Raw genomic sequence first — 109,141 nt, 5'->3', positions numbered from 1 at the left:
TTATCTCGGCGTCGTTCGACGACCACGTCAAGGTCTTCTTCCCGGTGGATGGCGCTGACAAGCCGGTGCTGCCGCAGGTCACCACTGACGGCATCACCTTCCCCGAAGGCCAGCCGCGGCCGGCCGCGCGCGACTACACGCCGCGCCGCTACGATGGGGCGAAGCAGGAACTGGATATCGAGTTCGTGCTGCATGGCGATGGTCCCGCGTCGACCTGGGCGGCGCAGGCGCAGCCGGGCCAGTACCTGGGCGTGGGCGGCCCGCGCGGCTCGTTCGTGGTGCCCACGGCGTTCGACTGGCACCTGCTGATCGGCGACGATACCGCGCTGCCGGCGATCGCGCGGCGCCTGGAAGAGCTCGGGGCCGATACGCGCGCCATCGTGGTGGTGGAAGTGGGCGATGACGCGGCGCAGATTCCGCTGCCGACGCAGGCGCAATGCGATGTGCACTGGCTGCATCGTGGCGATGCGCTGGAAGGCAGCCTGCTGGAAGCGGCGCTGCGCAAGCTCACGCTGCCGCGCGGCGAGGGCTATGTGTGGGCCGCTGGTGAAGCGGCGGCGATGAAAGCGGTGCGCCAGTACCTGGTCAGCGAACGCGGTATCGACAAGCGCCGCATCCGCGCGTCGGCCTACTGGAAGCGCGGCGATGCGGCGGTGCATGAGACGCTGGACGACTGAAGCGGGCGGGGTGCCGGTAAGATAGTGCCACCGCCATCCGCCAGGGAGACCCTGCCGTGCAGCCTTCGTCCATCTTTCGCCGCTTCACGATCAGCCGGCGCTTCGCGCTGGCCTCCGCCTGCGCAGCGTTGCTGGCGGCCTGTGCGCCGGACTCCGTGCGCAATATCCAGGCCAAGGGCTTCAATGACTATCTCGATTCGCTGCAGACCGCTTGCCCCAACATGGTGGTTGGCTCCAGCAATATCAGCGACTGGCTGCGCACCAGTGGCAGCAGGGACGACGACAACTACGTATACTGGCTGGACCTGACCTCGCGGCTCTACTACCAGCGCATCTCGCCTACGCAGTATCGGGATTCGGTCAGCGCGGCGCTTGGCGGCAAGTCCGATTCGCGCGCGCTGGACTGCATCGTGCGCAACCTGCCGGCGGACCGGCCGACGCGTCCGCCGGGCGGCAAGCTGCTTTGATCTTTCGCGCGGCCTCACGTGACCGTTGTGCATTCGCCGCATCCCCGCTAACATGAGTCTCCGGCAGCCGAGACAACGGCTGCCGACGTCGCTCGGACGGTTCCGGGCGCTTACGTAAAGGACTCCCTCCATGACTGCCGCTTCTGGCAAGCGCCGCTTTGCGCGCATCGATCGCCTTCCCCCGTACGTTTTCAATATCACCGCCGAGCTGAAGATGGCCGCCCGCCGCCGTGGCGAGGACATCATCGACATGAGCATGGGCAACCCCGATGGCGCCACGCCGGCGCATATCGTGGCCAAGCTCACGGAAGCGGCGCAGCGGCCCGATACGCACGGCTATTCGGCCTCCAAGGGCATCCCGCGGCTGCGCCGCGCGATCGCGCACTGGTACCGCGAACGCTATGACGTCGAGATCGACCCGGATACCGAGGCCATTGTCACCATCGGCTCCAAGGAAGGCCTGGCGCACCTGATGCTGGCCACGCTGGACCGCGGCGACACGGTGCTGGTGCCCGATCCCAGCTACCCGATCCATATCTACGGCGCGGTCATTGCCGGCGCGGATATCCGCTCGGTGCCGCTGGTGCCGGGCATCGATTTCTTTGCCGAGCTGGAGCGTGCCATCCGCGGCAGCTATCCCAAGCCGAAGATGATCGTGCTGGGCTTTCCGTCCAACCCCACCGCGCAATGCGTGGAGCTGGACTTCTTCGAGCGCGTCATTGCGCTGGCACGCAAGCACGATATCTTCGTGGTGCACGACCTGGCCTATGCCGACATCGTCTTCGATGGCTGGAAGGCGCCGTCGATCATGCAGGTGCCGGGCGCCAAGGACATCGCGGTGGAGTTCTTCACGCTGTCCAAGAGCTACAACATGGCGGGCTGGCGCGTGGGCTTCATGGTGGGCAACCCGGACCTGGTGGCGGCGCTGACGCGCATCAAGAGCTATCACGACTACGGCACCTTCACGCCGCTGCAGATCGCGGCCATCGCCGCGCTGGAGGGCGACCAGCAGTGCGTGAGCGAGATCGCCGCGCAGTACCAGTCGCGCCGCGACGTGCTGGCGCGCGGGCTGATCGAAGCGGGCTGGCCGGTGGAGATCCCGAGGGCGTCGATGTATATCTGGGCGCGGATTCCCGAGCCGTACCGCGCGCTGGGCTCGCTGGAATTCTCCAAGCAGCTGCTGGCCAAGGCCAAGGTATCGGTGTCGCCGGGCATCGGCTTTGGCGACTATGGCGACGAGTATGTGCGCTTTGCCCTGATCGAGAACGAATCGCGCATCCGGCAGGCGGTGCGCGGCATCAAGGCGATGTTCCGGGCGGACGGGCTGGTGAAGCCGCCCTCGGCGGCGCAGGCATGAACGGGCGCCGCCTCAGTAGCGGCGCAGTGCCTCCAGGTCGAGCACATGCACCGCGCCGTGCTCGACCGCCAGCAAGCCTTCGCTCTCCAGCACCTTGAGCGCCGCATTGGCGCGCTGGCGCGAGATCCCCGCGAGCAGGCCGACTTCTTCCTGTGTCAGATGCAGCGCCGGGCCCAGGCCAGGGCATAGCACCGGATGGAATAACGTAGCCAGCGCCCGCGCCACACGGCCCTCGATGCCGTACAGCCGTTCATGCTCGACGGTCGCGATGAACAGGCCGAGCCGTTCATTGAGCTGGTCGAGCAGATAGCGGTTGAAGGGCAGGCTGGTCTCCTGCAGCCAGCGGAAGGTGGCCCCCGGCATGCAGGCGATGCGGGAATCGCGCAGCGCCACCACGTCATAGCGCAGCGCCTCGCGCTTGAGCAGGGAGCCTTCGCCGAGCCAGCCGCCGGCTGGCACGCCGGTCAGCGTCGCGCGCTTGCCGGAGGGCGATGCGCAATGCACCTTGACCAGGCCCTCGGCGATGCCTAGCCAGCTGTCGGCCCGGTCGCCCTTGCGGATGACATAGGCGCCTTGCGGCACCGTGCGTTCACGCAGCTCGGCGCGCACGCGCTGGCGTTGCGCCGGGGTCAGTGCCGCGGCCCAGGGGCTGCGCGCCAGCAGCGCGTCGAGGCTCACGGCAGCGCATCCGCTCAGCCGCGCGGGCCCAGGGGCAGCGGCTGCTCGCCCGGCGCCCACCACGGCCGGAACAGCGCCTGGACGGCGGCATCATCCACCGCGTCATAGCCGGTGACACGCCAGTGCGGGGCATTGTCCTTGTCGACGATCAGCGCGCGCACGCCCTCGATGAAATCGCCTTGCGTGAAGGTGTTGACCACCACCGCCAGCTCCATGCGGAAGCAGTCGGCCAGGTCCATGCGGCGGCCGCGCAGCAGCAATTCGCGCGTGGCGCAGGCGGATAGCGGCGAACGGGTGCGCAGTACATCGATGGTGCGGCTGGCCCATGCGGCGTAGGCCGGGTCGTCCTGGCAAGCCAGGCCGGCCAGGATTTCGGGCAGTGTCGCGTGCGCCGGGAAATGCTGCAGCAGTGCCGGCAGCACTTGCAGCAGCGGGGCGTCGGCGGCGCTGGCCACGTGCTCGCGCACCAGCGCGTGGCGCAGGTCTGCCAGCGTGTCATGGCCCCAGGCGATGCCGGCAAGCGATTGCTCCAGCCCGGCCAGCGTGGCGCTGTCCACTGCCGCATCGGCCAGTCCGCACAGCAGCGCATCAGCCGCGCCGATGGTGACGCCGGTCAGCCCCAGGTACAAGGCCAGCTCCACCGGCAGCTTTGACAGGAAATGGCTGGCGCCCACGTCCGGCACCAGGCCGATCCCGGTTTCGGGCATGGCCACGCGCGAGCGTTCGGTGACGAGGCGCAGGTGCGCGGCTTGCGCCAGGCCCATGCCGCCGCCCATGACGATGCCGTCCATCAGCGCCACCAGCGGCTTGGGGTAGCGGTGCAGGCGGTAGTCGAGCGTGTATTCGTCGATGAAGAAGCGCCGGTGCAGCGGGGTGCCGTCGCGGTAGCTGTCGGTCAGCGCGCGGATATCGCCGCCGGCGCAGAAGGCCTTGGGGCCGGCGCCGCGCAGCACCACCGCGCGGACGGCGTCGTCGTGCGCCCAGGCTTCCATCTGCGCGCCGAGCGCGACGATCATCGGGTACGACAGGGCATTGAGCTGGCGCGGCCGGTTCAGCGTGGCTATGCCGATACCGTTGACGACCTGGAACAGCACCTCCGGCTCGGCGGCATCCAGGTTGGCGGCCTTGGTCTCTTCAGTCAGGCGCATGGCGGGCTCCTAGGCGTTGCGCCATTGCGGCGTTCGTTTCTCGAGGAAGGCGTTGACGCCTTCGCGCTGGTCGGCATCGTCGAACAGGTCGACAAAGCGCTCGCGCTCCAGCGCCAGCGCGGCCTGGCGCGGTACGCCCTGGCGCGCCAGGTGCACCAGCCGCTTGCTGTGGGCGGCGGCGCGCGGGCTGACGTTGCCGGCGCGCTGCGCCATCGCCAGCGCCGTGGCCAGCGCCTGGCCGCGCGGCACGACTTCCTCCACCAGACCAATGCGCAACGCCGTGGCGGCATCGACGCGCTCGTTGGTCAGGATCATGCGCTTGGCCCAGCCTTCGCCGACCAGCCACGGCAGCGTCTGCGTGCCGCAACCGCACGGCAGCAGGCCGACGGCGGCTTCGGGCAGGGCCATCTGCGCCTGTTCCTCGGCGATGCGGATATCGCAGGCCAGCGCGCATTCCAGCCCGCCGCCCATGGCATAGCCGTTGACCGCGGCGATCACCACGGGCCGCGCGTTCTGCAGGGCTTCGAAGGCGCTGCCGAACTGCTGCGCCATCACGCGGGCATGGGCGCGGTCGCCCTCGGCAAAGCCGTTCAGGTCGGCGCCGGCGCTGAAGAACTTCTCGCCGGCACCGGTGACGACCACGGCACGTACTTCAGGGTTCGCGTCGATCTTTGCCACCAGCTCGCGCAGCTGCTGCAGGCCTTCGGCGGTGAAGGCGTTGGCGGGCGGGCGGCTCAGTGTCAGCGTGGCGACGTGGCCTTGCAGGGCAAACTCGATCATTCCTTGGCCTCCTTGTCGGCTGCGGACAGGTACTGGCGGATCACCCCGGAGAAGTCGAGCTGGCCGTCGCCGGCATGGCTCACGGCCTGGTAGACCTGCTGCGCCAGCGCACCCAGGAAGAGCGGCTGCTTCACGCTGCGCGCGGCGTCGTTGGCCAGGCCCAGGTCCTTGAGCATCAGGTCGGCGCCAAAGCCGCCGCTGTAGCCGCGCGCGGCCGGCGCGGTCTCGATCACGCCGGGCCAGGGGTTGCAGGTGTCCGAGGCCCAGCAGCGGCCGGTGGAGGTATTGACGATGCCGGCGAGCACGTTGGCATCGATGCCGAGCTTGACGCCCAGCGCCATGGCCTCGGATACGCCGATCATGGAGATGCCCAGGATCAGGTTGTTGCAGATCTTGGCGACCTGGCCGGTGCCGGTGCCGCCGCAGTGGACCAGGTTGCGGCCCATGCCGGCCAGCACCGGGCGCACCTGGGCGAACAGCGCTTCGGTGGCGCCGACCATGAAGGTCAGCGTGCCGGCCTGCGCGCCAACGGTGCCGCCGGAGACCGGCGCATCGGCCAGCGCATTGCCGTTTGCCTCGGCGGCGGCGGCCAGTTCGCGCACGGTGGCGGGGTCGATGGTGCTGGAATCCACCAGCGGCACGCCCGCGCGTACGCCGGCCAGCACGCCTTCCGGGCCCAGGTAAGCGCTGCGCACATGGGCTGCGGCGGGCAGCATGGTGATGACAAAGTCCGCTTCGGCCACGGCCTTGCGGGCGGAGTCCGCGGTGGCGGCGCCTTCGGCGCACAGCGATGCCACCGCAGCGGCGTTGAGGTCAAATACGGTCAGCGTATGACCGGCCTTGAGCAGGTTGCGCGCCATGGGCGCGCCCATGTTGCCCAGGCCGATGAAGGCGATATGCATGGGGTCTCCTTCCGGTTCGTGCTTGAATGCGGCGTGCTTACTTCAGGCTGATGGTGGTATTCACCCCATCGTTGACCGTGGCGTCGTCAAACCACCGCGCCGTCACCGTCTTGGTCTGGGTATAGAACTGCACCACCTGCTTGCCGTAAGGCCCCAGGTCGCCCAGCTTGGAGCCGCGCGAGCCAGTGAAGCTGAAGTAGGGCACCGGCACCGGGATGGGGATGTTGATGCCGACCTGGCCCACGTCGATCTCGCTCTGGAACTTGCGCGCCGCGGCGCCGCTCTGCGTGAACACGCCGGTGCCGTTGCCGAACGGGTTGCGGTTGACCAGGGCGATGGCCTCGTCCAGCGTATCGACACCGATCACCACCAGCACCGGCCCGAAGATCTCTTCGGTGTAGATCGACATGTCGGTGCGGACATCGGTAAAGATGGTCGGGCCGATGAAGTTGCCCTGCGGATAGCCCGGCACTTCCACGCCGCGGCCATCCAGCACCAGCGTCGCGCCTGCGCGCTCGCCGGCGGCGATGAGGCCGAGGACCCGTTCCTTTGCCGCCACCGATACCACGGGGCCGACATCGGTGCCAGCCTCGGCACCGGCGCCGACTTTCAGGGTCCTGGCGCGTTCGACCAGGTCGGGCACCCAGTCGCGTGCCGCCCCCACCAGCACCACCACCGAGGTGGCCATGCAACGCTGGCCGGCCGCGCCGAAGCCTGCACCGGCCAGCGCGTTCAGCGTCTGCTCCTTGTGCGCATCGGGCAGTACCACCGCATGGTTCTTGGCGCCCATCATGGACTGCACGCGCTTGCCGTGCGCGCCGGCCAGGTTGTAGACGTGGGTGCCGACAGCGGTCGAACCGACGAACGACACCGCCTTGATGTCCGGGTGCGTGCACAGCGCATCGACCACGTCCTTGGCGCCGTGCACCACGTTCAGCACGCCCGGCGGCACGCCGGCTTCCAGCGCCAGCTTGACCAGCTCCACGGTAGACAGCGGGTCCTGCTCTGAAGGCTTGAGCACGAAGGTATTGCCGCACACGATCGCCATCGGGAACATCCACAGCGGGATCATCGCCGGGAAGTTGAACGGCGTGATACCCGCGCAGACGCCGATCGGCTGCTGCAGCGTGTAGGTGTCGACGGTGGCGGCCACGTTCTCGGCAAAACCGCCTTGCTGCAGCGTGCCGATGGAGCAGGCGTGCTCGACCACCTCCAGCCCGCGGAAGATGTCGCCTTCGGCATCTGCCAGGGTCTTGCCCTGCTCGGCGGTCAGGATGGCGGCGATACGCTTGCTGTGCTCGCGGATCAGGGCCTGGAAGCGCAGCATGACGCGCAGCCGCGCGCCGATGGGCGTGTGGCGCCACGTGGCAAAGGCGCGGTGCGCGGCGCCCACGGCAGCGGCGACCTCGCTGGCGGTGGCCAGCGGCACGCGTGCCAGCACTTCCTGCGTGGCGGGATTGACCACGTTGCGGAATTCGGTGGCGGACGAATCCACCCATTCGCCGTTGATCAGCAGCGGCACGGTCGGCACGGCATTGTCGGTCTTGGGCACGGCACTCATGGTTGTCTCCGGAAGGTCTGGTTCTGTTGGCAAGGGATGGTGGGACTACAGGCTGCGCGCGATCAGCATGCGCTGGATCTCGCTGGTGCCTTCGTAGATCTGGGTGATGCGGGCGTCGCGGTAGTGGCGCTCGACCGGGTAGTCTTCGAGATAGCCGTAGCCGCCGTGGATCTGCAGCGCCTTGGAGCACACGCGCTCGGCCAGCTCGGACGCATACAGCTTGGCCTGCGAGGCTTCGGACAGGCACGGCACGCCTTCGCTGCGCATGCGTGCGGCGCGGTGCACCAGCAGGCGCGCGGCGTTCAGCTCGGTGGCCATGTCGGCCAGCATGTTGGCGATGGGCGGGTGTTCGCGCAGGGCGCGGCCGAACTGGATGCGTTCCGAGGCATAGCGGCACGCCGCCTCGAAGGCCGAGCGCGCAATGCCGATGGCCTGCGCGGCGATGCCGATGCGCCCGCCTTCCAGGTTGGACAGCGCGATGCGCAGGCCCTCGCCGGGTTCGCCGAGCAGTGCGTCGTGCGGTACGGTGCAGTCTTCCAGCGTGATCGCGCAGGTGTCGGAGGCGCGGATGCCGAGCTTCTTCTCGGGCGCGTGCACGATGAAGCCCGGGGTGTCGGTCGGAACAAGGAAGGCCGAGATGCCTTTCTTGCCGCGCTCGGGCTCGGTGGCGGCAAACACCACCGCCACGCCGGCGCGCTGGCCGTTGGTGACGAACTGCTTGCTGCCATTGAGCACCCAGCCGTTGTCGGTGAAGCGGGCGCGCGTGCGCAAGTTGTGCGCTTCGGAGCCCGCCTGCGGCTCGGTCAGGCAGAATGCGCCGATCAGCTCGCCGCTGGCCAGCCGCGCCAGGTAGCGTTCTTTCTGCGCATCGGTACCATAATGCAGGACCGGCCCGCAGCCGACCGAGTTGTGCACGCTCATCATGGTGGCGCAGGCGGCGCAGCCGGCGGCGATCTCTTCGATGGCCAGCGCATAGGCGACGTAGTCGGTATAGGTGCCGCCCCATTCCTCGGGCACGATCATGCCCAACAGCCCCAGCGCGCCCATTTCGGCGACGACCTCGTCGGGCAGGCGGGCGTCGCGGTCCCATTGCGCGGCGCCGGCGGCCAGCCGTTCGGTGGCAAAGGCGCGCGCGCTGTCGCGGATCATGGTTTGCTCTTCGGTGTAGTCGCTGTGCATGGCAGTTAGGGGTGGGCGTTTGGAGCCGCGCTGCAAGTCAGGCAGAATGCGCGTCGGCGTTTGACCTGCGGGCAGTGTAGGAACGCCGGAGGCCGGCTCCTATGCCAAAATCCGCCAATCTTCGTGAACTCGATTGCCACCCTCAGCGCCATGGAAAAAGGCAGTGTCGCCATCTGTTTCGTCCACCACGCCATCGCGGGGCTGCGCGCACGCGGCGTCGACCCCGATCCGGTACTGCGCGGCGCCGGCATTGCGCCGGCGCTGCTGGCGGTGCCGCAGTCACGCGTCTCGGCCGCCAGCTACAGCGAGCTGTGGATGGCCGTGGCGGCGGCGCTGGACGATGAGTTCTTCGGGCAGGATTCGCGCAGCATGAAGTGCGGCAGCTTTGCCATGCTGTGCCACGCGGTGGCCGGGAGCCGCACGCTGGGGCAGGGGCTGGAGCGCATCACGCGGTACTTCCGGCTGCTGCTGGACGATATCGGCGTGCGGCTGGAGCGCCACGGCGACGAGGCCGCGCTGGTGCTGACCGCGCCCTGCGCGCACCTGGGGCGGCAGCCCGGCGTGTTTGCCAAGGAAACCATGCTGATCATGCTGCATGGCCTGATGAGCTGGCTGTTGCGGCGGCGCGTGCCGGTGCGGCTGGCGGCCTTTGACTACGACGAGCCGCAGTACAGCGCGGAATACCGCGTCATGTATTCGCGCCAGCTGGCGTTCGGGCAGCCGGCCACGGCGCTGGTCTTCGACGCGGCACTGCTGGAGCAGCCGGTGCGCCAGGACGAGCGCAGCCTGAAGGCCTTCCTGCGCGATGCGCCGCACAACGTGGTGGTGAAGTACTCCGACCGCGCCAGCGTGGGCGCGCGCGTGCGCAGGCTGCTGCGCAACCAGCGTCCGGATCAATGGCCCACCTTTGAAGACCTGGCAATCAGCCTGAACCTGTCCGCATCATCGCTGCGGCGCCGGCTGATGGAGGAGGGCGTCAGCTACCAGGACCTGAAGGATGCGCTGCGGCGCGATCTTGCCATCGAGGCGCTCAGCCATTCCGGCCGCCCGGTGGCGGATATCGCGGCCGAGCTCGGCTTTGCCGAGCCGGGCGCGTTCCACCGGGCGTTCCGGCGCTGGACCGGATCGCGCCCGGGCGCTTACCGCCGGGTGGCGGAAGGCTGATGCGGCGCGTCTAGAGCTGCGCCGCGTGGTGGCGGATGTGGTCGGCGATAAAGCTGGTGATGAAGTAGTAGCCGTGGTCGTAGCCGCTATGCCGGCGCAGCGTCAGCGGCTGGCCGACGGCCTGGCAGGCCGCCGCGAATGCTTCCGGATGCAGCTGGCTTTGCAGGAACTGGTCGTCGAGTCCCTGATCGACCAGGATGCCAGCCGGGAAGGGCGCCCCATTCTGGCGTGCCATCAGTTCACTGGCGTCGTACTCAGCCCACGCGGCGCGGTCCGTGCCGAGATAGCCAGTGAACGCCTTCTGGCCCCACGGGCAGCGTGACGGCGCGGCGATCGGCGCAAACGCCGACACCGAGCGGAAGCGCTGCGGATGGCGCTGTGCCAGCACCAGCGCGCCGTGCCCGCCCATGGAATGCCCGAAGATGCCGACGCGGCCGGCATCGCCCGGCAAGGCGGTGGTGACCAGCCCGAACAGCTCGTCGGCCACGTAGCTTTCCATGCGCCAGTACTCCTGCCACGGCGCCTCGGTGGCATCGACATAGAACCCGGCACCCACGCCGAAGTCCCAGGCATCGGCCTCGCCCGGCAGGCCCGCGCCGCGCGGGCTGGTATCGGGCGCCACCAGCATCAGGCCGTGCTCGGCGGCAAAACGCTGCGCGCCGGCCTTGATCATGAAGGTTTCCTCGGTGCAGGTCAGGCCGGCCAGGTAGAACAGCACCGGCACCTTGCCGCCTGCCTGCGCCTGCGGCGGCAGGTAGACCGAGAAACGCATCGGCAGCCCGATCGCCGTCGAATCATGGCGATAGAAGCGCTGCACGCCGCCGTGGCAGCCGTGTTGCGAGATCAGTTCCATGTCGGCGCCGTCCTCAGTACAGCACCACCGAGCGGATCGACTCGCCGCGCTTCATCAGGTCGAAGCCCTCGTTGATGCGCTCCAGCGGCAGCGTGTGCGTGATCAGGTCGTCGATATTGAGCTTGCCCTCCATGTACCAGTCGACGATCTTCGGTACATCGGTGCGCCCGCGGGCGCCGCCAAAGGCCGAGCCCTTCCACTCGCGCCCCGTCACCAGCTGGAACGGCCGCGTCGAGATCTCCGCGCCGGCCTCGGCCACGCCGATGATGATCGACTTGCCCCAGCCCTTGTGGCAGCACTCCAGCGCCTGGCGCATGACCTGCGTGTTGCCGATGCATTCGAACGAATAGTCGGCACCGCCGTCGGTCAGCTGGATGATGTGGTCGACCACGTTATCCACGTCCTTCGGGTTGATGAAGTGGGTCATGCCGAACTTGCGCGCCATGGCTTCGCGGCCAGGGTTCAGGTCCACGCCGATGATCTTGTCGGCGCCCACCATCTTGGCCGCCTGGATCACGTTCAGGCCAATGCCGCCCAGGCCGAACACGACCACGTTGGCGCCGGCTTCCACCTTGGCGGTGAACAGCACCGCGCCCACGCCGGTGGTGACGCCGCAGCCGATGTAGCAGACCTTGTCGAACGGCGCGTCGGGGCGGATCTTGGCCAGTGCGATCTCCGGCACCACGATGTGGTTGGCGAAGGTCGAGGTGCCCATGTAGTGGAAGATCGGCTTGCCGTCGATGGAAAAGCGCGAGGTGCCGTCCGGCATCAGGCCCTTGCCCTGGGTGGCGCGGATCGCCTGGCACAGGTTGGTCTTGCGCGACAGGCAGAACTTGCACTGGCGGCATTCCGGCGTGTACAGGGGGATCACGTGGTCGCCGGGCTTGAGCGAGGTCACGCCCGGGCCGACGTCGGTGACGATGCCCGCGCCTTCATGGCCCAGGATCGCCGGGAAAATGCCTTCCGGGTCGGCCCCGGACAAGGTGTAGTAGTCGGTATGGCAGATACCGGTGGCCTTGACTTCCACCAGCACTTCCCCGGCGCGCGGGCCGTCCAGGTCCACGTCTTCAATGGTCAGCGGGGCGCCGGCTTTCCAGGCGATGGCGGCTTTGGTTTTCATGGGGGAGTCCTCCGGGATCAGGAATGTGGGGTGGCTTGCGGGCTGCGCGGCGTAGGCCGGCGCGGCGCGGGGGCAAGCCAGGTCCGAGGACAAGACTATACGATCTTCCTGCCGCAGCGGGCCAGTTTTGGCCGATCAGCGGTCAGCGAAACTGCCCAGGCGGCGCCAGGCGCGAGTCTTACGCCTTCAGCGCTCTCGCTTCCAGATTCCAGAGCTTGCGGTCGCTGGTGGAGACGGCCACGGCGCCATGTGCGAGCGCGCTGCGGATATCATCCCGATTGCAGACAAAGCCTGATGTCACGATCGGCGGCAGCGCCTTGCGGTCCGCTTCGGGCAGGTGCGACAGCATCGGCGCCGGCATCAGCTGCACCAGGTTCGGGTCGCTCTGTTCGAGCGCCTTGACGCTGCGCGGCCAGGTGGAGCGGTCGGTCACAAAGACCTTCTGCATCGTCACCATGCCGGCGCGGTTGGCGCGCTGGATCGTTGCCACGCGCGTGGAAACCAGACTGGTCACCCCGATGTCGGCCAGGTACTCCACCCCGCCCTTGTCCTGCGACAAGCCTTCGCAGCTGTCGATATTGACGATGACGTACTTGCCGGCGCTGGCCAGCGTGGCGATGACGGGCTGCAGCTTGCGCAGTTCCACGTTGGCGACAATGCAGACTTCGGCCACGCTTTCAAAGATGGCGTCGATCTGGTCAACACCGTAGAGTGTGCCGATGACGGGGTGTCGCGTCAGGCGCGCACCGAGGGACCTGTCCATGCTGGTTACTTCGGTTCGTTGGTGAGCACGTCACTGAGACCCAGCTTGCCTGGGTTCAGGATATTCTGCGGGTCGAGTGCCTGCTTGACCGCCGCCAGCAGCGGGAACGCCGTGTCCAGCGACGAGGCCATGTATGGCGCGCGCAGCAGTCCGATTCCGTGGTGGTGGCTCAGTGCCGCATTGTATTGGATCAGCACCGCATTGGCAGCATCCCATGCCTGGCGATACCACTTCTGGCGGTCTTCCACCGCGACCTCGCCGCGAAGGGAGAAGTACAGGCAGGCGCCGTCCACATAGGCGTGCGACTGGTGCGCGGAGCCGGCGAGGGTGCCCGGCACGGCATTGATGGCCTTGACCACGTCCGTGTAGATGGCAGCCAGGTCGCGCCACGGCCCTGACATTTCGAGCGTATCGGCGACAAAGCCGGGGCTGCGCTTGAAGCCCTCGGCGCTCTTGCCGGTCAGGTAGCGCGTGTCGAGCCAGCGCTCGAAAATGGACTCGCTGTCCAGTTTGTCACCAAGTTCCTGGCACACGCGCTCGCTGATCGTCATCACCGCATCGACCATCTCGCGCGCGCCCTCGTCGGCAACCAGCAGGACGTTGGTGTCCGGCAGTCCGAACTGCACGCCGCTTTCCAGTTCGTCATAGAGCCGCAGCGCGGCCGGGTTGGCCCCGCGCTGCATGATCTCGCGGCAGGCCTCCAGGCCGATGGCAAAGGTCTTGAAGCCATAGGCGATGGCGCGCCCGTAGTCGGGCAGGCGGTGCAGCTTGAGGCGCACGCGCACGATCACGCCCAGCATGCCCTCGGACCCGATGAACAGTTGCTGCAGATCCGGGCCCAATGCCGCGCGCGAGTAGCCGCCCACGGTGACCAGGCTGCCGTCGGCCAGCACCACGTCCATGCCGAACACCATGTCCTCGATCTTGCCATAGCGCGTGGACAACTGGCCGGCGCCGCGGCAGGCTACCCATCCGCCGACCGTGCTGATCGCGTACGACGAAGGCCAGTGGCCCATCGTCATGCCGAATTCCTTCTGCACGGTCTCCTCGAAAATGTCGCCGAACATGCCGGCTTCCACGTCGACGATCTGGCTGTCCTTGTCGAATCCGACCAGCTGGTTCAGGCCGCACACGTCCAGCACGATGCCGCCGCGCACGGGCAGGGCAGCGCCCGTGACGTTGCTGCGGCCGGCCGATACGGTGACCGGAATGGCGCTGGCGCTGGCAATGCGCATGACTGCCTGCACCTGTTCCACGGTGGAAGCGCGCACGATGACCCCGCGCGGCGTGGCGGGCTTGCCCGCGGTCTCCGTGATCATCGATCCGGCCCACCAGTCGCGGGTCCACGCCACGACGTCGGCGGTATCGGTCAGGACCTCGTCGGCCACCTTGCGCAGGGCCGCGACATCGGCCGCGCAGACGGCAATGGTGTCGCGTTGCAGGCCCGGCGCATCCGGCGTGCCCTGGATGTTCGCCGCATAGCCCGGCGGCGTGTGGGCGCCGACGACGTAGTTGCCGCGGTTGTAGCCGCGCTTGATGGCTTCCTTGCTGATCATGCTGAGTCTCCCATGAGGACGGATTTTTCGAGGGCGACGGCGGCCAGGTATTCGCTGACCTGCCGCGCCACGGCCGCTTCGGACAATCCGAGTTCGGCCTGGAGGATCTGTCCCACCCGCGCTGCGGCGCGGGCGGAGGCATCGCGCGCCATCAGGCGGGCGCGGATGCGTCGTGACAAGACGTCGTCAACCGTGCCGGCCAGTTCATGACGCACGGCGTAGACGATTTCCGCTTCGGTATACGGCAGGCTTTCGACGATCGGCCTGGCCAGGGTGGCGTCCGCCTGCAGGATGTCGCTGACAAAGCGCGCCTCCGTGCCATAGCGCTCGCCCAGATGCGCGGACATGCCGCCGGATGCGACGATGGCCTGCGCGTCATAGCCAGCCGCCCCGAGCAGATAGGCCGATCTGGTCAGGCACTTGCTGCGCTTGCCGATGACCTTCTGCGCGGCATCGATGGTTTGCTCTGCCATGTGCCGCGAGGTCGTGAGCTTGCCGCCGACGATGGTCACCAGGCCGTCGTCGGCGGTATGAATCTCGTGATTGCGCCTGATTTCCAGGGTCTTGCCGCCGGGCGGCGCCACCAGCGGGCGGCACCCCGCGATGCTGCCCACCACGTCATCCGGCGTCAGGTCGGTCTTTAGTGCCGAGCGCGCGCCCTCCAGCAGGAAGTCCAGTTCCTGCCGGGTGCACATGACATTGTCGAGGTCGCCCTCATAGTCTTCGTCGGTGGTGCCGAGGTAGGACACATTGCCCCACCGCGTGATGGTTGCCCGGCGGTTGCGGCCGGGCACCGGGATCGTCACCGTGCAGTCATTGCGGATCTTCAGCCACGGGATGGCAACGTGGACGCCCTTGGCAGGGCGGATGTGCAGGGTCCTGGCCTCGCCCTTCCTGCGGCCGGTCCAGTCGCGCAGCCAGACGCCGGTTGCCATGATGACCACGCCTGCGCGCACGCGGATCTCGCGCTCGCCGGCGTGGACAATGGCGCCATCCACCTTGCCGTGGCCGTCGCGGGTGATCTCGGCGACGGTCGCGTGATTGACCACGGCCGCGCCATGGAACGCTGCCGTGCGTGCGATGTTCAGTGTCAGGCGGGCATCATCGACGCGCGCATCGAAGTACAGGTAGCCGCCGGTCAGATGTTCCTCATTGAAGGTCGGGCAGTGTGACAGCACCTCGGCCTTGGTCAGCTTCTGGTGCAGGATTCCCTCGCGCCAGCCACCGGCGAGGTCGTAGGTCCAGAGCAGGCTTTCGAAGGCCTTGGCCAGGCGCTTGTCGAACACGCCGTTGCGCTCCATCACCGGGAACAGGAACGGCAGCCGCTGCACCAGATGGCGCGCGTTGCGGCGCAGGCGCTGGCGCTCCAGCAGTGAATGGCGCACCAGGCCGAGATTGCCCTGCTCGATATAGCGCAGGCCGCCGTGCACCATCTTTGATGACTTGGACGAGGTCCCCGCGGCGAAGTCGCACTTTTCAACCAGCGCCACGCGATAGCCGCGCAAGCTGGCATCCAGCGCGGCGTAGGCGCCCGTCACGCCGCCGCCGACCACCAGGATGTCGAACGCATCCGCCTCCAGGCGGTCGAGCAGGTCCCGGCGCATCAGCCGCAATGGCTCGGTGCTGGTCATGGCGGCGCGCTCGCGGTTAGCGCTGCGGGATGGAAAAATCACCATGTCTGTTGTTGCTCCTGGTTAATGGACCGCAAGCGCGTCCGCATGGTTGAGCTCGGATGCCACCCGCGCATTCCAGAGCGCGCGCCGCTGGGCGCGCTCATCGGCGCTGATCGCAGGTTCGAACACCGCGTCCGGGGTCGTGGTGGCCCGGGCCTGCTGCATGGAATCCCAAAGCAGGCCGGACGAGCCGGCAAGGTAAGCGATGCCGCGCAGGCTGGCGCGGTCGGTCTCCTTCATGCGGTGGATGGAAATTCCGCTGAGATCCGCCTGCATCTGCAGCAGCGCATCGCTGCCGGACAAGCCGCCGCCGACCACCAGTTCCGACACTGGCACGCCCGCGATCTCCCGGTTGGCCTCGATGCAGGAAGTCACCGAGTGGGCAATGCCTTCGAGGATGGCAAAGGCCATCTCGGCCTGCGTCGTTGCCATCGAGATACCGGTCAATGCTGCGCGCGCTTCAGGCTGCATGCGTGGGACTCGCAGGCCGGTCAGCGCGGGAATAAAGGTCACGCTTCGTGACGATGCAACAGTGCTGGCCAGCGCACTGATTTGCCTGGCATTCTCGAACCAGCCGAGCTTGTCGCAGACCCAGTTGAGCGCGGAGCCGGTGGTGGCGACAAAGGTTTCGACGGAGAAATGCGACACGCCCAGCTGCCGGCGTGCGGTCATGGTCAGGGTGCTGTCCGACTTGCCGCTGCGTGCGGGAAGGTTCGGACCGACTACCAGGTCGACGAAGCTGCCGGTGCCATGCAGGCACATCGCCTGGCCGGCATCGAGGCATCCCAGGCCGATTGCGCCGGCGAGCTGGTCCCCGGCACAAGCGAGGATCGGCACGTCAATCCCCAGCACGTCCGGCCGCGTGCGGCCGAAGTCGTCCGCATCCTGGCGCAGCTCAGGCAGCAGCTCGCGCGGAAAGCCAAGCGCGTCGATCCAGTCGAGCTGGTAGCGATGCCCGGTCAGCACGTAGGCGTTGCATGAGGTGGCATTGGTCGGCGTGGTGATGCACGTGCGTGCCGTCGACAGGTGCCAGAGCAACCAGCTGTCGATGGTGCCGAAGGCGAGCCGGCGCGCACGGAAGGCGTCAGCCACAGCCGGCGTGTCACGCAGGTGCCGCGCCGCCCACAGGTAAGGCGAGCGCACACCGGTGGGGCGGCCGACTGCTTCGCGCAGAGTCGCGTCCCATGCCGGCGCAAGCTGGTCGAGATCGGCTGCGTATCGCGTGTCCTGCCACGCCATGGCGGGTACCAGCGCACGTCCGGTCTGCGTGTCCCACAGTACCGCGGTGGCGCGCTGGGTCGCGATGGCGAGGGCGGTGACGGTCAGGTCTTCGCGAGCGGCTTGCGCCAGGGTGGCGCGGCAAACCGCCAGGGTCTTGTCGAGCAGGACGTCGGCGTCCTGTTCGACCACGCCGGGGCAGGGGGAACGGACCTCAAGCGTGGTGTACTCGAGGCACATGACATGACCGTCGGCGGCCACCACCGCTGCCCGCGTGCCTGAGGTGCCCTCATCGATTGCAAGGATGACATTTCTGCGCTGGGTCATGGGCGGGCCTTTTCAATCGCGGGATTCATGAAGCCCGGAGCGTCCGGCACATCGCCCTTGAACTGCGGGGCATCGGCTTCATTGTCGGGGTTGATGGTGGTGCGGGTCGGGTCCCAGCGGATCGCGAAGCAGATGATGCTGGCCAGCAGCGGGACCACGGACAGGATCAGGAAGGTGGTCTCCAGCCCATACTGTGCGCGGAACAGCGGGAACACCAGCAGGCCCAGTGCAGCGCCGATGGCACCGAGTGCGCCGATGATGCCGTTGGCGCCCGCGCGCAGTTCACTGCGGAAAGACAGTGACGACAGGCTCTTGCCATTTGCGCCGGGTCCGCCCGAGTGGAACAGAATGAACAGCGACGGAACGACCACTGCCATCCACATCGGCATCTTGCCGTTGAACAGGCCCAGGATCAGCAGCATGGCGAATACCGCCGCAAAGCCGAACGCCGAGGCGCGGCGCAGGCCCAGCTTGCGGCCTATCAAGGGCGAGAGGAACCCGCCAAAGATGCCGCAGACGTTGAAGACCAGCGCGCCGATCGTCGCATAGACAAAGTCCTTGCCGAACAGGGCCGCACTGATCAGCGGCAGGTACCAGCCGATCGCGAAGTACTGGATCGACTGCCCGATCTGCACAGTGGCCGCCAGCACGGTGCGCGGCAGGTAGACGCCGCGGAAGATCAGCAGCACGTTGGCCAGGCCGCGGCGCGCCTGGTTGAGGACGGGGATGCGTTCCGCGGGCGGTGCGGCAACGAACTCACGTCCGTAGATGCGCGTCATGGCATGTGCGGCGGCATCGAGCAATTCCTTGCGCGCCAGCCAGATCGGGCTTTCCACCAGGAACAGGCCCTGCAGCAGCAGGATGATCACGCCGAAGACCGCGGTGGCTGCCACCGAGTAGCGCCAGATCGTGTCGCCAACGTCCCAGGAGTAGAACAGCAGTGCCAGTAACAGGTTAGAGCAGACGGCCGTGTACCACATGCCTTGCCACGTGTTCAGCCGACTCTTGAGTTTCACCGGCGTGAACTCCGCCAGCACCGCCATGGCGATGGCAAAGTCGATGCCGTAGGCCGCGCCGACAAAGAAGCGACCGGCCAGGATCACCTCGAAGCCGGGGGCAAACACCACCAGCAATGCGCCGGCCACAGCCAGGACCTTGGCGAGGATCAGCGGGCGGACGCGGCCCCAGCGGTCGGCCATCCAGCCGCCGATAGGGTTGAAGGCAATGGCCACCCATGAAGCAAACGAGGTCAACAGGGCGACTTTTGCCGGCGCGAGTTGAAGGTTGCGCGTCATCGGCCCGAGGCCGGCGCTCAGTGCAGAATTGGAAAATGCATCAAGGAATAGCCCGCCGAGTGCGAGCCACCAGATGACACCGGCCCTGCCGCGAATGCCTGGGCAGGAATCTATGTAGGCAATGACATCATCGATGCCACGAATCTTGATGGCAGAGTGTTGCACGGCGGTCTCCTCTTATTTGTTCTGTAAGAGGCCGCAGCAACTGCAAGGCGCGAAGAGACCATCTTACAGATGGTCTCTTATCTAGATCTGCGTGGCCAATGTATGGCTTCGCAGGCACAGCGTCAACCGGGAAAACCCTTGTCCTGGGCATTAGCGTGCAGCGGTATTCCCCACGGCACGGCGCGGACTGGCATCCGGCGGGGCCAGTTGACCCTCATGCCGCCGCCCCAGCCACCAGCCCAGCCCCGCCCACACCAGCGCCAGCACGGCGCCAGCCAGCGCCACCGTGGCGGGATGGCCCGACAGCGCATCGATCGCCGTCTTGACCCACGCACTGACCGCATCGCCCGCACGGTAGACGGCGGTGTCGATCACGTTCTTGGCCTTGTACTTGGTCTCGGGATCGACCACGGTGAACAGCATCTCGCGCCCGGGGCGCAGCAGCGCGTATTCGCCCACGCGCCGCAGGATCATCACGCCGGCCAGCACGCCGAAGGTCGGCAGCATCGCCAGTACGAGAAAGCCGCAGGTCACCGCCAGCGGCACCGCGGTCATCAGCACGGTGACGCCATAGCGGCGCGCCATGCGGCCGGTGAAGAAGAGCTGGACCAGGATGGTCAGCGCCTGCACGGCAGCATCCAGCGCGCTGAAGACCTGGGTCTGGCGGGTGCGCTCCGGGAAGGCCTCGGCCACCAGCCGCGCCTGCTCGAAATACAGGAAGGTGCTGGCCGTGGCCAGCAGGATCACGAACAGGCCGATGCCAAGCAGGTAGCGCGAGCGCAGCAGCAGCGACAGCCCGGCCAGCAGCCCGCCGCCGATGGGGTTGGCCGGATCCTGCGCCGCGCCGGCCGGGGCTTCGCCCGGCTGCACCACGCCCGCGCCGGCGCGGCGGCGCCAGCCGAACAGCCAGCCCACGCCGGGCAGCGTTGCGGCCAGCAGCGCGGCCGACAGCAGCATCAGTCCGGTCAGGCCGATCCGCGGCACCAGCCAGCCGCCCAGCACGGGGCCGGCCAGCCCACCCGCGCTGGCGCCGGCGGCCAGCAGTGCGAACAGACGGCGCGCCTGCTCGGGGCGGAACACATCCGCCATCAGGCTCCATGCCACGGACACCACGAACAGGTTGAACACCGACAGCCACACGTAGAACACGCGCGCCAGCCAGACGTTGTCAGGCAGGGCGCGAGTGGCCAGCGCAAAGCCAAGCAGGTTGGCGATAAAGAAGGCGTACACCCAGGGCACGAAGCGGCGCCGCGGCAGCCACGCGCAGACCGCGCCGTACAGCGGGATCGCGGCCAGCATCACGACAAAGGTGGCGGTGAACAGCCACTGCAGGTTCTTCACGCCGCCGGCAATGCCCATGGTCTCGCGCACCGGCCGCAGCATGAAATAGCTGGCGAACAGGCAGAAGAAAAACAGGAAGCCGGCCACCACGGCGCCGCCCTCGCCGGGGCGGATGCCGAAACCGCGCCGCAGCCGGGCCAGGCCGCCGGCAGGCGGGTCGCGCGCGGGATCGTCCACGATCGGTACGGCTCAGCGCAGCAGCGCGGCGATGCGCTCGCGCTGGCCGGGATCGGGCATGCGGCCCAGTCCGGCGCCGAGGTTGTCGGCCATGTTGGGCGGCTTGGAGGTGGCCGGGATCGCCGCGGTCACGGCGGGATGGCTGACGATGAACTTCAGGAACAGCTGGGCCCACGAGCCGCAGTCGATATCGCCGGCCCACGGCGGCAGCGGGCGGTCCTTGACGGCGCGAAAGAGGCGTCCGTCCTGGAATGGCCGGTTGATCAGCACCGCCACGCCGCGTGCTTCACACAGCGGCAGCAGCGTGCGCTCGGCATTGCGCTCGGCCACTGAATAGTTGATCTGGACAAAGTCCACGCGCTCGCTGCGCACGATCTTCTCCAGCGCCTCGTGCGCGTCCTCGCGGTAATGGGTGATGCCCAGGTAGCGGATGCGGCCCTGTTCCTTCAGCTCGCGCAGCCAGCGCAGGTTGGCCTGCCAGTCGATCAGGTTGTGTATCTGCAGCAGGTCGACCTTGTCTACATGCAGGTCGGCCAGCGAGCGCGCCCATTGCGCCTGCGCGGGCGCGCCGGATTTGGCCGAGATCTTGGTGGCCAGGAACACCCGGCTGCGGGCGTTGGCCGCGCGCAGCAGGTCGCCGGTCACGGCCTCGGCGCTGCCGTAGCTGGGCGCGGTATCGACGACCGAGCCTTCGCTCTGCAGCAGCAGGCCCATCACCTCCGCCAGCGGCTTGCGTTCGTCGGCGCCGGTGCCGACGTTGAAGGTGTCGGCGGTGCCCATGCCGATCACGGGCAGGGCTTCGGTGGTGCCCGGGATATTGCGGCGCAAGGGGGCGGCGACGGTGGCGGCATGAGCCGGCAGCACAGGGCCGAGGCCGGTAGCGGCCAGGCCTGCTGCAAGGCTGAGGAAGGAGCGGCGGTCGATCGACATGGGATGGTTCCCGGCAAGTGACTTACTGGTTGACCTTAGGCTGCGGGCGGACCCTTGTAAACCGTTGCGTTGATCAGTTGCGCGACAAACTGATGCTCAACCCGGCGCTGTTGATGCTGGACGAACCGATGGAAGGCTCGGCGCCGATCATCATGCAGGAACTGCGGCGGGTGATCCGGCAACTGATCGGCCAGTCGGACATGGCGGCGATCGTGGTGGAACGGAATGCGCGGCTGGCACTGGCGATGACGCAGCGGGCGATGGTGCTGGACCGGGGAAGGGTGGTGCATGCGTCGGACAGCGCTGTGTTGCTGGCAGACAAGGCGCGGCTGGATGCGCTGATGAGTGTGGTCGGGGTATGACGTGGCCAAAAAAACGTCGCGAACCTGGTGCAGGTTAACCTGCCGGTCGCTTTCAGCAGCCAGTGCCTCGTTGCTGAATAGAGTCGCGGCGCTTCACGTGACCTAGTGAAGCTTGGGTCGATGCGCCACACCAAAACGCACTGACAAGTCGTTGAGACGTTGGTCCAGTGTCCATAGCCGTGCGCCTGGCGTGATCAAAGTGGAAGCCAGCAATGAGACATCCACCAGGCCGCAACCGAGTCCATGCAATTTTTCGTGCTCGATGAACGCCATTACCTCTGACAAGCTCGCTTGCCTTGCGGGCTGCAACAGCCCGATGTCACCGAGTGTCCGCGCACGCGGTGCCGGGGGCGTCCCGCAGGCTAGTTCAACCAGGACCATGGGGTGGGTCAGTGCTTGATCCGACACGAGCAGACTGACCAGTGCGTCATTGCGGTTCTTGAAATGATCCACCCACACAGAGGTGTCGACGAGCACGCTCATTTCGATTCGGGTTCGATGCGGCTACGTGGCACATCTTCCATGTCGGGAGCGGTGCCACCCAGCGCCGCGAGGCGCTTGGCTGCTTGCACCCGCACGAAAGTCTTGATTGCCTCACGAAAAAGATCAGATTTGTCCATGCCAGGGTCGGCTATCTCTAGTGCTTGTTCATAAAGGGCGTCGTCGATAGTGACGGTCGTGCGCATAGCATGCTCCTCGCCTCAGATTTGATGTTATGGTGCATCAAAAAAAGCATCTAGGCAAGGTTGCCTGCAGGATGGTGTGACGGTGACTGCCCCGTCACACCAACGAGCCGCTACAGCATCCGCTCCCGTTCGGCCAGCAGTCCATCAAGCTGCGCCTTCACCATGCCAAGCAGGCAAAGCGCGCTGAAGCAGCCCTCCGAGCGTTCGCTTTCGTGATCCAGAAGTACGAGAACGCCGTTAATACCAGCGCGAACCTGCTGCAGGCATTCGTTAGTCATTTCATCGATCGTCGTCATTGATTCCTCACTAGTGAGTGCGCGCCACTCCTTTCCACGTGAGGGCGGCGGGCCAGTCAACGAGGGTGGAAAGACCGGTCTGACGAGGTGGAACCGGCCAGCCTTGCGGCTGCCTCGCTTGGCCCGCCATGGAACCATGCGAGCACACAGGCGTTGCATGCTGCAAGCGCAACGCCTGTCCTCGTCAGACATCCGGGCTTTCCACACCCGATCATCGGTGATCCGATGACGCCACCAGTATTTGCTGTCGGTGCAGGGGAATCGATGAGAGATGTCGCATTTCCAGGGGCGGGCGAAGTTTGAATCCATGCAGCGGATCCAGAAATCGCCGACTCTTGAAAATGCGCGTGCGGCTTTCGTAGACCGCGCCCATGCCGTCGAAGGCAGCCACGGCCGGCCATGAAGTTGGGATGGTGGCGCAGGCAAGCCAATCCCGGTTGATACCGGGGCCTGCCGGGGCCGCCCGGCGCGCCCCCGGGGCGCGGGAGGTAACGCTCAGATCAGCGTGGCCAGGCCCAGCGTCAGCAGCAGCGCCACCACGGAGATGATGGTCTCGCAGACCGACCAGGTCTGGAAAGTCTGGGTCACGGTCATGTTGAAGTACTCCTTGACCAGCCAGAAGCCGCCGTCGTTCACGTGCGACAGGATCAGCGAGCCGGCGCCGGTGGTCAGCACCAGCAGTTCCGGGCGGGTGCCCGGCACGCTGGCGGCGATCGGCGCGACGATGCCCGCGGCGGTGGTCATGGCCACCGTGGCCGAGCCCGTGGCGATGCGGATCATCACCGCCACCAGCCAGCCCAGCACCAGCACCGACACGTTGGCGCCGGTGGCGACGTCGACGATGGCGTTGGAGATGCCCGAGTCGCGCAGGATGCGGCCAAAGCCACCGCCGGCACCGACGACGAGTGTGATGATGGCGGTGGGCGCCACGCACTCGTTGGTGAACTTGAGGATGGTCTCGCGGTTGAAGCCGCGCGCCTTGCCGAAGGTGTAGAAGCTCACCAGCGCGGCGATCAGCAGCGCCATCACCGAGTTGCCGATCAGCTTCAGGAAGTCGTTGGCAAAGGTCTTGGGCGTGGTGAACAGGTCGGCCCAGCTGCCGATCAGCATCAGGATCACGGGCAGCAGGATGGTGAACACCGTGATGCCGAAGCCCGGCAACTCGTGCGATGCCTTGACGCGCTCATCCTCTTCGGTGAACTGGTCCGCCAGCGGGTTGATCTCGGGCAGCTTGACGTAGCGGTCCATCAGCTTGGCGAACAGCGGGCCGGCGAGGGCTGCGGTGGGAATGCCAACGATCAGCGCGTACATGATGGTCTTGCCGATGTCGGCGCCATAGGCGGTCACCGCCAGCAGTGCGGCCGGGTGCGGCGGAATCAGGCCGTGCACCACGGACAGGCCGGCCACCATCGGGATGCCGACCAGCACCATCGACGTGCCGGTGCGCTTGGCCACGTTGAAGGCGATCGGCACCAGCAGCACGAAGCCCACTTCAAAGAACACCGGCAGGCCGACGATAAAGGCGATGGTGGCCATCGCCCAATGCACGTTCTTCGCGCCGAAGAAATCGATCAGGGTGTTCGCGATGCGCTCGGCGCCGCCGGACTCGGCCATCATCTTGCCGAGCATGGTGCCAAGGCCGACCACCAGCGCGATATGGCCCAGCGTGCCGCCGACACCGGCTTCAAAGGACTTGACGATGTCGCCCATCGGCATGCCAACGGCAAAGCCGAGCAGCACCGAAACGACCACGAGGGTAATGAAGGGGTTGAGCTTGAAGCGCGCGATCAGCACCACCAGTGCGATCACTGCGATCAGCGCATACACCAAGAGCGTGGTTCCGGTGACGGCACCCATATAGTCTCCTTGTGTGGAAAAAAGGCCGCTTGTGGCGGCAGGGGTTAGTTTTTAGTTTTTCCCCTCTTCCGCGGTTGGGAGAGGGGAGTACACAATCCGCAGGCAGCAGGCTCAGGCTGCCGGCTTCTTGTAGGCGATGCAGTCCACTTCGACCTTGCAGTCCACCACCATGCTCGACTGCACGCAGGCGCGCGCGGGCGGGTTGGCGCCGAAGTATTCCTTGAAGATCTTGTTGAACGAGGCGAAGTCGCGCGTGTCGTCCAGCCAGACGCCGCAACGCACGACGTGCTCGGGGCCGTAGCCGGCCTCGGCCAGGATGGCCAGCACGTTCTTGATGGCCTGGTGGGTCTGGGGCACGATGCCGCCGTCGATGACCTCGCCGTTGACCATCGGCACCTGGCCGGAGACGTAGAGCCAGCCATCGGCCGCGACCGCGCGGGCAAAGGGCATGTGCTGGCCGCCGGTACCGGTGCCGCCTTCGACGCCGAATCGTTTGATGTCCATGGGTACTCCTGGGATGTGTTGGATATGGGAAGGAAGGAGGGCAGCGCGCCGGTCAGGCGGCGCCGAACTCAGGCCGCGAGCCTCGCGGCAGGAACCGGCCGGCGCGCACGCCGGTGGTCTGGCGCTGCTGCCATGACAGCTCGCCGTTGACCCAGACCGCGGCAATGCCCTCGGCCGGTTGCATTGGATCGGTAAAGCTGGCCGCATCGCGGATGGTGGTGGCGTCGAACAGCACCAGGTCGGCCCAGTAGCCTTCGCGCACGAAGCCGCGCTCCTGCAGGCCGAAGCGCTCGGCGGACATGCCGGTCATCTTGTTGACGGCCACCGTCAGCGGGAACAGCTCGCGGTCGCGGGCGTAGTGGCCCAGCACGCGCGGGAAGGCGCCCCACAGGCGTGGATGCGGCAGCGGGTCGTTGGGCAGCCCGTCCGAGCCGACCACCGTGGCCGGATGGCTCAGGATGCGGTCGACGTCGGCGTCTTCCATGCAGTGGTAGACCGCGCCCGCGGGCATCAGCCGGCGCGCGGCTTCGTGCAGGTCGACCTGCCATTCGGCGGCGATATCGGCCAGCAGGCGGCCGCTCATTTCGGGCGCGCCTTCGGACCAGGTCACCATGATGTCGAAGTCGCTGGTGACCTGCTTCAGGTCCAGCGTGGAGGAGCTGGCGGTGTAGGGGTAACAATCGCAGCCCACCGGCTGCCAGCGCTGCGCGCCGTCGAGTGCGTCCAGCACCTCGGTGCTGCGGCCCCAGTTGGCCACGCCCGCGCATTTCAGGTGCGAGATCACCACCGGCACGCGCGCATGGCGGCCGATGCGGAAGGCCTCGTCCATGGCGTCGAGGATCTCGGCGAACTCGCTGCGCAGGTGGGTGGCGTAGAGCGCGCCGGCCTTGGCCAGCGGTTCGGCCAGCGCCAGCACCTCATCGGTCGGCGCGCTGAAGGCATTGGCGTAGGCCAGGCCCGTGGACAGGCCCAGCGCGCCGTGCTGCAGCGCTTCTTCCAGCTGTGCGCGCATTGCCGCGATTTCTTCCGGCGTGGCGGCGCGGTCGAAGCGGTCCATATGGTTGCTGCGCAGCGCGGTATGGCCGACCAGCGCGGCAACGTTGACCGCGGGCTGCGCGGCTTCCACCGCATCGACGTAGCTTTTGAAATCCGGGTAGCGGAAGGCGTCGGCATGGCCGAGCAGGTTCATCGGGTCGGGCGGCTCGCCCGCCAGCGTCACCGGCGCGGCGCTGATGCCGCAGTTGCCGACCACCACCGTGGTCACGCCCTGCGACAGCTTGGGCGTCATCTCGGGCTGGCGCACCACGTTGGTGTCGTCGTGCGTATGCACGTCGATAAAGCCCGGTGCAAGGACCAGGCCGTCGCCTTCGACTACATGCGAGGCGGCGTCGGGATCGATCGCGCCGGCTTCATCGAGGCGGGCGATGCGGCCGTCGCGCAGGGCCACGTCGGCCAGGCGCGCGGCGGCGCCGGAGCCGTCGATCAGGGTGACGCAGCGGATCAGGGTATCGAACAGGTGTGGCATGGTCAGTCTCCCAGCGGCTGGCGGCTGTCGGGGCCCCTGGCGGGGCCGCTTTCACCGCGGTGGGTGTCCAGCACGTACTTGAGCCGGCGCAGGCGCTCCTTGCTCTGGTCCGGCTGCAACAGCGCGCATTGTGTGGCCAGCACGTCCAGCACCATCAGCATGGCGTAGCGCGATGCCGACGGCTTGAAAATGAAATCCGTCTCCAGCGTGCGCACCGGCAGCAGCACGTCGGCACGCGCGGCCAGCGGCGAGCCCAGCGCGGTCACGGCCACCAGGCGGGCACCGTACTCGCGCGCGATATCGCAGCTGGCCAGCATCTCCGGCACGCGGCCGCTGGCCGAGAAGGCCAGCACCACGTCGTCGCGGCCCAGCGTGGCCGCCACCATCTTCTGCAGCAGGGCGTCCTGGTAGCTCGCCACCGGCTGGCCCAGGCGCGCCAGGCGATGGCGCGCCTCGTCGGCCATGAACGACGAGCCGCCGCCCATGCCAAAAGCGTAGACCATGCGTGCGCCAAGCAACAGGCGCGCGGCCTGTTCGATGCGCTGCGCATCCATCATGCCGCGGTTGACTTCGAGCGCGGTGAGGATGTCGGCGTGGATGCTGTCAGCGAGCGTGGCCGGGGTGGCTTCACCGGCGGGAACGCTGCCGGGCTGCAGGAAGCGCGCACCCACCGCGGTGGCCTGCGCCAGGCGCAACTTCAGGTCGCGCACGTCGCGGCAGCCGATGGCCTTGGCAAAGCGCGTCACGCTGGCCTCGCTGACGCCGGCCTTGCGCGCCAGCTCATTGATGCTGGCGGCGGCCGCGCCGGCCAGGTCTTCCAGCACCACCTGCGCCACCTTCTGCTCGGCCAGGCGCAGCGCGGGGCCGCGCTCGGCGATGCGGGTCAGGATGTCGAAGGGCGCGGTCATGGGCGGCAGGTCTGGTGTGAAGACGGGTTGGATCGAAATGTGACGGAAGCTGCAGTGTCCGCGGGCAGGGGCTATAACAGTGATTGGCGCACGTGGCGGATGCCAGTCGCGTGGTCCCGGCTAGCCCTTCCGGGCATCTGCGTGTTACTTTATAACAAGGATGAAATATCTTATTTTCAGGGCTATCATTACGTCAATCAGATTTTTTCAGGGTGATGACAAGCATGCATGAAATAAAGTATCAGGCCGGCGTGATCGATCCGCTCAACAAGGCGCTGGGCCGGATGGAAGCCCCGATCGCCCCGGATGCGGCCGGCCAGACCGGCTGGAACCTGTTGCAGGAAGAGTTGAGCCTGCCGGCCGCGGTGCTCTATGAAGACCGGCTTGCGCACAACCTGGAGTGGATGCGCCGCTTCATGAACGAGTACGGCGTGCAGCTTGCGCCGCATGGCAAGACCACCATGGCGCCCAAGCTGTTTGCGCGCCAGCTCGGCGCCGGCGCGTGGGGCATCACGCTGGCCACCGCGCACCAGACCGCTGCCGCGCATGCGCACGGCGTCAAGCGCGTGCTGATGGCCAACCAGCTGGTGGGCCGGCGCAATATGGAAATCATCGCTGACCTGCTGCGCGATCCGGATTTCGAATTCTTCGCGCTGGTGGACTCTGCCGCGCTGGTCGACCAGCTCGGCAAGTTCTTCCAGGAGCGCGGCCAGAAGCTGCAGGTGCTGCTGGAACTGGGCGTGGAAGGCGGGCGCACCGGCGTACGCGACGATGCGCAGCAGCAGGCCGTGCTGGACGCGCTGGCGCGCTGGCCGCAGGCGCTGTCGCTGGCCGGCGTCGAGATCTATGAAGGCGTGCTCAAGGAAGAAGCCGATATCCGCAAGTTCCTGCAGCGCACCGTGGCGGTGACGCGGCAACTGGCACAGGAAGGCCGCTTCGGCCGCAGCCCGGTGGTGATGTCGGGCGCGGGCTCGGCCTGGTACGACGTGGTGGCCGAGGAATTCGCGCGCACCGAGATCGGCGCGCCGATCGACATCGTGCTGCGCCCGGGCTGCTACCTGACGCATGACGTAGGCATCTACCGCGCCGCGCAGCAGCGCATCCTGGCCAGCAACCCGGTCGCGCAGAAGATGCGCGAGGGCCTGCTGCCGGCGCTGCAGCTGTGGGCCTATGTGCAGTCGATCCCCGAACCGGACCGCGTCATCATCGGCATGGGCAAGCGCGATGCGGCCTTCGACGCCGGCATGCCAATCCCGGCGCGGCTGTACCGGCCCGGCACCGAGGCGCCGGTGGACGTGCCCGCGCACTGGGAGGTCACCGGCATGATGGACCAGCACGCCTACCTGCAGGTCAAGCCGGGCGACGACGTTCAGGTCGGCGACATGATCGCTTTCGATATCTCGCACCCGTGCCTGACTTTCGACAAGTGGCGCCATATCCCGGTGCTGGACCGCGACATGCGCGTGATCGACATCGTGCAAACCTTCTTCTGAGGCAGACGGCCCCATGAGCATCGACATCCTGGCCTACGGCGAACCGCTGGTGGAGTTCAACCAGCAGCCCGACGATCCGTCGCGCTACCTGCAAGGCTTTGGCGGCGACACTTCCAACTTCTGCATTGCCGCTGCGCGCCAGGGCGCCAGCACCGGCTATATCTGCGCGGTCGGCGCCGACACCTTCGGCGAGCGCTTGCGCGCGCTGTGGACGCAGGAGCGGGTCGATACCCGCCATGTGCGCGTCGACCCGAGCGCGCCTACCGGGGTCTATTTTGTCTCGCACGACAACCACGGCCACCGCTTCGACTACCTGCGCGAAGGCTCTGCCGCCAGCCGCTACCAGCATGAGCATCTGCCGCTGGGCGCGATCGCCGCGGCGCGCTACCTGCACCTGTCGGGCATCAGCCTGGCCATCAGCACCAGCGCCTGCGATGCCGGGCTGGACGCGATGGAGCATGCGCGCAAGGCCGGCACCAAGGTCACGCTGGACACCAACCTGCGGCTGCGGCTGTGGTCGCTGGCGCGCGCGCGCGGCATCATGCGCGAGGCCCTCATGCTGACCGACGTGTGCCTGCCCAGCTGGGATGACATCACCGTGCTGACCGGGCTGGACGACCGCGACGCCATCGTCGACTACCTGCTGGGCTGCGGCATCGGCCTGGTCGCGCTGAAGCTGGGCGAAGAGGGCTCCTATGTGGCCACGCCAGAGTCGCGCGCGCTGGTGCCGCCTTATCCGGTCGAGCCGGTCGATGCCACCGGCGCGGGCGACTGCTTCGGCGGCAGCTTTGTTGCGCGCCTGGCCGCGGGTGCCGATCCGTTCGAGGCGGCGCGCTATGCCAACGTGGCGGCGGCGCTGTCTACCACCGGTTACGGCGCGGTGGCGCCGATCCCCGACGCCCAGACCGTGCTGGGCCGGCTGGCGCAGTCGGTGTCAGTGATCGCATGATCCCGTTGGCCTGAACTCCTGCTTCCCTGAAACCCTGCTTCTGCACTTCCTATTCCGAGACAGCCATGCAAAACCAGACTTCCCCGCTGCTTCAACGCCTTGCCGACGTGCCGGTGATCCCGGTGCTGGAATTCCACTCGGTCGACGAGGCCCTGCACGTCAGCGAGGCGCTGGTCACCGGCGGCTTGCCGCTGCTTGAGATCACGCTGCGTACGCCGGTGGCACTGGAAGCGATCAAGGCGGTGGCGGCAGCCTTGCCGCAGGCCTGCGTCGGTGCCGGCACGGTGCTGAACGTCGAGCAGCTGCACGCCGTGCGCGATGCGGGCGCACAGTTTGCCGTCTCGCCCGGCCTGACCCCGGCGCTGGCCGAGGGCGCGCACGGCGCCGGCATCTCGCTGCTGCCGGGCGTGGCCACTGCCAGTGAGGCGATGGCGGCGCTGGAAGCCGGCTTCACCTTCCTCAAGTTCTTCCCGGCGCAGGCAGCGGGCGGCGTGCCGATGCTGAAGTCGCTGGGCGGCCCGCTGCCGCAGCTGCGCTTCTGCCCGACCGGCGGCATCGACGCCGCGCTGGCGCCGACCTACCTGGCGCTGCCGAACGTGGTGTGCGTGGGCGGTTCGTGGGTGGTGCCCAAGGACGCGGTCGCCAGCGGCGACTGGGGCCGCATCCGCACGCTGGCCGAGCAGGCCAGGGCATTGCGCAACAAGCGCTGAGCAGCGGCAGCGCAAAGAGAAACGGCACGCCATGCGGCGTGCCGTTTTCATATCGACGCGGTCCGGGCCGCATCAGACTTGGGGGGCTGGCGGCTTACTTGTGACGGTCCGCCGAGCTTTCGAGCTTCTGGCCACCGCGCTGAATGTCCTGGCCGAGCCCCGCCATCGTGTTGCAGCCAGCCAACAGGGTGGCAAACAAAACGCACCAGATCCAACCTTTCTTCACGCCGGGCTCCTTTTGAGGATTTTAAGAATCGAGAGATTCAGGGATTGAGGGATTTGCGCCGATTTTACCGCTGCTGTGAGCGGGTTTGCCATCTGGTATGTGCCAATTTGTAAATCGTGCAACGGCCCGCAACGCCAGCCGGTACTCAGGCGTGGGGCCCCAGCAGCTCCCGGGCGCGCTGCTGGATTGCCGCATGGGTCTGGAGCAGCCAGGTCGCGGGGAATGGCTGCGCCAGCAGGTAGCCCTGCACGCTGTGGCAGCCCCAGGCCCGCACCGCCTCGAGCTGCTGGCGGGTCTCGATCCCTTTGGCACAGACCGACACGCCGGCGCTGCGGGCCAGCCTGCAGGCGGCGCGCAGGCTCTCGGCACGGTTGGCGGATTCGCCGGCCCGGGGTGCATGGCCCAGCCGGCGCGCGTCCAGCGTGACGCTGTCCGGGTGCAGCGCCGTCAGCAAGCGGCGGCAGCCCGGGCTGTCGTCGAAATCGCCGAGTGCCAGTTGCAGCCCGCGCCCGCGCAGCGCGGCAAAGCGGGCAATGATGTCGGGGTCGGCCGGCACGGCGCTGGCCGACACTTCAATGCACAGGCGGTTCGGCGCGATGCCGCCCGCGTCGAGGGCATGGGCCAGCGCCTCCACCATCTGCGGGCGGTGCAGCTGCGCGCTGGAGGCCAGCAGGGTGAATTGCAGCGGGGCCACGTTTTCGGCGGCGCGTACCAGTGGCAGCACGCTTTCCAGCAGCCAGCTGCCAATCCGGCCGACCAGCCCCAGCGACTCCACCGCCGGCAAGAAATCCTGCGGCGCCACGCGTCCCAGCGCCGCATGATGCCAGCGCAGCCGCACGGTGTAGCCGCTGACAACGGCGCTGGCGAAGTCGGCGCGCGGCTGCAGCTGCAGGCTCAGCTCGCCGCGCTCCAGTGCGTCGGGCAGGGCAGCCAGCAGGGGCGCGGTCGGCGGTGTGGCGGGCTTGTCGGCGCGTGCCAGGCCGTCGCCCCCCCGTCGGTCGACTTGCAGCATGGCGTCCAGGGCCTGCTGCAGGCTGCGTTCAGCCGGGATATCCGGATGGTCGGTGGCCACGCCGATGCTGCACGAAATAAACAGCTCGAAGCCCTCCAGCGCGAACGGCCGGGACAGCTCGTCGGCCAGCCGGCTGGCCACCGGGCCGGGGTCGGGCACGCCGTCCGGCAGCGCGGTAATGACCACCAGGTCTGCCGGCGCCATCCAGTGCATGATGGCGCCGGGCGGCAGCAGGCAGGCGATGCGTGCCTGCACGATGGCCTGCAGCCTGGCCGCGCGCCGGGGGCCCAGGGTTTCGCAGGCGCTGGCAAACCGGTCCAGGCGGATCGAGAGGATGGTCGCCGGCTGCCCGGTGCCGGAGCGGCGTGCGGCAAGCGCGGACACCAGGGCGGAAGGCTGTATCGCGCCCGCGGCCGCTGGCGCGGCGATGTCATCGGCATCAGGATGCATGGATGGTCTTGCGGACAGCCGGTTGATGGCCTCGCGATGTCCGCGTCTCCCCGGTAGCGGATTTGGTCGTTCGGCTGGCCGCTGGGGCGGCCGCCGGCGCTTGTCGTCAGGCCTTGGTGATCCAGCCTGCCACGGCCGCATGCGGGCCGCACAGGCCGATCATAAGCGAAGGGGAGGGGGCGGAACATTGCAAATTGCGCCAAGGTGACTTGGTCGCAACCTGCAACTTGATATGGATCAATATGGCCGTCATCGGCTGTGATCCAGGATTGACGCCACTGCCGGAATCAGGGCATCGGCGGATGGGCTGGCCTGATCAGCCGGTGGTCTCTTCCTCAGGTCCTTCCTGCGGGGGCAGGCGCGAGGCCAGCACCTTGTCGATGCGTTTGCCGTCCATGTCGACGATCTCGAAGCGCCAGTCGCCCCATTGCACGCTGTCGGCGATCTGCGGCAGGCGGCCCAGCAGCAGGAGCAGCATGCCGGACAGGGTGTGGTAGCGCTCTTTTTCTTCCTCCGGCACCTGGCGCAGGCCGATGCGGTCCTTCAGTTCCGGGATCGGGATCAGGCCGTCGAGCAGCCACGAGCCGTCGTCGCGCTGCACTGCCCATTCCTCGCCGGCGGCGTCGGCCTTGAATTCGCCGGTGATGGCCTCGATCAGGTCCTGCAGCGTGACCAGGCCCAGCACTTCGCCGTACTCGTCGATGACAAAGGCCATCTGGCCGCCGGAGCCGCGGAAATTCTCCAGCAGTTCCATGCCGGTCACGCTCTCGGGCACGAACACCGCGGGCTGCGCCGCGGCCTTCAGGTCGGCTTCTTCGCCGCGCAGCCGGCGCGCCAGCAACTGGCGCGCGCTGACCACGCCGATGATGTCGTGCATGCCGCCGCGCACGACCGGAAAGCGCGAGTGGTCGGATTCCTCGATGCGGTGCAGGTTTTCATCGAGCGTCTCTTCCACGTCCAGGTACACGACATCGCCGCGCGGCACCATCAGCGATGCCAGTTGGCGGTCGTCCAGCCGGAACACGTTGCGCACCATGGTGTGCTCGTGCTGTTCGATCACGCCGGCTTCGGAACCCTCGACCAGCAGCGCGTGGATTTCTTCCTCGGTCACACCCGGGCCGCGGTCGACTTTGGTGCCGAGCAGCCGCAGCACCAGCCGCGTTGAGCTGGACAGCAGCTTGACGAACGGGGTGGAGGCCACGGCCAGCCAGCCGATCGGGCGCGCCACCAGCCGCGCGATGGCTTCGGGGGCCATCTGGCCCAGGCGCTTGGGCACCAGTTCGCCCAGCACGATGGAAAAGTAGGTCAGGCCGGCCACCACGATGGCGGTCGCCACATAGCCGGAGGTGTTCGGCGACAAGCCGAAGCCTTGCAGCCAGAGGCCCAGCGGCTGCGCCAGCGTGGATTCGCCGACCACGCCATTGAGCACGCCGATCGACGTGATGCCGATCTGCACCGTGGACAGGAAGCGCGTAGGATCCTCGCCCAGCTGGACCGCGGCAATCGCGCCGCGGTCACCGTTCTCGATCTGGCGCTGCAGACGTGCCTTGCGGGCCGTGACCAACGCGATCTCGGACATCGCGAACAGGCCGTTGAGCAGAATCAGCGCCAGCAGTATGGCAATTTCCATCAGGGTGCGCGCCCTATGCGTGTGAGTTGAAAGCACCAAGCATACCATCCGCGCATGACGGCTCGGCGGTTCCCCGGTGCAGGTGATGGTGGCGCCTTCGCCTGGCGTGGCGATAACTAATGGAGATAGCTCGATACCTAATATTCAATAGATAGTTATCGTTGGCTGCGCCAGACTTCCGTCCATGGCAGCACCTGTGCCGCCTTCCGAACAGCCTGGAGCCTACAGGCGTGCGAATCACAAGGAGACAGAATGGACAGCCAATGGACGGCCGTGCTGGTGGAGAAATTCGGCCATAGCTTCAGCGCTTACGAACTGGATGGCGGCGAGCGCTGCTTCAGTGTGCAGTTGCCTGACTATCCGCATGAATTCGTGGTGGACCGCGAGCGCCTGTGCGGCTACGTCGGCCACTATGGCGTGCAGACCTTCGCGCACGCCGGCGACGGCGGCGCCGCGGTGATCGCGGTCGACCTGATGCGCGGCGTTGTCAGGGCTCAGCTCGATTGCTCGCCCTATCACCGTATCCATGGCCTGCAGATCGACCGGCAAGGACGCGTCTACGCGCTGAGCGAGCGCGACAATATGCTGCTGGTGTTCGAAGCGCCGCTGGAGCGCCCAGTCCCGGACCGCGCCGTGCCCGCGGGCGGGGTCAAGAGCCATCTGTTCGTACTGTCGGCCGATGGTGAGCGTGCCTACGTGACCAACCTGCTGTCGCATACCGTGACGCTGGTCCACCCCTACGATGCCACCCGCACTCCGCGCGCGGCGTACGCCGGCAGGCGCCCCGAGGGCTGCTGCCTGAGCCGCGACGAAGCGGCGCTCTACGTCGCCAGCCGCGACGATCACAGTCTGACCCGGCTGGACGCGTGCACGATGGAAGCGGTGCGCACGGTGCCGACCGGCGAGGATCCCACCCGCATCTACTGGTCGCCGGACGACCGCCTGTTCGTGCTCAACTACGGCGAGCGCAGCATCCGCATTTTCGACCCCGACACGCTCGCCGAAACCGGCCGGGTCGACACCGGCGCCAAGCCGATCGCGCTCGCCTTCCATCCGGCTGACCCGAGCCGCGCCTATATCGCGCTCAACGACCACACCGTCGGCCAGCTTGACCTGCCTGGCCTGACCCTGCGCCATGCCTTCACCACCGGCAAGGAACCGGACGGTCTTGCCATCCTGGCCTTGCCGCCGCGGTAGTCAGCGGGCGTTCAAGGCCGCGAAGGCAGCGCAGATGCCAGCGGCCTATACCCGGAAATCCATACGGAGACAGAGTATGAAAGGCTTGGACCAAGCCGGCGCCGGCACGTCCGTCGCCATCGACGCGACACCTCTCACCGTTGCCACCGGCATCCCCGCCCAGCGCTGGTGGCGCATCATCCCGCCGATCCTGATGGTCTGCATCGTCTCGTACATGGATCGCGTCAATATCGCCTTCGCCATGCCGGGCGGGATGGGCGACGCGCTTGGTATCGGCGCCAGCATGGCCGGCCTGGCCGGCGGCATTTTCTTTGTCGGCTATCTGTTCCTGCAGATTCCCGGCGGCAAGCTGGCCGTGCGCGGCAGCGGGCGCAACTTCATCGCCTGGTCGATGCTGGCCTGGGCCGTCATTTCCGTGCTGACCGGCCTGGTGCGCAACGAGACCGAACTGCTGGTTCTGCGCTTTGCGCTGGGGGTGGCCGAGGGCGGCATGCTGCCGGTGGTGCTGACCATGGTCGGCAACTGGTTCCCCGACCACGAACGCGGGCGCGCCAACGCCCTGGTGATCCTGTTCGTGCCGATCGCCGGCATCATCACCGCGCCGCTGTCGGGGCTGGTGATCGCGGCGCTCGACTGGCGCTGGCTGTTTATCGTGGAAGGCCTGATTTCGCTGGCCTGCCTCGGCGTGTGGTGGAAACTGGCCAGTGACCGGCCCGAGCAGGCGCGCTGGATTTCGGCCGAAGAGAAGGCTTATCTGCTGGCCCGCCTGCGCGAGGAAGAGCAGCAGGCAGCCGCCGCTGGCGCGAACGTGGTGCAGGGCGCGGGCGGCACGCGGGCGGTGTTGGCGCGCATCCTGTCGCAGGACGTGATCTGGCGTCTGATCGCCGTCAATTTTCTCTACCAGATGGGGATCTACGGCTACACGCTGTGGCTGCCCACCATCCTCAAGGGCCTGACCGGAGGTGGCATGGGGCAGGTCGGCATGCTGGCCGTGCTGCCCTACCTGGGCACCATGGCCGGCATCCTCGCGATCTCCTCGCTGTCCGACCGCACCGGCCGGCGCAAGGTCTTCGTGGTCTGGCCGCTGCTGGGTTTCGCCGCCTGCCTGGCCGGTTCGGTCTGGTGGCACGACAATACCTGGCTGTCCTATGGCCTGCTGGTCGGCAGTGGCTTCTTCCTCCAGTCCGCCGCGGGGGTGTTCTGGACCTTGCCACCGCGGCTGCTGGCCGCCGAGCACGCGGGCGTGGCGCGCGGCGTGATCAATGCGCTCGGCAACCTGGGCGGATTCTGCGGCCCCTATGCCGCGGGCGTGCTGATCGAGCGCGTCAGCGCGGGTGCCGGTGTCTACCTGCTGGTCGCCGCGCTGGTGCTGGCCGGCGCCCTGGCCGCCACGCTGCCGAGGCGGTGCCGATGAGCAGGGTAACAACTGCCGCGCTGCCCGCAGGCCTGGCCATCGTCGACGCCCACCACCACCTGTGGCAACTCGGGCGCGGCCGCTATCCCTGGCTGCAGGACGAATACCGGCCGCAGAGCTTCTTTCTCGGCGATTACCAGGCCCTGCGCAGCGATTACCTTGAGGCGCAGTACGCGCATGACACTAGCGCCGTCACAGTGCTGGCCACTGTGCACGTAGAGGCCGAACGCGACCGCCGCGAAGCCGTCGACGAGACCGCGTGGCTGCACGGCCAGGCCTGGCGCCCCGGCATGGCTGCCGCGGTGGTGGCCTACGCGCCGTTCGGCACTCCAGGATGCGCGGAGCTGCTGGCGCGCCAGGCCGGTTTCGCGCGGGTCAGGGGGATCCGGTGCAAACCGCTGACGGCGTCGGCGCCGGGCGAGTCGGTGGCAGGGCGGCCCGGGTCGATGCAGGACCAGGCCTGGCTGGATGACCTGGCGCGGCTGGAACGCCATGGCTTGTCGTGGGATCTGCGGGTACCGTTCTGGCATTTGCGCGAGGCGGCGCGGGTGGCGGCCGCCTTGCCGGGTGTGCCGATCGCGCTCAATCACGCGGGCCTGCCGCTGGACCGCTCGGAGGAGGGCCTGGCCAGTTGGCGCGCCGGCATGGAGGCGTTGGCTGCCTGCGCCAATGTGTCGGTCAAGCTGTCGGAGTTCGGGCTGGCCGGCGGGCGCTGGGATGCGCAGGGCAACCGCCGCATCGTGCGCGAGGTGCTGGCGATATTCGGGCATGAGCGGGCGATGTTCGGCAGCAACCTGCCGGTGTCGGGCCTGAGCGCGGACTTGGGCACGATCCTCGGCACCGTGTGCGAGGCGCTGCCGGACACCGCGGCCAGGCAGCGCGTGCTGGCTGGCAATGCGGTCAGGTTCTATCGGATCAATGTTCCAAGGCCGTCCGAGCTGGCCTAGAACCAGCGGCAAGCACAAGCATGCTATAAGTCCAATCTTCGCCGCAGCCCGGCCACCATGCCAGACCTCCCAGCCACCCTCTCCAGTGCCGCCACCCTGCGCAAACGCCTGCATATGCGGCATCTGCGCCTGGCCCTGGCCCTTGCCGAGCACCGCTCGCTGCGGCGCGCCGCGGCACAGATGGCGCTGTCCCAGCCAGCCGTCACCAAGGCATTGCACGAGCTCGAGAGCGTGGTCGGCACGTTGCTGTTCACGCGGCATGCGCGCGGCATCGAGCCGACGGTGTTCGGCGAGGCGCTGATCCGCTATGCGCGCGTGGTGCTGGCCGACCTGGATGCCCTGCACGATGAATTTGCCGCCATCGCCGCGGGCGAGGTGGGCAAGGTGCGGCTCGGCTCGATCCTGGCCCCGGTGCCTTCCGTTCTGTCGGCCGTCATCAACGCGCTCAAGGCGCGCTATCCGCGTTTGCATATCGTGATGCAGGTCGATACCAGCGACGTGCTGGTACAGGCGCTGCGGCAGGATGCGCTGGACGTGGTGATCGGACGCATTCCCGAAGGCACGGTGGCCGACGATCTCGACTTCGAGCCACTGTTCGAAGAGTCGCTGGCCATCGTGGCGCGCGCCGGCCATCCGCAGGCAGGCAAGCGCGGCGTCAAGCTGGCTTCCCTGGCCGGCTATCCCTGGATCATCCCGCCAGCGGCGGTGCCGATGTGGCAGATCATCGACCAGACCTTCCGCGACAACCGCGTGGCGCTGCCGGAAGACATCATCGAGACCTCGTCGATCATGGGCACGCTGCCGCTGCTGGCGGACAGCGACCGCATTGCCGTCGTGCCGGGCGCGATCGCGGAGTACTTCGTCGCCCTGGGTGCGCTGGCAGTCCTGCCGGTGGCGATGCGCGGGCGGCTGGTCCCCTATGGGATTTTGCTGCGCCGGCGGCGGGCCGCGACGCCGGCCATGCGCCTGCTGATCGACGCGGTGCGCGCGGCGGGGCCCGGCGCTCCGCAGGCGATGACTGAATCGGAGCCATTACCTGCAAGGTAATGGTCATACGCCGCGGTGCATGCTGTAATGCATGCCATGGACACGCTGACCCCAGCCTCGGAGGCTACCCTCGACTTCCCCGGCCTGCTGCGCTACTGGCGCAGCAGGCGCGGCTACAGTCAGCTGGCGCTGTCGCTGGCCGCCGGGGTGTCGCAGCGCCACATCTCCTTCCTGGAATCCGGCCGCGCCCGCCCCAGCCGTGAAATGGTGCTGGCGCTGGCCGAGCGCCTGGGCGTGCCGCTGCGCCAGCGCAACCGGCTGCTGCTGGCCGGCGGCTTTGCCCCGGCCTACAGCGAACACGCGCTGGCTTCGCCGCCGCTGCAGATGGTGCAGCAGGCGATCGCGCTGATCCTGGCCAAGCAGGAGCCGTACCCCGCCGTGGTGCTGGACCGTTTCTGGAACCTGGTGGATGCCAACCCGGCCTACCGGCGCATGCTCGAGACCCTGCTGGGCGGGCGCGCGCCGGCATCGCTCACGGAAGGCAGCCACAGGATCAACCTGATGCTGACCGTGTTTGATCCGGAGGGCCTGTGGCCGGTAATCGAAAACGCGCGCCAGGTCGGGCGCTACCTGTTGCGGCGCGTGTGGCAGGAGCTGCAGGTACAGGCCCACGACCAGACCGCGCGCGAGATCTTCGGGCGCATCGCCGCCTGGCATCCTGACATGGTCGGGCCGGGCGGCGCGCTGCTTCCCGAGGACGACGGCACCGATGGCCCGCCGGCGCCATTGCTGCCGGTGGTGCTGCATGCGGGCGCGTTCCGCGCGTCGCTGTTCTCGACCCTGACCACGCTCGGCATTCCACAGGACATCACGCTGCAGGAGTTGCGCATCGAGTGCTTCTTCCCGGCTGACGACGCCACCCGCACCCTGTTTGAAGCGCAGGCCGGGGCTGCAGCGGCCGCCGTCAGAAGCGGTAGCGCAGGTAAATGACGTGGAAGGTGGTGCCGGGATTGGGGTCCTTGATGCCGCCATTGGACAGGTGCTGGAAGCGGTAGCCCGCGGTAAAGCGCCGGTCCTTGCCCACCGTCAAGCCGATCCCGGCGTACTCCGAGAACTGGAAGGCGGTGGAAATGTCGTGGTTGGCCGAGGTGTGCGTGCTGGTCAGCAGGCGCGGCCCGACCGACAGCTCGAGGAAGGGCACCCAGGTGTGGCGCCACCATGCGATCCGCACCACCGGCGAGGCACCAAACTCCCATAGGTCGTTGGGTTGGTTGTCGCTGCTGCTGCGCCAGCGCGCAACGTTGACCTCCCATTGCAGGTCGACCTGCCAGCCTTGCGGATTGCCCCACGCAAAGCCCGAATCCCACAACATGGCGACCTCCGCCTTCTGCACGTCGTGGCCATCGTCGAAGCCGTAGCCAAGCTGCACGGCAGGCGCGGCGCGTGCCGTCGCTGCCAGGCACAAGGGCAGGGCAAGCAGGCCCGCGGCGACGGTGCGGCGCACCCGCTGTTGCCACGCATGCCGGCAGGGCGGGGGTGGATGGAACGAGGAACAACTCACACGGCGGTCTTGTCTGGCTTCTTGTTCGTGTCGGCGCATGGGAAGCACGGATGAAGAGGTGCTGCGTTGTTGTCCGGCAAGGCATGAGCCGGCCGCCACGGCGGGCGCCCGCTTGCACATGCGCTGCCTCCCTGCCTTATTTGTAGTACACGAGAGGCCACGTTGCGATGGTCGGATTTGTTCAAGCGTGGTCGAGCGCCCGTCCGGCGCTCTGCGTTGGGACAAAGAAAAAAAGTAATCGTGCTAACATTCGCGGGCCGGCGCCGGCTACAAGGCCGCGCCGGTTCGTTACGTCTTCAGGGCGGGGTGAAAGTCCCCACCGGCGGTATGCCGCGGCGCGCAGTGCGTGTCCGGCGAGCCCGCGAGCGCTCGCATTCCCGTGCGAGGTCAGCAGACCTGGTGAGAGGCCAGGGCCGACGGTCATAGTCCGGATGAAAGAAGATGGGCGGAGCTTGCCCGCGCGGCCCGGCGCCTTGCCTGGCCTTGCGGTTCGCTGTTGCCTTGCGCCGAGCGCGGCTGCTCGTGCGTGCGCTTCAGGCGCGGCGTGCGGCGCTGCAACTCCGTTGATCCTTCCCCTGGAACGCCCATTGATGCTGAACAAGGAGCGTTTCATGCCTAGCCTTTCCACCGAAGCTGTTGCACCCGAGGTGTCCGCGGATCTTGCCGCCGGTGCCGACCCACGTTCCCTGGCCGCGCGCATCGCGCAGGCGCTGGACGCCATGCGCGAAGGCCGTCCGGTCGTGCTGCTCGACGATGACGACCGCGAGAACGAGGCCGACCTGATCCTGGCCGCCGAACGCCTGACCAACGCCAGCATGGCGATGATGATCCGCGAATGCAGCGGCATCGTTTGCCTGTGCCTGACCGGAGACAAGGTGCGCAGCCTCGGCCTGCGGCCGATGGTCGAGCACAACCGCAGCCAGTACGGCACCGCCTTCACGGTATCGATCGAGGCCCGCGAAGGTGTCAGCACGGGTGTCAGCGCCGCCGATCGCATCACCACCATCCGCGCCGCCATTGCCGGGGATGCAGGCACAGATGCGGTGGTCAGCCCGGGCCATGTGTTTCCGCTGGTGGCGCGCGACGGCGGCGTGCTGGTGCGCCGCGGCCATACCGAGGGCTCGGTCGACCTGGCCCGCATGGCAGGCCTGTCGCCGGCCGCGGTGTTGTGCGAGCTGATGAACCCGGATGGCACCATGGCACGCCGGCCGGAGGCGCTGGCCTTTGCCGAGATGTATCAGTTGCCGGTGCTGACCATCGAGGACCTGGTGGCCTGGCGGCGCCTGCACGACTGAAAAGTCGCCGCCTGCACGCATCTTCGGCATGCAAACGCGCCGGGATGCGTGCTTCGTGTGCGACAATGCGGATCGCTTTTTCCCGTCTATATGAGGGCAATTCCATGATGTTCCGCATTTTTAGGCACGCAGCTACGTTTGCTGGCTGCCTGCTCGGACTGGCCGCGCCGCTGGCGCATGCCGAAGGCAGCGCCGCGCCGGCACCGTCCCCCGTTCCCTCCAGCACCACCCGCCCGGCTGCCGCCGCTGGCCTGTACGAGTGCCAGGCCGCCGGCACCGGCACGGTATTCCGGTCCACGCCCAGGGAAGGCTGCCGGCTGGTCGCGGCACCCGATCCCGCCGCCCCCGATCCGCAACGATGGCTTCCCCTGATGGGTGCCAACGGCGTGATTTCCTATTTCGACCAGTCCGCGGTGCGCCGCCAGGGCACCGAAGTCGGCGTGGTGGTGATGCGCAATTCGCCGTCGGGCGTGATCCGCACTGCCAGCGGCGAGCCGATCCGCTCGTCGCTCAAGCGCATGGTGCTGAACTGCGCCACGTCCATGTTCGCCGTGATCGAGCAGACGCTCTACAGCAAGCGCTTTGCGCGCGGCGACTCGCTCTATACAATCCGCGCGCCGCAGTACGGCACCTTCCAGGTCGCCGGCCCCGGCACGATTGCCGGAGAGTTGCTGCGCAAGCTGTGCCGGTAAGCCTGGCGGCGAGCGGCGCCCCACGGCTGCCGGTCCAGCTCCCTATCAGGGTTTGTCCCGGTCAACGGCGCGCAAACCTTCCTCGTTGATGCTGGTGACAGGGCGCGAGCCAAAAGCGCCCGTCATGGCAGGCATCCCTGCCATACCTACCCGCAGGGCAAACGAGGAGACGGAAATGAAGAAATGGATCGTCATGCTGTCGATGGCAATGTTCGGTGCGGGCGCGATGGCGCAGACGCCGGCTACTCCGGCGACGCCTGCCACCCCGGCCACGCCGGCGGCAGCGTCGACTGACAAGGCCGCGCCGGCCAAGGCAGACAGCAGCAAGGCCAAGGCCAAGAAGACCAGCAGCAAGAAGAAGAGCCACGCGCCTGCGGCCAAGGATCCGACGAAGAACAAAGGCGCCTGAGCGCGCTGATGATGGCGGCGGGCGCACGGCTCCCCGGCGAGCGGGGACGCAGGCTGCGCCCGTGACTGCCATGCCGCCACGCAGATAATGGCCGGCCGCGCCTGCATGGCGCGGACCCGCCGTGCGCAGGACAGCCCCGCGGCACGCGTTGCGTGTCTTCCGGGGGGATAGAGCAGGGCATGTCCGGGCGGATCGCAACCAGGAGGCTTCGGCCTCCTTTTTTTTCGTCCGCTGCCGCAGGCGGCTGCCGCCGCGCCGGCTTTGCGCCTGCGCCGCCGCACGCTATGCTTGCGGGCATTGTGCCGGGCAGGGCGTGGAGCCCTCGCGCCGGCGCAGGCCAACTCGGACGGGAGCGGTCTTATGGCAACGCTAGCGGTGTGGCGGCGGTGGCGGCGATTGACGGCATTCTGGATGGCGGGACTGGGCTGGGTGATAGGCGCGCTGTGGATGCAAGCCAGCCTGGCTGCGCCGGCGTCCGAGCCCGCGGCCGTGCCGGCTCCGATTGCCGTGCGCAGCGGCGCTGCGGTCGAGCTGCGCCTGATGGACCGGCCCATCACCACCATGCGCGCCGAGATCGCGGGAGCCACCCCGGCCATGCGCGTCTCGCGCGCGCAGCTGGTATTCGACGACCTGACGGAAAGCGAACTGGCACTGCCGCTCGGGCAGGTCAGCGGCACGTTCGGCGATGCGCCGATGGTCGCCTTCCGGCTGGGCGACCGGCTCTTGTTCGCGCTGACCTCGCAAGACCTCTCCCCGGAGGATCACCTTACGCTTGAGGCTGCCGCAACGCGCACCGCGGCGGGCCTGCGCCAGGCCATTGCCGCGCGGCGCGCGCACCTGCACTGGCCCAACCTGCTGCGCGGCGCCGCGCTGAGCCTGCTTGGCCTGGCCGTGCTGGCCGCGCTGACATGGGGCGTGGCGCGAGCCGGCGTGGCCCTGCGCGCTCGCCTGCACGTGGCATTGGAGCGCCACCTGGCGCAGCGTGTCGGCGGCCAGTTCGACTGGACCGGCGCGCTCTACCAGCTGGTGGCGCGCATCGTGCAGATCCTGGCGATCGGGCTGGTGCTGGTGCTGGCCTTTGCCTGGCTGGAGTTTGCGCTCGAGCAGTTTCCGCTGACCCAGCCCATGGGCGACCGTATGGGCGCCTTTGTCGTCGGCTTGCTGTCACAGATCGCGCTGTCGATGGTGTCGTCGGTGCCGGGCCTGGTCACGGTGGCGGTGATCGTGCTGATTACCCGCGCAGTGCAGCGGCTGGTGTCGAATATCTTCAAGGCGGTGCAGAAGGGCCAGATCACGGTGCCCGGCATGCATCCGGAAACCGCAGGCGCCACGCGGCGGCTGGCGGCGGTGGTGATCTGGGCGCTGGGCTTCACCTTTGCCTACCCCTATATCCCGGGCTCGGACAGCGATGTCTTCAAGGGGCTGTCAGTGCTGCTCGGCTTCATGGTCACACTCGGATCGGCCAATGTGGTCAACCAGCTGATGAGCGGCATGGTGGTGGTGTATTCGCGCGCGCTGCGGCGCGGCGACATGGTGTGCATCGGCGATACGGTGGGCACCGTGGCCTCGCTGGACGCGCTCTCGGTGAAGGTGATCAACCTGCGCAATGAAGAGGTGACGCTGCCCAATGCGGTGGTGGTCGGCAGTGCCATCCATAACTACACCCGGCACGGCAGCGTGCGTGATCCCCGCGCGCAGGAAGGCTGGCAGGCTGCGCTGATCTCGACTTCGGTCACGATCGGCTACGACACGCCCTGGCGGCAGGTCCATGCGATGCTGCTGGCAGCCGCGGCGGAGGCGGCGCATATTGCGCCGTCGCCGACGTCATTCGTGCTGCAGCGGGGGCTGTCCGACTTCTACGTCGAGTACGAGTTGTTCTGCGCGCTGGACCATCCGCGCAATCGCTTCTACGCGCTGTCGGCCCTGCACGCGGCGATCCAGGACCAGTTCAACACCCACGGGGTGCAGATCATGTCGCCGCATTTCATGGCGCAGCCGGACAAGACCGTCTACGTGCCCGGGACCAGGTGGTACGAGGAACCCGGGTCGCCGCAGGTCGATCCGGCGGCGCGACCGCATCGCGCGCCGTCGCGCGCGGCATGAGCGCCGGCGGCGCAAGCGCTCGGCGCCGCTTAGTCAGCCACGTGGCGCGACTTCCATTGCCCGTTGGGCTGCTTGCAGAACCAGCCGCTCCAGTGCTCTTCAGCGCTGCCGCGCTTGAGGTCGGACTTCAGGCGCCGGCAGGGCTGGCCCTTGTCGGTCTTGCTTTCGATCGGCGTGATGGTGCCGTCGATCTGCTGGCGCCGCCCCGCCGCGGGGAACGTCCATTCAACGGCCTTGCCGTCGGCCGTATCGTTCAGTGCGGTGCGTACTGACTTGGCCAGCGACGCGCCTTCCTTGTCATTGAGCGTGCCGATGATGGTGCCGCTCAGGTAATTGTCGAAGTACGCCTGCGCCGGCGCCGCAGCGGCAAACAGCAGGGCGGCACCAAGCGCGCCACTGACGGCGGCGCGCAGGGCAGGGCGGACAGGGCTGACGGTGGGGTCGGATGGCCGAGGCAGCATGTCGATTCCTTGTGGCTTCGTGGTGGCGTTTGGGTGGCATTGTAAGCGCAATGCAGCGCCGCAGCAGCGCTGCGGTGCGGTTGACACGTGCCAGCCGCTGACCTAGCGTTGATTGTTGCCCCCCGCGCTTCGCGTCGGCCGGCAGCGGCGCCTGCCGTGCGCTTTGCAAGGCAAGCGCCTTTCCCCCTGCGAGAGGAGATCCCATGAAGCTGAGCTATCTGACCATCGGCCTGGCCCTGGCCTGCGCATTCGGCACGCTGCACGCCCAGACCACGGGCAAGGCCGACAAATTCAATCCTTACACCGACGGCGCCAAGCAAGACAAGTTCAGTACCTACTCCGATGGCGCCAAGCAGGACAAATTCAGCCCGTACTCGGATGGCGCAAAAAGCGACAACGTGACTTCGCTGAACCCGGGTGCCCGCCCTGACCAGATGGAGCCGATCCAGGGCGGCGCGCAGAAGTCGTTCGACTCATATAGCCAGGGCGGAATGAAGAGCGGGAAGTTCGATCCGTATTCCGAAGGCGCCAAGAGCGGCAAGTTTGATCCGTACAGCGAAGGCGCTAAAAAGTAACACCGTATTAAAAAGGCCGGCTGCCGGCCGGCCCCGATCCGCACCAGATTCTCGCAGCCGGCAGGCATTGGCCTCGCCGGGGCTTGCGGCCGTGTGACCCCGACGCCCGCAAAGCCTTGTCCGGAGCGGCTTTCGGGCAACCTGGCCAACATTTTGTTTCAAACCTTGCGTGATCGAAACGTGACTTTTACGTCTCGAATTGTTATGGTTTATTGCGCATCGCAACAAACCGGACACAGTGCCCCGCGGGCCGTCTGCCTCGTGTCCGGGCCTCGCCACTCGGCGCCGGGCCCGTCTCTTGCTGTGTCGTCCTTCGTTCCGACCGCCGATGCCGGTCACCCCGATTCAACCGCTTACCCTGGCATACATGTCACAGATCGCCACGCCACGCCTGTCCATTACCCATACCTTGCCCGCCGCCGGGCCGGGAGTCCGCCGCCGCGCGGCGCGGGCGGGTGTGCGGATCGCAGCCTGGCTTGGTGGCGGCGCGCTGGCGCTGTGTGCCATGGCAGCCCATGCGTTCGATTTCGACACGGTGGCGGCGCGCGCGCGCCAGCTGGCAGCCTCGCCCTACAAGGCGCCGCCGCAGAACCTGCCGCGCGAGCTGCGCGAGCTGTCGTACGAGCGCTACCGCGAGATCGAATACAAGCCGGAACGCTTTGCCTGGCGCGGCACGCGCGCGCCGTTCGAGCTGTCGTTCTTCCACGAGGGCATGGTGTTCGACCAGCCCGTGCGCATCCATGAAGTGGTGGGCAACAGCGTGCGTGAATTCCGCTTCGACCCGTCCGCGTTCAACTACGGCCCGCACAAGGTCGATGCCGGCAAGCTCAAGGGCCTGGGCTTCGCGGGCTTCCGCATCCTGTATCCGCTGAACCAGGGCAAGCGCAAGGATGAACTGGCGTCGTTCCTGGGCGCGAGCTATTTCCGCGCGCTGGGCAAGGACCAGTGGTACGGCTTGTCGGCACGCGGCCTGGCGGTGGACACCGCACTCAATTCGGGCGAGGAGTTCCCGCGCTTCGTTGAATACTGGATCGAGCGTCCCGGCCCCAATGCCAAGGAGATCACGATCTACGCGCTGATGGATTCGCGCCGCATGAGCGGCGCGTACCGTTTCACCATCAAGCCCGGCGCCGAGACCGCGATGGAGGTCAAGTCGCGCCTCTATTTGCGCGAGAACGTGACCAAGCTGGGCCTGGCGCCGCTGACCAGCATGTTCCTGTTCGGCGAGAACCAGCCGTCGCCCGCACAGGATTTCCGTCCCGAGGTGCATGACTCTGACGGCCTGTCGATCCACCTGGGCACCGGCGAATGGGTCTGGCGCCCGCTGGTCAATCCCAAGCGCTTGCTGGTCACCTCGTTCGCGGCGACCAATCCGCAGGGCTTCGGGCTGATGCAGCGCGACCGCACCTTCAACAGCTACCAGGAGATCGGCTCGTGGTATGAGCGCCGGCCCAGTGGCTGGGTGCAGCCGCGCGGCAACTGGGGTTCGGGCCGGGTAGAGCTGGTGCTGATCCCGACGCCGGACGAGACCAACGACAACATCGTCGCGTACTGGGTGCCGGACAACCCGCCCAAGCCGAAGCAACCCTTCGACTATGAGTACCGGCTGCTGTGGCAGAAGGACGGCGAACAACAGCCGCCGCTGTCGTGGGTGACCCAGACCCGGTTGGGGCAGGGCCAGACCCGCAACAAGGAAGACACAAGCTTTTCGCTGGTGGTGGACTTCGAAGGCCCTGCCTTCCGCAAGCTGCCGGCGGACGTGCGCATCGACCCGGTGGTTTCGGCCGATGCCAACGGTGAGCTGCTGAAAACGTCGGTGCAGCGCAATGAGGCGACCGGCGGCTGGCGCATGACCATGGTGATGCGCCGCAAGGACGAAACCAAGCCGGTAGAGTTGCGCGGCTATCTTCGCAACGGCAATACAACCCTATCCGAGACGTGGAGCTACATCTTACCCCCAGGCTAAAGCAGCGACCGGCCCAGGCGGCGGCATGCGAGCGCTATGTCGACCGCCTGCCGGTATCGCCTGAAGTACGCAGCGAGCTGCTGGCGGACGGCGCTGCAGCGACACCGGTCGCACCGGTCACGCCCGTGGCATCGGTTGCCCCCGTGATCGCCGTGAGCGCCGACGGCCGCGATGCGCAGGACGCGATCACGCGCCTGCAGTCGCGCCTGGCGGCCAAGGACACGCCGCCCGCGCAAGGCAGCAGTGCCTACGCCTCCGTCGGCCGGCGTTTTACGATCGCATACGGCAATCCCCAGGTGGATGGCGCGCCGCTGCTGCAGCGGCGCGAAGACGGCACCGTGAAGGTCGACACCGGCCCCGAGCCCGAACGCAGCTCGATGGTGCCGCGCCAGTGGCCGCCGCATATCGTCACCGGCTGGCTGCGCAATACCTGGCGCCGCATGCTGGGCCGCCCGCCCGTGCCCGAGACCTGGGACACGCTGCACGACGGTCCCGATGCCGAAGGCAAATGGCATCCGGCCGGCTCGCACCGCCGCTGGTTCCTGCTGGGCCTGGTGGTGATCCAGACCGTGCTGGCCACCTACTTCATGAGCAACGTGCTGCCGTACCACGGCACCGATCCGCTCGAGATCGCCATCCTGGTGCTGTTCGCCGTCCTGTTCTCATGGGTGTCGGCCGGCTTCTGGACGGCAATGATGGGCTTCCTGGTGCTGGCCAAGGGCGGCGACCGCCACCTGATCTCGCGCTCGGCCGCGCCCGACGGGCCGATAGCGCCCGAGGCGCGCACCGCGATCATCATGCCGATCTGCAATGAGGACGTGACGCGCGTGTTCGCGGGGTTGCGCGCCACCTATGAATCGCTGGCGCGCACCAGCCACCTGTCCAACTTCGATTTCATCGTGCTGTCGGACAGCGGCAACCCGGACCTGCGCACCGCCGAGCATGACGCATGGATGGAGCTGTGCCGCGCCGTCGGCGGTTTCGGCCGCATCTTCTACCGCTGGCGCCGCCACCGCGTGAAGCGCAAGACCGGCAACGTGGCCGACTTCTGCCGCCGCTGGGGCAGCAAGTACCGCTACATGGTGGTGCTCGATGCCGACAGCGTGATGAGCGGCGACTGCCTGGCCACGCTGGTGCGGCTGATGGAAGCCAACCCCGGGGCGGGCATCATCCAGTCCGCACCCCTGGCAGTGGGCCGCGAGACCCTCTACGCGCGAGTGCAGCAGTTCGCAACGCGCGTGTACGGGCCGCTGTTCACGGCTGGCCTGCACTACTGGCAACTGGGTGAGTCGCACTACTGGGGCCATAACGCCATCATCCGCGTGCATCCGTTCATCGAGCACTGCGCGCTGGCGCCGCTGCCCGGCCGCGGCCCGCTGTCGGGCGAGATCCTGTCGCACGACTTTGTCGAGGCCGCGCTGATGCGCCGTGCCGGCTGGGGCGTGTGGATTGCCTACGACCTGGAAGGCTCGTACGAAGAACTGCCGCCGAACCTGCTGGACGAGGTCAAGCGCGACCGCCGCTGGTGCCAGGGCAACCTGATGAACTTCAGGCTGTGGCTCAAGCAGGGCTTCCACGTGGTGCACCGCGCGGTGTTCCTGACCGGCATCATGGCCTACCTGTCGGCGCCGCTGTGGCTGCTGTTCCTGCTGCTGTCCACGGCCATGCTCGCCAAGCACGCGCTGGTGCCGCCGGAGTACTTCACGCAGCAATACCAGCTGTTCCCGACCTGGCCCGAATGGCATCCGGAAAAGGCGCTGGCCTTGTTCTCCGCCACGGCCACGCTGCTGTTCCTGCCCAAGCTGGCCAGCGTGGTGCTGCTGCTGAAGCAGGCGCGCCGTTATGGCGGGGCGGTGCAGCTGGTTGCCAGCATGCTGATCGAGGTGATGCTGTCCGCGCTGCTGGCGCCCACGCGCATGCTGTTCCACACCAAGTTCGTGATCGCCGCGTACAGCGGCTGGGGCATCTCGTGGAAGTCGCCCCCGCGCGAAGACGCCGAGACCAGCTGGGGCGAAGCATTCCGTCGCCACGGCTGGCACACCGCCCTGGGCCTGGCATGGGGTGGCCTGGTGTACTGGCTGAACCCGTCCTACGTGCTGTGGCTGCTGCCGATCGTGGGCTCGCTGGCGCTGTCGATCCCGTTGTCGGTGATGCTGTCGCGGGTGTCGTTCGGTCGCGCCTCGCGCAATGCGGGCCTCTTCATGATCCCCGAGGAGACGCAGGTACCGCGCGAGATCGTCGAGACGCAGCAGCATGTCGAAGCCGCGGCCGAAACGCCTGACTTTGTCGACGCCGTGGTGGATCCGGTTACCAATGCGCTGATGTGCGCGACCGCCACGCCGCGCGTGGTGCAGCCGGAATCGGCACGCAAGCGCCATGAGGCCCTGGTCGAGCATGCGCTCACGCATGGCCCGCGCGCGCTGACCCCCGCGCAGAAGCATGTGCTGCTGGGCAATCCGTTTGCACTGGCACGCCTGCATGAACTGGTGTGGGGCTCGCCGCTGGCCGATGCCGGCTGGAAGGACACGCGCATCCTGGTGCGACGCGCGGCCAACGTGCTGCCGCTGCGTCCGCGCGCTGCCTGAGCGATACTGACCCAAACGAGAACGGCCCGCATTTGCGTGCCGTCTTTCTTTTGCGCGGGCGGCGTGCCGTGCCGCATCAATTGCAATCGATTCTTGTTTGTATTGGCTAGCGCAGCGCCGCCGTGCAGATGGGCGCGTTGATGTAGACATCGCCGATGCGGCGCTCGCCACGGTCCTTGCGCGTCATGTAGCGGAACATCAGGCTGATGCCAAGCTTGGTCAGGATCTCGACGTCGCGGTTGGCGCAGATATTGCGCTGCAGGGGCGCAGCGTAGTTGACCTCGAAGCTGGCCAGGTCCAGCATCGGCCCGCGGTAGTTGGTGAGCTCCAGCTGGAACAGCACATGCTTGCCGGGGATCGACTGGCAGCGGCGCAGCCGCGTTTCTCCGTCAATTTCGATTGGCAGGGCGTCGTTGAGCTGGCGGCAGGCGCGTGCCAGCACGTTGTCAGGCCGCGTGGTGTTGCGCAGCAATTCAGGCACGCCGGCGGCGCCGGTGTTCTGGCCGGTGGCAGCGCCCTTGAGCATGCGTGACAGCGGGTCGGCCTCATCGATCGCAGGGGCCGGCGCCGAGGCGGCAACATTGCGCGCCTGCACCGGCGCGGCGTTGCCGGGCTGGGGCAGCGGCAACAGCAGCGCGGCCGCGAGTGCGGCCGGGCCTAGCGAAGCGGAAAGCGGCGTGTGTCGTATTCTCATGCAGGCTAACGTTGCCGGGACCGATACTGTCGTCCGTCTCTGCGTGGCCGACGGTGTGGCTTGCGCCGACAGGCTGGCATTGTACCCTCCACCCTGCCACAGGTGAAAGCCGCGCCACCCCGCAAGAGCATCCGCAGCGCCGGATTCGCGCTGATCGCAAATGACCTGACACCACTATTCACCAATCGCGCCAACTTCGCCAGCATCATCGAACCCGACCTTGGCAGGGCAGTTTTTCTGAACGACTGTTTCAAAACCCGCTACGCCAGTGCCGTACCGCTTTCGTTATGCTGTGCAACAATTGCGGCTTTTCACGGGTTGCAGGCGCGGGCTGCGGCGCAAGCAGGCTGGCCGTGCATGACAACGCCGTTCCCCCGGATACTTCCCATGCTCCGTTCCACCAGCGCTGCCTCGGCCGCGCGCTTTCCTGCCTGGCTGCTGATCTGCGGTTCGCTGATGGCGATCGCGCCGTTGTCGATCGACATGTACCTGCCGAGTTTTCCGTCGCTGGCCGGCGATCTCGGCGTGGACATCGGCCAGGTGCAGCTGACCCTCGGCACATTCCTGGTGGGGCTGGCGCTGGGGCAGGCTTTCTATGGGCCGTTCAGCGACCGCTTCGGGCGCAAGCCGCCGCTCTATGTCGGCCTGTGCCTCTACGTGGCCGCCGCGGTGGGCTGCGCGCTGGCAGGCAGCGTGGAGTCGCTGATGCTGTGGCGCTTCCTGCAGGCGCTGGGCGGCTGCGCCGGCATGGTCATGGCACGCGCGGTGATCCGCGACCGGCTCGAGGCGCATGAGTCGGCGCGCGCGTTCTCGTCGCTGATGCTGGTGATGGGGGTTGCGCCGATCCTGGCCCCGATCGTCGGCGGCGCCATTCTCTCGGTGTCGGGCTGGCGTGCGATCTTCTGGGTGCTGGCGGTGGCAGGGATGCTGATCCTGCTGCTGGTCCACCTGCGCATGGAGGAATCGCTGGACCGGCGCCACGCGGCGCCGCTGCGGCTCGGCACGGTGGCGAAAAGCTATGCCGAGCTGCTGCGGGATCGCGAATTCCTCGGCTATTCGCTGTCTGCGGGTTTCGGCTCGGCGGGCATGTTCGCGTATATCTCCGGCTCGCCGTTCGTGCTGATCGAGCTGCACGGCATTGCGCCGTCGCACTATGGCTTTGTCTTCGGCGCCAATGCGCTGGGCCTGATTACGATGTCGCAGCTCAACGCCAGGCTGGTGCGCGGCTGCTCGCTCGACCAGGTGCTCGGGGGCGCGCTGCTGGCGGCCTGTGCAGCTGGCCTGGCGCTGGCAGTTGCCGCGCTTGCAGGCATGGCGGTGCTGCCGGTGCTGCTGGCGGGCTTTTTCGTCTTTATCGGCGCGCTCGGCTGCGTATCGCCGAATGCGTCGGCACTGGCGCTCGCCCATCAGGGCCATCGCGCCGGCACGGCCTCGGCGCTGATGGGTACGCTGCAGTTTTCACTCGGGACGCTGGGCGGCGCGGCCGTCAGCCTGTGGCGCGACGGCACCGCGCTGCCGCTGGGCGTGGTGATGGCGGCCTGCGGCGCGGGCGCGGTGCTGATGCGCTACTACGGCCGCTCAGGCCGCCGTTGACACTGGCTGCGAGCCGCCGTCAGGCGGCCTGTTGCACGGCGGCCTCCTGCTCGACAGCCGCCTGTTGCACCACCACCATCTGCGCCGGCATCGGTGCGGCATAGCCAGCCTGGCCGAAGCTCTCGCGGATGATGCGGTTGGTATCGAAATAGACTTGCCAGTAGTGGTCGTTGTGGCAGTACGGACGCACCGCCAGCACCGGGCCGACCAGCGTGAACTCCAGGATCTCGACGTCGACCGGGGGCTCGGCCAGCACGTTGGGGATTTCCGCGATGCGGCCCTTCAGCAGCGCTGCCGCATGGGCGGTGTCGGTGCTGCCGGCAAGCTGCGCTTTCAGTTCCACGCGCCGGTACGGGTTGGCGGTGAAGTTCTGGATGGTATCGCTGAAGATCTTGTTGTTGCCGACCACGGTCTGCACATTGTCCGGCGTGTCGAGCGAGGTTGCGAACAGGCCGATCTCGCGCACCGTGCCGGTCACGCCGCCGATCGTCACGAAGTCTCCCACCTTGAACGGGCGCAGCACCACCAGGAACGCACCGGCAGCGAAGTTCGCCATCAACCCCGACCAGGCCATGCCGATGGCCACGCCAGCGGCGGCGATCAGTGCGGCGAAGGTCGTAGTCTGGATGCCGAAGAAGCCGAGGATGCCGATCACCAGCACCACGTTCAGCGTCACGGTGACGATCGAGCCGACATAGCGCAGCAGCGTGGGATCGACCTTCTGCTTGCCGAGCGCGTTCTGCACCATGCGCACGACAAAGTGGATCAGCCAGCGGCCGATGACCCAGAAGGCAAGGGCCGCCAGGATCTTGACCCCGAATTCCGTCGCGTAGGTGACGACCAGGGCCTTGAGGTTATCGAAGGTAGTGGCATCCATCGGCGTATTCCTTTCATGTTGGTGTCCGGCCGGCCGCCGGCACAACATCCCCCGATTCAGCCGGCAGCGATGTGCTAGCCCTGCGCGCTGTTGCGGCGCAATACATGGGCACGGCAATTATTGAGACGCCGTACCGGAAGTGCAAGCAAATTATTGTTAAGACAAGCCGCTTCGCGCAGCTTGTCTATTTAAATCAGGACGGCCCGAAAGCCATTACCAGTTGGTTTCCCGTTCCGGCGTTGCCGAAATCCGGTGCAAGGTCAGGTCCGCACCGTTGAATTCGCCTTCGGCATCCAGCCGGATGCCCACCAACTTCTTCAGCGCGCCATATACCAGGGTGCCGCCGGCCAGCGCCACCACGATGCCAAGCACGGTGCCGATCGCCTGCGCGCCCAGCGACACGCCGCCCAGCCCGCCCAGCGCCCTGGCCCCGAAGATGCCCGCGGCAATGCCGCCCCAGGCGCCGCACAGCCCGTGCAGCGGCCACACGCCGAGCACGTCATCGATATGCCATTTGTTCTGCGCCAGCGTGAACATATAGACAAAGAGCGCGCCGGCTACCGCGCCGGTGATCAGCGCGCCGAGCGGGTGCATCAGGTCCGAGCCAGCGCACACCGCCACCAGCCCGGCCAGCGGCCCGTTGTAGGCAAAACCCGGGTCGTTGCGTCCGGCCGCCCAGGCCGCCAGCGTGCCGCCGGCCATTGCCATCAGCGAGTTGATCGCCACCAGGCCGCTGACCTTGTCGACCGTCTGCGCGCTCATGACGTTGAAGCCGAACCAGCCCACCGCCAGCACCCAGGCGCCCAGCGCCAGGAACGGGATGTTTGAGGGCGGATGGGCGCTGATGCGGCCGTCCTTCTGGTAGCGCCCGCGCCGCGCGCCCAGCAGCAGCACCGCGGGCAGCGCGATCCAGCCGCCCAGCGCATGCACCACCACCGAGCCGGCGAAGTCATGGAATGGCGCGCCGGCCACGCGCGTGATCCAGTCCTGCACGCCATAGCGCTGGTTCCAGGCGATGCCTTCGAAGAACGGATAGACAAAACCTACCAGTACGAAGGTGGCGACCAGTTGCGGGTTGAAGCGCGAACGCTCGGCAATACCGCCCGAGATAATCGCCGGAATGGCCGCGGCAAATGTCGCCAGGAAAAAGAACTTGACCAGTTCGTAACCGTTTTTCTGTGCCAGCGTTTCGGCCCCGGACATGAATTGCACGCCGTAGGCAATGGTGTAGCCGATAAAGAAATAGGCGATGGTCGAAACCGCAAAATCCACCAGGATCTTTACCAGTGCGTTGACCTGGTTCTTCTTGCGCACCGTGCCCAGTTCCAGGAAGGCGAAGCCGGCGTGCATGGCCAGCACCATGATGGCGCCTAGCAGGATAAACAGGGCGTCGGTGCCGGTCTTCCAGTTGTCCATAGTGACCTCATGCTCAAAATGGGAGCGTGGGTATGCAAAAAGCATTCCAGCAATGGCCGCATCCTGGTGCCACGTGCACCTTGTCGGGTAAAACCGCACCGGAATGCCGCGCACGGGCAGGGGCGGCGCTGTTGGCAGCGTTGCCGCTGGGATCGCCGTGATAGTGCGGATGCGCCGAAATGGCGCGCAACGGCGGCGCTGGCTGAACCGTTATGGTGCGACGCCCCATTTGTGGGAATTTGTCCTATGCTGCTGGTTTGCCCCAGGCGCGCGCCGGTCTGGCGTTGCCGCGCTGCGGGACGGCCCGGCAAAGCCGGCTTCTGGCAAGCGGGAAAAGCGTGGAAAATTGCCCGCTAACCGGCCTCAATCAAGGATTTGCGGGTTTTTTTGTCGCATTGGTGCCACTGGGGATTGCTCTACGCGCGACGGGCAGATTAGACTGCGCCGATCGATGGCTTTGCCGCGAGGCACGCACATCGGTGACGACGACCAACAAGGGAAATCAGCCATGAATAAAGGTGAACTGGTATCGGCCATCGCCGCGGAAGCAGAACTGAGCAATGCCGCCGCCGAGCGCGCGCTCAACGCAGCGCTGGACAGTATCAAGAAGGCAGTGGCAAAGGGCGATTCGGTGACGCTGGTGGGCTTTGGCAGCTTCAGCGCCGGCAAACGCGCCGCCCGCACCGGCCGCAATCCGCGCACCGGTGAAACCATCAAGATCCCGGCCGCCAAGACGGTCAAGTTCTCTGCCGGGCAAGGTTTCAAGGACGCGGTGAACAAGAAGAAGTAAGCAGTTTGCGTCCACAGCGTGAAAAGCGGCCTTGCAGGCCGCTTTTTTGTTGCCTGGCACGGCCCCGCCTGCCGATACCGGGCCGCCGCCGGCAACGGCGGGCACGATCCGGGTTAAACTGCCGGCGCCAGCGTTCCGGCGTGCCCTCAGGCAATGCCGCCATCGCAGGTTCGCCCCCGAAATCCCGCCCCCGCAATCCGTACCCGCATCATGAACGACCAGTCCCACCAGCTTTCCATGACCGTGCTGATGACGCCGGACATGGCCAACTTCTCCGGCAACGTCCACGGCGGCACCATCCTCAAGTACCTGGACATGGTTGCCTATGCCTGCGCCAGCCGCTACGCCGGCCGCTACGTGGTGACGCTGTCGGTCGACCAGGTGGTGTTCCGCCAGCCGATCCACGTGGGCGAGCTGGTGACCTTCCTGGCCTCGGTCAACTTTACCGGCCGCAGCTCGATGGAAATCGGCATCAAGGTGGTGACGGAAAATATCCGCAGCAAGCTGGTGCGCCATACCAACAGCTGCTACTTCACCATGGTGGCCGTGGACGACAACGGCACGCCGGCCGAGGTGCCGCCGCTGGAGCCGCGCGACGAGGTGGAGCGCCAGCGCTTTGCCGCCGCCCAGCAGCGCCGCGCGCTGCGCCAGGAAATGGAAAAACGTCACGACGACATCAAGTCGTCGGTGACCTGAATACCGACCCCCGCCATGAAGCGCAACTGCAATCGCATCCGCACGGTCCTGGCCGTCGCCTGTCTGGCGGCCGCCTCGGGCGCCCACGCCGAGGAGATCGGCAGCGTCAGCACCAATTTCCGCATGACCGGCTCCGACAAGGTCGTGATCGAAGCCTATGACGACCCCCAGGTGGACGGCGTGACCTGCTATGTGTCGCGCGCCCGCACGGGCGGCATCAAGGGCCAGCTGGGCATGGCCGAAGACCCGCCGGAGGCATCGATCGCCTGCCGGCAGGTGGGCACGATCGCCTTCAAGGGGCCGATCCGGCAACAGGACAACGTCTTCTCCGAACGCATGTCGATCCTGTTCAAGGCCCTGCACGTCGTGCGCGCGGTCGACCGCAAGCGCAATACGCTGGTGTACCTGACATACTCCGACCGCATTGTCAGCGGCAGCCCGCAGAACAGCGTCACCGCCGTGCCGGTGCCGGCCGGCACGGTCATCCCGGTGAAGTAACCCGTGCAGCAGCCGGCCCCGGCACCCGGTGGATCAGGGGGCCAGCGCCGCGCTCTCCGCCTGGCAGTCGCGCGACGGGCGCGCGCCGCTGGCGCGTGCCGCCGCCACTTCGCGGCGGGCCCGGTCCAGGTCGGCGCGGAAGGTCGGGTCGGCATGCAGCCGCGCCACCGTTGCCGCGGCCATCATGCGGCCCTCGTTGACATCGCTTTGCCAGTGCACGTTGCAGACCACGCGGCTCTGGCCGAACGCGCGCCCGCGCGCCAGGATGTCATTGGCGCGTTCCGGCTCGACCTCAGCCAGGATCAGCGCCCAGGCCCAGCCGATGGCGCTGTGGCCGGACGGGTACGAACCGTCCTTTTCCAGCTTGGCGGCCTCGGCCGGCGTGCACATCTGGGTCTTGTTGGCAACGAAGGGGCGTGTGCGCTTGTAGTGGTCCTTGGCCTTGTAGGTGGACAGGCCGGCATCGACCAGGCTGCGGCGCAGCAGGATGTTCAGGTACGGCGTTTCTTTCTCGCTGACCGGCACGCCCAGCGCGCAGGAGAATGCGCTGGCGGCCTGCGGGAACGTCAACACGGCATCCTCGCCAGCCACTTGCCAGCGCGGTGAACCGCGCAGCGTCCCGGCCTGCCGCGCGGCGTCCTCATCCAGCGCCAGCGCTGCCGAGCCTTGCGCCGGCGGCGCGGGCAGCAGCTTCAGGCTGTCCGGGCGCACATCGGCGGCCAGGTAGCCGGCAGGCACGCCCGGGCGCAGTTCCGGCACCGCGGACAGGTTGGTGCCGCCGGCGGCGCAGCCAGCCACCAGGGCGGCGAGTGCCACCGCGATAGTTGCCCGCACCGGGGCGGACGGGGAGTGGTCACGCTTTGCTTGTTCCGTCAATTTGTTGTTCCTTGTTGTTCTTGTCGAGTCGGCTGTCCTGCCGCAGCTCAGGTGGCAGCGTCGAACAGCTTGCGCAGGTTCGACTTCAGGATCTTGCCATTGGCATTGCGCGGCAGCATCTCCTGGTAAATCAGGATACGCACCGGCACCTTGAATGCGGCCAGCCGGGTGCGCACGAAATCCTGCAGCTCGGCCTCGCTCGCCTGCATGCCGGGCTTCAGGCTGATCACCGCGGCCGGTTCTTCGCCCAGCGTCTTGTGCGCGAGCCCGACCACCGCGGCATCCATCACCGCGGGATGCTCGTACAGGGTGCTTTCCACTTCGATGCAGTAGATGTTCTCGCCGCCGCGGATCAGCATGTCCTTCATCCGGTCGACGATATAGACGTAGCCTTCCTCATCCAGCCGCGCAATGTCGCCGGTGCGCAGCCAGCCGTCGGCAAAGGTCTGCGCCGTGGCCTCGGGCTTGTTCCAGTAGCCGCGCACGACATTGGCGCCGCGCGCCATCAGCTCGCCGGTCTCGCCGGGCGGCAAGGTGCGGCCGTGTCCGTCCACCACCTTCATCTCGCCGATCGGCAGCGCCGGGCCGCTGCTGTCCGGGCGCATCACGTATTCCTCGGCGCTGTGGCTGGTGAAGGTGGACGACGTTTCCGTCATGCCCCAGCCGATGCCGGGAGCGGCCAGCGGGAATACCTCGCCGATGCGCCGCACCAGTTCGGGCGATGCCGGCGCGCCGCCGTAGTTGACGTTCTCCAGCGAGGACAGGTCGAAGCGGCCGCGCTCCGGATGCTCCAGGATCTGCCATGCGATGGTGGGCACGCCGCCGGCCGCGGTGCAGCGCTCGCGCTCGATCAGCTCCATGCCGCGCAGCGCGTCCCAGCGGTGCATCAGCACGATCTTGCCGCCGGTGGCAATGGCGCCGTTGAGCACCGCCATGCAGCCGGTGACGTGGAAGAACGGCACCGCCAGCAACATGGCCTTTTGCGGTGCGGCGGGGTCCGGCGCGGGAATCGGCTCGCCCCGGCGCAACAGGTTGCGGCTCGGGCTGAAGCTGCCGGCAACCGCCACGTTGGTGGAGTTGCGGTGCGTGCCGAGCGCGCCCTTGGGTTTGCCGGTGGTGCCCGAGGTGTAGAAGATGGTGGCGTCGTCGTCCGGATCGATATCGACCTGCGGCGGCGCCTGGTCTGGCAGCGCGGCCCAGTCAGCCGGGCTGCCGATCACGCTTTCCAGCGGGGCCACGCACGGCTCGGCCGCGGTGCCGCCGGCACGTGAGGCATAGACGCGTTCCAGTGCCGGGCAGCCCGGCAGGTGTTCCAGGATGCGGTCGAGCCGTTCGGCATCGACGATCGCCACGCGGCTGCCCGAATCGGCCAGGCCGTACTCCAGCTCGGCCCCGGTCCACCAGGCATTGAGCGGCGTCACGATGGCGCCGGCCAACAGCGCGCCGTAGAACGCCACCGGCCATTCAGGCAGGTTGCGCATGGCTACGGCCACGCGGTCGCCCTTGCGCACGCCGTCGCGCACCAGTGCATGGGCCAGGGCGATGGCGGCGCGACGGAAGGCATCGTAGGAGACGCGCTCGTCCTCATAGACCACGAAGGTGCGGTCGGCAAACGCGCGCGTGTTCAGCAACAGCTCGCGCAGCGTGGGCGGTGCGTTCTTCCAGACGGTGGTGGGGATGCCGCGGATCACGCGCGTTTCGGTTTCGAACGGCGCGCCGGGCGCGGTAAGCCGGGCGTGGGCCTCGGCCAGCGACATGACCGGCCAGGTGCCGGCCAACTGCGGATTGCTCGACATGACTGCCTCCCGGAACTGCACTGCAGGTTGAGGGAAATGCAGGAAAGCGGCGGGCGCCGGCCTCAAGGCCGGCGCCCGCAACGCTGGGGCCAGACGCTCAGATGGTCACGCCGCCGTCCACGACCAGCGCCTGGCCGGTCATGAAGGTGCTGGCTGCCGACGCCAGGTAGACCGCCGCCCCGGCGATCTCGACGGGTTCGCCGATGCGGCGCAGCGGCGCGCCCTGGGTGGACTGCTTGTAGCGCTCGGGATCTTCCCACAGCGCGCGCGCAAAGTCGGTCTTGATCAGCCCCGGCGCGATGCAGTTCACGCGCACGTTGTGCGGCCCGAACTCGACGGCGAGGTTGCGCGCCAGCTGGAAGTCGGCGGCCTTGGAGATGTTGTACACGCCGATGGTGGGCGAGCCGCGCAGGCCGCCGATCGACGACACGATGATGATCGAGCCGTCCTTGCGGTCGATCATCTGCGGGGCCACCATCTGGATCAGCCAGTGGTTGGAGATGACGTTGTTGTCCAGCACCTTGCGGAACTGGTCGTCCGACACGCCGCTCATGGGCCCGTAGTACGGGTTGGACGCGGCATTGCAGACCAGCACGTCGATCTTGCCGAAGGCGCGGTTGGTCTCGTCGACCAGGCGCTGCAGGTCGTCCTTCGAAGAAATATTGGCAGGGACCGCGATCGCGGTGCCGGCGCCGTGGCGGGCGTTGATGGCATCCACCACTTCCTGGCAGGCCTCGATCTTGCGCGAAGAAATGACCACCTTGGCGCCCTGGACGGCCATCTGCTCGGCGATGGCGCGGCCAATCCCGCGCGAGGAGCCGGTGACGATGGCAACCTTGCCCGTCAGATCAAACAATGACATGGAGTCTCCTGTATGGCTGCGCCGGCGTCAGGGGCCGGCTTTGTCCTGGCGACGCGCCCGCAGGCAGCATCGCCGGGACATTATGGTGGCGCCGCTGGCCTCAGTCCACAGGCCCGGGTGCCGCGCGCCGGCCATATCAGGATTCTTTCTGCGGGCAATGCGCGCCGTGCATGGCAGGCATGCTGCATAGCAGAATAATGGCGCCTCAGGTGCCGGAGGATGCCGTTGCGGGCGCCAGCAGCGCTGGCAGGGCGTCGGCCAGGCCACGCCGCAGCTCATCGTCCAGCAGCACGCCAAAGCGATCCGACAAGGCCCGCACCACGGCCTCGGGCGAGGCCAGCCGGGTTCGGCGCACGGCGCCGTCCGGTGCGCGCTCGGCCAGGTCGCCGTCGGCCAGCGTCACGCGGGTGTCGCCGTCGGTGCGCGCGGCCATCAGCCGCTGCAGGAATACGCTGTCAGGGTGCGTCGATACATACCAGTTGCGCGGCACGAAATCGATCCACGGCTGCGGCGTCAGGTCGAAGCGGTAGACCTTGATCCAGCCGGCATCGCCGCGCGCCTCCAGGTCGTAGCTGTGGAACGCGGTGGCGGAGGTCTGCGGCGGCGAAGGCGCCAGACGGTAGGGGAAGCTGTCATCGGCCGGCTCGGACAGCGGCATCGCCCGGTATGGCGTGGGGCCGCCGAAGCCGACATCGGCCAGGTAGCTGCGATGCGCCACCTCCACACGCAGCAGCATGTGCGAGGTCGCGGTCGGCACGTCGTCGGGAACGCCCCAGCGCACGCGCGCGGCCAGCGGCGTCACGGCGTAGCCGAGCGCGCCCAGCCCGGCCGCCAGCAGGGTATTGAGTTCAAAGCAGTAGCCGCCGCGCCGGCGCGTGACGAGCTTGTCGAAGACCGCATCCAGCTCGATCCGTACTGGCCGGCGCAGCAGCGGATCGACGTTTTCGAACGGAATGCTGGCCAGGTGCGCGGCCAGTACGATATCCAGCGCTTCCAGCGTGGGCGAGGGCGGGGCGGCGATGCCGAGGCGCGCCAGCCAGGCATCCAGTTGGGGGGCATCCAGGGTCATCATGATGTGCGGGGCTCCGGTGCGATGCGTTCAGTTGAGCGCTTCCAGCGCCGGCAGGTCAAGCAGTTCGATGCCGCCATACTCCAGCCGCAGCAGCCCGCGCGCTTCCAGTTCGCGCAGCGCGTGGTTCACGGTCTGGCGCGACAGGCCCAGCATCTGCGCCAGCTGCTCCTGCGGGATGCGCACGCGCTGCGTGGCCTGGGCCTGCGGCAGGTTGCCGTAGCCATGCGCGATCGCGGCCAGGCGCCGGGCAATGCGGGCCGCCGGCGGCAGCAACTGCGCTTCCTCGACATAGTTGAAGGCCTGGCGCGTCTTGGCTGCCAGCAATTGCCCGAAGGCCTGCCACCATGCCGGCTGCTGCGCCAGGCGCTGCTCCAGGCTGGCGCGCGGCACATGCCACAGTGTCGTGGTGCTGACCGCGCGCGCGTCGTGGGTGCGCGGCAGGCCGTCGAACAGGCAGATCTCCCCGAACCAGGTGCCGGGTTCCAGCAGCCCGAGCAATGCCGCCTTGCCCGATTCGCCGCTGGCGTGGATCTGCATGGTGCCGCTGGCGACACAATACAGGCCGTCGAAACGGTCGCCGCGGGCAAAGAGCGTCTCGCCGGCCACCAGCCGGCGCAGGCTGCCGTCATCGAGCAGTGCCTGGCGCAGTGCGGGCGGCAACTGGCTGAACCAGGCACCGGCACGTACGGCAGCAAGCGCATCGTCGCGCAACGGTACCGGGGCGGGCAGTGTGCCGGCGAGTTGCGGTTGAGGGTGTTGCGGCGGGCGCGCCAGTCCCATGCCGGTCTCCTTTCATATGGGGTTGTGCCGGGTGTCAGCAGGGACACACAAGGGCACGCAGCGACGGTCCGGACTGTCAAAAACCTGACAGACCGCACGGTGCGCGCCCACTACTATAAATCCACATCGCGCCCCCCGCGCAGCAGCAGGCGGCAGCGTCCGGCCGCCCTTGCGGCGCGGAACGCGCACGCCTGCGCATACAAGGAGATACCCCCGTGAAAACCCTGATCGAACACCTGGCCAACTACGCCGCCTACCATCGCGACCCGCGCAACGTCTTTACGCACTTCATCGGCATTCCGATGATCGTGCTGGCAGTGACGACGCTGCTGGCGCGCCCGGCGCTGACGCTGGGCGACGGCTCTGCCTACCTGACGCCGGCGATGCTGCTGTACATCCTGTCGTGCCTGTTCTACCTGCGCCTGTCGCTGGTGTTCGGGGTGGCGATGGCGGTCATCCTGGCGTTCTTCCTCTATGCCGGCGCGCACTTTGCGGCGATGCCCACCGCCTGGTGGCTTGCCATCGGCCTTGGCCTGTTCGTGGTGGGATGGGTGATCCAGTTCATCGGCCACTATTACGAGGGGCGCAAGCCGGCCTTCGTCGACGACCTGGTCGGCCTGCTGATCGGTCCGCTGTTCCTGGTGGCGGAAACCGCCTTTGCGCTGGGGCTGGCACGCGGCACGCGCGAGGCCATGGCCGCCCGCGCGCACTGATCAGGGCAGCCCCGCCGGCAGCCGCAGCCGCGCCGCCAGCCCGCCCAGCGGGCTCGATGCCAGCGCCAGGCTGCCGTCGTACATCGCCGCGATTTCCGTCACGATCGCCAGGCCCAGCCCGCTGCCGGCAGCGGCCTCGTCGAGCCGGCCAAAGCGGGCGGTGGCCAGTGCCTGCGCTTCCGGCGGCATGCCCGGGCCGTCGTCCTCGACCAGTATTTCGAGCTCGCCATCCGCTTCCTGCAGCGTGACGCGCACGCGCGTGCGCGCCCACTGGCAGGCATTGTCGAGCAGGTTGCCGAGTATTTCGACCAGGTCTTGCCGGTCGCCGGCAAAGTGCCCGGCGCCCTCAACCGTCAGCGCCAGCGCGCGCTCAGCGTGCAGCCGCGCCAGTGCTCGGGTCAGCTCCCGCACCGGCGCGCCGGCATCGATGCGTTGGCCGCGCGCCGCCGCGGCGCCCGCGGCGCGGGCGCGCGCCAGATGGCGGTCGACCTGCCGGCGCATCGCTTCAACCTGCGCCCCCACGGCTTGCGCCGGCGCCCCCGGCAGCGCCGCGGCCTCGTTGGCGAGCACTGCCAGCGGCGTCTTGACCGCGTGCGCCAGGTCCGCCGCCTGCCGGCGCGAGCGTTCCAGCGCCTGGGTGTTGCGTGCCAGCAGGGCATTGATCTCGGCCACCAGGGGTTCGACTTCGGCGGGCCAGTTGCCGCCCAGGCGTGCCTCGCGCCGCGCCTGCATCGTGCCCAGCGCGCGCCGCAGCCGCGCCAGCGGCGCCAGCCCAAATTTCACCTGCGCCGCAACCGCCAGCATCAGCCCCAGTCCCAGCGCCGTCAGCGACCACGCCAGCGTCCGGTTGAAGCTGCGGCGCGCGGCACGCAGCTCGGTCCGGTCCAGCGCCACCGAGATCTCCACCGGGGTATCCGCGGATGGCAGCACCAGTTGCCGCGACACCACCAGCAACGACTGGTTGCTGGGGCCCGGGCGCACGTCGGCCTGGGCGCCGGCAAGGCGGCGCTCCACCGTCACCGGCATTTCCGTATCCCACAGCGAGCGCGAGCGCAGCAGCGCGCCGGGCGCGCGCGCCTGCCAGTAGGTGCCGGAGTAGGGCAGCTCGTAGCGGGGATCGGCAGGGGTACGGGTGAGGACCAGCTTGCCGTCGGCGCTCCAGTCCAGTGCCGCGGCCAGGCCCGCCAACTGGTGGTCGAGCTGGCGCACATAGGTGTTGTTGACGTGGCGCTCGAACAGCGTCGACAGCAGCCAGCCGCTGGCGCCCAGCGCCGCTGCCAGCCAGACCGCCGCCACTGCCAGCAGGCGCAGCGCAAGGGATCGGCGCAGGCGGGCGGGCATCTAGGGCTGCAGTGGCGACGGCGGCCGCATGCGGTAGCCCTGGCCGCGCACGGTCTCGATGACATCCACGCCAAGCTTGCGGCGCAGCCGCCCGACAAAGACCTCGATGGTGTTGCTGTCGCGGTCGAAGTCCTGGGCATAGATATGCTCGGTCAGCGCGGTCTTGCTGACGATGGCGCCGGGATGGTGCATCAGGTAGTCCAGCACGCGGAATTCATGCGAGGTCAGTGCCACCGGCTTGCCGTCGACGGTGACCTTGCCTGCGCGCGGATTCATGCGCACTGGGCCGCATTGCAGCTCCGGCGCCGGCATGCCATGCGCGCGCCGGATCAGCGCGCGGATGCGCGCGAGCAGCTCTTCCATGCGGAATGGCTTGGCCAGGTAGTCGTCGGCGCCGGCATCGATGCCTTCGACCTTCTCGGTCCAGCTGTCGCGCGCGGTCAGGATCAGCACCGGCACGCTGACCTGCGCGGCGCGCCAGCGGCGCAGCACCGAAAGGCCGTCCAGCCGCGGCAGGCCCAGGTCCAGGATGACGGCGTCGTAGGGCTCCTGCTCGCCCAGGTGGCAGGCATCCAGGCCGTCCGCGGCCACGTCGACGGCATAGCCGGCGTCGGCCAGGCTGGCACGGACCTGGGCGGCGAGGGCGGCTTCGTCTTCGACCAGCAAGATGCGCATCGGGGGTTTCCTGTCGGTCAGGGTTTGCGGCGGGCGTTTTCCAGCCCACGCCCCTTCGCCTTGAGCAGGGCGGCCGTGCGTGCATCGTACTCGAGCTTGGCCACCGAACCACCCGGCAACAGCAGCTTGACCTCGTATTGCCAGATGCCGTCGTCGCGGTCCAGCTCAACGCCGATGACGTCGCCCTCGTACTGGCGCGACACCGTTTCCAGGATGCGCGACAGCGGCAGGATTTCGCCGGACTGCACGGCCGCGCGGGCGCGGTCGGCGTCCTTGTCGGCGTGCGCGGCCGGCATCGCCGCCAGCGCCAGCAGCGCCGCGGCGACCAGCATGCAGGGGTGCAGGAGGGCCGGGAATTTGAACTTCATGGCCCGGAGTTTGCATCAGATTGCCTGAATGCGGGCTGAACGCAGCCCTCGTGGCCAGGCCGCAAACGGTAGCGCCGCGGCTCGCGCATCGCTGCGCGCGCCGGCACCGAAGCGTCTGCCGCGAACGCCAAAACGGGGGGACGTAGGCCGTATTCGCGTTTCCACTGAGGCAAAGCCGCGACAAAACCCGGGGTTTTCACGGGGTTTTACGTTTCGCCTGCACGAAAACCCCTTGACTTACGGTACTTTCCGCTATGATTCAGTGGGCATCGAGAAGACGATTGCGCAACGCTGAGAAGCAATGCGAAACATCTGCCGACACCCATCTGTTCAACTTACGAATATCGATATGGCGACCAAAGCGAAACCGACCGCGAAGACCGCAACCAAGCCCGCTGCCAAGAAGGCCGCGGCAACCAAGGCACCCGTGAAGGCTGCCGCCAAGAAGGCCACGCCGGCCAAGAAGGCTGCTCCCGCCGCTGCGCCCGTTGCGCGCCCGCTGAAGGACACCTTCAACAAGTCGAGCCTGGTCGCTCACCTGGTAGCCCAGACCCAACTGGAAGCCAAGGCCGTGAAGACGGTGCTGGCCCATCTGGAAACCACCATCATCGGCGCGCTGAACAAGAAGGGCGCTGGCGAGTTCACGCTGCCCGGCCTGCTGAAGGTCACGGCGCAGCAAGTGCCGGCCAAGAAGAAGCGTTTCGGCAAGGACCCGTTCACCGGTGAAGAGCGTTGGTTCCCGGCCAAGCCGGCCAGCGTCAAGGTCAAGGTCCGTCCGCTGAAGAAGCTGAAGGACGCCGCAGCCTGATCTGCGCCACGTTGTCCTGACAAGAAAGGAGCCGCTTGCCGGCTCCTTTTTTATTGCGCGAGCGCAATACGTGCCGCGCGTTCCTGCATTTTCAGCCGCCGGCGACAGACCGGCGCGGGGGAGACACGATGCCGAGTCTGCAAAGCCAGCTGTGGCGGATCGCCTTGCGGCTGGTGCGCCGCAAGCAGCGGTTTGCCAGCGCCCAGGCGCTCCATGATGAAATCCGGCGGCGCCGTATTGTTGGGCGCGCCTATCCGTCCCGGCGCCTGCGTGCGCGGCAAGCGGTCAGCGAGGAGCGGATCGCCGGGATGGAGGTCTACACCGTGCAGCCCAGGAACGGGCCTGCGCACGGTAAACCCCGTCATGTCCTTTACCTGCACGGCGGCGGCTATGTTTTCGATATCGTCAGCCAGCACTGGAATTTCATCGGCAAGCTGGTGGACGCGCTGGGCTGCGCGGTGACCGTGCCGGTCTATCCGCTGGCGCCTGAACATACCCACCGCGACGTGTTCGCGGCCATGGTGCCGCTGTGGCAGGTGCTGCAGCAGCGCTATCCGGGCGCAGACCTGACCGTCATGGGCGATTCCGCTGGCGGCGGCATGGCACTGGCGCTGGCACAGGTGCTGCGTGACAGCGGCCAACCGCTGCCGCAGCGCCTGGTGTTGCTGTCGCCGTTCCTGGATGCCACCGGCGACAATCCCGGCATCGATGCCCTGGAGCCGTTCGACCCGATGCTGTCACGCCCCGGGGGCATTGAATGCGGGCGCGTCTATGCCGGCGCGGATCCTGTCACCTTGCCACAGGTCAGTCCCATGCACGGCGTGTTGCGCGGGCTGCCGCCCACCACGTTGTTTATCGGGACCCATGACATCCTGCTGCCCGACTGCAGGAAGTTCCGCCAGATGGCCGGCGAGCAAGGCTTGCCGCTTCGGTATCACGAGGGCGAGGGAATGTTCCACGTGTGGATGCTGCTGCCGATGCCGGAAGCGGACGCGGCGTTTGCCGAGATTGTGCGGTCAGTGCTGGCCGACGACGCACATGGCACGGAGGGCAGGGACGGGCTGGCGCCTGTGCGCGCTGCCGTTGCCCCGCAGGAGGTAACCGACCCAGGTTGATGCCGGCCGCCCGGTGACTCATGCCAGGCTGGCCGCAACCGGATCCGACTGGAGCAAGTTTAACCTGCGTCAAATGGACAGGACGGGCGCCCCCCTAGAATCGGTCAGGTCATGGGTGCGGGGGCGCTCCCCATGACAGAGCTTCCGGAATCTTCCTGAAGCTTCCGCCCGCGGCCGCAATGGCCGCGGGTTTTTTATTTGGCGGCGACCATCCGGCCCGCCAACTCAGGCCACCACCTGCTTGGCATAGGTTGCCCGCGCCATCTCGCAGACCTCTACCGAGACCTGCACGTCCTGGCCGGTGCCCGAGCCGGCCCGCACCGCTTCGGCGATCACGTTGCAGACGGCCTGCGCCAGCGCCTGGCGCACGGCGGTGTCGCGGCCGTCCAGGATCGACAGGCGCGCGTGGACAAAGGCCCGCTCGACCGCGTCCACACCCTGGCGGTAAGTCGACAGCGTGATGCAGCGCGACTTGATGTCCGCCTCCTGGAACTGTCCGGAGGCCAGCAGGGCGGCATTGGCTTCATCCAGCAACTCTTCCTGCGAGCAGTTCAGGCGGGTGTTTTCGGTGAGTTCGATGACGAGGTGAGGCATGGCGGCGTCCTGACTGTGTTCCGGTGAAACCGAGCATGATACGGGATCGCCGGCACGTGGCGGGCGCAGCAATGCAAACGGGGCGCCTTGGAGCGCCCCGTCGGGATGTGCTGCTGGTGCGGATCAGGCGTGGACGGGCGTGCGCTCGCGTGCCGGTGCCAGCGCGTTGCCGAAGCGGGCCGGATTCTCCCGGGCGAGTTGCTGCAGCTGGGCCAGCTTGGCCTTCAGGCCGGCATCCAGTTTCGGTGCGGGCATCACCGTGGACGGGCAGGCCACCCCCAGGATGCCGAGCGCCTGCTGGAAGTTCTCCAGGGTCAGCCCGGCAGCCGGGTCAACGGTCACGAGGTGCTCGCGCATGGCCTCGGGCATCGACTCCGGGGCGGCGCACGAAATGATCACGTAGTGGACCGGCTTGGCGCCCTGGGCGAAATAGGCTTCGATTTCCGCACCATGGCCGCCTGCGGCCGGCGGGGTCATGGCTTCGACCTGCAGGTCCAGCTGCTGCAGGATTGCCGCGGGCGTGCCGCGGCGCCAGGCGTCGGACACCACCACGCGGGCGCCGGCCACGCCGAACAACCTGCGTACGAACCCCAGCGCGACAGGATCAAAGAACCGGACGTCGCGCAGCGTGCCCGAATCCGGAATGCCGCCGAGGCGGGTGCGGGAGCGGTCGGAATACAGGACGCCGGGTACATCCAGCATGATGAGTCGTTCAGCCATGGTTTCCTGTGCGGGTGACAGTTCAGTTGGTGTGAACCAAGATTACTCGCCACGGGCAGGCTGACACGTAACCGGCACCAGTTCAGTTGCAACAGATCTGTAACTTTATCGGGGTAGACGTAAATGCCGGTTACGTCGCCATGACAAATGTTTCGCCCAGACACATCTGCCCGTTACAAAGATGACACGCACTAGAAGCGGAAGCGGGCCACATCGTCGGCCAGTGCCGCTGCCTGCTGGTCCAGCCGGGCTGCCTGGCTGGCCAGGTCATCGACCAGCGCCGCGTTCTGCTGGGCGGTCTGGCGCAACTGCGATAAGGATTGTCCGGCGGCCTGCACGCTGCCGGCCTGCTCGTCGGCAAGCGTGCGCAAGGTCTCGGCCAGCGCATGGCTGTGCCCGACGGTAGCCGCGATGCGGTCCATTGCCGCCACCACGCTGGCGCTCAGGCGCGCGCCTTGCTCGATCTCGTGGGTAGCGGTGCCGACGATGCCGCCGATCTCGCGCGCCGCATCGGCGCTGCGCTGGGCCAGCGCGCGCACTTCTTGCGCGACCACCGCAAAGCCGCGGCCGGCGGGGCCGGCGCGGGCCGCTTCCACGGCGGCATTCAGCGCCAGGATATTGGTCTGGAAGGCGATGCCCTGGATCACGCCGACGATCTCGGCGATATGGCGCGAGTGGCCGTGCAGCGTATCCATCGCGCCGCGCATCTGCTGCACCACGGCAGCGCCGGCATCGGTGGCGGCGCGTGCCTGGCTGGCCATCTGGCTCGATTCGGTGGCCTGGGCGTGCGCGTCGGCCACGCGTGCGGCCAGTGCCTGCATGCTGCCGGTGGTGGCATCGAGCGCGCTGGCCTGCCGCTGGGTGCGCGCCGACAAGGCGTGGTTGTCTTCGGCGATCTGCTGGCCGGCCGCGGTGATCTCCTGGGCGCTGGCCTGGATACGGGCCAGCACGCCGGCAAGCTGGTCGCGCATGCCGGCCATGTGGTGCAGCATGCTGCTGTGGTCCGACGGGCGCAGGGCGATGGTGGCGGTCAGGTCGCCGGCGGCTATGCGGCGAGCGATCTCGGCGGCGTCGCGCGGCTCGCCGCCAAGTTCGGCACGCAGGCTGCGCGCCGCGATCCACGCCAGCGCGGCGGCCGCCAGCAGGCTGGCGCCGAGCAGGGCGGCCATCCATGCCTGCGCGCGCAGCTGGCTGGCCGCCACGCTGGCCACCGTGGCGGCGGCCTTTTGTTCCTGCTGCTGGCGCACGGCTTCCACCTGCCGGCTGAGGGATTGCAGCTGTTCAGTAACGAAGTGGCCGTCGACCGAGACCGCGCTGTCGAATTGCAGCGAGTCCAGCGGCTGCTTGCGCAGCAGCGCCACGTAGGCCTGCACCAGCTCGCCGGTGCGCTGGCGTTCGCGCAGCAGCGGCGCGGCCTGTGCCGCTGCGGCCTGGCGTACGCCGGCCAGCGCAGCATCGAGCTGCGACAGGCTGCGCGCGACGTCGGCGGCGGCATCGTCGCGCTCGGTGCTGCTGGTGGCCATGGTCAGCGCCAGTTGGGCACGGCCAAGGGTGGCCAGTGCCGACTGCGCGCGCTCGGCCGAGATGGCACCGTGCATGTCGTGCTGGTACAGGGTGTCGGTGCGCGCCTTGATCGACACCAGGTTGGCGATCCCCGTCAACCCGACCGCGGCACCGAACAAGTACACCAGGGCAAAGGCGCCGCACAGGCGCGCCACCAGCGGCAGGTGGCCCAGTCGTACGGAAAACCGCGTGAACAGCCGAGCGGGGGCAGCTGCCCGGCTGCGGCCGGGCAGGCGTGTCTTGATGACTTGCAACACGGAGAAGACTCCAAACGGGCGTGCTGGCTCCAGAAGGATGCACGGCCCGGGCTTTGACCCGAATTGCCGCGCGCGCTGTCCTCTGTCCGGGACGGTCGCAGGCGGCGCACGGATGGTCGGTCATCAACGTGACGCCGGCGTGACATGGGATGAGGATTTTTGTCATCACGCTGTCATATCCATGTCATGCAATGTCGCTCGCCCTCTTGCTCTATCCCCGGATTTCCCGCCATGACAGGCCTGCCTGCCGCCACGCCTTTGCACGACCGCGCACCTGTCGCAGCTGGTACCCCCATCGCGGCGGCGCTCGCGCATGCGCGGCTGCCGCCGCTGCATGCGGTATTCCAGCCGATCGTGCAGGCGGACAATGCCGAGATCCTCGGCTACGAGGCGCTGATCCGGGGCCCGGCTGGCTCGCCCTGGGCGAGCCCGGACGCGTTGTTCCGGCTGGCGCAGGGCGTTGCCGCGACCATGGCGCTGGAGATCCACGCGGCGCGCACCGCGCTGGCCGCCTGGCGTAGCCTGGACCTGCCCGGCAAGCTCTTCCTCAATTTCAGCCCCATGACGTTGCGGCACCTGCTGGCCGAGCGCGGGCGGCTGATGGCGGCGCTGCTGGAGGCCGGCATTGCGCCGTCGCGCCTGGTGATCGAAATCACCGAACAGACCCCGATCGGCGATGCCGCCAGCTTTGCCCAGGCGATGGCGGTGCTGCGCGAGCTTGGCATGCAGTACGCGCTGGATGATTTCGGCACCGGGCATGCCAACCTCGACCTGCTTGCGCACCTGTCGCCGCAGTTCGTCAAGATCGACAAATCGCTGGTGCGGGGCATTGCGTCCTGTTCGCGGCGGCTGGAGATCCTGCGCGCGCTGCTGCGCGTGATGAGCGCCTTTGGCGGGCGCGTGATCGCCGAAGGCATCGAGGACGAAGACGAGCTCGCCGTGATCCGCGACCTGGGCGTGGCCGGCGCCCAGGGCTACTACGTGGGCCGGCCCTCGGCGCGGCCGGCCGCGCAGGCGCCGCAGCACGTGCACCAGACGCTGGCTTCGAGGCATATCGCCGTGTTTCCGCAAATGGTGCGCTCAGGCTGGTCGGGCATCACCGCCGGGCGCCTGCTGCGGCCTGCGCCGACGGTGTCGCCTGCCACCAGCAACGATGCGGTGCTGCGCGTCTTCCAGGACCAGCCCGACCTGCAGGCCGTGGCCGTCGTCAATGACGAAGGCCGGCCGCTGGCGATCATCAGCCGCCAGGCCTTTATCGACCGCTACGCGGCGCCGTTCCATCGCGAGCTGTATGGCAAGAAGGCCTGCATCGCCATGGCCAACCGCGAGCCGGCCTGCTTTGACCATCGCGCCAGCCTGGAGGAGATGGCGCAGATCCTGTCCGGCGAGAACACGCGCTCGCTTGCCGATGGTTTCGTGATTACCGAACAGGGCCGCTATATCGGCCTGGGCACCGGCGCTGACCTGATCCGGGCCATCACCGAAGTACGCATGGAGGCGGCGCGCTACGCCAATCCGCTGACCTTCCTGCCCGGCAATATCCCGCTGAACCAGCATATCGAGCGCCTGATCGAAGCCGCCAGCGAGTTCCGCGCATGCTATGTCGACCTGAACCACTTCAAGCCCTTCAACGACAAGTATGGCTACTGGAAGGGCGATGAAATGCTCAAGGGCGCGGCCGCCATCCTGGCCGAGGCCTGTGATCCCGCACGCGATTTTCTCGGCCACGTGGGCGGCGACGACTTCCTGGTGCTGTACCAGAGCAGCGACTGGGCCGCGCGCCTGCAAGCTGCGATCCGGCGCTTCAACGACGCGGCGCGCGCCATGTATTCGCCCGCCGATCGCAGCGCCGGCGGCATGCATGGCGAAGACCGCCACGGGCGGCCGGTCTTCTTTGCGCCAGTGTCGATGGCGGTTGGCGTGGTGTGTGTGAGCGGCGAGGGCGTGGCGGGCCTGCAGCGGCTGGGCAGCCAGCATATCGGCGCCGCGGCGGCGGCGGCCAAGCGCGAGGCCAAGCGCTCGGCAACCGGCATGGCCGTGCTGGATTTCCTGTCGCTGGCCGCGACGCTGTCGGTCTAGCGGTCCGGCTGCCTGCGCCTGGTGACCCGGCGGTCCGCCGCGGGCAGCCTGGGCGCGGCGCCCCCTTCCAGTACGTCGAGCCGGTAGCCGTGCGCGTAGACGACGGTGATGACGATGCCGTTGGCGATGCCGATGCGCAGGGTCTTGCGCAGGCGCGAGATCAGTCCCGCCAGTGCCCGCGACAGCGGCGCCAGTTCATGCCGCCACACGGCTTGCTGGATGCGGTCGCAGGACAGGACCCTGCCGACATTGGAAAACAACAGCATGGCCAGGTCGAATTCCTTCGGCGTCATTTCGATGCGCTCGTCGCGCAGCGTGGCAAAGCGGCCCACGCTGTTGAGCTGGTAGGGGCCCACGCGCACCACCAGGCCCTGGCGCAGGCGCTCGCCGGTCACCCGGCGGCGCAGCGCCGTGATGCGTGCCATCAGCACGCGCACATTGAGCGGGCGGCACACGTAGTCATCAGCGCCGGCATCGAGTGCATCGATGAGGCCGTCTTCACTGCTGTCGGCCGCAAGCATGATGATGGGTACATCGCGTGAGCGCGCACAGCGCACGGCACGGATAACGTCGATGGCCGGCAGGTCTGGCAATTCATCATCGATCAGCAGCATGTCGAACGGTACCTGGCTGACACCGTGGATCAGGTCGCGGCCCGTTTCAAACACGTTGCAACGATAACCGGAACGTGCCAGCAGTTCCGGCACCGGCCGGAGTTGGGGCGACTTGCCCATGAGCAGCGCAATATTCATCGATGGCGAAATACGAGAGCCGTGGCAGGGACGGCCGGACCGCGGCAGGGCTGGAGCCGGACAGCGAGGGAACGAAGGCAGGCGCCAGGCGTGCGCGCAGCACTACCGTTCGCATGCAGCAAGCGTACAAAAAGTGTGGTCCACAGGACAATCAGACATTTCTGAAATTTCTGCTGTTTTTTGATGGTGCTCGCGTTGGTCGCGTGACGAGCGTTTGTCGGCGGGGCCGATGGCGATATGGAAAGTTGTCCACAGCTCCTGTGGACAAGCCAGGGCGCAGTGGCCGGACTGCGGCCTGGCACCGTGGTGCTGTCGGCGTGCCAAAAAAGAAGGCAGCGCGCGGGCACTATGGGCGCCGTGCTGTCAACATTCGGGCAGGGTGTGCCAAAATAGCGCGCATCGCGTTCCGGTCCGGGGACTCAAGCCCACCGATGCTGCAGAGCCCGAGTGTCATCGCCATCATCGTCCTGTGCTTTCACGTCGTCGGCGTGGTGGCTGCCCTGCATGCCGTCATGACGGTGCGCACCGCGCCCGGCGCGATCGCGTGGGCGGGGTCGCTGCTGATGATGCCGTACTTCACGCTGGTGCCCTACCTGATCTTCGGGCGCAGCACCTTCGCCGGCTATGTCGACGCCCGGCGCTTCAATGACGACCACCTGCGCGAGCTGCGCCACGGCATGACCCCGCGCGAGCGCGAGGCGCGCAGCGCCTGCGTGGTCCATGCGCCGGCGCAGGCCTGCATGCGTGCACTGCCCCGGCTGACCGGCATGCCGTGCCTGGCCAACAATGACGTGCGCTTGCTGGTCAACGGCGAGCAGACCTTCGAGGCGATCTTTGCCGCGATCGCGCGGGCCAGCCAGGTGCTGATCGTGCAGTTCTTCATCGTGCATGACGACGCGCTGGGCCAGCGCCTGCAGGCGCTACTGTGCGAGCGCGCGCGGGCCGGCGTCAAGGTGTACTTCCTGTTCGACCGCATCGGCTGCCACGCGCTGCCGCGCCGGTACGTGCGCACGCTGGCCGAGGCCGGCGTCGATGCGCGGGCGTTCTCCACGCACCGCGGCTTTGTCAACCGGTTCCAGCTCAATTTTCGCAACCATCGCAAGCTGGTGATCGTCGATGGCAGCGAGGCCTTTGTCGGTGGCCACAACGTCGGCGTCGAATACCTGGGCGAACGCCCGCCACTGGCGCCGTGGCGCGACACCCATATTGCACTGCGCGGCAGCGCCGTGCTGGACCTGCAGATGGCCTTTGCCGAAGACTGGTTCTGGGCCGCGCGCGAGGTGCCGCACCTGCTGATGCCGCCGCCAGAAGTGGGCGGGCGCATGACCTGCCAGGTGGTGCCGTCAGGCCCTGCCGACGCGCAGGAGACCTGTTCGCTGTTCTTTGTCGAGGCCATCCAGGCGGCGCGCCACCGGCTGTGGATCACGTCGCCGTATTTCGTGCCCGACGAGGCGGTGTTTGCGGTGCTGCGGCTGGCCGTGCTGCGCGGCGTGGATGTGCGCATCCTGATTCCGGCGCGGCCCGATCACCTGGTGGTCTATGCCGCCTCCACTATCTATGCGTACCAGGCCGTGTCCGCGGGCATCAAGCTGTATCGCTACCAGCCGGGCTTCCTGCACCAGAAGGTCATCCTGATCGACGACGAAGCCGCGGCCGTCGGCACGGCCAACCTGGACAACCGCTCGTTCCGGCTCAACTTCGAGCTGATGGTGATGACTGCCGACAAGGGCTTTGCCGCGAGCGTGGCCACCATGCTCGAAGCCGACTTCGCTCAGGCCCAGCGCGTCGGGCTGAACGAGTTCCTCGATGCGCCGGCGCCGCTGCGCGTGGCGATGCACGTCGCCAAGCTGTTTGCGCCCATCCTCTGAAGCCCGCTTCCGGTCCGCTGGTTCCTGCAATCCTCAATGCAACAGACTTGTTGCGGCCTGATTGTGTACACTGTTCACTATAAGCGTATGCACATCATGAACCGTTATCCATATTCAAGGGGAGCCGCATGACCCGGGCTGTCCCCGCGCCTCCGGCGCGCGCCACCTACCGCCACGGCGACCTGCGCCGCGCGCTGCTGGACGCAGGCATCGACCTGGCACGCGAGGGTGGCCCCGACGCCATCGTGCTGCGCGAGGCCACACGCCGTGCCGGCGTGGTGCCCAATGCCGCGTACCGGCACTTCGCCAGCCGGCAGGACCTGCTGCAGGCAGTGCGGGCCTCGGCCTTGTCGTCGCTTGCCATTGCCATGGAAGGTGAAATCGGCGGGCTGCGCCCGGGCCGTGGAGCCGCTGCGCATGCGCGTGCCTGCCTGCGTGCGGTCGGCACCGGCTACCTGCGCTTTGCGCTGGCCGAGACCGGACTGTTCCGCACCGCGTTTTCGATGCCGGATGAAGTGGAAGATGATGCCGATCCGGCCAAGGCAGGCAACAGCGGCCTCAATCCGTTCCAGCTGCTGGGCGCGGCGCTGGACAAACTGGTGGAAGCCGGCGTGCTGCCGCCCGAGCGCCGGCCGGGTGCGGAGTACCTGGCGTGGTCGGCCGTGCATGGCTTGGCCATCCTGCTGATCGACGGCCCGCTGCGCAGCCGCGCCAGGGAGCAGGCAGAGATCCTCGGGCAGCGCCTGCTCGACATGGTCGAGAAGGGCCTCTAGCGCCTGCAGCAGGATCACGGCGAAAAAAATGCCACGATGGCGAGAACCATCGTGGCAGTGTAAGGAACCAGGAAGGGGGTCAACCTGGCTCTGTCGGGGCACCCGCGGGCCGGGTGCAAGAGGACTGTATTCCGTTGCTTCTCATCTGAATATCGGACATTTCTTAAATATCGCCCTGAATTGTCTCGATCTACGCACGTCGATTGCCGCGCGCTATCAGGGCGCGTCCGCATTTCGAGGAATTGCGCGGCCTGCAGAACAGTCTAACTGGCTGTCAGGCAGCCGAACGCCGGCGCCACGGTGAGGAGCGGATCATGCGATATGGATTGGGAGCGGCCCTCTGCGTAGCAGTGCTGGCTGGCTGCGTCGCCTATCCCTATGCAGGCGACTCTTACTATCCGGCTTATCCGGCTTATCCGGTTTCCTCTGCCTACTATGACGGTTACCCGGCGCCGGCGTACTACCCGTACTACCGTCCTTGGCCGGGCTACGGTGGTTTCTACGGCAGCTTTACCTATATCCACGGCGGCAGCTACGGCAGGCATGGCGGGCATCACTGGCATGGCGGTGGTGGCCGTGGGCACGGCGGCTGGCATGGGGGCGGGCGCGGCGGCAGGGGGCGATGAGCCTGCGTCGCCGTGATGGCAATGCGGCCTGCACGGGACTACCATCGGCTCATGGATGCCAACGGAGCCCCATCGCCATGACCAAGCCCGCAACGCAGAAGCACCAGACGCCAGCCTCCCGTGAACAAGAGCGCAAGGATGAACTGATCGAGCGCGAACTGGACGAGGGGCTGAAAGAGACATTCCCGGCGAGCGACCCGGTGGCAGTCGATACCCATGCGCCGCGCAAACCCAGGCCGGAACCGAAACCGGCGAAGTAGGCGGGCAGGCTATGCCGCGGCGCGCGCAACGCGCCCGCGCGGTCCGGCGTGCTATGGCAACTGGCGCAGCTGCCCGATCACCGACATCAGCCGTCCGTGCGCCACGATGACGCCGGACTCGTCCTGCAGGGCTTCCTGGTAACGCTTGCGAAAGGCCGGGTCAGAACCGTCGCTGAACAGTCTTTCCGCTGCGCGTCCGACTGCACGGCAGGTTTCGTCGTGGTGTTCCTTGGCCTCCAGCTCTTCGTCGATCTCGATGATCAGGCGCGACAGCGGGTCAAGCCAGCGGAAGTAGTTGTCTTCAGTCACCAGTTGCACAAACAGGCCTGCAGGAATCGGGCCGTTCAGGCGCTCATACTGGGTCCTGTCATAGCCGATGACTTCCTTGTGAACCTGCAGCAAGGCAGCCCGCAGGGCTTTCAGCCCCGAGCGCCGGGTTTCCTGGGTGGCGAGGAATTGTTCGTTGGGCATCCCCATCTCCGCGTTTCTACTTGTTCCGGTGCAGGCAGGCGGTGCGCAATTGCATCCCATGGGCCGCCGCATCGTGCCAGTGGCGATTGCCTGCCGGATTCTCCGGGCGCGGCCGGCCATGCCTGGCACTGTGCGGCGCGCTGCCAGTATAGGCACCCCCCGCAGCCCGAGCCAGCGCTGCCAGCTAGCGAAATACCCGTATTTGCGCCGGCTGCGCGGCATGATTGGCGCCAGTTGCAAGCCGCCCTCAGTCGCCTCCGGCGGATTGCGGCGCTTGCGCCAGCAGGTCGGCAGCACGCGAGCGCCGTGCGTCCGCGGCGCGGAAGTAACGCACCACCGTCGACACGCTTGCGTGGCCGGTCATGGCCATGGTCTCGGCCAGTGGCACCTGTTGCGCAGCAGCCTCGGTGACAAAGCCCGAGCGCAGTGAATGCGCTGAGTAGTCGCCCTCCAGTCCCGCCAATGCGCAGCGCGTCTTGACGATGCGGCTGACCGCCGCATCGGACAAACCTTCTCCCACATGCCCGCCGCGGCGGATGCGGCGAAACAGCGGCCCGCTGTTGATGCCGGCGGCAGCAAGCCATGCCTCCAGCGCCTGGCCGGCGGCACCGGTGACGGGCTTGGCGGTATCGGCGCGCTCGTTGCCTGACTGGTTGGTCTTGGACCAGCCCAGTGCATAGACGAAATCACCGGGGCCGAGCCGGGTGAGGTGGCCGAGGGTCGCGCGCGCGACTTCAGAGCGGCGGCGCCCGCCACTGGCCCAGGCAAACAGCAGCAGCGCGCGGTCGCGCAAGCCGCGCAGCGAGTCATCGCAGGTATCGAGCAGGCGCAGCAGCGGATCGCGGGTCAGCGCCGCCTTGCGCGCCTGGCGCTGTCCGCGGCGCGCATAGGCGCGCCGGATGCCAGCCATCAGTTCGCGCACCGCAGCTTCGGCGCAAGGGTTGGGCAAGGCCTGCAGGCGGTGGGCCTTGGCCAGTACCGCCAGCCGGTGCGTCAGCGTGGACAGCGCGGGCGGGCCGGGTCGTGCCTTGTATCCGTCATCGACCAGCGCCTGGTCGATGACCGCGGGCATCTCGCAGACAGGGCCTTGCGGCGTCTGTCGCGTGGCGTGGTCGACGATGAACTGGATGACGACGGCAGGCGCGAGCGGGAGCTGCACAGGTTGTCGGTAGCGCAGGACATACCAGGCAGACCAGTAGCGCAGTGCGGACCGGTAGCTTGCCACCGTGTTTCGGGATTCGCCTTCGCGGCGCAAGGCATTGGCCGCTTGCTCGGCAAGGGGATCCAGTTCGGACGGGCGAAGCGGCGCCGGTAGTTCGACATCGGATGCAATCGGTGGAAAGTAGGCTTCGTGGGCTTCTCGGATTTTTATCATATTAAATATGATGTATGCTGTAATATATCATACGAAATAGACAAATAACAGCCGATAAGTCTCCATTATCGAACCTTATTTGCCTTCCTCAAAGACTTTTGCCGGATCCCATCATGGAAACCCTCCGCAGCCGTGGCATTACCCGAGACGACGTCTGGCAGGCCGCCGACAGCCTGCTCAAGGCCGGCCAGCGGCCCACCATCGAACGCATCCGCCTGCACCTGGGGCGGGGCTCGCCCAATACGGTCAGCCCGCACCTGGATGCCTGGTTTGGGGCGCTGGGTGGACGTATCCAGGATCCACAGGGCTTTGCGCCCGCACCCGGATGCCCGGAGCCAGTCACGGAGGCAGCGCGCTACCTGTGGGAAGCGGCGCTGCAGGTGGCCAAGGCTTCGGCCGAGGCCGCGCTGGTGCAGCGTGAGGCGGCGCTGGCCGAGGCCCGGGCGGCTCTGGAGCAGGAGCGCGAAGCCCTGGAGCAGGAGCGCCAGGTCATGCAGGCCCGACTGGAAGGGGCCGAGGCGGCAATGGCGGAACTGACACGTGCCCGCGACGTCGCCACGGAGCGCGCCGCGCGCGCTGAAGCCGCAGCCACCGCCCTGCAGCATCAGGGGGAGACAATGCGCGCAGAATCGGCCGCGGCTCTGTTGGCACACAACGCGATGCAGCAGGATTTCGCCGCGCAGCGGGCGGCGTGGGACCAGGAGCGGGAAACCGTGACCCAGCGCGCCGCCGCCAATGAGCGTCGTATGGCGCTGGAGCTGGACGCGGCGCGTGTGGCGGCCAAGGAGACCCAGAAGCTGCTGGAAGCCGAGCGCAAGGCGGCCGTTGAGCGGCTGACGCGTGCCGCCGAGGCCGCGTCGCGGCAGGGCAGCGAGATGACCCGCCTTGGCCAGGCGCTCGCCGTTCTGGAAGAACGGGTGCGGCAGCGGGAGAGCCTGCTGGCCGAGTATCGCGACCAGGCGGGTGCCGCAACCACGGCCACCGCCGGCCCCGTCAGTCCGGCCGTCCGCCGCACACGGCCTGCCCGCGCTGCACTGGCTGCCGGCAAGGGCAGCCGGCGATACACGCGAGGCTTATAATGTGCCTGGCAGAGCAACCACCCACGGATGCATGGCGGGTGCGCAGGCGGCTTTTGTCAATTGAGCTATACTGAATGCTCATTTGATGGGGTCTGCCATGCCGCTCACACTCACTCCCGACGGCCGTTATCCGCTGGCTCATGAACGCCCGGCTCCGCCCGAGCTGAGCGTCAACAACTACGTCGCCGTCTATGAGGCCAGCCTGTCGACGCAAGGCGCCATGTCGGTCATCCGCGCGATTCGTGAAGGCGTGCCGGCTTCAGACCTGACCCGCCTGGCCGAATCCATGGGCACCACCAAGGAGCAGCTGATCAAGACACTGGACTTGCCGCGCGCCACCGTGGACCGCAAGGCGCGGGCGCACCAGAACCTGTCGAGCGAGCAGAGCGAGCGTGTGCTGGGCATGGCGCGGCTGGTCGGGCAGGTCCAGGCGCTGGTGGAAAGCTCGGGCGATCCGCGCGGGTTCAGCGCGGCACAGTGGGTGGCGCAGTGGCTGGAGCAGCCGTCGCCGGCGCTGGGCGGGCGCCGCCCCGCTGAGCTGATGGATACGCTCGCCGGCCAGCGCATCGTTTCCGACCTGGTGGCCAGGATGCAGAGCGGGGCGTACGCGTGAGGCCAGCCTGGCGGATCGCGACCGACACCCCAGACTACACCGCGGACGATGCCAGCGGCGCCGGCGCCAAGGCTACCGGCGGGCGCTGGAACCGGCAGGGCACGCCCTTGATCTATGCGGCGTCCAGCATCGCGCTGGCTTGCCTGGAAACGCTGGTCCACCTGGGCGCGGGCGGGCTGCCGCTGAACCGCTACCTGGTCCGGATCGACATCCCCGACGAGCTATGGGCGGCCGCGCAGCAACTGAGCGCGGACACCGCCCCCGTTGGCTGGGATGCCATTCCCGCCGGCAAGACCAGCCTCGACACCGGCGAAGCCTGGACCGCCGCGGGCACCAGCGCCTTGTTGCTGGTGCCTTCCATCGTCATTCCCGAAGAGCACAACGTGCTGGTCAACCCGGCACACCCCGACGCCGCGCGGCTGGCCTACGTCAAGCTGCGCCGCTGGCAGTACGACGCGCGCCTGGTCTGAGGCTCAGGCGGTGGCGCCGGCGCGCAGCATGTGCTTCTGGATCTTGCCGCTGGTGGTCTTGGGCAATGCATCCAGGAAGTGATAGCGGCGCGGGCGCTTGTACGCTGCCAGCCGGTCGCCCTGCAGCAGGAAGGCGTCGAGCTGCGCCGCGCTGACCGGTGCGTCGCCGTGTGTCACCACATAGGCGCCGACGACCTGGCCCCAGGTCGGATCGGGTTCGCCCAGCACCGCTACTTCCAGCACGGCCGGGTGCTCGATCAGCGCGTCTTCCACCTCGCGCGGATAGACGTTCTCCGCGCCGGAATTGATCATGTAGTCGATACGGTCGCGGATCCACAGGTAGCCGTCCGCATCCAGGCTGCCGAGGTCCCCGGTGTGGTACCAGCCGTGCGCGAGCGCGCGCGCATTGGCTTCCGGGCGGTTCAGGTAGCCCTGCATCATGCAGGGGCCACGCACCAGCACTTCGCCGACTTCACCGGGCGCGCACGGCTGCATGGGGTCGGTCGGCTCGCCGTCGTCGCGCAGCCTGGCCACCACCAGGTCATGGCCGAGCGCGGGCAGGCCTGCCGAGCCGGCGTGGCTCAGCTGCTCATGCGGGTAAAGCACCGACATGCACGGGCCCATTTCCGTGGTGCCGTACACCTGCACCAGCCCGGCGCCGACCTTGCGGTCCCATTCGCGGATCAGGTGCGGCGCCATTGACGCGCCGCCGTATTCCACCAGCCGCAATGAAGACACGTCGCGTGTTTCGGCATCCGGATGGTTCAGCAGCATGCCCACCATGGCCGGCGCGGCAAAGAAATGCGTGACGCGCTCGCTTTCCACCAGTTGCCAGGCCTCGCCCGCGTCGAAGCGGCGCTGCAGCACCTGCGTGGCGCCAAGCTGCAGCCGCGGCAGGAAGCTGGTGTGCAGCTCGGCGGTATGGTTCAGCGGCGCCACCGACAGGCCTACGTCCTCGCGCGACAGCGTCATGGCCTGGTGCATCATCGCGTTGTGCTGCAGCTTGCTGCGATGGGTGTGCACCACGCCCTTGGGGCGGCCGGTGGTGCCGCTCGTGTACATCAGGATGCAGGGGTCGTCTTCGTGGACCGTCACCGCGGGCAGCGTGGCCGGCTGGCCCACAACCAGCGTGTCGAGCCGATGTGTGGCAAAGGCGGGCGCGGCATCGGGGTTGGCATAGATGCGCAGCGCGGTGACGGGGGCCAGTTCGGCCGCCTTCTCGACGACGCCCGCGCCTTCCTGCTCGAACAGCACTGCCTTGGCACCGCCATCGTTCAGGATGTATGCCAGTTCCTGCGCAGCCAGGCGGTAGTTGACCGGGTTGTAGACCGCGCCGATGCGCGCCGTGGCCAGCAGCGTGAAGACGAAGGCCGGAGTGTTATAGAGGAAGGCCGCGACTACGTCGCCCTTGCCGATCCCCAGCGACTGCAGTGCGTGCGCGTGGCGGTCGACCTCGGCATCGAGCTCCGCGTATGTCCACGCGCGTCGCCCGGCGCCAATGCCGCTGACCAGCGCGGTCTTGCGGGGCAGGTAGCGCGCGGGCCAGGAGAGGGTGTCGCCAAGGGTGATGCCGCGGGTCAAGGTTGTGCTCCGGTCATGGTCCGCCGCCGGCTTGCCGGCAGGCGGTTGTTGTCTTGTAAGCCGGACAATATAGAGCGGCGGGTGGGGCACATGGAAATAAAGTTTTGCTCTTTCCTTATGCCGGAGCGGCGGTCACGCGATAAGGCTCTTGCGTGATACTGTATATTCATACAGTTACCGCCGCGCCCCGTTTCCTGTGTCCGCCGTCCCGCCACCCATTCCAGCCCCGCCTGCCATGCCAGCCGCACCGGCCTACGTGGTGGCCGTGCGCGCGCTGTGCGAATTCACCGCCAAGGCGGGCGACCTGGACCTGCGCTTCGTGCCGACGCCATCGGCGCAGGAGGGCGTGGCCGGGCATGCGGTAGTAACCAGCCGGCGCGGGGAGGCCTACCAGGCCGAAGTGGCGCTTGCCGCCGATTTCGGGCCCTTGCGTGTGCGCGGCCGTGCCGACGGCTACGATCCCGTCGCCAACCGGCTCGAAGAAATCAAGACCGTGCGCGGCGATGCCGCGGTGCCGGACAACCACCGCCACCTGCACTGGGCGCAGGCCAAGGTCTATGGCTGCCTGCTATGCCGCAAGCTGGGGCTCCCCGGGCTGGAGATCGCGGTGGTCTATTTCGACATCATCAGCCAGCGCGAGCACCCGGTTGCGGAGCACTTCACTGCGCAGGCGCTTGAAGCCTTCTTCGTGCAGACCTGCGAGCAGTTCCTACACTGGGCGCAGGCGGAACTGGCCCACCGGCAGGCACGCGATGGCGCGCTGGCGCAGCTGGCCTTTCCGCACCAGGGTTTTCGCCCGGGCCAGCGGGAACTGGCGCAGGCGGTCTACAACGCCAACCGCGCGGGCCGCCACCTGCTGGCGCAGGCGCCCACCGGCATCGGCAAGTCGGTCGGCACATTGTTCCCGGTGCTCAAGGCCATGCCGGGGCAGGGCATCGACAAGGTGTACTTCCTGTCGGCCCGCTCCACCGGGCGCGGGGTGGCGCTGCACGCGGCCAATGCGCTGCGCGGCCACGGCGCGCAGCCGCTGCATGTGCTGGAGCTGGTGGCCCGCGACAAGGCCTGCGAGCATCCGGAGCTGGCCTGCCACGGCGAGTCCTGCCCGCTGGCGCGCGGCTTCTATGACCGCCTGCCGGCAGCACGCGAAGCGGCGCGCGGCGTGCCGGTGCGCGACCACGCCGCGGTGCGCACGCTGGCACTGGCACACGGGATCTGCCCTTACTACCTGTCGCAGGAGCTGGTGCGCTGGAGCGACGTGGTGGTGGCCGACTACAACTACTACTTCGACCGCAGCGCGTTGCTGTATGCGCTGACCGCGGCCAATGGCTGGCGCGCCAGCGTGCTGGTGGACGAGGCCCACAACCTGGTCGAGCGTGGCCGCGCCATGTACACCGCCGAACTCGACCCCCAATCGCTGCGCGAGGTGCGCCGCGGCGCGCCGGCCGTCGTGCGCAAGCCATTGGCGCGGCTGGCCCGGCAATGGAGCGCGCTGGCGCGCCAGGGCGACGACGCCTATGAAGTCCTGCCCGAAGTGCCCGCCGCCTTCCGCCGCGCACTGGACGAATGCTGCGCGGCGGCACTGACGCATATGACGGAGCATCCAGGCGCGCAGGATCTGGCGCTGCAGCGATTCTATTTCGATGGGCTGCATTTTGGACGCCTGGCCGAGCAGCTCGACGCGCATTCGCTGTTCGATATCCAGCGCGTGCCGCGCAGCGGCCGCGGCCACCATGCGCGGCTGTGCCTGCGCAATGTCATCCCGGCTCCGTTCCTGCGCCCGCGCTTTGCAGCCGCGCATTCGGTCACGCTGTTCTCAGCGACCCTCGACCCCGCCGCCTACTACCTCGATACGCTGGGTTTGCCGGCCGATTGCGCGCGGGTGCAAGTGCCATCGCCGTTCCGCGCCGAGCAACTGTCGGTGCGGATTGCAGCGCGCATCTCCACCCGCTATGCGCGGCGCGAACAATCGCTGCCGGCCATCGTCGCGCTGATGGCCGGCCAGTTCCGCGCGCGGCGCGGCAACTACCTGGCGTTCTTCAGCAGCCACGAGTACCTGCAGCAAGCCGTGGCCCGCTTTGCCCAATCTCACCCCGATATTCCGCATTGGGTGCAGTCGCGGGGCATGGACGAAGCCGCGCAGGCGGCGTTCCTGGGTACGTTTGCGGAAGGCGGCGAGGGCATCGGCTTTGCGGTGCTCGGCGGCGCCTTTGCCGAAGGCGTGGACCTGCCCGGCGAGCGCCTGATCGGCGCCTTCGTTGCCACCCTGGGGCTGCCCCAGTTCAACGCGGTCAACGAGCAGTTCCGCGCGCGCATGCAGCAGGCGTTCGGGCGGGGCTATGCCTATGCCTACCTGTATCCCGGGCTGCGCAAGGTGGTGCAGGCGGCGGGCCGGGTCATCCGCACGCAGCAGGACCAGGGCGTGGTCTACCTGATCGACGACCGCTTTGCCGCGGCCGAGGTGCGCGAACTGCTGCCGGCATGGTGGGAAATCGCCACGGCGGCGTAGAAATTACACAGCCGGGCCGGTCTGGGGCATCCTCTTTGCGCGGAGCCTGCCCGGAGTCGCCGCTGGAACGAATCTGGCAGGCATGCGGATACCATCAGCCAGCTATCGCGAAAGGATCAGATCCATGCCCATGACCCAGCAATACGCGGCCACCGAGCCGACCCGCACGGAAGTGGATGCGCTGCCGGGCGCCACCGTGCTGGAATTCGGCGCGCCGTGGTGCGGCTACTGCCAGCGCGCCCAGCCGGCGCTGGCCGAGGCCTTTGCCGTGCATCCGGCATTGCGCCATCTCAAGATCGAGGACGGCAGCGGGCGCCGGCTTGGCCGGTCGTTTCACATCAAGCTGTGGCCGACGCTGGTGTTCCTGCGCGACGGGCAGGAAGTGGCGCGGCTGGTGCGCCCGACCGAGTCCGAGCCGATCCGCGAGGCCATGCGCCGCATTGCCTAGCCCGGCCGCCGCGCGCTGCCTTACTTGGCGAACACCTGGCTCAGGTCGCCAAAGGCCTTGAACTCCAGCGCATTGCCCGAAGGGTCCAGGAAGAACATGGTGGCCTGTTCGCCCACCTGGCCCTTGAAGCGCACATGCGGCTCGATCACGAACTGCGTGCCCGCCGCGCGCAGCCGCTCGGCCAGGGCCTCCCATTCGGCCATCGGCAGGATCGCGCCGAAGTGCCGCACCGGCACGTCGTCGCCATCGACGGCACTGGTGGCGCGGTGTCCGCACTCCTCGGGCGACAGGTGCGCCACCACCTGGTGGCCATAGAAATTGAAGTCCACCCAGGCCTCGGAACTGCGCCCTTCGGGGCAACCAAGCAAGTCGCCATAGAAGCGCCTCGCCTCGGCCAGGTCGCGCACGGGGAAAGCCAGGTGGAACAGGGGAATAGAGGAAGTCGCGCTCATGCGGGGGCCTTTGTCGGGGGTCGTTATGCGGGCAGGCGTTGGCCTGCGCGTTGATTGTAGCCAGCACAACCCGTAATATGAAGCGGATCATTTTTGCCCTGAGCATCAGACTTTTCGATAGATGACCCGCTACTTCCAGACCTTCCTGGTGGCCGCCGAAACCGGCTCGTTCTCCGCCGCCGCGGCGCGGCTGGCGCTGACGCAGTCGGCCGTCAGCACGCAGATCCGGCGGCTGGAAGAGGACCTGGACTGCGTACTCTTCGATCGCACTGGCAAGTCGGTCGCGCTCAGCGAAGCCGGGCGCCGGCTGGTGCCGGAAGCGCGGCGCTTTGTCGAGCTCTATGCCGCGATGAAGGACCGCGCCGGCCCGCATGCCGACGCCGCGCCGGTGGAGCTGGGCGCGGTGTCGACGGTCCAGGCCACCTTGCTGGCCGATGCGATGCGGCATTTCCGGGGGCGGTTTCCGGACTCGCACGTCAACGTGGTGCCGGGCATGTCCACCCAGCTGCTGACGCAGGTGGATGCGCGCGAGCTGGACATCGCCGTGCTGATCCGGCCGCGGCTGGGCTTTCCGCCGGACCTCAAGTGGGTGCCGCTGGTGCGCGAAGGCTTTGTCGGCATCGGGCCCGCCGGTGCGCCTGCAGACCTGCGCGCGTTGCTGGAGACGCTTCCGTTCATTCGCTACAACCGCCACAGCACCGGCGGGCAGCTGGTGGACGGCTACCTGAAGCGGCAGCGGCTATGGGTCAGGGAAGGGATGGAGTTGGATGAGCCGGCCGTGATCCTGCAGATGGTGGCAGCTGGCCTGGGTTGCGCCATCATCCCGTCCGAACTGGTGCCATTGCAGCAGTCCGCGGGCGTGGTGCAGGCGCCATTGCCGGGCGGGCCGCTCTATCGCGACGTGGGCGTGCTGGTGCGCGAATCGGCACTGCGCCGCGCGCCGGTGGCGGCGCTGATCGATGCCTTTGTTGCGGCCAGCGCACGCTGGCAGCCTGCCGTGGTGTAAGGCGCGATACTCAGCGGCTGCCGGGCAGGACCAACGTGACCAGCACCGAGGCATCGGAGATGGCGGTCACGTCGTAGCGCACGCTCGGCCCCAGGTAGAGCAGGTCGCCCTGGTGCAGCTGGCGTTCGGCGCCGTCCACCCGCACGCGCACCTCGCCCTCCAGGCATTGCACGGTCATCGGGCCATCCACCGCATGGGGCGGCACATGCTTGCCCGCCTTCAGCACCAGCCGCATCACTTCCAGCGGGCCTTCCTTGAACAGGGCCTGGGTGGCGGTCTGGTCCAGCCGTGTGCCCAGTGGCAGCACGCTGGCGATCTGTCCGGATTCAAGATGGGGAAGGGACATGCGCGGCTCCTCGCTCTTCTGGTGGGGTGGCTTGTCAGGCACGGCCGGCGCCTGGCGGCGGCACGCCTTCTCAATCTAGCACCCGAGCGCGCATCTCAGAAGCGCTCAGCCTGATGTAACCGGCGAAGTCGCCGACGCGGCAACTTCCGCTTGTGCGCAAGGCGTGGCATTGCGGGCTTGTGCGGTGCGCTCGGCAGCAGTCCTGGCAGCGGCGCGGCCGCGCTCGATCACAGCCCAGTCAGGACCGGCGACCGCGGGAAAAGACGCGGCCAGGGCGCCAAGGCCGAGCAGCGCGAACAGGATGGTTTTCATGAGGGGGGCTTCAGGGAGGTACGGGAAAGGAGACGGGGCCTTGCGCCCCGTCGACACGCCACGGCGGCTGCCGTGGCGCGGGCAGGCGCCGGTCAGGCGGCAGCCGATACGCGTGAGCCGCCATGGGCCGGCGGTGCCGACACGCCGCTGCGGTCCATGCCTGCCACTTCCATGCCGGCGGCAGCGCGGTTGGCGCCGTCGGTGAACGGGTCGCGCCGGTCGTTGACGCGGGCGCCATCGGTGAAGGGGTCGCGCTTGCCATTGACGTGCGCACCTTCGGTAAACGGGTCGCGCTTGCCGTTGTGCAGGTTGTAGCCGTAGCGGTCGGCGGCGACGCCGCGGTCATTCAGGCCTTGCGCCATGGCAGGGCTGGCCAGTGCGGCGGCACCGAGTGCTGCAATCGAGAGGGTCGTGGCGAGAAGGGCTTTGAGAGCGTTTTTATGCATGTCTGCTGTTTTTGGGTGGGTGGACGGCATGGCCCGCGAAGGGCCGCGCGGGGATGGCGGATCTGCCTCCCGCGCCGTCCGGGTTCGCCTTTTGGGCGGTGCGGTCGCGTGGGAAACGCGCGGCACGGGACGAAGTTTAGTCAGGTCGATGCATTCCTGTGATGATTTAAATGTCGAAAGATCAGTCGTTTTTTTCATCGATAATCGAATGGGCGGCAACCACCTTGCGGCCGGACTGCCACCCCCCGCCGAGCGCGAGGAACAGGTCGACCTGGCGCGCGGCGACATGGCCTTCGGACGCAGCCAGTGCGGCCTCTGCATCGGCCAGCGTGCGCTCGGCGTCCAGGTGCGTCAGGTACGGGATGCGCCCCGCCTGCTGCAGGCGGCGCTGCAGCCGCGCAGCTTCTGCGGCCTGTTCGCGCGCCGCGTGCAGGGCGTCGTGCCGTTCCAGTTCGCGCGTGTAGGCCGACAACGCCGTTTCGGTTTCCTGCAATGCGCGCAGCACCGCGCCATCAAAGCGCGCCAGGGCGGCGTCGGCCGCGGCTTCATGCCCGTGGATGCGATGGCGCACGCCGTTGGTCGGCAGCGACCAGCTCAGCAGCGGCCCCACGCTCCAGCGCGCCGTCGGGCCGCTGCCAAGGTGGCTCAGCACGCCGGTCAGCCCGGCGCTGGCGCCGATGCGGATCGATGGATACAGGTCCGCCGTGGCCACGCCGATGCGAGCGGTGGCCGCGGCCAGTTCGCGTTCCGCCTGGCGGATATCGGGCCGGCGCCGGAGCAGCGCTGCGCCGTCACCCACTGGCAGCGGCACGCGCAGCGTGGGTTCGGCATGGCAGTCCACCTCGGCCTCTGGCAGTGCCGCAGGCGGCTTGCCCAGCAGCAGCGCCAGCCGGTGGCGTGCGTCGCTACGCGCGGCTTCCAGCGTTGGCAACGCAGCGCGCAGCGCTTCGGTGCGGGCACGCTCGCGCGCTATGTCGGCGGGTTCGCCGCGGCCGGCGCCGACCAGGCGGCTGGTGGCGTCCAGCGTGCGTTGCTGTACCGCGAGCTGCTGCGTGGCGGCAGCCAGTTCATGCGTGGCGGCGCAGCCCTGCACGTAGGCGCGCACCGTCTGCGCCGCCACGGTGACGCGCACCATGTCGAGCGTGGCCTCGCTGGCTTCGGCGCCGGCCAGCGCGGCCTCGTCGGCGCGGGCCAGCTTGCCGAAAAAATCGATCAGGTAGGACACGCCGAAACCGAAGTCGCCCAGGTTGAATACCGGTGGCCTGGTGGTCTGCAGGAAGCTCTCGCCCGACAGCTGCGCGCGCGAAGCGCTGGCGCTGGCGCCGCCCTGCGGCAGGTTCTCGGACTCCACCTCGTGCAGGAGGGCCACCGCGCGGCGCAGGTTGGCGCTGGCGGCGCGGATGTCGGTGTTGGCGGCCAGCGCCTCTTCGACCAGCCGGTTGAGCCGCGCGTCGTCATACAGCCGCCACCAGTCGTCGGGCACGGGCGCGATGGCCACGCCGTGCGCTTCGGCGCCCTGAAGCGGGCCGTTGGCGGCGGCCGCGCGCACCGCCGCATGATCCGGCACGCGATAGTCCGGGCCCACGGTGGTGCAGGCGCACAGGCAGGCCGCGGCGCACGCCAGCCAGGGATGGCGCCGCTTCACGACCGGGGCCCCGTGCGGCGGCCGGCGTCATCGTCGCGCCGGGCTTCGCGAACGGCCACAGTCGCGGTGCGGCCGGACACCAGGCGCACATCCGCGGGCACGTCCTCCAGCACGATGCGCACCGGCACGCGCTGTGCCAGCCGCACCCAGTTGAAGGTCGGGTTGACGTTGGGCAGCAGGTTCGAGCCCGCGCTGCGGTCGCGGTCCTCGATGCCGGCGGCGATGCTCTGCACGTGCCCGCGCAGGCGCCGGGGCTCGCCCATGATATGCACGTCGACCGGGCTGCCGATGCGGATCCGGTGCAGCTTGGTTTCCTCGAAATAGCCTTCCACGTGGAAGGACCCGGCATCGACGATCGACAGCACCGGGCGGCCGGTCGAGACATAGTCGCCCAGGCGCGGCAGCCGATCGTTGAGGTAGCCCGCCACCGGGCTGCGCACGCTGGTGCGCTCCAGGTTCAGCCGGGCCAGCCGCAGCGCGGCTTCGGCCAGCGCCAGCGCGGCTTCGCCTTGCTCTACGCGGGCACGCCCCTGTTCCGCGACTTCGGCGGCAACCAGGCCGTCGAGATTGCGGTTGCGCGCGGCTTCGCGCCGCGCCTGCGCCAGCGCGGCGCGCTGCGTCGCTACCGCGGCCAGCGCCTGCTGCAGGGCCAGCGCGTAGCGGTCGCGGTCGATCTCGAACAGGACTTCGCCTTGCTGCACATGCTGGTTGTCGCGCGCCAGCACGCGTGTGACCAGCCCGGACACATCGGGCGCCACCTGGATGATGTCGGCACGCACATGGCCGTCGCGGGTCCATGGTGCGGCCGTGTAGTAGTCCCACAGGTGGCGCAGCACCAGCAGGGCGGCAATGGCTGCCAGCAGCGTTGGCAGCAAGGGAAGCAGGGGGCGGAGTCGGAAGGTCATGACGGCAGTCCCGGCACCGCGACAAAGACTGCGGCCACGGCGCCAAGGACGATCACATAAAGGGAAAGGTTGAACAGCGAGCGGTGCCAGATATGCCGGTAGCAGCCCAGCGCGGCCAGCGCCATGCGGATCGCGGTAGTGACGGCGAAGGCCAGCACCATCAGCACCAGCACGCCTGGCACGAACACGCCATAGAGGTCGATTTCACTGAGCATTCGGCGGCAGCGGAGAGTTGGGGAGGTCAGCGGGACAGGGCAGCCGCCGGGCCAGGCAGCAGCGTGACCTGCAGCACCACCAGCGCGCCGAGCGTGCCGCGGTAGTCAGGGCGGCCACCTGCGGGCAACGCGGCCACGCTGGCGATGGCATCGGCCACCCAGGCGGCCAGCCCCGCCGGAGCCGGCACGGCATGGCCCGCGCGCAGCCGCGCGCGGAAATGCCTTGCCACCGCGGCCAGCACGCGGCGCACCGGCTTGCGTGCCGCGGGCGGCAAGGCCGGCAGCGCCTTCTGCAGCGCCAGCGCGCAGTAGCCGACTTGCAGCGCGTGGAAGCCGTCGGAAGACAAGGGATCGCCGGCAGCCCCCAACCGCGGCACCAGCTGGCCGAGCCGGTCCAGCATGCGCGCGCCCAGCCGCGCATCGCCATCGGCCGCGCGCAGCGTGGCGGCCTGGGCCAGGTCCCGCCAGCTGGCGCGCACCAGCCGGTGCGCCGCCGCGCGCGCGCCGAACGGGCGTACCGCCATCGACCACAGCGGCGCGAACAGCATTGCCGCGGCGCTGGCCAGGCAGGTATTGAAGGTGCCGAGGAAATCCGCATCGAACACGGCCTGCACGTTGGCGAACGAGGCCGTGTTGACCGACAGCAGCATCGCAATCAGCTGGAAGCCGGGCCGCGCAATCAACAGGCCAATGCCGAGATAGGGCAGCGCCAGCATCGCGGCCAGCGCTTCAAAGGTGTGCGCGTGCGGCACCACCAGGAACAGGTAGCCGCACGACACCAGCAGGCAGATCGTGCTCCAGCGCAGGAAGGCACCGGCCATGCGGCGCGGCTCGTCGATGGCCGCAAAGAAGCAGCAGGCGATCGATGCCACCGCGACCGCGCCGGCGCCGTCCTCCCAGCCCGAGAAGATCCACAGCAGCCCCGCGCAGAATACGGCCAGGCCGCTCGACACGGCGCCGAACAGCAGCATGCCGTGGTCGTGGTGATGGCCTGCAGCGTCCGGGGCCGCGTTGCCGCGCAGCGGCGGCGCGCCGGCGCTGCGGTCGCCTATGCCTTGCTGCAGGGCGTGGCATTCAGCGTACAAGGTGCCCAGGCGCTGCAACTGGTCCGCCGCCGTGGCGGCAAGGCCGGCTTGCCAGTCGACCTCGCCCGCGCGGCCATCGGCAGGCCACCTGCGCGTGGCGACTGGAGGCGGCGTGGCAGCATCGGTCGCCAGCCAGGCGGTCGTCGCCGCCATGGCCTCGCGCAGTGACAACGGGATGCCGTCCGGATGGCCGCGCAGCGCCTGCAGCACGTTTTCCAGCGACGACAGCAGCGGCATCAGCATGGTCATGCGCTGGCGCAGCGCGCGGGCATGGCGCAGCGTGTGGCTGCCCTCGGTGTCATAGGCCAGCTGGCTGACCAGCTGGTCCAGCGCCAGGATGTCGGCGGCGAGCCGGTGGCGGCTGTCGTCGGCGCGCGGGCTGCCGGTGAGGATGTCCGATGCCCAGGCCGCCGCGTCGGCCAGCCAGGTGGCTGCGCGGGACCGCAGCGCGGGCGCCACCTTGGCCGGGAAGACGACCGAGCCCACCAGCCCGGCGCAGACGATGCCGATCACGATTTCCTCGATCCGGGCCACGGCAATATCGAAGATCTGCGCCGGCGCGCTGACGGCCGGCAGCGCGACGATCGGCAGGGTGTAGGCCGCCAGCAGGTACACATAGCTGCGCGGCGTGCGCTGCAGCAGCGACAGGTACACCAGCACGGTGATCCACAGCGCGATCGCACCCATCAGCACGATCGGCATGTTGACCAGTTGCGGCACCGTGGCCACCGCGGCGGTGGCGCCCAGCATCGTGCCGGCCACGCGGTAGGCCGCCTTGGAACGGGTGGCGCCGGTCAGGGGATGGGAAACGAAGTACACCGTCGCCATGGCCCAGTAAGGCCGAGGCAGGCCTAGCGCCAGCGCGATATAGAGCGCCAGCATCGCGGCGGCGAATGCCTTCAGCGAGAACAGCCACTGTCGTGCATTCGGCCAGCTAGCCATGGAGCGGGGTCTTCAGGAAGCGTTGAGGGCACGCCGCGGCCTGCCGCTCCACGCTTCATTTGGCGGCGCGGTTGGGCGGGGGCGATGTGTGAAAGCGAAGTGTAGCCAAATCTTTCGCATTCCATTCATGATTTAATATTGGTCTTTCCATTCCCTTTGTTCATGGGTGGCGAAACTGGCCTGCCGGCAGCCCGCCGTCCCTCAGCACCATGCCCATCGATATTCGCGCGCTGCGCTATTTCGTCGAGACTGCCCGGCTGCGCAGCTTTACCCAGGCCGCGGCCTCGCTGTTTGTCACCCAGTCGACCATCAGCAAGATGGTCAAGCAGCTGGAGGACGAGGTCGGCCAGCCGCTGCTGATCCGTGAAGGCAAGAGCGTGCGGCTGACCGACGTGGGCCGCGTGGTCTACGAGCGCGGGCAGGAGGCGCTGGGCGTGGTGCACCGGCTCACGCTGGAGGTGTCCGACCTGTCCTCGCTGGGCCGGGGGAAGCTGACCGTGGGGATCCCGCCGATGGTCAACCTGTTCTTTTCACCGGCGGTGAGCGCGTTCCGGCAGCGCTATCCCAACCTGTCGCTGACGCTGGACGAGCACGGCGGCCAGGTGGTGGAGCAGCTGGTGGCAAGCGGCGAGCTGGAGGTCGGCGCCACGGTGCTGCCGGGCGACAGCGGCCTGGCGCTGGAAACGCGCCAGTTCGGCCGCTACCCGATCTGGGCCGTGGGGCCGCGCAAGGCCGCCTGGGCGCGCGGGCGCACCGTCACGCTGGCGGCGCTGCGCGATGAGCCGCTGGTGATGCTGACCGATGACTTCTCGCTGACGCGCATGCTGCGGCAGGCATTTCTGGAGGCACGCATCGAGCCGCGCGTGGTGGCGCACAGCGGGCACTGGGATTTCCTGGCATCGATGGCGGCGGCGGGGCTGGGCACTACCTTCCTGCCGCAGCCGCTGGCTGAGCGCCTGCAGGGCCAGGACGCACTGGCCATGGCGCGGCTGACCGCGCCGGCAATGGACTGGACCATGGCGCATATCTGGTCGCCGGGACGCTACCTGTCGCATGCGGCGCGGGCATGGCTGGCGGTTTGCGAAGAGGTGCTGGGGGGCGGAAAGGGATCTTGAACCGGCGCGCTTGCGGCGGCCTCACTTCTTCAGGCACTGGTCCGGCGGGATATCGAGCAAGACCAGCGATTTCTGCCCGGCTACGTAGTGGTAGCGCAGCCTGACCCCCAGCTTGCCGAGCACCGGCACATCCGGGTTGCGGCAGATGCCGCGCTCCAGGATAGGCTTGGCCGTCGCCATGAACTCGCGGGTATCGTCGCGCGCCGCATCCACTCCCGAAACCTTCAGCTGGAATTCGACGATCTTGCCCGGACGCGTCATGCAGCCGTCGAAGCGGGTGGTGTCGTCCAGGTCGACCGGACCGGCGCGCATCAGCTCCTGGCAGGCCATGCGCAGCTCACGGTCGACATCGCCCGCGGTCAGGCGGGTCACGCCGTTCATGCCCGTAGGCTTGCCGCGCACCGTGCCCAGCAGCAGCGTGGCCAGCCCGGACAGTTGCGGGGACGGCGCAGGCGCGGCGGCCACGGTGGCGGAAACGGCAAGTGGCCCGGCCAGCAGGGACAGGCCCAGGCACACAGCGGCATTGCGCAAAGGATGGTGATCGGGGACGGCGGGGGCAGCGGGGGCAGCGGGGGCAGGGCGCATGACGCAACGGGAACAGGATTGCTTGGGGTTCGCGCTGCTACTTTAGCCTTGGCGCCTTGCCGCCGTTGTCAGGCGTTGTCCTACGGCGCAACGGTGGCTTGCCCTGGCGGCCGCGGCATGCCAGTGAAGGGGAGCGTAGAATTCGGGTTCCCAAGACCTGATCGAAGTCCGAGTCCCGCCATGTCCGTGCAGATCCGCCCAGAGTCGCCGTCCGACGCCGACGCCATCGCCCGGCTGACCACCGCCGCCTTCCTGACGGCGCCGCATACCAGCCACACCGAGGCGTTCGTGGTCAATGCGCTGCGCCGCGCCGGCCAGCTGACGGTGTCGCTGGTGGCACAGGCAGGCGATGAGCTGGTGGGACACGTGGCGATTTCGCCGGTTACGGTCTCATCCGGCGCGACCGGCTGGTACGGACTGGGCCCGATCTCGGTGGCGCCGGACCTGCAGGGGCAGGGCATCGGCTCGCAACTGATGCGCGCGTCGCTGGACCAGCTGCGCCGCCTTGGCGCCGCCGGCTGCGTGGTGCTGGGCGATCCCGGCTACTACGGCCGCTTCGGCTTTGCCGTTCGGCCCGGGCTGGTGCTGGACGGCGTGCCGCCCGAGTACTTCCAGGCACTGGCGTTCGACGGCGGCTATCCGGCGGGCAGCGTGCAATACCACGACGCCTTCAACGCCACCGCCTGACGGGCGGGCGCTCAGAGCTCCAGCACCAGGCGGCCGCCGCCGCAGGCGCGCGAGCAGCACGCCATCATGCGCTGGTTGGCCTCGCGCTCGCTGCGCGTGAGCACCACGTCGCGATGGTCGACCTGGCCGGCCAGCACGCGCACCTCGCAGGACCCGCACAGGCCTTCCTCGCAATCGCTCTGCACGTCGATATTGGCGCCGCGCAGCGCGCTCAGCAGGGTCTGGCCGGCCGGGACTTCCATGACCAGGCCGGAGTCCTTCAGCTCGACGGTGAACGGCAGTTCCTTCGACGCATCCAGCGTGCCCAGCTTCGATACGAAGTGCTCCACGCGCAGCGCATCTTCCGGCCACGCCGCGCAGCACCCGGCCAGCGCATCCAGCATGCGCTGCGGGCCGCAGGCGTAGATCTGGGTGCGCGGGTCCGGCCGCGCCAGCAGCTTGCCGAAGTCGGCGCGCTGGCCTTCATCGCTGGCATGGATGTGCAGCCGTGCACCGTGCAGGGCCTGCAGTTCATCCAGCATCGCCATGGCCTGGCGCGAACGGCCGCAGTAGTGGAATTCGTAGTCGATGCCAAGCGCACGGGCGCGCCGCGCCATCGCGCTGACCGGCGTGATGCCGATGCCGCCGGCGATAAAGATGGCGCGCCCGCAGCTTTCATCGAAGCGGAAGTGGTTGCGCGGCCCGCGGATGCGCAGGCGGTCGCCGGCCTGGACGCTGCCATGCACCCAGGCCGAGCCGCCGCGGCTGTCGGGGTCGCGCAGCACGGCAATCTCAAGTGCCGCGGCGTCGTCCGGATCGCCGCACAGCGAATATTGGCGCGACAGCCCGGTATCGCCGCATTCCACGTCGATATGCGAGCCCGGGGCCCAGCGCGGCAGTGGCTTGCCGTCAGGCGCCGCCAGCCGCAGCCGGACCACGCCGTCGGCGGCGGGCGTGACGCGCTCGACCACCACCGTGCGGGCGATGGTGTGCGCGGACGGCTCGCCGATGCGCACCGGCTGGTGCACCTCGAGCAGGGCCGGGTCGCGGCGCTCGGGGTTCTGCGCGGGGTTCCATTCCACCAGCAGGTGCTCGGGGCCGCGGAACGAGGTGTTGGGCACGTAGGTGAAGGTCTGCCCGGCCAGGCGCATATGCGGCAGCCGGCGTGTCAGTTCCTCCAGGAAGACCTGCATCTCCATGCGCGCCAGGTTCTTGCCCATGCACTGGTGCGAGCCGTAGCCAAAGGTCAGCTGCTCGCTGGCGTTGTCGCGGCGGATGTCGAACAGGTCGGCATCGGCAAAATGGCGCTCGTCATGGTTGGCCGAGGACGTGACGATCAGCAGCTTGCTGCCCGCCGGCAGGCGGATGCCGCCGACCTCGGCGTCGCGCGTCACCAGCCGCCGCCATGCGGCGACGGAGCCGTTGTGGCGCAGGCATTCTTCCACCGCGTTGGGGATCAGCGATGGATCGTCGCAGATCTCGCGCCATGCATCCGGATGCTGCAGCAGCAGCTTGATGGCATTGGCCGAGGCATTGGCGGTGGTCTCGTGCGCGGCGACGATGCCGGCCATCATCATCGAATGCAGGTAGGAGTCGGTGACGACATCGGGTAGTTCTTTCTGCTTGCGCAGGCCGTACTGCATCCAGCCCGGGCCGGACGGGTCCTCGCGCATCTTGTCCAGGATGCGGCCCGCCAGCTGCCAGAAGTTGCCCACGGCATGCGCCACCGCCACCTGTTCCTCCGGCTTTGGCCGGCCCCAGGTGTTGACGGTATGGGCGATGGAGTACTGGCGCAGCAGGTCCATGTCCTCTTCGGGCACGCCCAGGAAATGCAGGGCCACGGTCAGCGGCACTTCCCACAGCATCTGGTCGACCAGGTCGGCGCGGCCATCGTCGATAAAGCGGTCGACATACTCGCGTGCCAGGCGGCGCACCAGTGGCTCATGGTGCGCCAGTTCCGCGGGCGTGAAGGGCGCCATCAGCGCGCGCCGGCGCGGCATGTGGGCGGGCTCGTCCTCGTTGACCAGCGTGCGGTTCATGGCATAGCCATAGGAGGCCAGCACGGCATTGGCCTCGTCGCCGGTGGGCGTGATCTTCTCCAGCGCGATCGACGGGCTGAAGGTCAGGTTGTCACGGAAGATCGCCTTGATGTCCTCATAGCGCGTGACCACCCAGTAGCCCAGCCTGGGGCTGTAGAACACCGGCTCCTGCTCGCGCGACCAGCGCACGTATTCGGGCGGGTCCTGCTGGTAGCCGTCGCCGAAGGGATCGAATTGCGCCGCGTTGTGGCTGACCGGGCAGCCGTTGGGCGCGGTCAAGGCGCTGTGGTCGATCGGGCAGCCGCTGCGCGCGGCGCTGGGGGAGGGGTTGGCCATGCTGCGTACTCCTGGCGAAAAACAGGGCCGTCCGGTCAGGGCCGGACGGCCATTCGGTGTTGCGGCCGGGCTCAGTTGTCCAGCGTGATCTTCAGGTCGCGGATCAGCTTGGTCCAGCGGGTGGACTCGCTGCGCAGCAGCTCGCTGAACTGAGCCGGCGAGTTGCCGACCGGCTCCACGCCGAAGTCCACCAGCCGCTTGTTGACAGCGGGCTCGCGGATTGCCGCGACCACATCCTTGTTCAGCGTGTTGACCACCTCCGGCGGCGTGCCGGCCGGCACCACCATGCCCACCAGCGCGGCAGCTTCCACGCGCGGGTAGCCCAGTTCGGCAAAGGTCGGCACGTCGGGCAGCTGCGGCAGCCGGGTGGCATTGGCCACCGCCAGCGGCCGGACCTTGCCGCCCTTGATAAAGCCGGCGCCGGCGGCGTAGTCCACCATCATCGCCACCACCTGCCCGGCGGCCACGTCCGACAGCGCCGGCGCGGCGCCGCGGTAGGGGGCATGCGTCATCGACAGGCCGGCTTCCACCTTCAGCAGCTCCATCGCCAGGTGGTGCGGGCTGCCCGCGCCGGCCGAGCCGTAGTTGATGCCGCCCTGGGTGGCCTTGGTCTGGGCGATGAATTCCTTGGCGCTCTTGACCGGGCTGGTCGCGCCCACCACCAGGATCATCGGGAAGCGGCCCAGCAGCGTCACCGGAGCCAGGTCCTTGCCAGGGTTGTAGGAGAGCGATTTGTACAGCACCGGGTTGAACACCAGCGTGCCGTTGTCAGCCGACAGCACGGTATAGCCGTCGGCGGCCGAGCGCGCCGTCTCGGCCGCGCCGATGGCGGTATTGCCGCCCGGCTTGTTGTCCACCACCACCGGCTGGCCGACCTTGGCCGACAGCCCCTGGCCGATGGTGCGCGCCAGGAAGTCCGAGCCGCCGCCGGCGGCGTAGGGGACGATCCAGCGGATCGGCTTGGCAGGGTAGGCGTCGGCGGCGTGCGCGGGGGCGGCGGCCAGCATCGGCAGGGCCAGCGCGCCAATGGCCAGGCGCTTGAAGTTGAGGCGGGGCATGGGGGCTTGTCTCCTTGTTGGTCAGCCCGGTGTACGGCACCGGTGTTTCTATTTTGCGTAAATCATATACGCATTGCGTAATGATTGAATGCGGGTTAACCTTGAACTGTCCTGCGGCGGCCGCATGGCTTGATCCGCCTTCCATGTGATGACCGCTCACCGTTTGCCGGATCTTCCCGCCATGCCCCGACCGAAAGCTGCCCAACCTCCGATCGAACCCGCCGACGCGCCCCGCACGCGCGAACGCCGCCAGCGCGTGCAATCGGCGGTCACCGGCATGGCCGTGCTCAAGGGACTGGCCCGGCTGGGCGGACGCGCCAGCCTGACCGCGCTGGCCGCGCATATCGACGAAAGCCCGGCCAAGGTGCACCGCTACCTGGTCAGCCTGGTGGAAGAGGGGCTGGTGGCGCAGGAGACGGGCACGCAGCAATACCACCTGGGCTTCGAGGCGCTGCAGATCGGCATGGCGGCGATGCGCCAGGCCGACCCGATCCGGCTGGCCGAAGCCTCGTTGGTACGCCTGCGTGAAGCGCTGGAGGTGACCTGCTTTGTCGCGGTGATGGGCAACAAGGGGCCGACCATCATGCGCTTTGAGGAACCGGGTTTGCCGGTGACGGTGAACGTGCGCGCGGGCTCGGTGATGCCATTGCTGTGGTCGGCCACCGGGCGCGTGTTCCTGGGCCTGCTCGATGAAAAGCGCGTGCATGCCCAGGCCGAGGAGGAACTGGCCGCGGCAAGTCCGGCGCGGCTGGCGCTGCTCGATGGCAAAGACCCCATCGGCGCGCTGCGCCGCGCGGTGCAGGCCGACGACTGCGCCTGGGTGCGCGACACCAACCTGACCGGCATCAGCGCCGTGGCGGCGCCGGTGCGCGACTACACCGGGCGCGTCTGCGCGGTGCTGACGGCGCTGGGCGCCACCGGCGGCTTTGATCCCGCCATCGACGGGCCCATCGGCAGCGCCGTGCGGCGCGAGGCGCGCGCGGTCAGCACGGCGTTGGGGTTCAACCCCGGGGCCTGATCCGATCGCTCAGCCGGTGAAGCCGCCATCGGCCAGCAGCGAACGGCCGTAGCCAGCGCTACTGTGTTGCCGGACTGACCGGCGCTGGCTCGTCCAAGCGCTGATCGAGATTGCGCTCGATTTCCTGTTCAAATCAGCAGTCTGGCGGAGGCGCAGCGGAATTTTACGAATCCCGGCCAATCCTCCTTATGCCACCTCGCGCAGCGCGGTTTCGCGCAGCAAGGCGGCATCGCCAACGTGCCGCACCGACGGATACCCCGCCGCAAACACCAGCCGCCCGCCAGACCAGGTATGCGTGACCATCGGCTGGCCTGCCACGCCGGACACGGCGATCACGTCCGCGCGCAGCCCCGGCGCCAGGCGCCCGCGGTCGTCCAGCAGGCAGGCGTCGGCCGGATTGGCGGTGACCAGCGCCAGCGCCTGGTTCAGCGGCAGGTCGGCCAGGCGCGCGGCGGCATACGCGGCGGCGATCAGCGTGGACGGCTGGTAGTCCGAGCACAGGATGGTGCCCACGCCGGCGTGAATGGCGTCGATGGCGCGCATCGAGCCGCTCTGGCTCTTGCCGCGCAGCACGTTGGGCGCGCCCAGGATGGTCGGCAGCGCCTGGGCGCACGCGGCTTGCGCGGTTTCCAGGTTGATCGGGAACTCGCTCATGCGCACGCCCAGCGCGCGCATGGCGGCGATGCGCTGCGGAGAATCGTCGTCATGGCTGGCGGTGGGGATGCCCAGCGCATGCGCGCCGGCCACCAGCCGGTTGACGCGCTCATGCGCGCCTTCCAGCGCGGCGGCCTTCTTGTCGGCCGCATCGGCGGCTTGCTCGCGGCTCATGCCGTGGTTGCCCATCATGTAGGCCAGGTAGGCATCCATGGTCTTGAACTGGCCCTGGCCCGGCGAGTGGTCCATCACGGACAGCAGGTCGACCACGCCCTCGGCCATCAGCGCTTCCAGCACCGGCACGGCGCTGGAATCGGTGACTTCGTAGCGGCAATGGATGCGGTTGTCGACCAGGCTGTGGCGGCGATACGCGGCCAGGGTGCGCACCAGCGTGGCCGCGGTGTCGACATTGCGCACGCCGAACTGGTTGCCCGCGAACGACAGCGCGTGGTACGGCGTGGTGATGCCGGCCGCGGCGTTGCGGCGGTCCACCTGGGCCACGGCAAAGTCCAGCGGGAACAGCACGCTGGCGCGCGGTTCGACTTCCTTCTCGATGGCGTCGCAATGCACGTCGACCAGGCCCGGCATCACCGTGTGGCCATGCAGGTCGATCACGGCGGCATGGGCGGGGACCGCTGCGGGTGCCGGTTCGATGGCGGCGATGCGGCCATCCTCGATCAGCATCGCGCTGTCGTGCAGCACGCGGTCCGGCAGCACCAGGGTGGCGTGCGTCAGGTAGGTAGCAGACATGTCCGGCTCCGTTCTGGGATCAAATCAGGCGAGGGCGCTAGCGGGTTGCAGCGGCAGCAGGCGCGTGGCCACGGCATCGCGCACGGCTTCATCGTGGAAGATGCCGATCAGCGCGCGGCCTTCGGCCAGGGCCTCGCGGATCAGCTCGACCACCACGGCGCGGTTGTCGGCGTCCAGCGAGGCGGTGGGCTCGTCCAGCAGCAGGATCGGATGGCCGCCGATCAGGCCGCGCGCGATGTTCACGCGCTGCTGCTCGCCGCCGGAGAAGGTGGCCGGCGGCAGGTCCCACAGCCGGCGCGGCAGGTTCAGCCGTGCCAGCAGTTCTGCCGCGCGGGCACGGGCTTCCTCATGGCTGGCGCCGCGCTGCTGCAGCGGATCGGCCACCACGTCGAGCGCGCCGACGCGCGGAATCGCGCGCAGGAACTGGCTGACATAGCCGATCACGTCGCGGCGCAGCTTCAGCACGCGTTGTTCGGGGGCGTGGGTCAGCTCGACCCACGGCTCGTCTTCGGCGCTGGTATCGCGCAGGCGGATGCTGCCTTCGGTGGCCAGGTAGTTGCCGTACATGCAGCGCAGCAGCGTGCTCTTGCCGGTGCCCGAGGGCCCGGACAGCACCAGGCATTCGCCGCGGGCGGCATCGAAATCCATCGCGCGCAGCACCGGCAGGCGGATGCCGCCCTGGTTGTGCAGCGTAAACATCTTGCCGAGGCCGCGAACCTCGACCAGTTTCTGTGGGTGGTGTTCTGCGTGCATCGTCGTCAGCCCTGCAGGATGGAAGAGACCAGCAACTGCGTATACGGGTGCTGCGGGTCATCGAGGATCTGGTCGGTCAGGCCTTGCTCCACCACGCGGCCGCCTTGCATGACCAGTGTGCGGTGCGCCAGCAGGCGCGCCACGGCCAGGTCGTGCGTGACCAGCACGGCGGCGAGGCCAAGGTCCGCCACCAGGCGGCGCAGCAGGTCTAGCAGGCGGGCCTGCACCGACACGTCAAGCGATGCGGTGGGCTCGTCCATGAACACCAGGCGCGGGTGCGTGACCAGGTTGCGCGCGATCTGCAAACGCTGCTGCATGCCGCCGGAGAAGGTGCCGGGCACGTCGTCCAGCCGGGCCAGGTCGATCTCCATCTTCTCGAGCCAGGTGGCGGCGACTTCGCGCAGGTTGCCGTAGTGGCGCTCGCCCACGGCCATCAGGCGCTCGGCGATATTGGCGCCGGCGCTGACCTGCATGCGCAGGCCGTCGCGCGCATGCTGGCGTACGAAGCCCCAGTCGGTGCGGGCCAGCAGCCGCAAGCGCGCGCTGGACAGCGTGGCCAGGTCGGTCAGGCCGGACTCGCGCATGTCGTAGCTGACGCTGCCGCGCTGTGCCGGCGCCTGCATCGACAAGGCCTGCAGCAGCGTGCTCTTGCCGGAGCCCGATTCGCCCACCACGCACAGCACCTCGCCCGGGTACAGGTCGAAGCTGACGTCATGGCAGCCGTGCAGGCCGTCCCAGGTGCGCGTCAGGCCGCGCACCGACAGCAGCGGGGTGGCGCTCATCGGGCACCTCCGGCAGCGGCCTTGACGGCCTGGGCCGCCTGGCGGTCGGCGCAGTATTCGGTGTCGGAGCACACGAACAGGCGCGTGCCGGCGTCGTCGGTGATGATCTCGTCCAGGTAGCTGTCGGTGGCGCCGCACTGGGCGCAGCAGCTGGACCACTTTTCCACCGTGAAGGGATGGTCGGCGAAGTCCAGGCTCTTGACCGCGGTGTACGGCGGCACGGCATAGACGCGCTTCTCGCGCCCGGCGCCGAACAGCATCAGCGCGGGGCTGCGGTCGAGCTTGGGATTGTCGAACTTGGGGATCGGCGACGGCCGCATCATGTAGCGCTGGTTGACGATCACGGGGTAGTCGTAGGTGGTGGCGATATGGCCGTGATGGGCGATGTCCTCATACAGCTTGACGTGCATTGCGCCGTACTCGGCCAGTGCATGCATGGTGCGGGTCTCGCCCTCGCTCGGCTCCAGCCAGCGCAGCGGCTCGGGGATGGGCACCTGGAACACCAGGGTCTGGCCCGCGCGCAACGGCGTTTCCGGAATCCGGTGACGGGTCTGGATGATGCTGGCCTCGGCGGTGCGCTCGGTGGTCTGCACGCCGGTGACGCGGCCGAAGAAGCGGCGGATATTGATGGCGTTGGTGGTGTCGTCCGAGCCCTGGTCGATCACCTTGAGCACGTCATCCTTGCCGATGATGGCGGCCGTCACCTGGATGCCGCCCGTGCCCCAGCCGTAGGGCAGCGGCATTTCGCGGCTGCCGAAGGGCACCTGGTAGCCGGGAATCGCCACGGCCTTGAGCAGCGCGCGGCGCAGCATGCGCTTGGTCGACTCGTCCAGGTAGCCGAAGTTGTAGTGGTCGTCGCGGGCAATGCCCGTGGCCATGGTGGTGTCGGGGGTGGTCATGCCAGCGTCTCCTCTTGCGGCTGCGGTTGCGCCTGCACGGTAGCGGTCACGGCGCCATCCTGTTCCGCGCGCAGCCGGCGCAGCAGTTCCAGGTTGGCCTGGAAGTCCACGTAGTGGGGCAGCTTCAGGTGCTGCACGAAGCCGGAGGCCTCGACGTTGTCGCTGTGATACAGCATGAATTCGATATCGTTGGCCGGGGCGTCGGCGGCCTCGCCCAGTTCTTCGGCGCGCATGGCGCGGTCGGCCAGCGCCATCGACATGGCCTTGCGCTCGTTGTAGCCGAACACCAGCCCGTAGCCGCGCGTGAAACGCGGGGCTTCGTCGGCATTGCCGGCGAACTGGCTCACCATCTGGCATTCGGTCAGCTCGATCTCGCCGATGGTGACGGCGAAGCCAAGCTCTTCCACGAACAGTTCGACCTCGGCCGCGCCATAGCGGATTTCGGCCGCGAACGGGTGCGAGTTGCCGTAGCCGCGCTGGGTGGAATAGCCCATCGACAGCAGGAAGCCTTCATCGGCGCGCGCCAGGTTCTGCAGGCGCGCGGCGCGGCTGGCGGGGAAGGTCAGCGGCTCGCGCGTCAGGTCGGGCGGCGCGGGGTCGCCCGCGGGGATCTGGTCGGCTTCGACCAGTTCATCCGCTTCCAGCAGGCCGGTCACGCGCGGCATGCTCGCGGCGAGCGGTTCGGGCGAGGGCGGCAGCGGCTCGGGGTCGCGGCCGGCTTCGAGCGTGAAATCCAGCAGGCGCTGGGTGTAGTCGTAGGTCGGCCCCAGCACCTGGCCGCCCGGCACGTCCTTGAACGTGGACGAGATCCGGCGCTGCAGGCGCATCGAACCCGTATCCACCGGCTGGGTATAGCCAAAGCGCGCCAGTGTTGTGCGATAGGCGCGCAGCAGGAAGATCGCCTCGATCTGGTCGCCGGTGGCCTGTTTCAGGGCCAGCGCGGCCAGGTGCGGATCGTACAGCGAGCCCTCGGCCATCACGCGCGACACCGCCAGCGGCATCTGTTCGCGGATCTGCGCCAGCGTGAGTTCCGGCACCGCGGTATCGCCGCGGCGATAGGCATCGAGCATCCGGTAGGAATTGAGGATGGCGCGCTCGCCACCTTTGACGGCTACATACATGTCAGTCCTCCACCAGCGTGGTGCGCGTCAGGGCGCAGAATCGGTCGCCGCTGGCCAGCAGCAGGTCCACGCCGAGCGGGAAGCCGGCGTTGTTGGCGCGCCAGCCGGCGCGGAAGTCCGCGGGCAGCCCGGCCACGCGCAGCACCTGCGTGGTTTCGATGCCGGGGCCGCGCAGCGTGAGGGTGTCGCCAGCGGCAAGCGAGGCCACCTCCACCAGCAGCGTGGCCGAGCGGTCGGGGAAGGCCGGGTCGCCTTGCGCGCAATCCGCCAGTGCCGGCACGGCATAGCCGGCGGGCACGCAGACAAAGGCGGCGGCGCGGAGATCGTCGGTCAGCGGGCAGCCGCAATGGAAGCGCAGGAACGCGCGCGCCGCGGCCGGCACGCCGGCAGGCAGCCAGACCGGGGTATCGGGATCGGCCAGCGTCAGCAGCAGCGCGGCCAGCGCGGGCGACAGGCCGTCGGGCAGGCCGCTGGCCACGGGCAGCGTCTGCAGCCGGCCCGGATGGGCAAACGCCTGCAGCGCGGCGCGGAAGACCAGCTGGGCGTCGTCGACCGGGTTGTTGAAACCCGGCAGCAGCGAGGCGGCCGGGGTGGACAGGATCGGTTGCATGGCAGTCATCTCAGTCCTCTCCCCGGACCATGGTGAAGAATTCGACGCGGGTCTGGGCGGCGGTGGCCGCTGCGTGTGCGGCGCGCTGCGCCTGCGTGCTTGCCAGCGGCGCCAGCACGAGCTCCTGCACGCGCTGGTGCCAGGCCGGGCGCTGCAGCAGCGCGTCCAGCACCGCGGCCTGTTCGGCGTGGCGGGCGCTGCGGCCCTGGATATAGGCCACGCCTGCAGCGGCCCCGGCAGCGCCGTCTTCGAGCACGACCGCGCAGCGCGTGACCGTGATTTCCCCCAGGTTGAACTGGGCACCGGTACCGCCTGCGCGGGCCCGGACCATGGCCATGCCGGACTCCGGCTTGCGCAGCAGCCGGTAGGCCGGCAGCGCTTGCGCCTGGCCAAGCCGCTGGTAAGCGCCGTCGAGCGCGTCGGTGGGCGCCGTCGCCAGGATCCGGAGCCAGGCGGCGCGGGCGGCATGGGCCTGCGCGGTTTCGCTTTGCATCATCACCCCTATACGTCTATACGTTTAGATGTCACTGCTTGAACACGCAGCTACTAGACCACAGGCAGATGAACGTTTCATGACGGGGGCGGGGCATTGCTCGGGCACCCCGCCATGGCGGTGCGGTTGAGGCACAATCGCATGGCAATGGTGAACGCTTGATGACAAGAGGGCAGCGCGAGATGTCTGATCGAGAAGTGGAACGGGGTTCCGGCGTGGCGGTATGGCGCCAGATTGGCGAGGCGCTGGCGGACGACATCCGCAAGAAGCTGTACCTGCCCGGCGAGCAGCTGCCCCCTGAGCCTGAACTGGCCACGCGCTTCGCGGTCAACCGCCACACCATCCGCCGCGCCATGGGCGAGCTGGAGCTGAGCGGCCTGGTGCGGATCGAGCAGGGCCGCGGCACTTTCGTGCAGGAGCATGCGATCGACTACGCGATCGGGCGCCGCACGCGCTTCTCGCAAAACCTGGCCGCGCAGGGCATGCGCGGGCATACCGAGATCATCGACAGCCAGGTGGTGCGCGCGCCGGAAGTGGCAAAGCAACTGGGCCTTGCGCGCACGGCCGAGATCCTGCACGTGCAGATGATCGGCAAGGCCGAAGAGCGCACCATCGACGTTGCCGAGCACTACTTCGACCTCAAGCGCTTCCCGGGCATCGACGAGGTGCTGCGCACCAGGCAATCGGTGTCGCGCGCGCTCGCGCATTTCGGCATTGCCGACTACACGCGCAAGTGGTCGCGCATCACGGCGGCCATGCCCAGCGCCCCGGTGGCGCGCCTACTGAACCAGCCGAAGACGCGCCCGGTGCTGCAGGTTGAGGCGCTGAACGTCGATATCGACGGGGCGCCGGTGCAGTACAGCGTGGTGCGGTTTGCCGGGGACTGGGTGCAGCTGACGGTTTCCGACGGTGACTGAGGCGGGGCGCCGCGGCATTGGTCTAGACATCCGGCTGTCATCTGCCTGCGCTAAGGTGTCTGCGGTCCAGACCACAAAACCAGCACAGTCGCCGCCGCCGGGCGTCAGGCGCCGCTGGTAACCTTGCCGCATGACCTTGCCAGCGCACCGTTACGCCATCTACCTGGCGCCCTCAGATCCATTCCGCACGTTTGGCAGCCAGTGGCTCGGCCGCGACGCCGATACCGGCGCCGCGCTGTCCGCGCCGGCGGGCATGACGGCGCCGCCCGCCGAATGGGTCCAGGCCCCGGCGCACTACGGCCTGCATGCCACGCTGAAGCCGCCGTTCCGGCTTGTGCAGGGCAGCAACGGGCCGATGCTCGACGCCGCCGCACGGGACTTCGCGCGTAGCCGCGAGGCATTCGACGCACCGCTGGCGCTGCGTGCGCTGCGGGGTTTTGTGGCGTGGTGCCTGGCCGATGGCGGATCGCCACCGATGCAGGCGCTGGCCGATGCGTGCGTACTGGCATTCGAGCGCTTCCGCGCGCCGCCCACGGCCGAAGAACTCGGCCGGCGCAAACCGGACCAGTTGACCGATGAAGAGCGCCGCATGCTCGACAAATGGGGCTACCCGTATGTGTTCGGCACCTTCGTCTTCCATATCACGCTGACCGGCATGCTTGACGCTGCCAGCCAGCGCGCCGCCCTCGAGCGCCTGGGGGCCGCGAGCGGCAAGCTGCTGCAGGCGCCGCTTCATGTGGACGGGATCAGCGTATTCGTGCAGCCGGCGCCGGGCGACGACTTTATCGTTGCCCGCCACTACGGTTTCAACGGCAGCACCACCGACGGCGCCGGCGCGGCGTACCTGGACGCATGAACGCACATGGCGCGGCCGACGGACACGGCCTGTTCTACCTGATGGGGCCGTCCGGCAGCGGCAAGGACTCGCTGCTGCGCGCGCTGCGCGAGCGCCTCGGGCCGGACCACCGCATCGTCATCGCGCATCGCTATATCACCCGCGAGGCCGATGCCAACGAGGCCTCCGTTGCGCTGACCACGGATGAATTCCGGCGCCGCCAGGCGCTCGGCTGCCTGGCGCTGGACTGGCACAGCCACGGGCTGCATTACGGCATCGGCATCGAGATCGAGCAGTGGCTGGCCAGGGGCCTGACGGTGATCGTCAATGGCTCGCGCGAGTACCTGCCGCAAGCCGTGGCGCGCTACCCGAAGCTGTGCGCCGTGCATGTGCGCGTGCGGCCGGAGGTGCTGGCCACGCGGCTGCGCCAGCGTGGCCGCGAGTCGGAAGAAGCGATTGCCCGGCGCCTGGCGCGCGCGACGCAGGCCTTCACCGTGCCGGCAGGGTGCCGCCTGGTCGAGTTCGACAATAGCGGCGCCCTGGAAACCGCGGCGGAAGCGTTCACGCGGCTGGTTGGGGCTACCTCCGATAGCGCAACGTTGAGCTGATAAACCCGTGCCGAAGCGAGGCCTCCGGCACGGCCTTGCCATCAGAGTTCAATGCTGAAACTGATGCCGTGCTCGGTGAACCCGAGCCGGCGATAGAACTGGTGGGCCTGCAGGCGCCGCGCGTTGGACGACAGCGCCAGCTTGGCCGCCCCGGCCTCGCGGGCCAGGCGCATCGCTTCGCGCATCATCGCCTTGCCGACGCCCATGCCGCGCGCGGACGGCGTCACCACCACGGCCTCGACAATCGCCTCGGGACGCCCGTCGTGAACCATCACGGGAAATACCAGCAGGCTGAAGGTGCCCAGCGGCACCTCGTCCTCGTCCACCATCATGTAGCAGCGGTAGTCCGGATAGCGGCGCATGGTCGCGTAGCGCTCGCGCATGGTGGCCAGCGGCAGCGGCGCTTCATCGTCCATCGCGGCCAGCAGCGCGGACAGGTGCCTCAGTTCCGCGTCGGAACCGCGCACTTCACGCAGGGTAAGCACGGCTTCAGCGATGGTGTTCATGCGCCAGTCCGCGCGCAACGCGCGGCCATGTCCAGGTAGTGCGCCAGCCGCGGCGTGGCCAGGCCGACCACCTTGGCCAGGTCGTCGTAGCGGCGCAGCCGCACCGCGGCAGCGGCGTGGCGGCTGGCGGTGAACGCTTCGGCCTGTGCGGCGCCGAACGGTCCGCCTTGCAGCGCCAGGCTTTGCGCTGAAGCCGGTGACAAGGTGGCGAAGTACGCCGGATCGGCCGCGCACAGATAGCGCTTGGCCGCTACGTGCAGCCGCACGGGTTCTGTCACTTCGTCACCGAACAGTTCTGCCAGCGCATCGGCTGCGGCCTCCTGGTGGCGCATGTCGGTGGTGGTGCTTTCGGCCAGCAGCAGGTGGCCAACGTCGTGGAGCAGGGCCGCGACGATCAGCGGCTCGGGCTCGCCGGCCTGCTCGGCCAGTTGCGCGCATTGCAGCGCGTGCGCGGTCTGGCTGATGGCTTCGCCGCCGTACCAGGCGTTGCCATGGTCGGCAAACAGCGTTTCGATGCGGGACAGGTTCAGCATGATGTCAGACCAGTACCTTGCGGATTTGCGCGGAGATGATGTCGATGGCCGAGACGAACAGGATGATGATGATCATCACGGCACAGGTCTGCCCGTACTGGAAGCTGCGGATGATCTCCCACAGCACGGTGCCGATGCCGCCGGCGCCGACGATGCCCACCACCGAGGCCGAGCGCACGTTGGACTCGAAGCGGTACAGCGCGAACGACAGCCACAGCGGCAGCACCTGCGGGATCACGCCGTAGACGATCTCCTCGATCGGGCCGGCGCCGGTGGCGCGCACGCCTTCCACCGGGCGCGGGTCGATGGCCTCGACGGCTTCGGCGAACAGCTTGGCCAGCACGCCGGTGGTGTGGATCCAGATCGCCAGCAC

Annotated in this window: 109 protein-coding genes, 1 pseudogene and 1 riboswitch (2 of these 111 only partly in view); of the genes and pseudogenes, 44 read left to right on the top strand and 66 right to left on the bottom strand. The window is 68.1% G+C overall.

The features are described from left to right. From AC3WLE_RS02015 to alaC, 3 genes are all read left to right on the top strand, one after another. A protein-coding gene (locus AC3WLE_RS02015; RefSeq protein WP_492318480.1) for a siderophore-interacting protein crosses the window boundary here: on the top strand, window positions 1-677 show its 3' portion. 151 nt of this gene lie to the left of the window's left edge; only the last 677 of its 828 coding nucleotides appear in the window; the start codon falls outside the window, past its left edge; it ends in the stop codon at window positions 675-677. Between the two features lie 56 nt (window positions 678-733). Further along, a complete protein-coding gene (locus AC3WLE_RS02010) occupies window positions 734-1,144 on the top strand; it encodes a hypothetical protein (RefSeq protein ID WP_492318479.1) in 411 nt (136 codons plus the stop codon). 130 nt (window positions 1,145-1,274) lie between these two features. Next, the gene (gene alaC, locus AC3WLE_RS02005; RefSeq protein ID WP_492318478.1) at window positions 1,275-2,501 is read left to right on the top strand and encodes an alanine transaminase; all 1,227 of its coding nucleotides are present in this window, start codon (window positions 1,275-1,277) and stop codon (window positions 2,499-2,501) included. 12 nt (window positions 2,502-2,513) lie between these two features. On the opposite strand, the gene AC3WLE_RS02000 is transcribed toward alaC, so the two are convergent. From AC3WLE_RS02000 to AC3WLE_RS01975, 6 genes are read right to left on the bottom strand one after another with little or no spacing between them, the layout of a single operon-like run. Further along, the gene (locus AC3WLE_RS02000) at window positions 2,514-3,179 is read right to left on the bottom strand and encodes a Crp/Fnr family transcriptional regulator (protein WP_492318477.1); all 666 of its coding nucleotides are present in this window, start codon (window positions 3,177-3,179) and stop codon (window positions 2,514-2,516) included. 14 nt (window positions 3,180-3,193) lie between these two features. Next, entirely contained in the window at window positions 3,194-4,327 is a 1,134-nt protein-coding gene (locus AC3WLE_RS01995; RefSeq protein ID WP_492356272.1) for an enoyl-CoA hydratase/isomerase family protein, read from the bottom strand. Window positions 4,328-4,336: 9 nt separating this feature from the next. Then, complete coding sequence (locus AC3WLE_RS01990; protein ID WP_492318475.1) at window positions 4,337-5,107, bottom strand: enoyl-CoA hydratase; 771 nt, start codon at window positions 5,105-5,107, stop codon at window positions 4,337-4,339. Continuing rightward, window positions 5,104-6,009, bottom strand: a complete 906-nt coding sequence (gene mmsB, locus AC3WLE_RS01985; RefSeq protein ID WP_492318474.1) for a 3-hydroxyisobutyrate dehydrogenase — start codon at window positions 6,007-6,009, stop codon at window positions 5,104-5,106. The genes AC3WLE_RS01990 and mmsB overlap by 4 nt, the downstream gene beginning before the upstream one ends. Before the next feature lie 37 nt (window positions 6,010-6,046). After that, window positions 6,047-7,570, bottom strand: coding sequence for a CoA-acylating methylmalonate-semialdehyde dehydrogenase (locus AC3WLE_RS01980; RefSeq protein ID WP_492318473.1), 1,524 nt, complete (start codon window positions 7,568-7,570; stop codon window positions 6,047-6,049). Window positions 7,571-7,615: 45 nt separating this feature from the next. Beyond that, window positions 7,616-8,749, bottom strand: a complete 1,134-nt coding sequence (locus AC3WLE_RS01975) for an acyl-CoA dehydrogenase family protein (protein ID WP_492318472.1) — start codon at window positions 8,747-8,749, stop codon at window positions 7,616-7,618. Between the two features lie 150 nt (window positions 8,750-8,899). Between AC3WLE_RS01975 and AC3WLE_RS01970 the strand changes: the two genes are divergently transcribed. Beyond that, a complete protein-coding gene (locus tag AC3WLE_RS01970; RefSeq protein WP_492356284.1) occupies window positions 8,900-9,913 on the top strand; it encodes an AraC family transcriptional regulator in 1,014 nt (337 codons plus the stop codon). 10 nt (window positions 9,914-9,923) lie between these two features. Here the strand turns inward: AC3WLE_RS01970 and fghA are convergent, their stop codons facing one another. The 9 genes from fghA to AC3WLE_RS01925 form a co-directional block, all read right to left on the bottom strand. Next, the gene (gene fghA, locus AC3WLE_RS01965) at window positions 9,924-10,766 is read right to left on the bottom strand and encodes an S-formylglutathione hydrolase (protein ID WP_492318471.1); all 843 of its coding nucleotides are present in this window, start codon (window positions 10,764-10,766) and stop codon (window positions 9,924-9,926) included. 13 nt (window positions 10,767-10,779) lie between these two features. Continuing rightward, window positions 10,780-11,886 (bottom strand): S-(hydroxymethyl)glutathione dehydrogenase/class III alcohol dehydrogenase, encoded by a 1,107-nt coding sequence (locus AC3WLE_RS01960; protein WP_116358555.1) that lies wholly within the window; start codon window positions 11,884-11,886, stop codon window positions 10,780-10,782. A 178-nt stretch (window positions 11,887-12,064) separates the two neighbouring features. Then, window positions 12,065-12,649 (bottom strand): glycerol-3-phosphate responsive antiterminator, encoded by a 585-nt coding sequence (locus AC3WLE_RS01955; protein WP_492318470.1) that lies wholly within the window; start codon window positions 12,647-12,649, stop codon window positions 12,065-12,067. A 5-nt stretch (window positions 12,650-12,654) separates the two neighbouring features. Next, window positions 12,655-14,205 (bottom strand): FAD-binding oxidoreductase, encoded by a 1,551-nt coding sequence (locus AC3WLE_RS01950; protein WP_492356273.1) that lies wholly within the window; start codon window positions 14,203-14,205, stop codon window positions 12,655-12,657. Beyond that, window positions 14,202-15,881, bottom strand: a complete 1,680-nt coding sequence (locus AC3WLE_RS01945; protein WP_492356274.1) for a glycerol-3-phosphate dehydrogenase/oxidase — start codon at window positions 15,879-15,881, stop codon at window positions 14,202-14,204. The genes AC3WLE_RS01950 and AC3WLE_RS01945 overlap by 4 nt, the downstream gene beginning before the upstream one ends. Before the next feature lie 18 nt (window positions 15,882-15,899). Further along, window positions 15,900-17,423, bottom strand: a complete 1,524-nt coding sequence (locus AC3WLE_RS01940) for an FGGY family carbohydrate kinase (protein ID WP_492356275.1) — start codon at window positions 17,421-17,423, stop codon at window positions 15,900-15,902. After that, entirely contained in the window at window positions 17,420-18,883 is a 1,464-nt protein-coding gene (locus AC3WLE_RS01935; RefSeq protein WP_492351890.1) for an MFS transporter, read from the bottom strand. The genes AC3WLE_RS01940 and AC3WLE_RS01935 overlap by 4 nt, the downstream gene beginning before the upstream one ends. A 150-nt stretch (window positions 18,884-19,033) precedes the next feature. Next, window positions 19,034-20,401 (bottom strand): NTP/NDP exchange transporter, encoded by a 1,368-nt coding sequence (locus AC3WLE_RS01930; RefSeq protein ID WP_492356276.1) that lies wholly within the window; start codon window positions 20,399-20,401, stop codon window positions 19,034-19,036. 12 nt (window positions 20,402-20,413) lie between these two features. Then, window positions 20,414-21,331: an aldo/keto reductase gene (locus AC3WLE_RS01925; RefSeq protein ID WP_492318464.1), complete on the bottom strand. Its 918-nt coding sequence runs from the start codon at window positions 21,329-21,331 to the stop codon at window positions 20,414-20,416. Window positions 21,332-21,420: 89 nt separating this feature from the next. On the opposite strand from AC3WLE_RS01925, the pseudogene AC3WLE_RS01920 reads away from it, so the two are divergent. Next, window positions 21,421-21,693, top strand: a pseudogene (locus AC3WLE_RS01920) (ABC transporter ATP-binding protein); the annotation flags it as partial. A 102-nt stretch (window positions 21,694-21,795) separates the two neighbouring features. Here AC3WLE_RS01920 and AC3WLE_RS01915 read toward each other — a convergent pair. From AC3WLE_RS01915 to AC3WLE_RS01885, 7 genes are all read right to left on the bottom strand, one after another. Beyond that, window positions 21,796-22,176, bottom strand: a complete 381-nt coding sequence (locus tag AC3WLE_RS01915; RefSeq protein ID WP_492318463.1) for a type II toxin-antitoxin system VapC family toxin — start codon at window positions 22,174-22,176, stop codon at window positions 21,796-21,798. Beyond that, complete coding sequence (locus AC3WLE_RS01910) at window positions 22,173-22,379, bottom strand: type II toxin-antitoxin system VapB family antitoxin (RefSeq protein ID WP_492318462.1); 207 nt, start codon at window positions 22,377-22,379, stop codon at window positions 22,173-22,175. The genes AC3WLE_RS01915 and AC3WLE_RS01910 overlap by 4 nt, the downstream gene beginning before the upstream one ends. A gap of 110 nt (window positions 22,380-22,489) precedes the next feature. Then, window positions 22,490-22,675: a hypothetical protein gene (locus tag AC3WLE_RS01905; protein WP_492318461.1), complete on the bottom strand. Its 186-nt coding sequence runs from the start codon at window positions 22,673-22,675 to the stop codon at window positions 22,490-22,492. Between the two features lie 495 nt (window positions 22,676-23,170). Continuing rightward, window positions 23,171-24,532: a GntP family permease gene (locus AC3WLE_RS01900; RefSeq protein ID WP_492318460.1), complete on the bottom strand. Its 1,362-nt coding sequence runs from the start codon at window positions 24,530-24,532 to the stop codon at window positions 23,171-23,173. A gap of 111 nt (window positions 24,533-24,643) precedes the next feature. Further along, the gene (locus AC3WLE_RS01895) at window positions 24,644-25,036 is read right to left on the bottom strand and encodes a RidA family protein (RefSeq protein ID WP_012355941.1); all 393 of its coding nucleotides are present in this window, start codon (window positions 25,034-25,036) and stop codon (window positions 24,644-24,646) included. Window positions 25,037-25,088: 52 nt separating this feature from the next. Further along, window positions 25,089-26,561, bottom strand: a complete 1,473-nt coding sequence (locus AC3WLE_RS01890) for an N-acyl-D-amino-acid deacylase family protein (protein ID WP_492351892.1) — start codon at window positions 26,559-26,561, stop codon at window positions 25,089-25,091. 2 nt (window positions 26,562-26,563) lie between these two features. Continuing rightward, window positions 26,564-27,469 (bottom strand): MurR/RpiR family transcriptional regulator, encoded by a 906-nt coding sequence (locus AC3WLE_RS01885; protein ID WP_492318458.1) that lies wholly within the window; start codon window positions 27,467-27,469, stop codon window positions 26,564-26,566. 224 nt (window positions 27,470-27,693) lie between these two features. On the opposite strand from AC3WLE_RS01885, the gene AC3WLE_RS01880 reads away from it, so the two are divergent. From AC3WLE_RS01880 to AC3WLE_RS01870, 3 genes are all read left to right on the top strand, one after another. Further along, window positions 27,694-28,962, top strand: a complete 1,269-nt coding sequence (locus AC3WLE_RS01880) for an amino acid deaminase (protein ID WP_492318457.1) — start codon at window positions 27,694-27,696, stop codon at window positions 28,960-28,962. Window positions 28,963-28,975: 13 nt separating this feature from the next. Further along, window positions 28,976-29,911: a sugar kinase gene (locus tag AC3WLE_RS01875; protein WP_492318456.1), complete on the top strand. Its 936-nt coding sequence runs from the start codon at window positions 28,976-28,978 to the stop codon at window positions 29,909-29,911. Between the two features lie 65 nt (window positions 29,912-29,976). Beyond that, window positions 29,977-30,621 (top strand): bifunctional 4-hydroxy-2-oxoglutarate aldolase/2-dehydro-3-deoxy-phosphogluconate aldolase, encoded by a 645-nt coding sequence (locus AC3WLE_RS01870; protein WP_492318455.1) that lies wholly within the window; start codon window positions 29,977-29,979, stop codon window positions 30,619-30,621. 94 nt (window positions 30,622-30,715) lie between these two features. Here AC3WLE_RS01870 and AC3WLE_RS01865 read toward each other — a convergent pair whose 3' ends face one another. The 3 genes from AC3WLE_RS01865 to AC3WLE_RS01855 form a co-directional block, all read right to left on the bottom strand. Continuing rightward, on the bottom strand, window positions 30,716-30,847 hold the full coding sequence (locus AC3WLE_RS01865; RefSeq protein ID WP_010814145.1) for an entericidin A/B family lipoprotein: 132 nt from the start codon (window positions 30,845-30,847) through the stop codon (window positions 30,716-30,718). Window positions 30,848-30,992: 145 nt separating this feature from the next. Beyond that, the gene (locus AC3WLE_RS01860; RefSeq protein ID WP_492317173.1) at window positions 30,993-32,309 is read right to left on the bottom strand and encodes a GGDEF domain-containing protein; all 1,317 of its coding nucleotides are present in this window, start codon (window positions 32,307-32,309) and stop codon (window positions 30,993-30,995) included. 316 nt (window positions 32,310-32,625) lie between these two features. Next, window positions 32,626-33,939, bottom strand: a complete 1,314-nt coding sequence (locus AC3WLE_RS01855) for a hemolysin family protein (protein ID WP_492317172.1) — start codon at window positions 33,937-33,939, stop codon at window positions 32,626-32,628. A gap of 252 nt (window positions 33,940-34,191) precedes the next feature. Between AC3WLE_RS01855 and AC3WLE_RS01850 the strand changes: the two genes are divergently transcribed. From AC3WLE_RS01850 to AC3WLE_RS01830, 5 genes are all read left to right on the top strand, one after another. Next, entirely contained in the window at window positions 34,192-35,136 is a 945-nt protein-coding gene (locus tag AC3WLE_RS01850) for a YncE family protein (RefSeq protein WP_492317171.1), read from the top strand. A gap of 76 nt (window positions 35,137-35,212) precedes the next feature. Then, window positions 35,213-36,550, top strand: coding sequence for an MFS transporter (locus tag AC3WLE_RS01845; RefSeq protein WP_492317170.1), 1,338 nt, complete (start codon window positions 35,213-35,215; stop codon window positions 36,548-36,550). Beyond that, on the top strand, window positions 36,547-37,497 hold the full coding sequence (locus tag AC3WLE_RS01840; protein ID WP_492317169.1) for an amidohydrolase family protein: 951 nt from the start codon (window positions 36,547-36,549) through the stop codon (window positions 37,495-37,497). Before AC3WLE_RS01845 ends, AC3WLE_RS01840 begins: the two co-directional genes overlap by 4 nt. 57 nt (window positions 37,498-37,554) lie before the next feature. After that, window positions 37,555-38,544: a LysR family transcriptional regulator gene (locus AC3WLE_RS01835; protein ID WP_492356277.1), complete on the top strand. Its 990-nt coding sequence runs from the start codon at window positions 37,555-37,557 to the stop codon at window positions 38,542-38,544. 36 nt (window positions 38,545-38,580) lie between these two features. Then, entirely contained in the window at window positions 38,581-39,474 is an 894-nt protein-coding gene (locus AC3WLE_RS01830; RefSeq protein ID WP_492317167.1) for a helix-turn-helix domain-containing protein, read from the top strand. Here the strand turns inward: AC3WLE_RS01830 and AC3WLE_RS01825 are convergent. Next, complete coding sequence (locus tag AC3WLE_RS01825; protein WP_035816823.1) at window positions 39,449-39,988, bottom strand: acyloxyacyl hydrolase; 540 nt, start codon at window positions 39,986-39,988, stop codon at window positions 39,449-39,451. The two genes, AC3WLE_RS01830 and AC3WLE_RS01825, sit on opposite strands and share 26 nt — an antisense overlap. 345 nt (window positions 39,989-40,333) lie before the next feature. Continuing rightward, a riboswitch (FMN riboswitch) is annotated at window positions 40,334-40,492 on the top strand. Window positions 40,493-40,656: 164 nt separating this feature from the next. Between AC3WLE_RS01825 and ribB the strand changes: the two genes are divergently transcribed. From ribB to AC3WLE_RS01805, 4 genes are all read left to right on the top strand, one after another. Continuing rightward, window positions 40,657-41,340 (top strand): 3,4-dihydroxy-2-butanone-4-phosphate synthase, encoded by a 684-nt coding sequence (ribB, locus tag AC3WLE_RS01820; RefSeq protein ID WP_492356278.1) that lies wholly within the window; start codon window positions 40,657-40,659, stop codon window positions 41,338-41,340. A gap of 104 nt (window positions 41,341-41,444) precedes the next feature. Beyond that, the gene (locus AC3WLE_RS01815) at window positions 41,445-42,032 is read left to right on the top strand and encodes a surface-adhesin E family protein (RefSeq protein WP_492351897.1); all 588 of its coding nucleotides are present in this window, start codon (window positions 41,445-41,447) and stop codon (window positions 42,030-42,032) included. Window positions 42,033-42,207: 175 nt separating this feature from the next. Then, window positions 42,208-42,441, top strand: a complete 234-nt coding sequence (locus AC3WLE_RS01810) for a hypothetical protein (RefSeq protein ID WP_010814156.1) — start codon at window positions 42,208-42,210, stop codon at window positions 42,439-42,441. A gap of 360 nt (window positions 42,442-42,801) precedes the next feature. Beyond that, the gene (locus AC3WLE_RS01805; protein ID WP_492356279.1) at window positions 42,802-44,544 is read left to right on the top strand and encodes a mechanosensitive ion channel family protein; all 1,743 of its coding nucleotides are present in this window, start codon (window positions 42,802-42,804) and stop codon (window positions 44,542-44,544) included. A 29-nt stretch (window positions 44,545-44,573) separates the two neighbouring features. Here AC3WLE_RS01805 and AC3WLE_RS01800 read toward each other — a convergent pair whose 3' ends face one another. Next, window positions 44,574-45,005, bottom strand: coding sequence for an RT0821/Lpp0805 family surface protein (locus AC3WLE_RS01800; protein WP_492317163.1), 432 nt, complete (start codon window positions 45,003-45,005; stop codon window positions 44,574-44,576). A 203-nt stretch (window positions 45,006-45,208) separates the two neighbouring features. Here AC3WLE_RS01800 and AC3WLE_RS01795 point away from each other — a divergent pair, with 203 nt between their 5' ends. The 3 genes from AC3WLE_RS01795 (at window position 45,209) to mdoH (ending at window position 50,131) form a co-directional block, all read left to right on the top strand. After that, window positions 45,209-45,580: a hypothetical protein gene (locus AC3WLE_RS01795; RefSeq protein WP_010814159.1), complete on the top strand. Its 372-nt coding sequence runs from the start codon at window positions 45,209-45,211 to the stop codon at window positions 45,578-45,580. 367 nt (window positions 45,581-45,947) lie between these two features. Then, a complete protein-coding gene (locus tag AC3WLE_RS01790; protein ID WP_492317162.1) occupies window positions 45,948-47,546 on the top strand; it encodes a glucan biosynthesis protein G in 1,599 nt (532 codons plus the stop codon). Beyond that, a complete protein-coding gene (gene mdoH, locus AC3WLE_RS01785) occupies window positions 47,519-50,131 on the top strand; it encodes a glucans biosynthesis glucosyltransferase MdoH (protein ID WP_492317161.1) in 2,613 nt (870 codons plus the stop codon). Before AC3WLE_RS01790 ends, mdoH begins: the two co-directional genes overlap by 28 nt. A 106-nt stretch (window positions 50,132-50,237) precedes the next feature. Here mdoH and AC3WLE_RS01780 read toward each other — a convergent pair whose 3' ends face one another. Then, entirely contained in the window at window positions 50,238-50,825 is a 588-nt protein-coding gene (locus AC3WLE_RS01780; RefSeq protein WP_454749468.1) for a hypothetical protein, read from the bottom strand. Between the two features lie 387 nt (window positions 50,826-51,212). On the opposite strand from AC3WLE_RS01780, the gene AC3WLE_RS01775 reads away from it, so the two are divergent. After that, entirely contained in the window at window positions 51,213-52,418 is a 1,206-nt protein-coding gene (locus AC3WLE_RS01775; protein WP_492317160.1) for a Bcr/CflA family multidrug efflux MFS transporter, read from the top strand. 19 nt (window positions 52,419-52,437) lie between these two features. Here the strand turns inward: AC3WLE_RS01775 and AC3WLE_RS01770 are convergent, their stop codons facing one another. Together AC3WLE_RS01770 and AC3WLE_RS01765 are read right to left on the bottom strand one after the other, a co-directional pair. Then, window positions 52,438-53,295 carry a mechanosensitive ion channel family protein gene (locus AC3WLE_RS01770; RefSeq protein ID WP_492351901.1) on the bottom strand — a complete coding sequence of 286 codons (858 nt, stop codon included), beginning with the start codon at window positions 53,293-53,295 and terminating at the stop codon, window positions 52,438-52,440. A gap of 213 nt (window positions 53,296-53,508) precedes the next feature. Continuing rightward, window positions 53,509-54,711 (bottom strand): ammonium transporter, encoded by a 1,203-nt coding sequence (locus tag AC3WLE_RS01765; RefSeq protein ID WP_456806532.1) that lies wholly within the window; start codon window positions 54,709-54,711, stop codon window positions 53,509-53,511. Window positions 54,712-55,219: 508 nt separating this feature from the next. Between AC3WLE_RS01765 and AC3WLE_RS01760 the strand changes: the two genes are divergently transcribed. The 3 genes from AC3WLE_RS01760 to AC3WLE_RS01750 all read left to right on the top strand — a co-directional run bounded on the left by AC3WLE_RS01760 (window position 55,220) and on the right by AC3WLE_RS01750 (window position 56,695). After that, entirely contained in the window at window positions 55,220-55,501 is a 282-nt protein-coding gene (locus AC3WLE_RS01760; protein ID WP_010814166.1) for an HU family DNA-binding protein, read from the top strand. A gap of 210 nt (window positions 55,502-55,711) precedes the next feature. Then, on the top strand, window positions 55,712-56,197 hold the full coding sequence (locus tag AC3WLE_RS01755) for an acyl-CoA thioesterase (protein ID WP_013952870.1): 486 nt from the start codon (window positions 55,712-55,714) through the stop codon (window positions 56,195-56,197). 15 nt (window positions 56,198-56,212) lie between these two features. Then, the gene (locus AC3WLE_RS01750; RefSeq protein ID WP_456806530.1) at window positions 56,213-56,695 is read left to right on the top strand and encodes a CreA family protein; all 483 of its coding nucleotides are present in this window, start codon (window positions 56,213-56,215) and stop codon (window positions 56,693-56,695) included. A 33-nt stretch (window positions 56,696-56,728) separates the two neighbouring features. Here the strand turns inward: AC3WLE_RS01750 and AC3WLE_RS01745 are convergent, their stop codons facing one another. From AC3WLE_RS01745 to AC3WLE_RS01725, 5 genes are all read right to left on the bottom strand, one after another. Then, window positions 56,729-57,571 carry an acid phosphatase gene (locus AC3WLE_RS01745; protein ID WP_492317158.1) on the bottom strand — a complete coding sequence of 281 codons (843 nt, stop codon included), beginning with the start codon at window positions 57,569-57,571 and terminating at the stop codon, window positions 56,729-56,731. A 47-nt stretch (window positions 57,572-57,618) separates the two neighbouring features. Continuing rightward, window positions 57,619-59,367: a class I adenylate-forming enzyme family protein gene (locus AC3WLE_RS01740; protein WP_492351902.1), complete on the bottom strand. Its 1,749-nt coding sequence runs from the start codon at window positions 59,365-59,367 to the stop codon at window positions 57,619-57,621. Window positions 59,368-59,464: 97 nt separating this feature from the next. Further along, complete coding sequence (locus AC3WLE_RS01735) at window positions 59,465-60,229, bottom strand: SDR family oxidoreductase (protein ID WP_011617096.1); 765 nt, start codon at window positions 60,227-60,229, stop codon at window positions 59,465-59,467. 205 nt (window positions 60,230-60,434) lie between these two features. Next, window positions 60,435-61,301: an arylamine N-acetyltransferase family protein gene (locus AC3WLE_RS01730; RefSeq protein WP_492317156.1), complete on the bottom strand. Its 867-nt coding sequence runs from the start codon at window positions 61,299-61,301 to the stop codon at window positions 60,435-60,437. 27 nt (window positions 61,302-61,328) lie between these two features. Beyond that, entirely contained in the window at window positions 61,329-62,081 is a 753-nt protein-coding gene (locus AC3WLE_RS01725; protein ID WP_492356280.1) for a Crp/Fnr family transcriptional regulator, read from the bottom strand. Window positions 62,082-62,296: 215 nt separating this feature from the next. Here AC3WLE_RS01725 and AC3WLE_RS01720 point away from each other — a divergent pair, with 215 nt between their 5' ends. Continuing rightward, entirely contained in the window at window positions 62,297-62,794 is a 498-nt protein-coding gene (locus AC3WLE_RS01720) for an Mpo1 family 2-hydroxy fatty acid dioxygenase (RefSeq protein ID WP_492356281.1), read from the top strand. Here AC3WLE_RS01720 and AC3WLE_RS01715 read toward each other — a convergent pair whose 3' ends face one another. Genes AC3WLE_RS01715 through AC3WLE_RS01705 form a run of 3 tightly spaced genes read right to left on the bottom strand, consistent with a single transcriptional unit; the run spans window position 62,795 to window position 65,178 of the window. Continuing rightward, entirely contained in the window at window positions 62,795-64,135 is a 1,341-nt protein-coding gene (locus AC3WLE_RS01715) for a sensor histidine kinase (protein WP_492317153.1), read from the bottom strand. Then, the gene (locus AC3WLE_RS01710) at window positions 64,136-64,810 is read right to left on the bottom strand and encodes a response regulator transcription factor (RefSeq protein ID WP_492317152.1); all 675 of its coding nucleotides are present in this window, start codon (window positions 64,808-64,810) and stop codon (window positions 64,136-64,138) included. 17 nt (window positions 64,811-64,827) lie between these two features. Further along, window positions 64,828-65,178, bottom strand: coding sequence for a PepSY domain-containing protein (locus AC3WLE_RS01705; protein WP_492357400.1), 351 nt, complete (start codon window positions 65,176-65,178; stop codon window positions 64,828-64,830). A gap of 349 nt (window positions 65,179-65,527) precedes the next feature. On the opposite strand from AC3WLE_RS01705, the gene AC3WLE_RS01700 reads away from it, so the two are divergent. Both AC3WLE_RS01700 and AC3WLE_RS01695 read left to right on the top strand, forming a co-directional pair. Continuing rightward, window positions 65,528-65,986 carry an HU family DNA-binding protein gene (locus AC3WLE_RS01700; protein WP_010809407.1) on the top strand — a complete coding sequence of 153 codons (459 nt, stop codon included), beginning with the start codon at window positions 65,528-65,530 and terminating at the stop codon, window positions 65,984-65,986. Between the two features lie 53 nt (window positions 65,987-66,039). Continuing rightward, window positions 66,040-67,101, top strand: coding sequence for an alpha/beta hydrolase fold domain-containing protein (locus AC3WLE_RS01695; RefSeq protein WP_492344958.1), 1,062 nt, complete (start codon window positions 66,040-66,042; stop codon window positions 67,099-67,101). 225 nt (window positions 67,102-67,326) lie between these two features. On the opposite strand, the gene AC3WLE_RS01690 is transcribed toward AC3WLE_RS01695, so the two are convergent. The 3 genes from AC3WLE_RS01690 to AC3WLE_RS01680 form a co-directional block, all read right to left on the bottom strand. After that, the gene (locus AC3WLE_RS01690) at window positions 67,327-67,695 is read right to left on the bottom strand and encodes a 5-carboxymethyl-2-hydroxymuconate Delta-isomerase (protein WP_492317149.1); all 369 of its coding nucleotides are present in this window, start codon (window positions 67,693-67,695) and stop codon (window positions 67,327-67,329) included. Between the two features lie 123 nt (window positions 67,696-67,818). Beyond that, entirely contained in the window at window positions 67,819-68,415 is a 597-nt protein-coding gene (locus AC3WLE_RS01685; RefSeq protein ID WP_492317148.1) for an HAD domain-containing protein, read from the bottom strand. A gap of 191 nt (window positions 68,416-68,606) precedes the next feature. After that, the gene (locus AC3WLE_RS01680; protein ID WP_492357399.1) at window positions 68,607-70,235 is read right to left on the bottom strand and encodes a methyl-accepting chemotaxis protein; all 1,629 of its coding nucleotides are present in this window, start codon (window positions 70,233-70,235) and stop codon (window positions 68,607-68,609) included. Window positions 70,236-70,466: 231 nt separating this feature from the next. Here AC3WLE_RS01680 and AC3WLE_RS01675 point away from each other — a divergent pair, with 231 nt between their 5' ends. Beyond that, complete coding sequence (locus AC3WLE_RS01675; RefSeq protein WP_492317146.1) at window positions 70,467-72,314, top strand: phosphodiesterase; 1,848 nt, start codon at window positions 70,467-70,469, stop codon at window positions 72,312-72,314. Here the strand turns inward: AC3WLE_RS01675 and AC3WLE_RS01670 are convergent. Further along, window positions 72,311-73,066: a response regulator transcription factor gene (locus AC3WLE_RS01670; RefSeq protein WP_492317145.1), complete on the bottom strand. Its 756-nt coding sequence runs from the start codon at window positions 73,064-73,066 to the stop codon at window positions 72,311-72,313. The two genes, AC3WLE_RS01675 and AC3WLE_RS01670, sit on opposite strands and share 4 nt — an antisense overlap. A 431-nt stretch (window positions 73,067-73,497) precedes the next feature. Here AC3WLE_RS01670 and cls point away from each other — a divergent pair, with 431 nt between their 5' ends. The 4 genes from cls (at window position 73,498) to AC3WLE_RS01650 (ending at window position 76,593) form a co-directional block, all read left to right on the top strand. Continuing rightward, entirely contained in the window at window positions 73,498-74,934 is a 1,437-nt protein-coding gene (cls, locus tag AC3WLE_RS01665) for a cardiolipin synthase (RefSeq protein WP_492317144.1), read from the top strand. A gap of 128 nt (window positions 74,935-75,062) precedes the next feature. Continuing rightward, a complete protein-coding gene (locus AC3WLE_RS01660) occupies window positions 75,063-75,707 on the top strand; it encodes a TetR/AcrR family transcriptional regulator (protein ID WP_492317143.1) in 645 nt (214 codons plus the stop codon). 314 nt (window positions 75,708-76,021) lie between these two features. Continuing rightward, window positions 76,022-76,333, top strand: coding sequence for a hypothetical protein (locus AC3WLE_RS01655; protein WP_011617106.1), 312 nt, complete (start codon window positions 76,022-76,024; stop codon window positions 76,331-76,333). 77 nt (window positions 76,334-76,410) lie between these two features. After that, window positions 76,411-76,593: a hypothetical protein gene (locus AC3WLE_RS01650; protein WP_492357398.1), complete on the top strand. Its 183-nt coding sequence runs from the start codon at window positions 76,411-76,413 to the stop codon at window positions 76,591-76,593. A 51-nt stretch (window positions 76,594-76,644) separates the two neighbouring features. Here AC3WLE_RS01650 and AC3WLE_RS01645 read toward each other — a convergent pair whose 3' ends face one another. Next, on the bottom strand, window positions 76,645-77,070 hold the full coding sequence (locus tag AC3WLE_RS01645) for a hypothetical protein (protein ID WP_035823937.1): 426 nt from the start codon (window positions 77,068-77,070) through the stop codon (window positions 76,645-76,647). Between the two features lie 241 nt (window positions 77,071-77,311). After that, window positions 77,312-78,439 carry a site-specific integrase gene (locus tag AC3WLE_RS01640; RefSeq protein WP_492317140.1) on the bottom strand — a complete coding sequence of 376 codons (1,128 nt, stop codon included), beginning with the start codon at window positions 78,437-78,439 and terminating at the stop codon, window positions 77,312-77,314. A 113-nt stretch (window positions 78,440-78,552) separates the two neighbouring features. Here AC3WLE_RS01640 and AC3WLE_RS01635 point away from each other — a divergent pair, with 113 nt between their 5' ends. The 3 genes from AC3WLE_RS01635 to AC3WLE_RS01625 all read left to right on the top strand — a co-directional run bounded on the left by AC3WLE_RS01635 (window position 78,553) and on the right by AC3WLE_RS01625 (window position 80,601). Beyond that, window positions 78,553-79,518: a DNA-binding protein gene (locus AC3WLE_RS01635; RefSeq protein ID WP_492340438.1), complete on the top strand. Its 966-nt coding sequence runs from the start codon at window positions 78,553-78,555 to the stop codon at window positions 79,516-79,518. A gap of 97 nt (window positions 79,519-79,615) precedes the next feature. Next, entirely contained in the window at window positions 79,616-80,131 is a 516-nt protein-coding gene (locus AC3WLE_RS01630) for an Xre family toxin-antitoxin system antitoxin (protein WP_492317120.1), read from the top strand. Then, window positions 80,128-80,601, top strand: coding sequence for an RES family NAD+ phosphorylase (locus AC3WLE_RS01625; RefSeq protein WP_492317119.1), 474 nt, complete (start codon window positions 80,128-80,130; stop codon window positions 80,599-80,601). The genes AC3WLE_RS01630 and AC3WLE_RS01625 overlap by 4 nt, the downstream gene beginning before the upstream one ends. 3 nt (window positions 80,602-80,604) lie before the next feature. Here the strand turns inward: AC3WLE_RS01625 and AC3WLE_RS01620 are convergent, their stop codons facing one another. Beyond that, window positions 80,605-82,182 (bottom strand): fatty acid--CoA ligase, encoded by a 1,578-nt coding sequence (locus tag AC3WLE_RS01620; protein ID WP_492317118.1) that lies wholly within the window; start codon window positions 82,180-82,182, stop codon window positions 80,605-80,607. Between the two features lie 235 nt (window positions 82,183-82,417). On the opposite strand from AC3WLE_RS01620, the gene AC3WLE_RS01615 reads away from it, so the two are divergent. Both AC3WLE_RS01615 and AC3WLE_RS01610 read left to right on the top strand, forming a co-directional pair. Further along, window positions 82,418-84,688 (top strand): ATP-dependent DNA helicase, encoded by a 2,271-nt coding sequence (locus tag AC3WLE_RS01615; RefSeq protein ID WP_492357397.1) that lies wholly within the window; start codon window positions 82,418-82,420, stop codon window positions 84,686-84,688. Between the two features lie 124 nt (window positions 84,689-84,812). Beyond that, the gene (locus AC3WLE_RS01610) at window positions 84,813-85,136 is read left to right on the top strand and encodes a thioredoxin family protein (RefSeq protein WP_010809389.1); all 324 of its coding nucleotides are present in this window, start codon (window positions 84,813-84,815) and stop codon (window positions 85,134-85,136) included. Window positions 85,137-85,156: 20 nt separating this feature from the next. Here AC3WLE_RS01610 and AC3WLE_RS01605 read toward each other — a convergent pair whose 3' ends face one another. Further along, window positions 85,157-85,588, bottom strand: a complete 432-nt coding sequence (locus AC3WLE_RS01605) for a VOC family protein (RefSeq protein ID WP_010809388.1) — start codon at window positions 85,586-85,588, stop codon at window positions 85,157-85,159. A gap of 121 nt (window positions 85,589-85,709) precedes the next feature. Here AC3WLE_RS01605 and AC3WLE_RS01600 point away from each other — a divergent pair, with 121 nt between their 5' ends. After that, window positions 85,710-86,594 carry a LysR family transcriptional regulator gene (locus tag AC3WLE_RS01600; protein ID WP_492317115.1) on the top strand — a complete coding sequence of 295 codons (885 nt, stop codon included), beginning with the start codon at window positions 85,710-85,712 and terminating at the stop codon, window positions 86,592-86,594. 10 nt (window positions 86,595-86,604) lie between these two features. Here the strand turns inward: AC3WLE_RS01600 and AC3WLE_RS01595 are convergent, their stop codons facing one another. The 7 genes from AC3WLE_RS01595 to AC3WLE_RS01565 all read right to left on the bottom strand — a co-directional run bounded on the left by AC3WLE_RS01595 (window position 86,605) and on the right by AC3WLE_RS01565 (window position 92,490). Further along, window positions 86,605-86,940 carry a cupin domain-containing protein gene (locus AC3WLE_RS01595; RefSeq protein ID WP_492317114.1) on the bottom strand — a complete coding sequence of 112 codons (336 nt, stop codon included), beginning with the start codon at window positions 86,938-86,940 and terminating at the stop codon, window positions 86,605-86,607. A gap of 105 nt (window positions 86,941-87,045) precedes the next feature. Continuing rightward, window positions 87,046-87,252 (bottom strand): hypothetical protein, encoded by a 207-nt coding sequence (locus AC3WLE_RS01590; protein WP_492317113.1) that lies wholly within the window; start codon window positions 87,250-87,252, stop codon window positions 87,046-87,048. A 92-nt stretch (window positions 87,253-87,344) separates the two neighbouring features. Further along, window positions 87,345-87,698 (bottom strand): hypothetical protein, encoded by a 354-nt coding sequence (locus AC3WLE_RS01585; RefSeq protein ID WP_492317112.1) that lies wholly within the window; start codon window positions 87,696-87,698, stop codon window positions 87,345-87,347. A gap of 181 nt (window positions 87,699-87,879) precedes the next feature. After that, entirely contained in the window at window positions 87,880-89,343 is a 1,464-nt protein-coding gene (locus tag AC3WLE_RS01580) for an efflux transporter outer membrane subunit (protein WP_492352754.1), read from the bottom strand. After that, window positions 89,340-90,248, bottom strand: a complete 909-nt coding sequence (locus tag AC3WLE_RS01575) for an efflux RND transporter periplasmic adaptor subunit (protein WP_492317110.1) — start codon at window positions 90,246-90,248, stop codon at window positions 89,340-89,342. Before AC3WLE_RS01575 ends, AC3WLE_RS01580 begins: the two co-directional genes overlap by 4 nt. Beyond that, window positions 90,245-90,463: a DUF1656 domain-containing protein gene (locus tag AC3WLE_RS01570; RefSeq protein ID WP_492317109.1), complete on the bottom strand. Its 219-nt coding sequence runs from the start codon at window positions 90,461-90,463 to the stop codon at window positions 90,245-90,247. Before AC3WLE_RS01570 ends, AC3WLE_RS01575 begins: the two co-directional genes overlap by 4 nt. A gap of 26 nt (window positions 90,464-90,489) precedes the next feature. Continuing rightward, window positions 90,490-92,490 carry an FUSC family protein gene (locus tag AC3WLE_RS01565; RefSeq protein ID WP_492357396.1) on the bottom strand — a complete coding sequence of 667 codons (2,001 nt, stop codon included), beginning with the start codon at window positions 92,488-92,490 and terminating at the stop codon, window positions 90,490-90,492. Between the two features lie 209 nt (window positions 92,491-92,699). Between AC3WLE_RS01565 and AC3WLE_RS01560 the strand changes: the two genes are divergently transcribed. Next, complete coding sequence (locus AC3WLE_RS01560) at window positions 92,700-93,605, top strand: LysR family transcriptional regulator (protein WP_492317107.1); 906 nt, start codon at window positions 92,700-92,702, stop codon at window positions 93,603-93,605. 21 nt (window positions 93,606-93,626) lie between these two features. Here the strand turns inward: AC3WLE_RS01560 and AC3WLE_RS01555 are convergent, their stop codons facing one another. Continuing rightward, window positions 93,627-94,190, bottom strand: a complete 564-nt coding sequence (locus AC3WLE_RS01555) for a hypothetical protein (RefSeq protein WP_492317106.1) — start codon at window positions 94,188-94,190, stop codon at window positions 93,627-93,629. Between the two features lie 180 nt (window positions 94,191-94,370). Here AC3WLE_RS01555 and AC3WLE_RS01550 point away from each other — a divergent pair, with 180 nt between their 5' ends. Further along, window positions 94,371-94,877 (top strand): GNAT family N-acetyltransferase, encoded by a 507-nt coding sequence (locus tag AC3WLE_RS01550; RefSeq protein WP_492317105.1) that lies wholly within the window; start codon window positions 94,371-94,373, stop codon window positions 94,875-94,877. An 11-nt stretch (window positions 94,878-94,888) separates the two neighbouring features. On the opposite strand, the gene AC3WLE_RS01545 is transcribed toward AC3WLE_RS01550, so the two are convergent. Continuing rightward, complete coding sequence (locus tag AC3WLE_RS01545) at window positions 94,889-97,231, bottom strand: cytochrome P450/oxidoreductase (protein WP_492352757.1); 2,343 nt, start codon at window positions 97,229-97,231, stop codon at window positions 94,889-94,891. Between the two features lie 71 nt (window positions 97,232-97,302). Continuing rightward, window positions 97,303-98,289, bottom strand: coding sequence for a Bug family tripartite tricarboxylate transporter substrate binding protein (locus tag AC3WLE_RS01540; RefSeq protein ID WP_492317103.1), 987 nt, complete (start codon window positions 98,287-98,289; stop codon window positions 97,303-97,305). Between the two features lie 181 nt (window positions 98,290-98,470). Between AC3WLE_RS01540 and AC3WLE_RS01535 the strand changes: the two genes are divergently transcribed. Beyond that, window positions 98,471-99,307 (top strand): IclR family transcriptional regulator, encoded by an 837-nt coding sequence (locus AC3WLE_RS01535; protein WP_011617123.1) that lies wholly within the window; start codon window positions 98,471-98,473, stop codon window positions 99,305-99,307. Window positions 99,308-99,493: 186 nt separating this feature from the next. Here AC3WLE_RS01535 and AC3WLE_RS01530 read toward each other — a convergent pair whose 3' ends face one another. The 7 genes from AC3WLE_RS01530 to phnG are packed head-to-tail and all read right to left on the bottom strand — an operon-like array spanning window position 99,494 to window position 105,372. Then, complete coding sequence (locus AC3WLE_RS01530; protein WP_492357458.1) at window positions 99,494-100,711, bottom strand: alpha-D-ribose 1-methylphosphonate 5-triphosphate diphosphatase; 1,218 nt, start codon at window positions 100,709-100,711, stop codon at window positions 99,494-99,496. A 24-nt stretch (window positions 100,712-100,735) separates the two neighbouring features. Next, the gene (gene phnL, locus AC3WLE_RS01525) at window positions 100,736-101,464 is read right to left on the bottom strand and encodes a phosphonate C-P lyase system protein PhnL (protein WP_492357459.1); all 729 of its coding nucleotides are present in this window, start codon (window positions 101,462-101,464) and stop codon (window positions 100,736-100,738) included. Window positions 101,465-101,469: 5 nt separating this feature from the next. Then, entirely contained in the window at window positions 101,470-102,246 is a 777-nt protein-coding gene (gene phnK, locus AC3WLE_RS01520; RefSeq protein ID WP_492352759.1) for a phosphonate C-P lyase system protein PhnK, read from the bottom strand. Continuing rightward, window positions 102,243-103,145, bottom strand: coding sequence for an alpha-D-ribose 1-methylphosphonate 5-phosphate C-P-lyase PhnJ (locus AC3WLE_RS01515; RefSeq protein WP_492317099.1), 903 nt, complete (start codon window positions 103,143-103,145; stop codon window positions 102,243-102,245). Before AC3WLE_RS01515 ends, phnK begins: the two co-directional genes overlap by 4 nt. Continuing rightward, a complete protein-coding gene (locus AC3WLE_RS01510) occupies window positions 103,142-104,266 on the bottom strand; it encodes a carbon-phosphorus lyase complex subunit (RefSeq protein ID WP_492357460.1) in 1,125 nt (374 codons plus the stop codon). The genes AC3WLE_RS01515 and AC3WLE_RS01510 overlap by 4 nt, the downstream gene beginning before the upstream one ends. A 1-nt stretch (window position 104,267) precedes the next feature. Then, on the bottom strand, window positions 104,268-104,885 hold the full coding sequence (gene phnH / locus AC3WLE_RS01505) for a phosphonate C-P lyase system protein PhnH (protein WP_492317097.1): 618 nt from the start codon (window positions 104,883-104,885) through the stop codon (window positions 104,268-104,270). Window position 104,886: 1 nt separating this feature from the next. Then, a complete protein-coding gene (gene phnG, locus AC3WLE_RS01500) occupies window positions 104,887-105,372 on the bottom strand; it encodes a phosphonate C-P lyase system protein PhnG (RefSeq protein WP_492317096.1) in 486 nt (161 codons plus the stop codon). 179 nt (window positions 105,373-105,551) lie between these two features. On the opposite strand from phnG, the gene phnF reads away from it, so the two are divergent. From phnF to phnN, 3 genes are all read left to right on the top strand, one after another. After that, a complete protein-coding gene (gene phnF / locus AC3WLE_RS01495) occupies window positions 105,552-106,286 on the top strand; it encodes a phosphonate metabolism transcriptional regulator PhnF (RefSeq protein ID WP_492340436.1) in 735 nt (244 codons plus the stop codon). Between the two features lie 130 nt (window positions 106,287-106,416). Next, window positions 106,417-107,142 carry a DUF1045 domain-containing protein gene (locus AC3WLE_RS01490; RefSeq protein WP_492317094.1) on the top strand — a complete coding sequence of 242 codons (726 nt, stop codon included), beginning with the start codon at window positions 106,417-106,419 and terminating at the stop codon, window positions 107,140-107,142. Next, entirely contained in the window at window positions 107,139-107,729 is a 591-nt protein-coding gene (gene phnN / locus AC3WLE_RS01485; protein ID WP_492357461.1) for a phosphonate metabolism protein/1,5-bisphosphokinase (PRPP-forming) PhnN, read from the top strand. The genes AC3WLE_RS01490 and phnN overlap by 4 nt, the downstream gene beginning before the upstream one ends. 41 nt (window positions 107,730-107,770) lie before the next feature. Here the strand turns inward: phnN and AC3WLE_RS01480 are convergent, their stop codons facing one another. The 3 genes in view from AC3WLE_RS01480 to phnE are tightly spaced (at most 4 nt apart) and all read right to left on the bottom strand, a layout consistent with a single transcriptional unit that may run on beyond the window. Beyond that, window positions 107,771-108,235: a GNAT family N-acetyltransferase gene (locus AC3WLE_RS01480; protein ID WP_492317092.1), complete on the bottom strand. Its 465-nt coding sequence runs from the start codon at window positions 108,233-108,235 to the stop codon at window positions 107,771-107,773. Then, the gene (locus tag AC3WLE_RS01475) at window positions 108,232-108,768 is read right to left on the bottom strand and encodes a phosphonate degradation HD-domain oxygenase (RefSeq protein WP_010809362.1); all 537 of its coding nucleotides are present in this window, start codon (window positions 108,766-108,768) and stop codon (window positions 108,232-108,234) included. Before AC3WLE_RS01475 ends, AC3WLE_RS01480 begins: the two co-directional genes overlap by 4 nt. Window positions 108,769-108,772: 4 nt before the next feature. Beyond that, on the bottom strand, window positions 108,773-109,141 hold the end of the coding sequence (phnE, locus tag AC3WLE_RS01470; protein WP_013952925.1) for a phosphonate ABC transporter, permease protein PhnE. 444 nt of this gene lie beyond the right edge of the window; the window shows 369 of its 813 coding nt (coding positions 445-813); the start codon falls outside the window, past its right edge; its stop codon occupies window positions 108,773-108,775.

It is taken from the genome of Cupriavidus sp. FW306-1B-F12B, from assembly GCF_058781795.1.
Note: the sequence above shows the minus strand (reverse complement) of the source record. Positions and strands in the feature narration are given on the sequence as shown.

Excerpts from the sequence above, each read along its gene's own strand:
- AC3WLE_RS01760 (WP_010814166.1), top strand. The coding sequence starts at position 55,220 with ATGAATAAAGGTGAACTGGTATCGGCCATCGCCGCGGAAGCAGAACTG.
- phnG (WP_492317096.1), bottom strand. The coding sequence starts at position 105,372 with ATGATGCAAAGCGAAACCGCGCAGGCCCATGCCGCCCGCGCCGCCTGG.
- AC3WLE_RS01630 (WP_492317120.1), top strand. The coding sequence starts at position 79,616 with ATGCCGCTCACACTCACTCCCGACGGCCGTTATCCGCTGGCTCATGAA.
- AC3WLE_RS01650 (WP_492357398.1), top strand. The coding sequence starts at position 76,411 with ATGACCAAGCCCGCAACGCAGAAGCACCAGACGCCAGCCTCCCGTGAA.
- AC3WLE_RS01850 (WP_492317171.1), top strand. The coding sequence starts at position 34,192 with ATGGACAGCCAATGGACGGCCGTGCTGGTGGAGAAATTCGGCCATAGC.
- AC3WLE_RS01730 (WP_492317156.1), bottom strand. The coding sequence starts at position 61,301 with ATGATGACCCTGGATGCCCCCCAACTGGATGCCTGGCTGGCGCGCCTC.
- AC3WLE_RS01770 (WP_492351901.1), bottom strand. The coding sequence starts at position 53,295 with ATGGATGCCACTACCTTCGATAACCTCAAGGCCCTGGTCGTCACCTAC.
- AC3WLE_RS01685 (WP_492317148.1), bottom strand. The coding sequence starts at position 68,415 with ATGGCTGAACGACTCATCATGCTGGATGTACCCGGCGTCCTGTATTCC.
- AC3WLE_RS01860 (WP_492317173.1), bottom strand. The coding sequence starts at position 32,309 with ATGCATCCTGATGCCGATGACATCGCCGCGCCAGCGGCCGCGGGCGCG.
- AC3WLE_RS01895 (WP_012355941.1), bottom strand. The coding sequence starts at position 25,036 with ATGGACATCAAACGATTCGGCGTCGAAGGCGGCACCGGTACCGGCGGC.
- AC3WLE_RS01530 (WP_492357458.1), bottom strand. The coding sequence starts at position 100,711 with ATGTCTGCTACCTACCTGACGCACGCCACCCTGGTGCTGCCGGACCGC.
- AC3WLE_RS01655 (WP_011617106.1), top strand. The coding sequence starts at position 76,022 with ATGCGATATGGATTGGGAGCGGCCCTCTGCGTAGCAGTGCTGGCTGGC.
- AC3WLE_RS01490 (WP_492317094.1), top strand. The coding sequence starts at position 106,417 with ATGACCTTGCCAGCGCACCGTTACGCCATCTACCTGGCGCCCTCAGAT.
- AC3WLE_RS01995 (WP_492356272.1), bottom strand. The coding sequence starts at position 4,327 with ATGCGCCTGACTGAAGAGACCAAGGCCGCCAACCTGGATGCCGCCGAG.
- AC3WLE_RS01905 (WP_492318461.1), bottom strand. The coding sequence starts at position 22,675 with ATGACGACGATCGATGAAATGACTAACGAATGCCTGCAGCAGGTTCGC.
- AC3WLE_RS01535 (WP_011617123.1), top strand. The coding sequence starts at position 98,471 with ATGCCCCGACCGAAAGCTGCCCAACCTCCGATCGAACCCGCCGACGCG.
- AC3WLE_RS01545 (WP_492352757.1), bottom strand. The coding sequence starts at position 97,231 with ATGGCCAACCCCTCCCCCAGCGCCGCGCGCAGCGGCTGCCCGATCGAC.
- AC3WLE_RS01735 (WP_011617096.1), bottom strand. The coding sequence starts at position 60,229 with ATGTCATTGTTTGATCTGACGGGCAAGGTTGCCATCGTCACCGGCTCC.
- AC3WLE_RS01700 (WP_010809407.1), top strand. The coding sequence starts at position 65,528 with ATGGCGACCAAAGCGAAACCGACCGCGAAGACCGCAACCAAGCCCGCT.
- AC3WLE_RS01915 (WP_492318463.1), bottom strand. The coding sequence starts at position 22,176 with ATGAGCGTGCTCGTCGACACCTCTGTGTGGGTGGATCATTTCAAGAAC.
- AC3WLE_RS01880 (WP_492318457.1), top strand. The coding sequence starts at position 27,694 with ATGCATGAAATAAAGTATCAGGCCGGCGTGATCGATCCGCTCAACAAG.
- AC3WLE_RS01480 (WP_492317092.1), bottom strand. The coding sequence starts at position 108,235 with ATGAACACCATCGCTGAAGCCGTGCTTACCCTGCGTGAAGTGCGCGGT.
- AC3WLE_RS01725 (WP_492356280.1), bottom strand. The coding sequence starts at position 62,081 with ATGGGACTGGCGCGCCCGCCGCAACACCCTCAACCGCAACTCGCCGGC.
- AC3WLE_RS01670 (WP_492317145.1), bottom strand. The coding sequence starts at position 73,066 with ATGAATATTGCGCTGCTCATGGGCAAGTCGCCCCAACTCCGGCCGGTG.
- AC3WLE_RS01615 (WP_492357397.1), top strand. The coding sequence starts at position 82,418 with ATGCCAGCCGCACCGGCCTACGTGGTGGCCGTGCGCGCGCTGTGCGAA.
- AC3WLE_RS01910 (WP_492318462.1), bottom strand. The coding sequence starts at position 22,379 with ATGCGCACGACCGTCACTATCGACGACGCCCTTTATGAACAAGCACTA.
- AC3WLE_RS01640 (WP_492317140.1), bottom strand. The coding sequence starts at position 78,439 with ATGATAAAAATCCGAGAAGCCCACGAAGCCTACTTTCCACCGATTGCA.
- AC3WLE_RS01800 (WP_492317163.1), bottom strand. The coding sequence starts at position 45,005 with ATGCTGCCTCGGCCATCCGACCCCACCGTCAGCCCTGTCCGCCCTGCC.
- AC3WLE_RS01560 (WP_492317107.1), top strand. The coding sequence starts at position 92,700 with ATGCCCATCGATATTCGCGCGCTGCGCTATTTCGTCGAGACTGCCCGG.
- AC3WLE_RS01845 (WP_492317170.1), top strand. The coding sequence starts at position 35,213 with ATGAAAGGCTTGGACCAAGCCGGCGCCGGCACGTCCGTCGCCATCGAC.
- AC3WLE_RS01780 (WP_454749468.1), bottom strand. The coding sequence starts at position 50,825 with ATGAGAATACGACACACGCCGCTTTCCGCTTCGCTAGGCCCGGCCGCA.
- AC3WLE_RS01590 (WP_492317113.1), bottom strand. The coding sequence starts at position 87,252 with ATGAAAACCATCCTGTTCGCGCTGCTCGGCCTTGGCGCCCTGGCCGCG.
- AC3WLE_RS01595 (WP_492317114.1), bottom strand. The coding sequence starts at position 86,940 with ATGTCCCTTCCCCATCTTGAATCCGGACAGATCGCCAGCGTGCTGCCA.
- AC3WLE_RS01805 (WP_492356279.1), top strand. The coding sequence starts at position 42,802 with ATGGCAACGCTAGCGGTGTGGCGGCGGTGGCGGCGATTGACGGCATTC.
- AC3WLE_RS01555 (WP_492317106.1), bottom strand. The coding sequence starts at position 94,190 with ATGCGCCCTGCCCCCGCTGCCCCCGCTGCCCCCGCCGTCCCCGATCAC.
- ribB (WP_492356278.1), top strand. The coding sequence starts at position 40,657 with ATGCCTAGCCTTTCCACCGAAGCTGTTGCACCCGAGGTGTCCGCGGAT.
- AC3WLE_RS01705 (WP_492357400.1), bottom strand. The coding sequence starts at position 65,178 with ATGAAGTTCAAATTCCCGGCCCTCCTGCACCCCTGCATGCTGGTCGCC.
- AC3WLE_RS01710 (WP_492317152.1), bottom strand. The coding sequence starts at position 64,810 with ATGCGCATCTTGCTGGTCGAAGACGAAGCCGCCCTCGCCGCCCAGGTC.
- AC3WLE_RS01605 (WP_010809388.1), bottom strand. The coding sequence starts at position 85,588 with ATGAGCGCGACTTCCTCTATTCCCCTGTTCCACCTGGCTTTCCCCGTG.
- AC3WLE_RS01855 (WP_492317172.1), bottom strand. The coding sequence starts at position 33,939 with ATGGAAATTGCCATACTGCTGGCGCTGATTCTGCTCAACGGCCTGTTC.
- AC3WLE_RS01675 (WP_492317146.1), top strand. The coding sequence starts at position 70,467 with ATGACAGGCCTGCCTGCCGCCACGCCTTTGCACGACCGCGCACCTGTC.
- AC3WLE_RS01885 (WP_492318458.1), bottom strand. The coding sequence starts at position 27,469 with ATGACCGCGCCCTTCGACATCCTGACCCGCATCGCCGAGCGCGGCCCC.
- cls (WP_492317144.1), top strand. The coding sequence starts at position 73,498 with ATGCTGCAGAGCCCGAGTGTCATCGCCATCATCGTCCTGTGCTTTCAC.
- AC3WLE_RS01790 (WP_492317162.1), top strand. The coding sequence starts at position 45,948 with ATGTCACAGATCGCCACGCCACGCCTGTCCATTACCCATACCTTGCCC.
- AC3WLE_RS01475 (WP_010809362.1), bottom strand. The coding sequence starts at position 108,768 with ATGCTGAACCTGTCCCGCATCGAAACGCTGTTTGCCGACCATGGCAAC.
- AC3WLE_RS01975 (WP_492318472.1), bottom strand. The coding sequence starts at position 8,749 with ATGCACAGCGACTACACCGAAGAGCAAACCATGATCCGCGACAGCGCG.
- AC3WLE_RS01945 (WP_492356274.1), bottom strand. The coding sequence starts at position 15,881 with ATGGTGATTTTTCCATCCCGCAGCGCTAACCGCGAGCGCGCCGCCATG.
- phnN (WP_492357461.1), top strand. The coding sequence starts at position 107,139 with ATGAACGCACATGGCGCGGCCGACGGACACGGCCTGTTCTACCTGATG.
- AC3WLE_RS01740 (WP_492351902.1), bottom strand. The coding sequence starts at position 59,367 with ATGTCGAGCAATCCGCAGTTGGCCGGCACCTGGCCGGTCATGTCGCTG.
- AC3WLE_RS01510 (WP_492357460.1), bottom strand. The coding sequence starts at position 104,266 with ATGTATGTAGCCGTCAAAGGTGGCGAGCGCGCCATCCTCAATTCCTAC.
- AC3WLE_RS01550 (WP_492317105.1), top strand. The coding sequence starts at position 94,371 with ATGTCCGTGCAGATCCGCCCAGAGTCGCCGTCCGACGCCGACGCCATC.
- alaC (WP_492318478.1), top strand. The coding sequence starts at position 1,275 with ATGACTGCCGCTTCTGGCAAGCGCCGCTTTGCGCGCATCGATCGCCTT.
- AC3WLE_RS01540 (WP_492317103.1), bottom strand. The coding sequence starts at position 98,289 with ATGCCCCGCCTCAACTTCAAGCGCCTGGCCATTGGCGCGCTGGCCCTG.
- AC3WLE_RS01750 (WP_456806530.1), top strand. The coding sequence starts at position 56,213 with ATGAAGCGCAACTGCAATCGCATCCGCACGGTCCTGGCCGTCGCCTGT.
- AC3WLE_RS01755 (WP_013952870.1), top strand. The coding sequence starts at position 55,712 with ATGAACGACCAGTCCCACCAGCTTTCCATGACCGTGCTGATGACGCCG.
- AC3WLE_RS01690 (WP_492317149.1), bottom strand. The coding sequence starts at position 67,695 with ATGCCTCACCTCGTCATCGAACTCACCGAAAACACCCGCCTGAACTGC.
- AC3WLE_RS01610 (WP_010809389.1), top strand. The coding sequence starts at position 84,813 with ATGCCCATGACCCAGCAATACGCGGCCACCGAGCCGACCCGCACGGAA.
- AC3WLE_RS01575 (WP_492317110.1), bottom strand. The coding sequence starts at position 90,248 with ATGACCTTCCGACTCCGCCCCCTGCTTCCCTTGCTGCCAACGCTGCTG.
- phnK (WP_492352759.1), bottom strand. The coding sequence starts at position 102,246 with ATGAGCGCCACCCCGCTGCTGTCGGTGCGCGGCCTGACGCGCACCTGG.
- phnF (WP_492340436.1), top strand. The coding sequence starts at position 105,552 with ATGTCTGATCGAGAAGTGGAACGGGGTTCCGGCGTGGCGGTATGGCGC.
- mmsB (WP_492318474.1), bottom strand. The coding sequence starts at position 6,009 with ATGCATATCGCCTTCATCGGCCTGGGCAACATGGGCGCGCCCATGGCG.
- AC3WLE_RS01890 (WP_492351892.1), bottom strand. The coding sequence starts at position 26,561 with ATGCCACACCTGTTCGATACCCTGATCCGCTGCGTCACCCTGATCGAC.
- AC3WLE_RS01830 (WP_492317167.1), top strand. The coding sequence starts at position 38,581 with ATGGACACGCTGACCCCAGCCTCGGAGGCTACCCTCGACTTCCCCGGC.
- AC3WLE_RS01660 (WP_492317143.1), top strand. The coding sequence starts at position 75,063 with ATGACCCGGGCTGTCCCCGCGCCTCCGGCGCGCGCCACCTACCGCCAC.
- AC3WLE_RS01775 (WP_492317160.1), top strand. The coding sequence starts at position 51,213 with ATGCTCCGTTCCACCAGCGCTGCCTCGGCCGCGCGCTTTCCTGCCTGG.
- AC3WLE_RS01645 (WP_035823937.1), bottom strand. The coding sequence starts at position 77,070 with ATGGGGATGCCCAACGAACAATTCCTCGCCACCCAGGAAACCCGGCGC.
- AC3WLE_RS01900 (WP_492318460.1), bottom strand. The coding sequence starts at position 24,532 with ATGGGTGCCGTCACCGGAACCACGCTCTTGGTGTATGCGCTGATCGCA.
- AC3WLE_RS01765 (WP_456806532.1), bottom strand. The coding sequence starts at position 54,711 with ATGGACAACTGGAAGACCGGCACCGACGCCCTGTTTATCCTGCTAGGC.
- AC3WLE_RS01600 (WP_492317115.1), top strand. The coding sequence starts at position 85,710 with ATGACCCGCTACTTCCAGACCTTCCTGGTGGCCGCCGAAACCGGCTCG.
- AC3WLE_RS01515 (WP_492317099.1), bottom strand. The coding sequence starts at position 103,145 with ATGACCACCCCCGACACCACCATGGCCACGGGCATTGCCCGCGACGAC.
- AC3WLE_RS01815 (WP_492351897.1), top strand. The coding sequence starts at position 41,445 with ATGATGTTCCGCATTTTTAGGCACGCAGCTACGTTTGCTGGCTGCCTG.
- AC3WLE_RS01570 (WP_492317109.1), bottom strand. The coding sequence starts at position 90,463 with ATGCTCAGTGAAATCGACCTCTATGGCGTGTTCGTGCCAGGCGTGCTG.
- AC3WLE_RS01635 (WP_492340438.1), top strand. The coding sequence starts at position 78,553 with ATGGAAACCCTCCGCAGCCGTGGCATTACCCGAGACGACGTCTGGCAG.
- phnH (WP_492317097.1), bottom strand. The coding sequence starts at position 104,885 with ATGACTGCCATGCAACCGATCCTGTCCACCCCGGCCGCCTCGCTGCTG.
- AC3WLE_RS01870 (WP_492318455.1), top strand. The coding sequence starts at position 29,977 with ATGCAAAACCAGACTTCCCCGCTGCTTCAACGCCTTGCCGACGTGCCG.
- AC3WLE_RS01840 (WP_492317169.1), top strand. The coding sequence starts at position 36,547 with ATGAGCAGGGTAACAACTGCCGCGCTGCCCGCAGGCCTGGCCATCGTC.
- AC3WLE_RS01980 (WP_492318473.1), bottom strand. The coding sequence starts at position 7,570 with ATGAGTGCCGTGCCCAAGACCGACAATGCCGTGCCGACCGTGCCGCTG.
- AC3WLE_RS01795 (WP_010814159.1), top strand. The coding sequence starts at position 45,209 with ATGAAGCTGAGCTATCTGACCATCGGCCTGGCCCTGGCCTGCGCATTC.
- AC3WLE_RS01565 (WP_492357396.1), bottom strand. The coding sequence starts at position 92,490 with ATGGCTAGCTGGCCGAATGCACGACAGTGGCTGTTCTCGCTGAAGGCA.
- AC3WLE_RS01960 (WP_116358555.1), bottom strand. The coding sequence starts at position 11,886 with ATGAAAACCAAAGCCGCCATCGCCTGGAAAGCCGGCGCCCCGCTGACC.
- AC3WLE_RS01810 (WP_010814156.1), top strand. The coding sequence starts at position 42,208 with ATGAAGAAATGGATCGTCATGCTGTCGATGGCAATGTTCGGTGCGGGC.
- AC3WLE_RS01950 (WP_492356273.1), bottom strand. The coding sequence starts at position 14,205 with ATGATCAGCAAGGAAGCCATCAAGCGCGGCTACAACCGCGGCAACTAC.
- AC3WLE_RS01990 (WP_492318475.1), bottom strand. The coding sequence starts at position 5,107 with ATGATCGAGTTTGCCCTGCAAGGCCACGTCGCCACGCTGACACTGAGC.
- AC3WLE_RS01835 (WP_492356277.1), top strand. The coding sequence starts at position 37,555 with ATGCCAGACCTCCCAGCCACCCTCTCCAGTGCCGCCACCCTGCGCAAA.
- AC3WLE_RS01715 (WP_492317153.1), bottom strand. The coding sequence starts at position 64,135 with ATGCCCGCCCGCCTGCGCCGATCCCTTGCGCTGCGCCTGCTGGCAGTG.
- AC3WLE_RS01925 (WP_492318464.1), bottom strand. The coding sequence starts at position 21,331 with ATGTCGATCGACCGCCGCTCCTTCCTCAGCCTTGCAGCAGGCCTGGCC.
- AC3WLE_RS01585 (WP_492317112.1), bottom strand. The coding sequence starts at position 87,698 with ATGCATAAAAACGCTCTCAAAGCCCTTCTCGCCACGACCCTCTCGATT.
- AC3WLE_RS01955 (WP_492318470.1), bottom strand. The coding sequence starts at position 12,649 with ATGGACAGGTCCCTCGGTGCGCGCCTGACGCGACACCCCGTCATCGGC.
- AC3WLE_RS01970 (WP_492356284.1), top strand. The coding sequence starts at position 8,900 with ATGGAAAAAGGCAGTGTCGCCATCTGTTTCGTCCACCACGCCATCGCG.
- phnL (WP_492357459.1), bottom strand. The coding sequence starts at position 101,464 with ATGCACGCAGAACACCACCCACAGAAACTGGTCGAGGTTCGCGGCCTC.
- AC3WLE_RS01875 (WP_492318456.1), top strand. The coding sequence starts at position 28,976 with ATGAGCATCGACATCCTGGCCTACGGCGAACCGCTGGTGGAGTTCAAC.
- fghA (WP_492318471.1), bottom strand. The coding sequence starts at position 10,766 with ATGGAACTGATCTCGCAACACGGCTGCCACGGCGGCGTGCAGCGCTTC.
- AC3WLE_RS01940 (WP_492356275.1), bottom strand. The coding sequence starts at position 17,423 with ATGACCCAGCGCAGAAATGTCATCCTTGCAATCGATGAGGGCACCTCA.